General features: G+C 45.6%; 88 protein-coding genes and 6 tRNA genes (1 of these 94 cut by a window edge). 48 read left to right on the top strand and 46 right to left on the bottom strand.

Annotated features, from left to right (window positions below; all coding sequences use genetic code 11):
• Positions 1 to 77 precede the first annotated feature (77 nt).
• The 4 genes from AACQ79_RS04155 to AACQ79_RS04140 form a co-directional block, all read right to left on the bottom strand.
• Entirely contained in the window at positions 78 to 260 is a 183-nt protein-coding gene (locus tag AACQ79_RS04155) for a hypothetical protein (RefSeq protein ID WP_010319035.1), read from the bottom strand.
• A gap of 172 nt (positions 261 to 432) precedes the next feature.
• On the bottom strand, positions 433 to 1,410 hold the full coding sequence (locus AACQ79_RS04150; RefSeq protein ID WP_170898894.1) for a J domain-containing protein: 978 nt from the start codon (positions 1,408 to 1,410) through the stop codon (positions 433 to 435).
• A 105-nt stretch (positions 1,411 to 1,515) separates the two neighbouring features.
• On the bottom strand, positions 1,516 to 2,199 hold the full coding sequence (locus tag AACQ79_RS04145) for a DUF2786 domain-containing protein (protein ID WP_017042255.1): 684 nt from the start codon (positions 2,197 to 2,199) through the stop codon (positions 1,516 to 1,518).
• 127 nt (positions 2,200 to 2,326) lie between these two features.
• A complete protein-coding gene (locus AACQ79_RS04140) occupies positions 2,327 to 3,016 on the bottom strand; it encodes a DUF3334 family protein (RefSeq protein WP_026028133.1) in 690 nt (229 codons plus the stop codon).
• Between the two features lie 275 nt (positions 3,017 to 3,291).
• Between AACQ79_RS04140 and ydiJ the strand changes: the two genes are divergently transcribed.
• Positions 3,292 to 6,327 carry a D-2-hydroxyglutarate dehydrogenase YdiJ gene (ydiJ, locus tag AACQ79_RS04135; RefSeq protein ID WP_170898547.1) on the top strand — a complete coding sequence of 1,012 codons (3,036 nt, stop codon included), beginning with the start codon at positions 3,292 to 3,294 and terminating at the stop codon, positions 6,325 to 6,327.
• Between the two features lie 50 nt (positions 6,328 to 6,377).
• Complete coding sequence (locus AACQ79_RS04130) at positions 6,378 to 6,869, top strand: methyltransferase family protein (protein WP_013856601.1); 492 nt, start codon at positions 6,378 to 6,380, stop codon at positions 6,867 to 6,869.
• Positions 6,870 to 7,010: 141 nt separating this feature from the next.
• Here the strand turns inward: AACQ79_RS04130 and AACQ79_RS04125 are convergent, their stop codons facing one another.
• From AACQ79_RS04125 to hutC, 6 genes are all read right to left on the bottom strand, one after another.
• Positions 7,011 to 7,736, bottom strand: a complete 726-nt coding sequence (locus AACQ79_RS04125; RefSeq protein ID WP_026027168.1) for a DUF3581 domain-containing protein — start codon at positions 7,734 to 7,736, stop codon at positions 7,011 to 7,013.
• 109 nt (positions 7,737 to 7,845) lie between these two features.
• On the bottom strand, positions 7,846 to 9,378 hold the full coding sequence (hutH, locus tag AACQ79_RS04120; protein ID WP_064625495.1) for a histidine ammonia-lyase: 1,533 nt from the start codon (positions 9,376 to 9,378) through the stop codon (positions 7,846 to 7,848).
• 12 nt (positions 9,379 to 9,390) lie between these two features.
• Positions 9,391 to 11,088, bottom strand: coding sequence for a urocanate hydratase (gene hutU, locus AACQ79_RS04115; protein ID WP_013856604.1), 1,698 nt, complete (start codon positions 11,086 to 11,088; stop codon positions 9,391 to 9,393).
• A gap of 77 nt (positions 11,089 to 11,165) precedes the next feature.
• A complete protein-coding gene (gene hutG, locus AACQ79_RS04110) occupies positions 11,166 to 12,179 on the bottom strand; it encodes a formimidoylglutamase (RefSeq protein ID WP_170898544.1) in 1,014 nt (337 codons plus the stop codon).
• Entirely contained in the window at positions 12,172 to 13,386 is a 1,215-nt protein-coding gene (gene hutI / locus AACQ79_RS04105) for an imidazolonepropionase (protein WP_170898542.1), read from the bottom strand. Before hutI ends, hutG begins: the two co-directional genes overlap by 8 nt.
• Before the next feature lie 127 nt (positions 13,387 to 13,513).
• Positions 13,514 to 14,227 (bottom strand): histidine utilization repressor, encoded by a 714-nt coding sequence (hutC, locus tag AACQ79_RS04100; protein WP_038148510.1) that lies wholly within the window; start codon positions 14,225 to 14,227, stop codon positions 13,514 to 13,516.
• Positions 14,228 to 14,418: 191 nt separating this feature from the next.
• On the opposite strand from hutC, the gene yqfB reads away from it, so the two are divergent.
• On the top strand, positions 14,419 to 14,763 hold the full coding sequence (yqfB, locus tag AACQ79_RS04095) for a N(4)-acetylcytidine aminohydrolase (protein ID WP_010319023.1): 345 nt from the start codon (positions 14,419 to 14,421) through the stop codon (positions 14,761 to 14,763).
• A 98-nt stretch (positions 14,764 to 14,861) separates the two neighbouring features.
• On the opposite strand, the gene AACQ79_RS04090 is transcribed toward yqfB, so the two are convergent.
• Both AACQ79_RS04090 and yeiP read right to left on the bottom strand, forming a co-directional pair.
• Positions 14,862 to 15,182 (bottom strand): HI1450 family dsDNA-mimic protein, encoded by a 321-nt coding sequence (locus AACQ79_RS04090; RefSeq protein WP_017050357.1) that lies wholly within the window; start codon positions 15,180 to 15,182, stop codon positions 14,862 to 14,864.
• A 2-nt stretch (positions 15,183 to 15,184) separates the two neighbouring features.
• Positions 15,185 to 15,751 (bottom strand): elongation factor P-like protein YeiP, encoded by a 567-nt coding sequence (yeiP, locus tag AACQ79_RS04085; RefSeq protein ID WP_013856610.1) that lies wholly within the window; start codon positions 15,749 to 15,751, stop codon positions 15,185 to 15,187.
• A 134-nt stretch (positions 15,752 to 15,885) separates the two neighbouring features.
• Here yeiP and AACQ79_RS04080 point away from each other — a divergent pair, with 134 nt between their 5' ends.
• A complete protein-coding gene (locus tag AACQ79_RS04080) occupies positions 15,886 to 16,653 on the top strand; it encodes a nucleotidyltransferase (protein WP_013856611.1) in 768 nt (255 codons plus the stop codon).
• 24 nt (positions 16,654 to 16,677) lie between these two features.
• Here the strand turns inward: AACQ79_RS04080 and AACQ79_RS04075 are convergent, their stop codons facing one another.
• Positions 16,678 to 19,041, bottom strand: coding sequence for a DNA polymerase II (locus tag AACQ79_RS04075; protein ID WP_170898893.1), 2,364 nt, complete (start codon positions 19,039 to 19,041; stop codon positions 16,678 to 16,680).
• A 481-nt stretch (positions 19,042 to 19,522) separates the two neighbouring features.
• Between AACQ79_RS04075 and uvrY the strand changes: the two genes are divergently transcribed.
• The 8 genes from uvrY (at position 19,523) to AACQ79_RS04035 (ending at position 25,166) form a co-directional block, all read left to right on the top strand.
• On the top strand, positions 19,523 to 20,167 hold the full coding sequence (uvrY, locus tag AACQ79_RS04070) for a UvrY/SirA/GacA family response regulator transcription factor (RefSeq protein WP_026028128.1): 645 nt from the start codon (positions 19,523 to 19,525) through the stop codon (positions 20,165 to 20,167).
• A complete protein-coding gene (uvrC, locus tag AACQ79_RS04065) occupies positions 20,167 to 21,999 on the top strand; it encodes an excinuclease ABC subunit UvrC (protein WP_047688276.1) in 1,833 nt (610 codons plus the stop codon). The genes uvrY and uvrC overlap by 1 nt, the downstream gene beginning before the upstream one ends.
• Positions 22,000 to 22,045: 46 nt before the next feature.
• Entirely contained in the window at positions 22,046 to 22,603 is a 558-nt protein-coding gene (gene pgsA / locus AACQ79_RS04060) for a CDP-diacylglycerol--glycerol-3-phosphate 3-phosphatidyltransferase (protein ID WP_013856615.1), read from the top strand.
• 268 nt (positions 22,604 to 22,871) lie between these two features.
• Positions 22,872 to 22,945 (top strand) — tRNA-Cys (locus tag AACQ79_RS04055).
• 2 nt (positions 22,946 to 22,947) lie between these two features.
• Positions 22,948 to 23,023 (top strand) — tRNA-Gly (locus AACQ79_RS04050).
• Between the two features lie 85 nt (positions 23,024 to 23,108).
• Positions 23,109 to 23,195, top strand: a tRNA-Leu gene (locus tag AACQ79_RS04045).
• Between the two features lie 23 nt (positions 23,196 to 23,218).
• Positions 23,219 to 23,294, top strand: a tRNA-Gly gene (locus AACQ79_RS04040).
• Positions 23,295 to 24,191: 897 nt separating this feature from the next.
• Complete coding sequence (locus tag AACQ79_RS04035) at positions 24,192 to 25,166, top strand: carbohydrate porin (protein WP_088728926.1); 975 nt, start codon at positions 24,192 to 24,194, stop codon at positions 25,164 to 25,166.
• Positions 25,167 to 25,250: 84 nt separating this feature from the next.
• Here the strand turns inward: AACQ79_RS04035 and AACQ79_RS04030 are convergent, their stop codons facing one another.
• Positions 25,251 to 25,733: a GNAT family N-acetyltransferase gene (locus tag AACQ79_RS04030; RefSeq protein ID WP_094123686.1), complete on the bottom strand. Its 483-nt coding sequence runs from the start codon at positions 25,731 to 25,733 to the stop codon at positions 25,251 to 25,253.
• Between the two features lie 216 nt (positions 25,734 to 25,949).
• Between AACQ79_RS04030 and pheS the strand changes: the two genes are divergently transcribed.
• The 3 genes from pheS (at position 25,950) to ihfA (ending at position 30,055) form a co-directional block, all read left to right on the top strand.
• Positions 25,950 to 26,933, top strand: coding sequence for a phenylalanine--tRNA ligase subunit alpha (gene pheS, locus AACQ79_RS04025; protein ID WP_017044058.1), 984 nt, complete (start codon positions 25,950 to 25,952; stop codon positions 26,931 to 26,933).
• A gap of 16 nt (positions 26,934 to 26,949) precedes the next feature.
• Positions 26,950 to 29,337 carry a phenylalanine--tRNA ligase subunit beta gene (gene pheT, locus AACQ79_RS04020; protein WP_170898540.1) on the top strand — a complete coding sequence of 796 codons (2,388 nt, stop codon included), beginning with the start codon at positions 26,950 to 26,952 and terminating at the stop codon, positions 29,335 to 29,337.
• 421 nt (positions 29,338 to 29,758) lie between these two features.
• Entirely contained in the window at positions 29,759 to 30,055 is a 297-nt protein-coding gene (gene ihfA / locus AACQ79_RS04015; protein ID WP_010319630.1) for an integration host factor subunit alpha, read from the top strand.
• 70 nt (positions 30,056 to 30,125) lie between these two features.
• Here ihfA and AACQ79_RS04010 read toward each other — a convergent pair whose 3' ends face one another.
• Positions 30,126 to 30,899, bottom strand: a complete 774-nt coding sequence (locus AACQ79_RS04010; protein WP_017044056.1) for a RelA/SpoT domain-containing protein — start codon at positions 30,897 to 30,899, stop codon at positions 30,126 to 30,128.
• A gap of 347 nt (positions 30,900 to 31,246) precedes the next feature.
• Here AACQ79_RS04010 and AACQ79_RS04005 point away from each other — a divergent pair, with 347 nt between their 5' ends.
• Both AACQ79_RS04005 and AACQ79_RS04000 read left to right on the top strand, forming a co-directional pair.
• Positions 31,247 to 31,894, top strand: coding sequence for a thiopurine S-methyltransferase (locus AACQ79_RS04005; RefSeq protein ID WP_094166425.1), 648 nt, complete (start codon positions 31,247 to 31,249; stop codon positions 31,892 to 31,894).
• 121 nt (positions 31,895 to 32,015) lie between these two features.
• A complete protein-coding gene (locus tag AACQ79_RS04000) occupies positions 32,016 to 33,314 on the top strand; it encodes a methyl-accepting chemotaxis protein (RefSeq protein ID WP_170898538.1) in 1,299 nt (432 codons plus the stop codon).
• A 64-nt stretch (positions 33,315 to 33,378) separates the two neighbouring features.
• Here AACQ79_RS04000 and purT read toward each other — a convergent pair whose 3' ends face one another.
• Complete coding sequence (purT, locus tag AACQ79_RS03995; RefSeq protein WP_017047011.1) at positions 33,379 to 34,554, bottom strand: formate-dependent phosphoribosylglycinamide formyltransferase; 1,176 nt, start codon at positions 34,552 to 34,554, stop codon at positions 33,379 to 33,381.
• A gap of 289 nt (positions 34,555 to 34,843) precedes the next feature.
• Between purT and AACQ79_RS03990 the strand changes: the two genes are divergently transcribed.
• Entirely contained in the window at positions 34,844 to 37,591 is a 2,748-nt protein-coding gene (locus AACQ79_RS03990; protein ID WP_249339178.1) for a bifunctional diguanylate cyclase/phosphodiesterase, read from the top strand.
• A 58-nt stretch (positions 37,592 to 37,649) separates the two neighbouring features.
• Here AACQ79_RS03990 and cdd read toward each other — a convergent pair whose 3' ends face one another.
• The 6 genes from cdd to AACQ79_RS03960 all read right to left on the bottom strand — a co-directional run bounded on the left by cdd (position 37,650) and on the right by AACQ79_RS03960 (position 43,730).
• Positions 37,650 to 38,537 carry a cytidine deaminase gene (cdd, locus tag AACQ79_RS03985; protein ID WP_170898533.1) on the bottom strand — a complete coding sequence of 296 codons (888 nt, stop codon included), beginning with the start codon at positions 38,535 to 38,537 and terminating at the stop codon, positions 37,650 to 37,652.
• Between the two features lie 208 nt (positions 38,538 to 38,745).
• Positions 38,746 to 39,426, bottom strand: a complete 681-nt coding sequence (locus AACQ79_RS03980; RefSeq protein ID WP_010319624.1) for a CidB/LrgB family autolysis modulator — start codon at positions 39,424 to 39,426, stop codon at positions 38,746 to 38,748.
• Positions 39,426 to 39,758, bottom strand: coding sequence for a CidA/LrgA family protein (locus AACQ79_RS03975; protein ID WP_033197434.1), 333 nt, complete (start codon positions 39,756 to 39,758; stop codon positions 39,426 to 39,428). Before AACQ79_RS03975 ends, AACQ79_RS03980 begins: the two co-directional genes overlap by 1 nt.
• 124 nt (positions 39,759 to 39,882) lie before the next feature.
• Positions 39,883 to 41,307, bottom strand: coding sequence for an exodeoxyribonuclease I (gene sbcB, locus AACQ79_RS03970; protein ID WP_170898531.1), 1,425 nt, complete (start codon positions 41,305 to 41,307; stop codon positions 39,883 to 39,885).
• 151 nt (positions 41,308 to 41,458) lie between these two features.
• Positions 41,459 to 42,826 carry an L-cystine transporter gene (locus AACQ79_RS03965; protein ID WP_026028454.1) on the bottom strand — a complete coding sequence of 456 codons (1,368 nt, stop codon included), beginning with the start codon at positions 42,824 to 42,826 and terminating at the stop codon, positions 41,459 to 41,461.
• A gap of 220 nt (positions 42,827 to 43,046) precedes the next feature.
• Complete coding sequence (locus AACQ79_RS03960) at positions 43,047 to 43,730, bottom strand: NAD(P)H-binding protein (protein WP_019282578.1); 684 nt, start codon at positions 43,728 to 43,730, stop codon at positions 43,047 to 43,049.
• Between the two features lie 216 nt (positions 43,731 to 43,946).
• Between AACQ79_RS03960 and AACQ79_RS03955 the strand changes: the two genes are divergently transcribed.
• Positions 43,947 to 45,905, top strand: a complete 1,959-nt coding sequence (locus AACQ79_RS03955; protein ID WP_170898529.1) for a methyl-accepting chemotaxis protein — start codon at positions 43,947 to 43,949, stop codon at positions 45,903 to 45,905.
• A 46-nt stretch (positions 45,906 to 45,951) separates the two neighbouring features.
• On the opposite strand, the gene AACQ79_RS03950 is transcribed toward AACQ79_RS03955, so the two are convergent.
• The 3 genes from AACQ79_RS03950 to AACQ79_RS03940 are packed head-to-tail and all read right to left on the bottom strand — an operon-like array spanning position 45,952 to position 51,546.
• A complete protein-coding gene (locus AACQ79_RS03950; RefSeq protein ID WP_170898527.1) occupies positions 45,952 to 48,087 on the bottom strand; it encodes a type I secretion system permease/ATPase in 2,136 nt (711 codons plus the stop codon).
• A gap of 1 nt (position 48,088) precedes the next feature.
• On the bottom strand, positions 48,089 to 49,441 hold the full coding sequence (locus tag AACQ79_RS03945) for an HlyD family type I secretion periplasmic adaptor subunit (RefSeq protein ID WP_088732566.1): 1,353 nt from the start codon (positions 49,439 to 49,441) through the stop codon (positions 48,089 to 48,091).
• Positions 49,438 to 51,546, bottom strand: a complete 2,109-nt coding sequence (locus tag AACQ79_RS03940) for a type I secretion system permease/ATPase (RefSeq protein WP_170898525.1) — start codon at positions 51,544 to 51,546, stop codon at positions 49,438 to 49,440. The genes AACQ79_RS03945 and AACQ79_RS03940 overlap by 4 nt, the downstream gene beginning before the upstream one ends.
• Positions 51,547 to 51,849: 303 nt before the next feature.
• Between AACQ79_RS03940 and rtxH the strand changes: the two genes are divergently transcribed.
• The 10 genes from rtxH (at position 51,850) to btuD (ending at position 72,266) form a co-directional block, all read left to right on the top strand.
• Positions 51,850 to 52,185, top strand: coding sequence for a protein RtxH (gene rtxH, locus AACQ79_RS03935; RefSeq protein ID WP_105977520.1), 336 nt, complete (start codon positions 51,850 to 51,852; stop codon positions 52,183 to 52,185).
• 15 nt (positions 52,186 to 52,200) lie between these two features.
• The gene (gene rtxC / locus AACQ79_RS03930; protein WP_170898523.1) at positions 52,201 to 52,662 is read left to right on the top strand and encodes an RTX toxin-activating lysine-acyltransferase RtxC; all 462 of its coding nucleotides are present in this window, start codon (positions 52,201 to 52,203) and stop codon (positions 52,660 to 52,662) included.
• Between the two features lie 22 nt (positions 52,663 to 52,684).
• The gene (rtxA, locus tag AACQ79_RS03925) at positions 52,685 to 65,887 is read left to right on the top strand and encodes an MARTX multifunctional-autoprocessing repeats-in-toxin holotoxin RtxA (RefSeq protein ID WP_170898521.1); all 13,203 of its coding nucleotides are present in this window, start codon (positions 52,685 to 52,687) and stop codon (positions 65,885 to 65,887) included.
• A 192-nt stretch (positions 65,888 to 66,079) separates the two neighbouring features.
• Positions 66,080 to 67,108 carry a nicotinate-nucleotide--dimethylbenzimidazole phosphoribosyltransferase gene (gene cobT, locus AACQ79_RS03920; RefSeq protein WP_170898518.1) on the top strand — a complete coding sequence of 343 codons (1,029 nt, stop codon included), beginning with the start codon at positions 66,080 to 66,082 and terminating at the stop codon, positions 67,106 to 67,108.
• Positions 67,108 to 67,908: an adenosylcobinamide-GDP ribazoletransferase gene (locus tag AACQ79_RS03915; protein ID WP_170898516.1), complete on the top strand. Its 801-nt coding sequence runs from the start codon at positions 67,108 to 67,110 to the stop codon at positions 67,906 to 67,908. The genes cobT and AACQ79_RS03915 overlap by 1 nt, the downstream gene beginning before the upstream one ends.
• The gene (cobU, locus tag AACQ79_RS03910; protein WP_170898514.1) at positions 67,908 to 68,522 is read left to right on the top strand and encodes a bifunctional adenosylcobinamide kinase/adenosylcobinamide-phosphate guanylyltransferase; all 615 of its coding nucleotides are present in this window, start codon (positions 67,908 to 67,910) and stop codon (positions 68,520 to 68,522) included. The genes AACQ79_RS03915 and cobU overlap by 1 nt, the downstream gene beginning before the upstream one ends.
• Positions 68,519 to 69,121: a histidine phosphatase family protein gene (locus AACQ79_RS03905; protein ID WP_170898512.1), complete on the top strand. Its 603-nt coding sequence runs from the start codon at positions 68,519 to 68,521 to the stop codon at positions 69,119 to 69,121. Before cobU ends, AACQ79_RS03905 begins: the two co-directional genes overlap by 4 nt.
• 223 nt (positions 69,122 to 69,344) lie before the next feature.
• Entirely contained in the window at positions 69,345 to 70,373 is a 1,029-nt protein-coding gene (locus tag AACQ79_RS03900) for a succinylglutamate desuccinylase (RefSeq protein WP_170898510.1), read from the top strand.
• A 155-nt stretch (positions 70,374 to 70,528) separates the two neighbouring features.
• Entirely contained in the window at positions 70,529 to 71,524 is a 996-nt protein-coding gene (gene btuC, locus AACQ79_RS03895; RefSeq protein WP_170898892.1) for a vitamin B12 ABC transporter permease BtuC, read from the top strand.
• Positions 71,511 to 72,266, top strand: a complete 756-nt coding sequence (gene btuD / locus AACQ79_RS03890) for a vitamin B12 ABC transporter ATP-binding protein BtuD (protein WP_170898508.1) — start codon at positions 71,511 to 71,513, stop codon at positions 72,264 to 72,266. The genes btuC and btuD overlap by 14 nt, the downstream gene beginning before the upstream one ends.
• Before the next feature lie 228 nt (positions 72,267 to 72,494).
• On the opposite strand, the gene AACQ79_RS03885 is transcribed toward btuD, so the two are convergent.
• The 3 genes from AACQ79_RS03885 to AACQ79_RS03875 form a co-directional block, all read right to left on the bottom strand.
• Positions 72,495 to 73,070 (bottom strand): nucleoside triphosphate pyrophosphohydrolase family protein, encoded by a 576-nt coding sequence (locus AACQ79_RS03885; RefSeq protein WP_010318603.1) that lies wholly within the window; start codon positions 73,068 to 73,070, stop codon positions 72,495 to 72,497.
• Positions 73,071 to 73,213: 143 nt separating this feature from the next.
• Positions 73,214 to 73,780, bottom strand: a complete 567-nt coding sequence (locus tag AACQ79_RS03880; protein WP_026027360.1) for a DUF1415 domain-containing protein — start codon at positions 73,778 to 73,780, stop codon at positions 73,214 to 73,216.
• Between the two features lie 69 nt (positions 73,781 to 73,849).
• Positions 73,850 to 75,064 carry an MFS transporter gene (locus tag AACQ79_RS03875; protein ID WP_170898506.1) on the bottom strand — a complete coding sequence of 405 codons (1,215 nt, stop codon included), beginning with the start codon at positions 75,062 to 75,064 and terminating at the stop codon, positions 73,850 to 73,852.
• A 154-nt stretch (positions 75,065 to 75,218) separates the two neighbouring features.
• Between AACQ79_RS03875 and AACQ79_RS03870 the strand changes: the two genes are divergently transcribed.
• Positions 75,219 to 76,088, top strand: coding sequence for a LysR family transcriptional regulator (locus AACQ79_RS03870; protein WP_026027359.1), 870 nt, complete (start codon positions 75,219 to 75,221; stop codon positions 76,086 to 76,088).
• Between the two features lie 23 nt (positions 76,089 to 76,111).
• Here AACQ79_RS03870 and AACQ79_RS03865 read toward each other — a convergent pair whose 3' ends face one another.
• Positions 76,112 to 76,339, bottom strand: a complete 228-nt coding sequence (locus AACQ79_RS03865) for a glutaredoxin family protein (protein WP_010318599.1) — start codon at positions 76,337 to 76,339, stop codon at positions 76,112 to 76,114.
• A gap of 165 nt (positions 76,340 to 76,504) precedes the next feature.
• On the opposite strand from AACQ79_RS03865, the gene AACQ79_RS03860 reads away from it, so the two are divergent.
• The 3 genes from AACQ79_RS03860 to AACQ79_RS03850 all read left to right on the top strand — a co-directional run bounded on the left by AACQ79_RS03860 (position 76,505) and on the right by AACQ79_RS03850 (position 78,326).
• Complete coding sequence (locus tag AACQ79_RS03860) at positions 76,505 to 77,008, top strand: M48 metallopeptidase family protein (protein WP_010318598.1); 504 nt, start codon at positions 76,505 to 76,507, stop codon at positions 77,006 to 77,008.
• On the top strand, positions 77,008 to 78,042 hold the full coding sequence (rlmF, locus tag AACQ79_RS03855; protein ID WP_170898504.1) for a 23S rRNA (adenine(1618)-N(6))-methyltransferase RlmF: 1,035 nt from the start codon (positions 77,008 to 77,010) through the stop codon (positions 78,040 to 78,042). The genes AACQ79_RS03860 and rlmF overlap by 1 nt, the downstream gene beginning before the upstream one ends.
• Positions 78,043 to 78,104: 62 nt before the next feature.
• Positions 78,105 to 78,326: a hypothetical protein gene (locus AACQ79_RS03850; RefSeq protein ID WP_017049140.1), complete on the top strand. Its 222-nt coding sequence runs from the start codon at positions 78,105 to 78,107 to the stop codon at positions 78,324 to 78,326.
• A gap of 22 nt (positions 78,327 to 78,348) precedes the next feature.
• On the opposite strand, the gene pilW is transcribed toward AACQ79_RS03850, so the two are convergent.
• Together pilW and metA are read right to left on the bottom strand one after the other, a co-directional pair.
• Complete coding sequence (pilW, locus tag AACQ79_RS03845) at positions 78,349 to 79,062, bottom strand: type IV pilus biogenesis/stability protein PilW (RefSeq protein WP_017049141.1); 714 nt, start codon at positions 79,060 to 79,062, stop codon at positions 78,349 to 78,351.
• A gap of 145 nt (positions 79,063 to 79,207) precedes the next feature.
• Entirely contained in the window at positions 79,208 to 80,149 is a 942-nt protein-coding gene (metA, locus tag AACQ79_RS03840; protein WP_013856656.1) for a homoserine O-acetyltransferase MetA, read from the bottom strand.
• Positions 80,150 to 80,286: 137 nt separating this feature from the next.
• Here metA and AACQ79_RS03835 point away from each other — a divergent pair, with 137 nt between their 5' ends.
• Positions 80,287 to 80,661: an ATP-binding protein gene (locus AACQ79_RS03835; protein WP_164996775.1), complete on the top strand. Its 375-nt coding sequence runs from the start codon at positions 80,287 to 80,289 to the stop codon at positions 80,659 to 80,661.
• A gap of 4 nt (positions 80,662 to 80,665) precedes the next feature.
• Here the strand turns inward: AACQ79_RS03835 and AACQ79_RS03830 are convergent, their stop codons facing one another.
• From AACQ79_RS03830 to AACQ79_RS03810, 5 genes are all read right to left on the bottom strand, one after another.
• Positions 80,666 to 81,802 (bottom strand): ABC transporter permease, encoded by a 1,137-nt coding sequence (locus tag AACQ79_RS03830; protein ID WP_170898502.1) that lies wholly within the window; start codon positions 81,800 to 81,802, stop codon positions 80,666 to 80,668.
• Positions 81,795 to 82,943, bottom strand: coding sequence for an ABC transporter permease (locus AACQ79_RS03825; protein WP_170898500.1), 1,149 nt, complete (start codon positions 82,941 to 82,943; stop codon positions 81,795 to 81,797). Before AACQ79_RS03825 ends, AACQ79_RS03830 begins: the two co-directional genes overlap by 8 nt.
• A 5-nt stretch (positions 82,944 to 82,948) precedes the next feature.
• Positions 82,949 to 83,923 (bottom strand): HlyD family secretion protein, encoded by a 975-nt coding sequence (locus tag AACQ79_RS03820; RefSeq protein ID WP_170898498.1) that lies wholly within the window; start codon positions 83,921 to 83,923, stop codon positions 82,949 to 82,951.
• Positions 83,920 to 85,356 (bottom strand): TolC family protein, encoded by a 1,437-nt coding sequence (locus AACQ79_RS03815; protein WP_170898496.1) that lies wholly within the window; start codon positions 85,354 to 85,356, stop codon positions 83,920 to 83,922. Before AACQ79_RS03815 ends, AACQ79_RS03820 begins: the two co-directional genes overlap by 4 nt.
• Positions 85,357 to 85,500: 144 nt before the next feature.
• Entirely contained in the window at positions 85,501 to 85,755 is a 255-nt protein-coding gene (locus AACQ79_RS03810) for a hypothetical protein (RefSeq protein WP_013856662.1), read from the bottom strand.
• A 360-nt stretch (positions 85,756 to 86,115) separates the two neighbouring features.
• Between AACQ79_RS03810 and AACQ79_RS03805 the strand changes: the two genes are divergently transcribed.
• The 6 genes from AACQ79_RS03805 (at position 86,116) to AACQ79_RS03780 (ending at position 97,869) form a co-directional block, all read left to right on the top strand.
• The gene (locus AACQ79_RS03805; protein ID WP_017044817.1) at positions 86,116 to 87,735 is read left to right on the top strand and encodes an ATP-binding protein; all 1,620 of its coding nucleotides are present in this window, start codon (positions 86,116 to 86,118) and stop codon (positions 87,733 to 87,735) included.
• Positions 87,732 to 88,412, top strand: a complete 681-nt coding sequence (locus AACQ79_RS03800) for a response regulator (protein WP_013856664.1) — start codon at positions 87,732 to 87,734, stop codon at positions 88,410 to 88,412. Before AACQ79_RS03805 ends, AACQ79_RS03800 begins: the two co-directional genes overlap by 4 nt.
• A 157-nt stretch (positions 88,413 to 88,569) precedes the next feature.
• Positions 88,570 to 89,349 carry a substrate-binding periplasmic protein gene (locus AACQ79_RS03795; RefSeq protein WP_013856665.1) on the top strand — a complete coding sequence of 260 codons (780 nt, stop codon included), beginning with the start codon at positions 88,570 to 88,572 and terminating at the stop codon, positions 89,347 to 89,349.
• A gap of 24 nt (positions 89,350 to 89,373) precedes the next feature.
• Entirely contained in the window at positions 89,374 to 90,348 is a 975-nt protein-coding gene (locus AACQ79_RS03790; RefSeq protein WP_026027355.1) for a chemotaxis protein, read from the top strand.
• A 488-nt stretch (positions 90,349 to 90,836) separates the two neighbouring features.
• A complete protein-coding gene (gene pulA / locus AACQ79_RS03785) occupies positions 90,837 to 96,878 on the top strand; it encodes a pullulanase-type alpha-1,6-glucosidase (RefSeq protein WP_170898494.1) in 6,042 nt (2,013 codons plus the stop codon).
• A 319-nt stretch (positions 96,879 to 97,197) separates the two neighbouring features.
• Positions 97,198 to 97,869, top strand: a complete 672-nt coding sequence (locus AACQ79_RS03780; protein WP_013856668.1) for a DUF2726 domain-containing protein — start codon at positions 97,198 to 97,200, stop codon at positions 97,867 to 97,869.
• Here AACQ79_RS03780 and AACQ79_RS03775 read toward each other — a convergent pair.
• The gene (locus AACQ79_RS03775; protein ID WP_170898491.1) at positions 97,857 to 98,918 is read right to left on the bottom strand and encodes a GGDEF domain-containing protein; all 1,062 of its coding nucleotides are present in this window, start codon (positions 98,916 to 98,918) and stop codon (positions 97,857 to 97,859) included. The two genes, AACQ79_RS03780 and AACQ79_RS03775, sit on opposite strands and share 13 nt — an antisense overlap.
• Positions 98,919 to 99,190: 272 nt before the next feature.
• Between AACQ79_RS03775 and AACQ79_RS03770 the strand changes: the two genes are divergently transcribed.
• The 4 genes from AACQ79_RS03770 (at position 99,191) to AACQ79_RS03755 (ending at position 101,118) form a co-directional block, all read left to right on the top strand.
• Positions 99,191 to 99,267: transfer RNA gene (locus AACQ79_RS03770), tRNA-Val, on the top strand.
• 37 nt (positions 99,268 to 99,304) lie between these two features.
• Positions 99,305 to 99,381 (top strand) — tRNA-Val (locus tag AACQ79_RS03765).
• Between the two features lie 309 nt (positions 99,382 to 99,690).
• A complete protein-coding gene (locus tag AACQ79_RS03760; RefSeq protein WP_170898489.1) occupies positions 99,691 to 100,737 on the top strand; it encodes a lactonase family protein in 1,047 nt (348 codons plus the stop codon).
• Between the two features lie 18 nt (positions 100,738 to 100,755).
• Positions 100,756 to 101,118, top strand: a complete 363-nt coding sequence (locus AACQ79_RS03755) for a RidA family protein (protein WP_170898487.1) — start codon at positions 100,756 to 100,758, stop codon at positions 101,116 to 101,118.
• A 114-nt stretch (positions 101,119 to 101,232) separates the two neighbouring features.
• Here AACQ79_RS03755 and cydX read toward each other — a convergent pair whose 3' ends face one another.
• The 8 genes from cydX to AACQ79_RS03715 form a co-directional block, all read right to left on the bottom strand.
• Entirely contained in the window at positions 101,233 to 101,334 is a 102-nt protein-coding gene (gene cydX / locus AACQ79_RS03750) for a cytochrome bd-I oxidase subunit CydX (RefSeq protein ID WP_013856710.1), read from the bottom strand.
• A 12-nt stretch (positions 101,335 to 101,346) separates the two neighbouring features.
• Positions 101,347 to 102,483 carry a cytochrome d ubiquinol oxidase subunit II gene (gene cydB / locus AACQ79_RS03745; RefSeq protein WP_170898485.1) on the bottom strand — a complete coding sequence of 379 codons (1,137 nt, stop codon included), beginning with the start codon at positions 102,481 to 102,483 and terminating at the stop codon, positions 101,347 to 101,349.
• Between the two features lie 11 nt (positions 102,484 to 102,494).
• A complete protein-coding gene (locus tag AACQ79_RS03740; protein WP_170898483.1) occupies positions 102,495 to 104,075 on the bottom strand; it encodes a cytochrome ubiquinol oxidase subunit I in 1,581 nt (526 codons plus the stop codon).
• Positions 104,076 to 104,195: 120 nt separating this feature from the next.
• Positions 104,196 to 104,795, bottom strand: coding sequence for an HvfX family Cu-binding RiPP maturation protein (locus AACQ79_RS03735; RefSeq protein WP_170898481.1), 600 nt, complete (start codon positions 104,793 to 104,795; stop codon positions 104,196 to 104,198).
• Entirely contained in the window at positions 104,792 to 105,538 is a 747-nt protein-coding gene (locus AACQ79_RS03730; RefSeq protein WP_017048643.1) for an HvfC family peptide modification chaperone, read from the bottom strand. Before AACQ79_RS03730 ends, AACQ79_RS03735 begins: the two co-directional genes overlap by 4 nt.
• Complete coding sequence (locus AACQ79_RS03725; protein WP_170898479.1) at positions 105,531 to 106,394, bottom strand: DUF692 domain-containing protein; 864 nt, start codon at positions 106,392 to 106,394, stop codon at positions 105,531 to 105,533. The genes AACQ79_RS03730 and AACQ79_RS03725 overlap by 8 nt, the downstream gene beginning before the upstream one ends.
• On the bottom strand, positions 106,382 to 106,696 hold the full coding sequence (locus AACQ79_RS03720; protein ID WP_013856716.1) for a hypothetical protein: 315 nt from the start codon (positions 106,694 to 106,696) through the stop codon (positions 106,382 to 106,384). The genes AACQ79_RS03725 and AACQ79_RS03720 overlap by 13 nt, the downstream gene beginning before the upstream one ends.
• A complete protein-coding gene (locus tag AACQ79_RS03715; RefSeq protein WP_170898477.1) occupies positions 106,686 to 107,642 on the bottom strand; it encodes an MBL fold metallo-hydrolase in 957 nt (318 codons plus the stop codon). The genes AACQ79_RS03720 and AACQ79_RS03715 overlap by 11 nt, the downstream gene beginning before the upstream one ends.
• A 395-nt stretch (positions 107,643 to 108,037) precedes the next feature.
• Between AACQ79_RS03715 and AACQ79_RS03710 the strand changes: the two genes are divergently transcribed.
• The 4 genes from AACQ79_RS03710 to AACQ79_RS03695 all read left to right on the top strand — a co-directional run bounded on the left by AACQ79_RS03710 (position 108,038) and on the right by AACQ79_RS03695 (position 114,099).
• Positions 108,038 to 108,457, top strand: a complete 420-nt coding sequence (locus AACQ79_RS03710; RefSeq protein ID WP_017048641.1) for a hypothetical protein — start codon at positions 108,038 to 108,040, stop codon at positions 108,455 to 108,457.
• Positions 108,458 to 108,610: 153 nt separating this feature from the next.
• Entirely contained in the window at positions 108,611 to 111,415 is a 2,805-nt protein-coding gene (locus AACQ79_RS03705; protein ID WP_170898475.1) for a BamA/TamA family outer membrane protein, read from the top strand.
• A 354-nt stretch (positions 111,416 to 111,769) separates the two neighbouring features.
• Positions 111,770 to 113,110 (top strand): cytochrome ubiquinol oxidase subunit I, encoded by a 1,341-nt coding sequence (locus tag AACQ79_RS03700; RefSeq protein WP_170898473.1) that lies wholly within the window; start codon positions 111,770 to 111,772, stop codon positions 113,108 to 113,110.
• Positions 113,107 to 114,099, top strand: a complete 993-nt coding sequence (locus tag AACQ79_RS03695) for a cytochrome d ubiquinol oxidase subunit II (protein ID WP_170898471.1) — start codon at positions 113,107 to 113,109, stop codon at positions 114,097 to 114,099. Before AACQ79_RS03700 ends, AACQ79_RS03695 begins: the two co-directional genes overlap by 4 nt.
• A 63-nt stretch (positions 114,100 to 114,162) precedes the next feature.
• On the opposite strand, the gene AACQ79_RS03690 is transcribed toward AACQ79_RS03695, so the two are convergent.
• Positions 114,163 to 115,343, bottom strand: partial view of a methyl-accepting chemotaxis protein gene (locus AACQ79_RS03690; RefSeq protein WP_170898469.1) — the 3' portion only. 451 nt of this gene lie beyond the right edge of the window; the window shows 1,181 of its 1,632 coding nt (coding positions 452-1,632); its start codon lies off the right edge, out of view; the stop codon is at positions 114,163 to 114,165.

The following is a 115,343-nucleotide window of genomic DNA, read 5'->3' as shown; positions in this document are numbered from 1 at the left end:
CGCTGAAATGGTTGTGCTTTAAAACAGGCAGTAAAAAAGCGCCGTGTTGGCGCTTTTTCATGTATAGCTATTGATGCCTAATGTGACAGTGACTGTCGATCTCGAAATGCTTGCTCTGCAATATTAAACTGCCTGACATCCATGCGCGCAAACTCATTGCAACTTTCACATGAGTGATGCGATTTCCCATCAATATATTCGTGTTTTATTAATAGCTTTGGTTGTTTACACCAATCGCAAATACCTTCAATCGTAAACATGCTTTCTCCCCACCTAGAAGATTTAGGTGTAATTTTCGCGGCGTATTATCCCATATAAAAGAGAATTAAGTTAACTATTTGTTACTTTAAGTGAGATGGAGATCGATTGCGTTGTCTATCTTTAGCGAGTGTTTTAATCGCGAGCGGTAATATTTCGCATTAAAAATAACATTTACTTAACGTGAGGCAGGATGATTTTTAACGCACCATTGAGTCGTTTCATTTCTTCTTGTGAGCCTTGAAGATCTGGATGGTATATTTTGCACAGTTGCTTGTAGCGAAGCTTGATGCTTTTTTCATCGGGAAGTTCACTGGGTTTAAAGCCAAATAATGCACAGGCTAATAGTAATTTTTGATCCTGAGATTGAGCCACATGATTGTTTTGCAGTCTTTTGATCTCTTTGAATAAGCTTTCAAGCTGCCTTTTTTGCTGCTTGATCATAAAGGCCTGCGATTCGATTTCTTGTTGGTGTTGACTATTTTTATCGTGTTGTTGGGTCTTACGTTTTCGGCTCCAGAAGCGGAAAAGATAGATAAGCATCAAAAGGAATAACATCAGCAACAACAGAGATAAGTAATCCGTCATGATAGAGCTTGTCGAGTCGAGCTCAACGGGTGCAGTGCTGACCACCATGTCAGCTTCATCGCTGCTGTCAAAAGCGCTGTCTAATTGGCTGATGGAGGAGACTTGCTTTGCACGTTGTTGATTGAATTTTTCTTGCAATACACGGGCATAACCCTCTTCGGCTTTGCTACTCTTACTTGCCGCAATGCGATACCACATTTCTGACAATTCTAACGCTGAGGGTGGCGAAGGGAGTGTTTCGTACGTTCTAGCGAGTTGTAATTGAGCATTCACATCGCCGCTAGTGGCTAAGTCTGTCAGCCAAAATAGAGCTTGAGGGATGTCTTTTGGGGTTCCTTGTCCCTTTAAATAGAGATTGGCTAGCCTAGATTTGGCTAAGGTGTGTCCATTCTGCGCCGCTTGCTGAAACCAATAAAACGCATTGTTTAGGTTAACAGCAACTTTGTCCCCTTGCTGATAAGCCAGCGCCAATTGATATTGTGCATTTGAGTTTTGTTGCTGAGCTTGGGCAGTTAGCTCAGCAACAGGAGAAGCCAGTATTAATGAGGAGAAAAACAGGCACAAACTAAGGACAACTCTCAAATTTTCACCATGTTTTGTGGGGCTAATTTCTGTTCAAATAGTAGCGCATTTCTATCGAATGCACAGAGCAGAATAGCGCATTAATGGTTATCTAAGACGTTTTGGAGCAGGTGCGCCATCAATCGGTCGGTTTACAGATACTTTACGGCCTTTTTTTAACCCAGTTTCGTAATCCGCGGTAATATTTTTCATGGCATCACGCAGCTGCTGCTTGAAGGTTTCACGGTCAATATTTTGAAACTCTTTATCAATGTAATTATTGATTTTGTTATTGGATTCATCATCGGCGGTGATCACTGGAAGCTTCTCTAATGCCCCTTCAATCCAACCCGAAACGAATGAATTGACGCGCCGTGTGACTTCCATGCTGGAAGTGCCACTGCCCGCGAAACTATTTCGAAATTGGCCTGTGTGCTCGTTCATTTCTCGGTAAATGATATCAAAAGCGAATGCGGCAAAAATAGCGCGATCGGCCTCACCAATAAACTCAACACGTTTGAGTCCTTTATGATTGAGTAGCACCGCTTCTACACCAAACTTAGTATTGATACCGCGGATCACTCGTAGTAGTGATGAGGTGATGGATGCGGGTAGTAAATGGGTTGATTGGGTTTTGCCCATCTTGATAAATTCGATGTCATCTTTATCAAGCCCATACTTCAGCATCAGGCTATGCGCCATCTTGATGGCATTGGCCGCTTCATTCACATTCGCGGAATTACCAAGTTCAAGACATTTAGCGATCTTCTTTAGAGCTTTCTGTTTATCCATTAATTCGCAAATACAATTCTACAACTTCAGAAAAGTCCGACATTTTAGCGGTTTTATGCGGGAAGTGAAAGCGAAGTGGAGAATCGCTGCCCAAAATCAGGCAGCGAGTCGAGAGGAGGTTGGTGGTTTAAATACCAAGTTCATCCAATAGGTCTGTAGTCAAATCATCATCACTGTTGTTTTGCTTGTCGTTTTTTGCTTTGGCAGACAGTTTTTGCTGAGTCGCTTCTAAAATTGAATCAGGGCTTTCATCTTCTTGAACTTCAAACTCTTCAAGTTGGATGAATTCGGTTTTATCCATTGCCAGTTCAAGATAGAAAATATTATTACTTTCTGTCGAGAAGGTAACTCGGCGTGCTTGTGGACGATCTAAATTAGTATCCACCGACAAAATTACCTGTTTGTTGAGTGACAGCATCTTCGGTTGGTTTTGGGTAATGTTGGTTTGCAGTTCTTTGCGGATTTTATTTGTGAAGTCGCCTACGAGTTGATTCATCAATTCGCCCAGTACATCGCCCACCTCGTCAGAAGTGTGCAGCACGGCCAGCTCTTCTTCTGGCATTCCCATGTTGCGCATATAACTGGTGTAAATTTCCAGCGCAGCCTTGGCCGTAAAGTTGATAACAACGAGCCCAGAGAAGCCACCATCAAACAAAACGAAACAGCCGAAATCTGGCTTTAGTGACGTTTTGTTGATTTTTTGTACCATCGCTGAGTAAGCAATGTTGGTCGCCGTTGCAGAACTGAGCACTCCTGACACTGATTGACAAAGCTTAAGCAAAATATCTTCAGTGGTAACAATCTTGTTTTTTTTCATTCTGATATCCGTAATGTGCATTGCAGTTTAAAAGCGGTATTTAACTCTCTATATCAATATATAAAGCATAAAGCGTTAATTAACTATATATAGCTAAAATGTTGTGTACAGGAAAAATGTCGTACTGATGACTTTTTAGAGAGATTCATTCTTGCATTGAGATTCTGATTTGATCACCTTTTTAAATGTTGTAAAGTGACGAAATTCAAAGATTAATATCAAAATAACCATTAACCCACAGCTGATTGGATCAGCGCAGTAGGGGCAGGAAGCAAATGTTACCAAGACTTCATCACCAAACGGACGTCGATCCCGTCGTTTTGAGCTTTTTACAACAACTCGAAAACGAGGGGTTTAGCGGCGATATCGAATCACAATACTCTAGCCGACTTGCTGTTGCGACTGATAACAGTGTCTATCAGCAATTGCCTCAAGCCGTTGTGCATCCCAAATCAACTCATGACGTAGCACTTATTGGTAAGATTAGCTCAAAACCAGAGTTTGAGAGAGTCACTTTTTCACCGCGCGGTGGTGGCACTGGTACCAATGGCCAGTCGTTAACCAAAGGTATTGTGGTTGATTTATCTCGTCACATGAACCAAGTGCTTGAAATTAATGCTGATGAAGGTTGGGTAAGAGTACAAGCTGGTGTGGTGAAAGACCAATTAAATGATGCGGTCAGACCATTAGGTTATTTTTTCTCACCGGATCTTTCGACCAGTAACCGAGCCACACTTGGTGGCATGATCAATACCGATGCGTCAGGGCAGGGCTCTTTAAAATATGGCAAAACGTCGGATCATGTCTTGTCTCTGCAAGCCGTTTTTGCCGATGGCTCGGTACTTGAATCGGATCTCTCATTAGGCTTGCCTGAAAGTGGTACTTTTGCTGCAAACGCTTTGCAAGTGACCGAAGCGGTATGCCGTGGCAAGCGCGAACAAATTGTGGCGAAATTTCCACCTCTTAACCGCTTTCTGACGGGCTACGATCTTAAAAATGCGCTTGATGAAGAAGGTGATCACTTTAATCTCACTCGGGTACTTTGTGGCGCAGAAGGCTCTTTGGTCTTCATCACAGAAGCAACCTTGAATCTGACGCCTATCCCCCAAGCTCGCACCTTAGTCAATGTGAAGTACAACAGCTTTGATTCGGCATTGCGTAATGCCCCTTTAATGGTAGCGGCCAATGCGTTATCGGTTGAAACCGTCGATTCCAAAGTATTAAATTTAGCTAAGCAAGATATTGTTTGGCATAGCGTCAGCGAGTTATTAGCGGATGTTCCGGGCAAAGAGATGCAAGGCATCAATATGGTCGAATACGCAGGCCAAAGCGAGCAAGAGGTCGCCGAGCAGGTCGCTTCATTGACGCAGCGTCTTGAGCAGATGCTTGAGCAAGAACAAGCGGGCATCATTGGCTATCAAGTGTGCAGTGATTTGGCGAGCATTAACCTGATTTACAACATGCGCAAAAAAGCGGTGGGGTTATTAGGGGCGGCCAAAGGGAAGGCTAAACCCGTTGCTTTTGCTGAAGATACTTGTGTTCCTCCTCAACACTTGGCTGATTTTATTAGCGAATTCCGTACCTTGCTGGATAGTAAAAATCTCAGTTATGGCATGTTTGGCCACGTGGATGCCGGCGTGCTGCATGTGCGTCCTGCTTTGGATTTGTGTGACCCACAGCAAGAGCTTCTGATGCATGAAGTGTCTGATGAGGTAGTCAAGCTGGTGGCAAAATATGGCGGTTTAATGTGGGGCGAACATGGCAAAGGTTATCGCTCCGAATATGGCCCCGCGTTTTTTGGTGAGGAGCTATTTACTGAATTACGACGCGTTAAAGCCGCCTTTGACCCGCACAATAAAATGAACCCCGGCAAAATATGTACGCCACTTGAGACCAATTTTGAATTGGTCAAAGTCACGGACACCAAACGCGGCTATTTTGATCGCCAAATCGATGTGAAGGTCCGTGACAGTTTCAAGCAGGCGATGGAGTGTAATGGTAACGGTTTATGCTTTAACTATGACACCAGTTCGCCGATGTGCCCGTCGATGAAAGTCACGGCGGATCGTCGTCACTCACCGAAAGGCCGTGCCGGTTTGGTGCGTGAATGGTTACGCCAACTTACCGAGCAGGGTGTGGATATTCTCGACCTAGAGAAGCAAGTGTTGGAGTCAAACCCAACCATCAAAACCATGATTGATCGCGTGCGTAACTCTTTCAATAAATCGCGCGAGTACGATTTTTCACATGAAGTGTATGAAGCGATGAACGGCTGCTTGGCGTGTAAAGCGTGTGCCAGCCAATGCCCAATCAAAGTCGATGTGCCGAGTTTTCGCTCTCGTTTTTTAAATATCTACTACTCACGTTATCAGCGTCCGGCTAAGGATTATCTCGTCTCGAATATTGAAACGCTTTTGCCGGTCATGGCAAAGGCTCCGCAAGTGGTGAACGGGGTGTTGGCTCAGAAATGGGTACAAAGCCTCACCGCTTCAACCGTTGGTTACGTTGATGCGCCCTTGCTTTCGGTACCGACGTTGGCAAAGCGTGTCGCAGGCCAAGTGGTGAAATTCGATATGCAGCGCCTCGCTGGGCTGTCACAGCAAGATCGCGCTGAACATGTGATTATCGTTCAAGACCCATTCACCAGTTATTACGATGCTGAGGTGGTTGAAGATTTCGTACAATTGCTGATCAAATTAGGCAAAAATCCGATACTGTTGCCATTCAAACCCAATGGTAAAGCGCAGCATATCAAAGGATTTTTAAAGCAATTCACAGCCACTGCGAAAAACACCGCTGCGTTTTTGTCGCAGGTAGCGGATCTCAACATTCCGATGGTCGGTGTCGATCCAGCGTTAGTGCTTTGCTACCGTGATGAGTACAACGAAATTCTTGGCGATAAGCGTGGTGAGTTTGATGTGCTGACCGTTCATGAGTGGCTGTTGCCACGTTTGTCGGAGTTTAACCATCACCAAAACCACAGTGACGCGCCTTGGTATCTGTTTGCTCATTGCACGGAAAAGACCAAACTACCGAATGCAGAAAAAGAGTGGGGTGCGATATTTAGCCATTTTGGTTCTCAGTTAAAAACGGTGCCAGTTGGTTGTTGTGGCATGGCTGGAACCTTTGGCCACGAACAGGATAAGCTGGAGATGTCGAAAGATATTTATGGTTTAAGCTGGAAGCCAAGTTTAGAAAAACTGCCCAAAGAGCGTTGCTTGATCACAGGGTATTCCTGCCGTAGTCAAGTGAAACGATTTGAACAGGTAAAACCAAAGCATCCGTTACAAGCTTTACTGGCATTGTTTTAAACCCTAAGCCCAGACCTTACTGGGCTTTTTACTATACTGTCGATATTGGTTTGGAGCGAAGCACAGTCAGGTGGAGCAGCATGGAAAAATTTGAACTGAAAATACCCCCAGTGGCGATATTTATTGTGGCGCTACTGTTGATGCATCGTATCTCATACAGTTTTGAGTTTGCAAGCCTCGCTTTACCTCTGCCTCGAGTGGTCTTTGCGATTTGCTTTGTTTTATCTGGCATCGTTGGTTTACTGGGGATTTACGAATTTCGTCGCAAGAAAACTACGGTCAATCCAACCAAACCAGAAACGACATCGTGTATTGTGGATAGCGGTATCTACCGCTATTCGCGTAATCCGATGTATCTGGGGCTCTTTTTCCTGTTGTTTGGCGTGGCTTATTGGCAACACAATGGGTTGAGCCTCGTGGTCGCATTTTTATTTGTGTGGTTTATGAATCGTTTTCAGATTTATCCAGAAGAGCGAGTGCTGGAAGCGCGTTTTGGCGAAGAGTATGTCGATTACAAGCAGCGTGTCAGACGCTGGATATAGTTGAATGTCGTAAGGCATCCGAAATCAAAAGCCCCGCAAGAATAGCGGGGCGGCAATCTATACAACGAACATGGTTCTATACAACAAATATGGTTCTAGATAATGAGCAAAAGAGCTCAAATCATAGTAAAAAGAATACGGTTAGGCTGCTTTTGAAAATTGAGCTAAAAACATCTCTTTACGTTCATTGAAGCGATTAACTAAGTCATCGACTGCTTCTTGGTCATAAGGTTTCAGGCCACTGGCTACCATGCGCTTTACCCCTTTCCCTACGATTTGACCGTTTTCTTTAAAGGCAAAGTTAAGCGTGACAATGCCACGTTTACCGTCAACATCAAACGTCGCACCAGAAAACTCAACTTCAGGTGAAGTGAGGTCTAAACGTTCAAATTCCACTTCCATGCTTTCATAGATGACTAATGGGCGCTGGCAGTTAATCATCATCTGCGCTTCTTCCATCAATGGCACCATGATGTGCGGGAAGTTCATACCAGAAAACTGCACATAGTTCGTCACAACGTGTTCGATAAATGCGGTGTTGTGGCTTACTTGGCCTTCACGGCTCATGTGTAGATACTCTTTGCCGGCAGTATCGACAAGAGCGCTCTCTTTCATACACTTATTTTCAATGTGCAGTGCAATGCCATCGCTGACCATGCCTGAAAAATCAAAACGCATCTTTTGGCTAATGCCTTCTTTTTGCAGCAATACTGCAAAGAGCAAATCGCCCGGAACACAGAAACGCTTGCTGTCTTCGTCGTGGATTGGGTTGAAATCTCCCGCCACTTTTTTAGCAAAGTGACTCGCTTGTTGGCGAGTGAACTGGAATTTTTGATCTTGATGAGAGAAATAAGATGTAAGAGACATAATGTACGCTGTATAGCCAAAACTGACGCGATTATAAGTCAACTCCACTCGATGAATGGTCCAATCAGTAAAAAGAGCCTCACAGAGAGCGAGGCTCAATAGCGTAACATTATAAGCTAGGGAGAAGATTTTCCGGCATGAGCGAGTTATGTACCGCCAGTTCTAACAAGGTATTGGCTTGTTCAATGTCTGGCGAGAAGTAGCGATCCTTATCGTAAAACGAAACTTTTTTACGCAGGATTTGTTTCGCTTGTTCGACCAATGCGGAGGATTTATTGGGCGCTCTGAAATCGAGCCCCTGCGCGGCAGAAAGATACTCGACCGCTAAAATACCACGCGTGTTTTCGCTCATATCACGCAGACGACGACCAGCAAACGTTGCCATCGACACGTGATCTTCTTGGTTGGCCGAAGTAGGTAAGCTGTCAACAGAAGCCGGATGGGCGAGCGTTTTATTTTCACTGGCTAGCGCTGCCGCCGTCACTTGCGCAATCATAAAGCCAGAGTTAACGCCACCGTTGTCCACTAAAAATGGCGGGAGCTTGCTGAGCGCGCTGTCAATCAAGAGCGCCATGCGTCGTTCTGACAAACTACCTATTTCGGCAATCGCTAGCGCCAAATTATCCGCTGCCATTGCGACGGGCTCTGCGTGGAAATTGCCGCCAGAGATGATGTCGCCATCGTCTGCAAACACCAGAGGGTTGTCAGAAACGGCATTGGCTTCCACTTCTAGCGTTTCAGCCGAATTGCGAATTTGCTGTAAGCACGCGCCCATCACTTGTGGTTGGCAACGCAGTGAATACGGATCTTGCACTTTTTCACATGCGGTGTGGGATTCACCAATCTCGCTGCGGCTGTCAAGTACATGGCGATAAGCGCTGGCGGCATCCATTTGCGCGCGATGGCCGCGAACGCGATGAATGCGCGGATCAAACGGGCGGCGACTGCCCAGCGCCGCTTCGACCGACATTGAACCACATACAATGGCGGAGGCAAATAAGTCTTCTGCGGCAAATAACCCCTCTAGGGCAAATGCGGTAGAGGCTTGTGTGCCATTGAGTAGCGCGAGCCCCTCTTTTGGCGCTAAAGTAATAGGAGTTAGCCCTGCGATTTTCAACGCGTCCAGTCCAGAGATAATTTCGCCGTTGTGGCGAGCTTGCCCTTCGCCGAGCAGCACCGTACTCATGTGTGCTAAAGGCGCTAAATCACCCGATGCGCCAACCGATCCCTTTTGTGGAACACAGGGGTAGACTTGGTGATTAACTAACGCCATCAAGGCGTTGATCACCTCAAGTCGAATACCAGAATACCCACGGGAAAGACTATTAATTTTGAGTACCATCATCAAGCGAACGGTTTCATCCGCCATGAATTTACCAATACCCGCAGCGTGTGAAAGCACGATGCTGCGCTGCAAGGTTTCTAAATCTTCAGGGGCAATTTTAGTATTGGCAAGTAGGCCAAACCCCGTATTGATACCATAAACAGTACGATTTTCGGCAATCACTTGTTCAACGACTTGTGTGCTTGCTTCAATACCCGCTATCGCGCTGGAGTCGAGTGATACGGTGACCGGCTTTCGGCTTACTTGACGCAGTGCTTTTAAGCTCAATTGGCCCGGTTTAATAACAAGATTTAACATGTTTTTTTGTCCTTACTTCAGTTGCGCGAGTTCATGGTTGAGCATTGGCAGGTCGAGCTTTTGTTCTTTAGCACAGCGTTTCGCAATGTCATAACCTGCATCAGCATGGCGCATGACACCTGTGGCTGGGTCGTTATGTAAAACACGCGCAATGCGTTGCGCTGCGTCATCTGAACCATCACAGCAGATCACCATGCCAGAGTGCTGAGAAAAGCCCATACCTACGCCACCGCCGTGGTGGAGTGACACCCAAGTTGCGCCACCGGCTGTATTGAGCAGTGCGTTGAGCAGCGGCCAATCGGAAACAGCGTCTGAGCCATCTAGCATACCTTCAGTTTCACGGTTTGGGCTTGCTACCGAGCCGGAATCTAAATGGTCGCGACCAATCACGACTGGCGCTTTTAACTCGCCACTTTTCACCATCGCGTTAAAGGCTTGGCCTAAACGTTCGCGATCTTTCAAACCCACCCAACAGATGCGAGCTGGTAGGCCTTGGAATTGAATGCGTTCGCGCGCCATGTCTAGCCAGTTATGTAGATGGGGGTTATCAGGGATTAACTCTTTCACTTTTTGATCGGTTTTATAAATGTCTTCGGGATCGCCAGACAGGGCGACCCAGCGAAAAGGTCCAATCCCCTCACAAAATAGCGGGCGAATGTAGGCTGGCACGAATCCTGGGAAGTCAAAAGCGTTTGCCACTCCTTCTTCGAGAGCCATTTGGCGGATATTGTTGCCGTAGTCGAGTGTGGCAGCGCCGCGTTTTTGCAGCGTTAACATCGCTTGAACTTGGACCGCCATCGATGCTTTGGCCGCCTTGACCACTTGGCTTTCATCTTGAGTGCGCATTTGAGCGGCGTGTTCCATGCTCCAATTTAAGGGTAAATAACCATTGAGTGGGTCATGGGCCGAGGTTTGGTCTGTCACCACGTCGGGGGTGATATTACGCTCAACTAGCTGTGGAAAAATATCGGCGGCATTACCTAACAAACCGACAGAAATCGGTGTCTCCGAGCTATCGATCATCGCCAAGGCTTCATCTAAACTGGTGGCTTTTTTATCGACATAACCAGTGCGTAAGCGGTAGTCGATGCGCGATTCATCACACTCGACCGCAATCATGGAAAACCCAGCCATGGTTGCCGCTAATGGCTGAGCGCCGCCCATGCCACCTAAGCCGCCAGTCAACACCCAGCGGCCTTTTGCGCTACCAGCAAAATGCTGTTTAGCGATGGCGACGAAGGTTTCGTAAGTACCTTGTACAATGCCTTGTGAGCCGATGTAGATCCATGAGCCAGCCGTCATTTGACCGTACATCATCAAACCTTGCTTATCGAGCTCATTAAAGTGCTCCCAGTTGGCCCAATGTGGTACAAGGTTTGAGTTGGCAATTAGCACACGTGGTGCATTTTTGTGCGTCGGGAAAACACCGACAGGTTTGCCTGATTGAACCAAGAGCGTTTGATCCTCTTCAAGGCGTTCAAGCACTTCAACAATTTTATCAAAGCACGGCCAATTTCGGGCCGCGCGGCCAATGCCACCATACACCACAAGTGCATGTGGGTGCTCTGCAACGTCTGGGTCAAGGTTGTTCATGAGCATGCGCAGTGGCGCTTCGGTTAACCACGATTTGGCTCGAAGTGTTGTACCGTGAGGGGCGCGAATGGTGCGCGTGGTATCAAGACGTTGCTCTTGAGTATGGGGTTGCGTCATGTTGAGACTCCTTGTGTTTCACAATGTGGCGCTATTGTTGTTATGGTGCCAGTATCGGGTTAAGTGAGGTGTAGCGATTAATCGTCGGTCATGGCATTGGCGATATCCCAACACAGCCTTGCCGCGAGACGAGCAGTTTGATTGTCTTGGTCAAATTGTGGGTTGTATTCGGCAATGTCGGCAATTAACAGCTTATTTTTGTGGTAGAAAATTTTGTCAAAATAAGGGGCAAGCGCTTCATAACTTACGCCACGTGCCGCTGGGGCGCTGACTCCCGGCGCCGTTGCAGCTGGAAAGACATCTAAGTCAATTGTCAAATAGAGATAGTCACACTGGTCAATGAAGTGTTGCAGTTCACGCAGATGATCAATCGGGCTCAGTGCTGAAAACTGATTATCTTGCATATACCAAACGCCCAGTTCATCGGCTCGTTGAAACAGTGCAGTCGTATTACTTGCTCGGCTCACACCTAAGCAAGCGTAATGAAATGGCCATTGATTTTGCTTGCACCATTGATGAATTTGATTGAAAGGAGTGCCCGAGCTAGGTCGCACCGAAGCGATCTCTGACTCAAAAGCACGCAAATCGAAATGTGCGTCAAAATTGATGATCCCAATTCGTGGTTGGCTGATGGCTTGTTGACTCAGATATCGCGCTGCGCCTTGAAACGTAGCCCAAGCGACTTCATGACCGCCACCCAGTACGATAACCGGCGTTTGTTTAAGCGTATGGGCAATCACATCAGCGCACTGTTGCTGAGCCAGCTCAAGCTCATCATCAATACAACGAATATTGCCCAGATCAAAAAAGCGAGAGTGCTTATGCCAAGCCATGTTGGCCAGCGCTTGGCGAATGGCATCGGGAGCCTGTTTTGCGCCAATGCGCCCTTTGTTGCGTGCCACCCCTGCATCGCATTCAAAACCGATAATGGCAATGGCTTTCTCATCTTGGCTTGGTTGAATGGGAAGCGTATTGACGGTGCAACGTTGAGTTTGATGGTGAACGCGTGTACCTAACTCGCCATCTTCGGCATCGTCACGGCCTTGCCACTCGAAGCTGTGCTGAGTGTTGCTAAAAATAGGGTTATTCATAGGTAAATGCTCCGTCAACTACTCGTGCATGCAAACGCGGTACGCCCACTTGATAACTTAAATCGGCTGGGTGGCTAATATTCCAAATGGCGAGATCGGCATCATAGCCAGTGGCAATTTTGCCGCGAGAATCAGCAAAACCTAACGCTTGCGCAGCATGTTGAGTCACACCTCGTAAGGCTTCTTGGGGGGTTAAGCCAAACAGTGTGCACGCCATATTCATCATAAGAGTGAGGTCAGCAAACGGCGATGTACCGGGGTTGAAATCACTTGCGATGGCCATTGGAATATGATGCTGACGCAGTAAATCAATCGGTGGGAGTTGGGTTTCACGTAAGAAATAAAAAGCACCGGGCAGTAAGGTTGCCACGGTATTGGAACGGGCGAGTGCAAACACACCTTGCTCATCTAAATATTCGATATGATCGGCAGACAAACCTTGGTAATGGGCGGTTAAAGCGCTTCCCCCTAGGTTTGATAATTGCTCGGTATGACCTTTCACTTGCAGCCCATGCGCAATTGCGGCTTGGAACACTTTTTCTGTTTGTGCCAGCGTAAAACCAATCGATTCACAAAACACATCGACGCTCGAAGCGAGTTTTTGTTCGGCCACCAGCGGGATGATTTCCTGACAAATATGCTCAACATAATCGTCTGATCGGTGTTGATATTCTGGTGGAATGGCGTGAGCGGCGAGCAGTGTTGTGACGACTTTAATGCGGCGATGATCCTCAAGGTGCTTAGCCGCTTTGAGCATTTTTATCTCATCATGGAGCGTTAAACCGTAGCCCGATTTGATCTCAACGGATGTGACACCGGAACGCAGCAACCCCTCTAACCTTGGTAGTGCCAACTCAACCAATTGGTCAATGGATGCGGTGCGGGTGGCGTGGACGGTTGATAAAATACCGCCACCTTGCTTGGCGATCGCTGGGTAGGGAACGCCTTGCAAGCGCATTTCAAACTCATTGGCGCGGTTACCGGCATAGATAAGGTGAGTATGGCAATCTATCAACCCCGGAGTGATAAGCTTGCCTTGGCAATCTATGACTTTGTGTTCTGGCGCGGCGGCGATGGGAATGTGGCTATCAAGGCTGGCGTCAATTTTGCCCGCTTTTATCACCACAGTTTTAGGAGAGCTAGGCTGATAGCCAAGCTCTCCTTGTTCCATGCTGACGATACGCGCGTTGGTCAGTATTAGATCCATCTTTATTGTCACCGTTATCGCTTAGTGCGCTACTGATTTAAATGTATATACAAATAAATAAGGCAAAAGCGCAGGCGGTGCAAGATGAATGTTGCAAAAGTGTGATCGAATGTTGAAATGTGTAGCGTTAATCGAGCATCACTTTAGAGGTTAATTTGTATTTCGAGCCCGGGTGATAAAGCAGTGCAGAGCTGACTAACTTATCGCCACTCCAGGTACGGCGATTAAGTAGTAAACAGGGTTCATTGACGGCCAACTGCAACAATTGTTTGATGTGATGCTCGGCAATAATGGCTTCAACAGTGTGCTCAATGGCACTTAATGGGCAGTTTTGTGAAAGATATTGATTGGGCGTCATGAACGAAAAGTTTTGTTCAAGATAGTGGGGCGCGTAGCGGCTATTGACCCAACGCACTTCCAGTTGTATCGGAGTATCATTAGCAAAGTGAATGATTTCACTATAAAAAACAGAAGATCCTAGCATGACACCGAGTTTGATAGCGACACTTTCATCTGCTGTTAACGCAAGTTGCTTTAAGACTTTACTGCGATATTGCTTCCCTCGGCTAGCGACCTCGTCAGCAATATTACGAATATCAAGTAGCGGTGATTCCGCTTTGTCTTCTACCGCGCAAACAAAAGTACCTAGCCTTGGTCGGCGTTGCAGTTTTCCATCAGCTACCAGATCCCGTATCGCTTTATTCACCGTCATCCGACTCACATTAAATTGCTCAGTCAGTTCTAGCTCGGTGCTTATGCGTTGGCCGACAGGCCAGTGTCCGGATTCAATGTTATCTAAAATAAATTGTTTTATTTGTCTATAAAGTGGTGAGCTTGACATGGGCATGATGAGTTTTATTTGAATATACAAATAATTAACGAAGTCGCTGGGAAATGCAATATTTAGATAAGGCTTTGCGATCATCATCGGCCAAAACTGTGAATTGGTGAAGCAGCTATCGACGACAAAGGGTCAGTGTCACGGTAAGATGGCGTCGTAACTTGTGGTTTAAATAATAAAGAGAAAATGCGATGACAGCTCCAACAGAAATGACTTTTTTCGCTCGTTTTGAAGCGGATATTTTGGCGAAAAAGAAAGTGATCACCATTCGTGATGAGAGCGAAAAGCACTACCAAGTTGGCTCTATTGTCGAGGTGAGTACGTTGGAAGAGGGACGAAAGTTCTGCCGCTTGTTAATCAATAAGGTTGAACCGATCCTATTTAGCGAATTAAGCCACTACCATGCAGAGCAAGAAAATATGTCACTCACGACACTGAAAGAGGTGATTCAAGACATTTATCCCAATATTGAACAGTTGTATGTAATTCACTATCAACTGGTTGAAGAGAAAGCTCTGGAAAAAGATCACGCTTAAAAATAATAACGCCAATCAATCACGATTGGCGTTATTGCTGTTTGCCTCAAGACAGTGTCACGACGATTTCATTATAAAACGCAGCAACAGTAATGAGGTTAGTCACGCTTCCACAGAATGTGGCAGAACTTTTGGTTTGGGTCGCGGCTGACGAGCATTCTTGCAAACACATCGTCTAGTACGTCGTCCTCTTCGTTGACAAGACCGATCAATACTTCCGCGTAAGCTTCCTTATCGACGTCAAAACCCACGTGTTGAACCCAATCATCACCAACGTCAACCAGTTCAGCCGCGCCACGGTCTTCAAATTGTGCCGTAAACAGGATGACATCAACAGGTTCTAGATTATCGGGTGCCATTTCAAGAAAGATGTCGTAAGCCGCATCAATGGCATCGTCGTAAGAAATCAAATCAGACATTATTATGCTCGGCTCATGTATTTGCGTTCAGCGGTGTTGATAATAATACGGTCGCCAGTTGCGACATATTCAGGAACCTGCACAACAAGGCCAGTGCTTAAACGTGCTGGTTTTGAACGCGCAGAAGCTGAAGCACCTTTGATGGAAGGATCAGTCTCTTCAATCACAAGCTCAACAGATGAAGGGACATCTAGTGCTACCGCAACACCGTCAACGACAACCACATACATACCTTGGATTTCTTCAGTGATGAACAGTAGCTCATCTTCGATATCCGCCTGTTTAAACGTAAATTGAGTGTAATCTTCGTTATCCATGAAGATGTACTCATCACCATCAACATAAGAAAACGAAACCGCACGGCGGTTCATGTCAACGGTGTCGACAAAGTCATCGGCTTTTAAACGCTCATCAACGCGAGCGCCAGTGTTCAAATCAGTACAACGTAGTTTGTAGATTTTAGAACCACCGCGGCCACCAGGAGTGGTCACTTCGATGTCTTTAATCAATAGCGTCTTGCCACCAGAAATAATAGCAAACCCTTTTTTTAATTCATTCGCCTTTGGCATGGAATTTTTCCTTCATACTTAGTTTCGGCGCATTATACCTTGCCGTTTTCGAAAAGGAATATCTTGATTGATTGCTTTGCATAGTAGAACATGACCGCGTGTACTTTTTCTTAAATTAACTAACGCTTTTTGCTATGTATTTATCGGTTATTGACCCAAAACAACCCTTTCAGGCTGAATATCAAGCGGCTATCGATGATCTCATCAAGTTTCTGCGTGCCGGGTTAGGTGACAATCTACATAGTCTTTACCTTTATGGCAGTGTGGCGCGCAGAACTGCGCGTTATGGGCGCTCCAATTTGGATGTAGTGTTGGTCACGCACCGTGATTTCTCCGAGCAACGAGCAACTCTGCTGAATACGATAAAATGGCGATTTCAGAAAAGTTTCCCACATATCACCGAAGTCTCGATCAAAACTGCACTCGTGAGCGAGGTAGCCACTTTAGAGAGCATTTTTACGTGGGGATTTATGTTGCGCCATTGCTGCGTTTGCATCTTGGGTGATGATCTGGCGGAATGCTTTGGCGATTTCGAACCCAGTTGGGAAATAGCCAAACACTGGAATATGGACATCGCAGATTGGGTCTTTTTTTATCGTGATAAAATTGCAAAAACCAGCTCTGAAAGTGAACAGAGCAAGGCGCAAGTAGCCATTGCCAAGAAATTACTGCGCGCCAGTTATTCTTTGATTATGTATCGTGACAAAAATTGGTTTGATGATCCTATCGAATGCGGGCAGCAGTTTTTACGTTATCATCCGGAGAAAAAAATCGACATTGAGAGATTGGGTATTTTGCTCTCTGGACGAGTGATCGCCAAACGCTCAGTGATTGGAATTCTAGACAGTTATGGGCAATGGCTTGCAAAGCAGTATCAAAAAACAGAGTTTCGGATTGGTTAACCGCTGGCTAGGTCGTCGTACTTCTTAAAATAACCCAAGTTGTGGCTGGCTGAGCTGTTCGAAATTCAAGCCAACAAAAGGCAAAATGGCTTCTGCGACTGGCTGCAATTGTTTATCGATATAGTGCTGATAATCGATAGGACTTTTTAAATATTCTTTAGGCTCGGGGCCATTCAGTGTGATGAGGTATTCGATACGACCTCGATTTTGATATTGTAATGGTCGGCCTAACTGCTGGTTTATCGTATCAGCAAGTCGCGCAGCTCTTACTTGTGGCGGTACGTTTTTTTGGTATTCATGCAGCTTGCGACGCAACCGTTTTTGGTACACGAGCTCATGGTCGAGTTGACCGGTTTGAGTTTGCTCAACGATTTCACGAATAAACGCCGCAGGGTCTTCACCATTAAAAATCATCGAATAAAGTTGGTGCTGAAAGCGTTGTGCGAGCGGAGTCCAGTCCGTTCTTGCACTCTCAAGCCCTTTAAAAATTAGCCGCTCGTTTTCGCCTTCACCGATCAATCCCGCATAGCGTTTTTTTGACCCCGTTTCTGAACCTCGGATGGTGGGCATCAGAAACTTTCGGTAGTGGGTTTCGTATTCCAATTCCAGCATCGATTCCAATCGGTACTCTTCACGTAAGTGGGTCGTCCACCATTGATTGATGTGTTCAACCAGTTGTTTTCCTACGCGATCCGCTTGCTGCTGTGAATATTGACCACCTAAAGAGACAAAGGTTGAGTCGGTATCACCATAAATCACTTGATAGCCTTGCGCCTCAATTAACTTTTTAGTTTGCTTCATGATCTCGTGTCCGCGCATGGTAATACTGGACGCCAAGCGAGTATCAAAAAAACGACAACCTGACGATCCAAGCACCCCGTAGAAAGAGTTCATGATGATTTTTATCGCTTGTGAAAAGGCTTTGTTATTGTTCTTTTTCGCCACATCACGCGCAGCCCATAATTTCTCGATCATTTCTGGAAGAAAATGTTTGGTACGGTGAAATTGACCACCACGAAATCCCGTTACCGCTTGGTTATCCTCTTTGCCAATCGGAATTTTTAGCCCTTCAATCAAGCCAAGTGGGTCAATTAAAAATGAACGAATGATCGAGGGATATAAGCTTTTAAAATCAAGAAGTAACACAGAGTTGTAGAGGTTGGGGATGGAGTCCATCACATAGCCTCCGGGGCTTGCGACCCAATTTTCGGAGTGTAAGTTAGGCGCGATGTAACCCGCGCGATGCAATTGAGGTAAATAGAGATTGGTAAAGGCGGCGACAGAACCGCCGACGCGATCTAGCTCTACACCCGTGAGACGGGAACGTTCAATGGCGAAATCCAGCAAATGGGTATGTTCAAAGATTTTATTCACTAACACACAATCTTGCAGGTTGTATTTCGCCAGTGAAGGTTTGTCTTTTTTAAACATACGGTTGATTTCATCCATCCGATCATGGGCGTTGTGAATCGCTTTTCCTTCGCCTAATAGCTCCCTTGATACTGATTCCAATGACCAAGAACGAAATTGGTAAGTGGCTGTTTTTAATGTATCAATTCCATCCAACACTACTCGCCCGGGAATGGTAATAAACCCTTGCTGACTCTGGTTTGAACTACGAAAAAAACTGTGCTGTTTGCCGCGACCAATCGCAAGTCTTAACTTATGCCACTCGGCTCTTTTATGGAGTAAGCGAAAATCAAAATCAATCACGCTCCAGCCAATTACTACATCAGGGTCGAACTCAGTGAACCAATCGATGAGAGCGTTGAGCAATGCGTATTCATCTTTCACCCATTGAATTGGGGTATCGCAAGGTTCGGGCTCACCAATCATGATGACGCGGCTGTCCATTGGGCTATCAAAACCAGTCGAGTAGAGAATGCCTTTTTCAGAACACTCTAAATCCAGCGAAACCACTTTCAGATGAGGAAGATAGTTGCCCGGTCGACATTTCGCCTGTTCTATTTTTGAGTGGGAAAACGTCTGGGTAAGCCGTCCAGTGAATTCAATGCTGCCTTTAAGAAAACGCTCCATAAGAAAGCGGTCGGCAAGCTTAATATCATCTTCTAACGTCAGAATATGATGTTGCTTTAGTAGTGCCGAAAACTCAGCATGCGTTTGAATCGTTTGACAATAACAACCCGCTAGGAGGTTATGTTCAAAATCTTCCAAATCCAATGTTTTTAATTCGATAGAGAGCTGCCGCTCTAACGCTAATTTTTGCGCTTGTGGTACATCTTTCTGTGGTATGAAGAAAACGGGTTTTTCACCACGGATAACCAGTTGGGTTGGACCTTGAGGCGTACTCAACCACAACTCAATATGAGTCGAGCCATGAAGGTCTCTTGCATGGCGAGTAAGTAAAAAACCGTGTTGAATAACCAAGCGTAATAAATCCAAATAGTCGTAACCTTGGGGGAGGGCATCATATCAGAGCTACGAGGTAAATAACGAATTTCAGTGAGGTGAGTAAGCGGGCGATGGAGATGAAATAACCGTTAATTGGTATGGTGTATGCATTTTAACTTTATGATTTGTTTTGGTTTTGTATTATTATGAGGCTGGTTGCATTTTTATGTTTAGGTTCAAATTTGTCAAAAAATCATGTAAAAGTCGTGCGGCATCTCTGTTAATATAATTAAGCTTTTGATTTGTTAATGGATTCTCATTGGATGATTAGCCGAACAAATAAGTACTTGCCAAATTTGGGGTTTGAGCACATATTCAGTGTGAGTAAAAACCAATGTTAAGTTAATTACCCGATTGTGAGTTAATTTCCAATTGTGAGCTAATTAATGTGGGCCGCGATGCTGCTATCCACGATTCAGTGGGTGCAGAGCCAATAGATGAGTGTGGAGATACAAGTTTGATAAGTGTTTTCCTTGTAGATGATCACGAGCTGGTTCGCACAGGGATACGACGTATTATTGAAGACGTCCGTGGAATGAACGTAGTAGGGGAAGCTGACAGCGGTGAAGAAGCAGTAAAATGGTGTCGCAGTAATCATGTCGACGTTGTTTTAATGGATATGAACATGCCTGGTATCGGCGGTTTGGAAGCGACAAAAAAAATTCTGCGCTTTAATCCAGATGTGAAAATCATCGTGTTAACGGTTCATACGGAAAATCCATTTCCGACCAAAGTGATGCAAGCTGGAGCCGCGGGTTATTTAACCAAAGGTGCAGGCCCAGATGAAATGGTCAACGCGATTCGCATTGTGAATAGCGGGCAGCGTTATATCTCGCCTGAAATCGCACAGCAAATGGCATTAAGCCAATTCTCGCCAGCTTCTGACAATCCATTTGCTGATCTCTCGGAAAGAGAGCTGCAAATTATGATGATGATTACCAAAGGGCAAAAAGTGACGGATATTTCCGAGCAACTTAGTCTTAGCCCCAAAACAGTGAATAGCTATCGCTATCGACTGTTTAGTAAGTTAGCGATCAGCGGTGATGTTGAACTGACCCATTTAGCTATTCGACACGGAATGTTAGACACAGAGACGCTTTAGTGACTTCTTTGTTCGACTCGGTCGCTTTTCTTAAAACCGTTACCCATCAGCCCGGCGTTTATCGAATGTATAACGCCGAGGCTGATATCATCTATGTTGGCAAAGCCAAAGACCTCAAAAAACGCCTTTCTAGCTACTTTCGAAAAACAATCGATAGTGAGAAAACGCGCGCGTTAGTCAGCCATATCGATAAAATTGATGTCACCGTTACTCACACAGAAACGGAAGCGTTGATCCTTGAACACAATTACATCAAGCAATATTTGCCTAAATACAATGTGCTGCTGCGGGACGATAAATCTTACCCGTATATTTTTATTAGTGGGCATAAGCACCCTCGTTTGTCGTTGCACCGTGGCGCGAAAAAGCGCAAAGGTGAGTATTTTGGTCCATACCCTGATTCTGGTGCGGTTCGAGAGTCGTTACACCTCATCCAAAAAATATTTCCGGTAAGACAATGTGAAGATACCGTCTATAGCAACCGGACTCGTCCTTGCCTGATGTATCAAATTGGCCGCTGCGCTGCACCTTGTGTGAGTCATATCATCGCGGATGAAGAGTATGCTGAATTGGTTAATTATGTTCGATTGTTTTTGCAAGGCAAAGATAACCAAGTACTTGAAACATTAGTGCAAAAAATGGAACAAGCTAGCCAAGCACTGCAGTTTGAAAATGCCGCTAAATTTAGAGACCAGATCCAAGCCATTAGAAGAGTCCAAGAACAACAGTTTGTTTCTGAAGAGACGATGGATGACATGGATGTATTGGGATTTGCCCAAGAAAATGGCATCGCTTGCATCCATATTTTGATGATCCGCCAAGGTAAAATATTGGGTAGTCGTAGCCATTTTCCTAAAATTCCGGCTAACACGACTCAAGAAGAGGTGTTTGATGGCTTTTTAGGACAGTATTATTTAAGTCACAATGAAGCGCGTACGATCCCAAGTCGAGTGATCTTAAATGCGGGTCTGCTAGAGGATGAAAAGCCGCTGCAAGAAGCATTACAGACCCTGGTCGGGCGTAAAGTTTCTTTCCACATCAGCCCAACAGGTGTGCGTGCTCAATATTTAAAATTGGCTAATACCAATGCATTGAGCGCAATAACGGCTAAAATTAACCATAGAATGACGATCAACCAGCGTTTTAAAGCACTTCAAGCTGTTTTAGGGTTGGATAGCATAGAGCGTATGGAGTGTTTTGATATTTCGCACACCATGGGAGAGAGCACGATCGCCTCATGCGTGGTATTTAACCAAGAAGGGCCTGTTAAACCAGAATACCGCCGTTATAACATCACGGGAATTACTGGTGGGGATGATTACGCTGCAATGGGACAAGTGTTAGATAAGCGGTATTCCAAGCAGCTTGACGTGGAAAAAATCCCCGATGTCATTTTCATTGATGGTGGTAAAGGGCAATTGAATCGAGCTTTGCAGATCATCTCTAGCCATTGGCAAGATTGGCCGAAAAGACCGGTGATGATTGGTATCGCCAAAGGCGTTACCCGCAAACCGGGGCTAGAAACGTTGATTACAACCGATGGCGATGAATTTAACCTGCCAAGTGATGCGCCAGCTTTGCATTTGATTCAGCATATTCGCGATGAAAGTCATAATCACGCCATTGCTGGGCATAGAGCCAAACGAGGTAAAACACGGCGTACCAGTACATTGGAAGGCATAGAAGGGGTTGGGCCTAAACGCCGGCAAGCACTGCTGAAATATATGGGAGGGCTGCAAGAGCTAAAAAGAGCCACTGTTGAAGAAATCGCCAAAGTGCCCGGTATTAGCCATTCTTTAGCTGAAAACATTTATCAAGCATTGAAACAATAAGAAAAATAACGCAACATAACCGCGCAATCGATAAGAGCCTATAAATATGCGTTTGAATATTCCTAATATTTTGTCTTTATTACGACTTTTCCTTATCCCAGTATTTGTCGTTGTTTTCTATCTGCCTTACGGCTGGGGCCCTTTTGCTGCGGCAATGGTGTTTTGGGTAGCGGGTTTTACCGATTGGTTAGATGGTATGCTTGCGCGAAAACTTGGGCAAACCTCTCGCTTTGGTGCTTTTATCGACCCAGTAGCGGATAAAGTGCTCGTTGCGACGGCTCTTATCTTGATCACCGACCATTACCACAGTCTCTGGATAACGATTCCAGCCGTGACAATGATTGCCCGTGAAATCATCATTTCTGCGTTGCGAGAATGGATGGCGGAAATTGGTAAAAGAGCCAGTGTGGCCGTTTCCTGGGTTGGGAAGGTTAAGACGCTCACCCAAATGTTTGCATTGTGGGTACTGATTTGGCGTCATGATGATTGGATGGTGTGGGTCGGCTATGCAGCGTTATACATTGCAACCATTTTGACCTATTGGTCAATGGTTCAATACTTGGCGGCAGCTAAAGACGACCTCCTCAATGCAGAACATCATTAAGAAACGGGCTTAGGCCCGTTTTTTGTTCCTCCAATTTCTACAATCCCTTTCACAACATGCATTATTGCTTCAGTTAAAGCACAGTTATCTCGTGTAAAAGGTGGTGAATTTTGCTATCAAATTAACCAAATCTGTCCTTTTTGAATGCAAAATAGCCAAACGGTTTAAAAACTAAAAAAATAATATTGACTCATCGAATCGAATGCGTAGAATGCATCCCGTACTTGAGAGGAACGGAAGAAACAACCCAACCCCTTGATGTTACAGGGGCGCGTTGGCAGAGGGGCTATGCAGCGGATTGCAAATCCGTGGACCTCGGTTCGACTCCGGGACGCGCCTCCATTGCGACACTAGCTCAGTTGGTAGAGCGCAACCTTGCCAAGGTTGAGGTCACGAGTTCGAACCTCGTGTGTCGCTCCAAATTTTGAGGTGTTGAACTTAAAGTTCAGTATCTAAAGATGGTGTTACTAAATTTTGTAAACAGCATCGCAATGCAGAATTGCGTGCCCTGGTGGTGAAATTGGTAGACACAAGGGATTTAAAATCCCTCGACTTTCGAGTCGTGCCGGTTCAAGTCCGGCCCGGGGCACCATCTTTTTACTGCTTATGCAGTATGCGACACTAGCTCAGTTGGTAGAGCGCAACCTTGCCAAGGTTGAGGTCACGAGTTCGAACCTCGTGTGTCGCTCCAAATTAAAGCCCTAGCAGAAATGCTGGGGCTTTTTCATCTCTGTCTCACAGCCAGTTTACAACCAACGATATCGTTTTAGAGCAACCTTGCCAAGGTTGAGGTCACGCTTTTAGTTCAAAAGAAAGCGAACCTCGTGTGTCGCTCCAAATTAAAGCCCTAGCGGAAATGCTGGGGCTTTTTCATCTCTGTCTCACTGCCAGTTCACAACCAACGATGTCGTTTTAGCGCCACCTTGCCAAGGTTGAGGTCACGCTTTTAGTCCAAAAGAAAGCGAACCTCGCGTGTCGCTCCAAATTAAAGCCCTAGCAGAAATTGGGTAACCCCCCCTACGTTCACTATATTCGTTGACGGTTTCGGACGTGAAATTGAAATATTTTAAGCAAAGCCATCACCATCAAACAGCAGTGCTTCAATTTATGGTCAAATCTCGCATCGTTTTTACTCTCCATCCCCAATTCTAGAATGTTAATAATTTGATAAAGCAACCTTTATCTTGAGTTGTTATTATTTTGTGATGTGAAATTTCGGCCTACTTCACATAATTTTCGTGCCAACATTTAATTTATGGTGTGAATTATTTGCAAAAGCGTGATTTATATAAACTTATCAATAACCCATTCATGGGAACGATTCCTAATGTGACATTGATCTATTTTTACATTGATTCGGTGAATGTAAACTCCATCCCCGTCAGCAACGTTAAGGGAATACATAAGCAGTGGTTGCTGAGCAATAAAGAGATTGAGCTGTTCATGATTACCAAAGTAGCGTGCTACTTCCCCCGGTGAATGTGAGCCTAACTCATTAATTTTATTGAATATATCTCAGGATGAGATTCAAGGTGTCAAGCACCAACATAATGATAATGATGACCATAAGGTCGATGGAGTATAAAAAATGAATTTTGCTACCTCTGGTAAACTTTCTCTTGCCGCAATTCTAATTTCAGCCGCACTACAAGCAAACGCAGGTATCAGTGTTGAAGGTGAACAAGGTGTTTTCTCAATCGGCGGTGATGTTGAGTTCGATATCAACCTTCGTGATAAAAATGCCACTGATAAGCAAGAGCTAAATCAAGACGGTCGTCTTTTGGTTCAAATCGCTGGTGAGCGCAGTGTGAGTGGTGACCGTTATATCAAAGCACAAGCACAGCCTTTACTTAAAACAACGGGTGATGTTGAGCTTGATGATGCGTGGATTGCATTTGGTCAGGCAAATAACTGGGAATTGAGAGTAGGTCGTTATGAAGCATTTGATCTATTCCCTGTTGGTCAAGATACTATGCTTGAATACGCAACAGCAGAACCGTATCGAGCGAATGCGGCTCGTGGTCGTGGCGATAACGGCCAAGTCGGTTTTAGTAAGACAGCGGATAATCTTTACTTTGAACTCTCTACCAAATTTGAGAAGAATGCGACTACAGCGGATAAAAATGCTGTGTTCGTACGCCCAGTTGTTGCGTACCAAATCGTTGACTCAGTTCGTGTTGCAGCTGGTTTAGAAGCCAATCTGACTGCAGATGATAAAGATGCTGCGAATGATTTCCTTGGTTATGGCGCGACAGTTAACTATTCTGCTAACGATCTTTCTATCAACGTGAACTATGCGTTCCGTGATTTCGACAAAACTAAACAAGAAGATACGACCATCGGTGCTAACTTACTGTTTAAAGGCTTTGGTCTAGGTCATGTCTATGGTGATGTTGATAAAGGTACTAGCGAGAAGGTAAATACCACTTATGCTTCTTACCAATTTGCTAATGTGATGGATGTGGAAGATTTCTCTGTTTATCTAGGTACTTACTACTCGAAAGTAGACGACACAGAAAACAAAGATCTAGGCATGCGTATCCGTCTAAAATACTTCTTCTAAGTTTTAAAATTTAAGCATTAAATCTCAACTGCTTTTGATGCCTACCGTTCGGTAGGCATTTTTTGTATAAGCAGATGCGATGATTTACAGCTGTTTAAGCATCCACACATCGCAGCCGTTGTGCTCAGTGCCGTCCATTGGTCGATCCAAATGTATAAATCCGAGCTTTTCATATAACTGAATGGCGGATGTCATACTAGATAACGTATCCAAATAGCAAGATTGATAACCTGCATTTTGAGCAAACGATAGGCATGCTTCACTGAGCATTTTTCCCAGCCCGCAACCGCGACTTTCTGGTAATAAGAAGAGTTTTTTTAGCTCACAGATCCGTTGGCTATGATGAAAGGCTGCAATACCTGCTCCACCGACAATGATGCCATCACGTTTGGCTACCAGATAAAGGCTGCTGCTCTCTTGCGTATAATGTTGACTCATGTTTTCCACTTCAGCATCAGATGGGCCAAAACCCTCACCGATGGCTCCAAATTCAGCACCTACAGATTGGATAATTTTACAAATGTCCGAATCATCTTGTGGTTCGATTGGTGTTATCGTGATGTTCATCGTTTCTTCTTAAAAATAGTCATGTTTTTATTATTGTTTGGGGGGAGGGAGGTAATATCAAGAGAGCGGCAAAAATAATGCCGTTTTTTTGTTCAAGAGCAAGCCTCAGTATCATTTCAATTTGGCTTTAGAGGTGGCTTTCGATACTATGTGCAGCTATCTGAAAAATACAAAAACATCCTATACGGACACTACCTACAGGTAGATGAGGAAACGATGCAACATCTAGAAGAGATTATTGCTAATGCGACCGCAGCGATTAATGCTGCCGATTCGCTAGTCGCACTTGATGAAGTGCGTGTTCAGTACTTGGGTAAAAAAGGTGAGTTAACCACTCAGCTACAGAGCCTAGGTAAATTGCCACCCGAAGAACGCCGCGCTGCAGGTCAAGAGATCAACGTTGCGAAAGAAACAGTGCAACACGCCATTGCTACGCGTAAAGATGCTTTGCAGCGAGCAGAGTTAGAAGCCAAACTAGCGGCTGAAACGATTGACGTTACTTTGCCTGGACGCCGCATTGAAAATGGTGGCTTACACCCAGTGACTCGCACAGTTGAACGCATTGAGCAGTTCTTTGGTGAGCTTGGTTTTCATGTTGAATCTGGCCCTGAAATTGAAGACGCCTTCCACAACTTTGATGCGTTGAATATTGCTGCCGATCACCCAGCACGTACTGATCACGATACCTTCTTCTTTAATCCAGATTTAATGTTGCGTACACACACGTCAGGTGTGCAAATTCGCACTATGGAAAATGGTCAACCGCCGTTTCGTTTTATTGCGCCGGGCCGCGTATATCGTAATGACTACGACCAAACACACACCCCAATGTTCCACCAAGTTGAAGGAATGTTGGTTGATGAGCACGTCAATTTTGCTCAGCTTAAAGGTATTTTGAACGATTTCTTATGTAACTTCTTTGAAGAAGAAGTTGAAGTGCGTTTCCGTCCTTCTTATTTCCCATTTACAGAACCTTCTGCGGAAGTGGATGTGAAGGGTAAAAATGGTAAATGGCTTGAAGTTCTAGGCTGTGGCATGGTTCACCCGAACGTTTTGCGCAGTGTTGGTATTGACCCTGAAAAATATTCTGGCTTTGCATTTGGTATGGGTGTTGAGCGTTTAACGATGCTTCGTTATGGCGTCAACGACCTACGCGCGTTCTTTGAGAACGATCTGCGCTTCCTCAAACAATTCAAGTAATTCAAGGGTAAACACAATGAAATTCAGCGAATCATGGCTTCGTGAGTGGGTTAACCCTGCGGTTACGACTGACGAACTTACACATCAAATTACAATGGCAGGCTTGGAAGTCGATGACGTTCTTGCTGTCGCCGGTGAATTTACTGGCGTCAAAGTGGGTCACGTTGTGGAATGTGGTCAACATCCAGATGCCGACAAACTGCGTGTAACGAAAGTTGACGTGGGTGAGGAAGAACTGCTTGATATCGTTTGTGGTGCAGCAAACTGCCGCCAAGGCTTAAAAGTGGCGGTAGCGACTGTTGGTGCTGTACTGCCCGGCGATTTCAAGATTAAAAAAGCAAAATTACGTGGTCAACCTTCTCACGGCATGCTTTGTTCATTCAGTGAGCTAGGGATTGATGTTGAATCCGCTGGCATTATGGAGCTTGCAGAAGATGCTATCGTTGGTACTGATTTCCGCGAATTCCTAAGCTTAGATGATGTGACTATTGATGTCGATTTGACCGCGAACCGCGCAGATTGCTTTAGTATTCGTGGCCTTGCTCGTGAAGTAGGTGTATTGAACCGCATTGATGTCACTGAGCCATCAGTCACCGCTGTTCCTACTTCAATTGAAGATAAAGTCTCTATTGAAGTGAAAGCACCGGCCGCTTGTCCGCGTTATCTTGGTCGCGTGGTTAAAAACATTAATGTTCAAGCCCAAACACCGCTTTGGATGCAAGAGAAGTTACGCCGTTGTGGTCTACGTTCAATTGATCCAGTGGTTGATATCACTAACTATATCTTGCTTGAACAAGGCCAACCGATGCATGCCTTTGATCTTGCCAAGATCGAAGGCGGTATTGTTGTTCGTATGGCCGAGCAGGATGAAAAACTTACGCTACTCGATGGTACAGAAGCTAAGTTGAATGTTGATACGCTGGTTGTTGCCGATCACAATAAAGCATTAGCCATTGCGGGCATTTTTGGTGGTGAAGGTTCAGGCGTTAGCTCAGAAACCCAAGATGTACTGCTTGAGTGTGCTTTCTTTGCACCAGACCATATCCGCGGTCGTGCTCGTAGCTATGGCCTACATACTGATTCATCCATGCGTTTTGAGCGCGGTGTTGACTACGCGTTGCAAGCCAGTGCGATGGAACGAGCGACTCAGCTGCTGGTTGATATTTGTGGCGGTGAAGTTGCACCTGTGGTTAGTGTTGAGTCTGAAACTGAGTTACCTAAACCAAATCAAGTCACACTTCGTCGCACTAAACTGGACAGTTTGCTTGGTCATCACATTGCGGATGCTGATGTGGTTGAAATCCTAAAACGTTTAGGTATGAGTGTTGAGAGCCGTGCAGACAGTTGGGTTGCTACCGCGCCAACGTGGCGTTTTGATATCGCGATTGAGCAAGACTTGATTGAGGAAATTGGCCGTATTTACGGTTACAACAATATCCCTAATCAAGCTCCCGTTGCAGCATTGAGCATGAATGACCACCAAGAAGCAAACTTGCCACTTAAGCGTGTTCGTCATTTGTTAGTTGACCGTGGTTACCATGAAGCGATCACCTACAGCTTCGTTGAGCCAGAGCAGCAGAAACTGATTGTTCCAGATGTTGAACCACTCATTCTGCCTAATCCTATTTCTGCTGATATGTCAGCGATGCGTTTGGGCTTAATCCAAGGTCTATTAAATACCGTGGTTCATAACCAGAAACGCCAGCAGCCACGCGTTCGTTTGTTTGAATATGGTTTGCGTTTTATTCCTGATGCCTCGGCAGAGAACGGTATGCGCCAAGAGCCTATGCTCGCGGGTGTAATATCCGGTACTCGTGGTGAAGAGCACTGGAACATGGACACCGCAACGGTAGATTTCTTCGATCTAAAAGGTGACTTGGAAGCCATTCTTGATTTAACCGCCAACGGCAAAGCTTACAGTTTTACTTCTGTTGCACACCCAGCGCTGCACCCTGGGCAATCGGCCGCCATCGTTGTCGATGGTGAGATTATTGGGGTGATAGGCACTGTTCATCCAGAGCTTGAGCGTAAGTTTGGCTTGAATGGCCGCACCATCGTATTTGAACTTGAATGGTCAGCTGTGAACACCCGTGTAATTCCAGAAGCTGCATCACTGTCTAAGTTCCCAGCGAACCGCCGTGATATAGCACTGGTTGTTGATGGCGCCATTGCTTCAGGTGATATTGTCGATGCATGTCGTAACGCTGGTGGTGAGCTTCTAAAAGAGGCGAAGCTGTTTGACGTTTATGTAGGCAAAGGGGTTGAAGAGGGCAAGAAGAGTTTAGCGATTGCGTTGATGCTTCAATCGACTGAACGTACTTTAGAAGAAGCAGATATTGCAAGCGCTGTTGAATCGATTGTGGCTTCAGTAGCGGCACAGTTTGGTGCAGCCCTGCGCGACTAATTCAGAAAGTAGCCCAAGTATATTTGAGCAGGTTCAAGTTGGGCCTGCTTTTTTATATGCAATTTAGTGACAAGTTAGTGTTAAACAAGTCTATGATTTAACAGGTTATAAATTTTTTTATCAGAAATCGATATCCATTCAAAATAGTATGAAATTCTGAAAATGTTGACTGTTATGATATAACTAACTAAATTGTCAGTGTTTTTTCTCAATCTTCGACGTCTAATTGTATAAATGCAGCCAGTATATGCGCTTATTTTGATGAAACTATTAATATTGTTGCGAATAAAAAAGTTGGCGAAAATCAGAAGCTTGGCATACACTTTTCAGGTAAAGCCGATATCTTATTGATTGGCTAAGCGAAAATGCTTTGGCGCTGCTTAGAAGCAGCAAGGTTTAACATAGCTTTGAGGGAAGTTTTATGGCGCTCACAAAGGCCGAATTGGCTGAAAACCTGTTTGAAAAGCTTGGATACAGTAAACGGGATGCCAAGGAAACGGTTGAAGTGTTTTTCGAAGAGATTCGCAAGGCGCTTGAAAGTGGCGAACAGGTAAAACTATCTGGTTTTGGTAATTTTGATCTACGAGACAAAAACGAGCGTCCGGGTCGAAACCCAAAAACAGGTGAGGATATTCCTATCTCCGCTCGACGTGTCGTAACGTTCCGCCCAGGGCAGAAATTAAAAGCCCGAGTCGAGAACATTAATGTCGAAAAATAGACCGAGCAATAGACCACGCTATGCGTGGTCTTTTTTTTCTGTTTATGGTGAGTTAAGGGTTCTGAACGTATTAGGCTGCTTGAATATGAGTAGTGATATACGGCTGCCAGGCGTTTTGGTAGAGCTCGATAGATTGGCGACGAAACTGGTTAATTTGCGCCTTTTCAATATCATGTAACGCTCGCTTCTCTAATGCGGCGACACGTTCAAACTTCTGGATCTGTTCATAGAAACGATGCTCGGGGCCATTTTTCACATCGGCAATGGCTTTAAGATGTAATTGTACTTCTGCAATGATGTTGGTTTTAGGAAGTTGAACCAGTAAGTTTAAATCACGATAGCCTGATGCGGCAGGCGATTTAAAGCGGTTCTTTACTTTTACGATACTGGCTTCTCGGCTTAATACCTCATAAGCCTCGACTAAGCTTGGTACATCATTTGCCACCAGGGTTGTTCTGGCTAAATCTGTGATCCTATCAGCTCGCCCACCTAATTCATGTTCTATTTTGTTTAATGCTCGGTCACGTGATTTCACGCCAGAAAAGTGAGCCTCTGTTGATGTCAGTAAAGCAGTACTTCTGCACAATGTTTCAAGTTCACGTTGAGCTTGGTGAGCTTTACTGTAGAGAATTTCAAAATCGTTGTAGGGTTGCAAAGGCTGGTTGTTGGTGGACTGGATGCCATATAAACCGCTTAAACTATGCTTGAACAGTTTAGATGAGAGTTGATTTTTCGATTCACCAACTTTGGCATCACTTTCTGAATTGAACGGAACGGCTGCAAAGGCAGGGGCTCTGCTTAGTACTAAAAGCATCAGTGCCGTAGTACGTAAAAATAGGCTCATTCATTCTCCTTAACTTAGTCTAGGTAAAAGGTGAAACCAAAATAGACCTAAACACGTGATAACCAGAGTCGCTTGCTATGAGATCTTGGGCTAAACAAAGTGAACTCAATAGCTCGTGGAACAATTAATCCATAATTTTGCGCTTTATCACAGGTCTTATCTTCAGACGCCTCGCTAGGCTATCTGTTCAATTTGATGTGTTACCAAGTGTATCTGATGAGGATGAACCAAATATGAACATCTTTATCTGTCTTTATGCTGTTTGTTTAACCCGTTGGGGATTCACTTATTAGTCAGTAGCATGTACTTTGTCTGGCTGTAGATTTTAATCGTAGAGTACGAAGATAATGAAAGATCCCGAGTTTTGGCACAAGAAATGGGCCTCCAACCAAATAGGATTTCACTTAGAAGATGTGAACCCATTGTTGATCGAATATTGGCCTCAACTCTCACCTCAACGAAATGAAAGTGTATTTGTACCATTGTGCGGAAAAAGTGAAGATTTGATATGGCTCGCTTCCCAGCATGAACAGGTTCAGGGTGTAGAGCTGAGTGAAATTGCCGTTCGTTCCTTTTTTGCCGAGCATTTTTATACGCCAACGGTCACTCGCTTAAATGGATCGCATGAACTGTATCAGTTTGATGAACTGATGATTTATACCGGAGATGTCTTTAGTGCGCCGCTAAAAGCGGTTGAGCTTATCTACGATCGAGCGGCGTTAGTTGCGCTGCCCCCTGAAATGAGAGAGGAATACGTTACTCGCTTGCTTTCACTGTTAAAAGAGGGCGGAAGGGTGCTGCTTGTGACGCTGGATTACGTTCAAAGTGAAATGATGGGCCCTCCATTCTGTGTCGCCAAAAATGAAGTTGAGTCGTTATTCACTGACTGCAAAGTGACGTGTCTGTTTCGTGACGATGCTGATGAAAATCACCCTAAGATCAGTCAACGAGGATTAAGCCGTTTTGCTGAAGTCGTGTGGTTAATTGAGAAGTAACAGACTATGCTTAGATCGTTTATTTATACATCTTATATAACAATAAATAGGTAGGTTTTAGGCGTTTGATGAGAGCAAGCCATTACGTCTATATCAGCCGCTCTAATACTAAGGAAAAACTATGGGTTTGTTTAGTCGGAAGCCAAACAGCAATCAACAGTCTAAAAAGAGCAGTGATGAACTGGTGGTTGATTCAATAAAACGCACGATGGCTTATATTGAGTTTGATCCACAAGGACATATTCTGACTGCCAGCTCCTCATTCTTACAAGTGTTGGGTTATTCATTATCGGAAGTGGTGGGCCAGCATCATCGAATGTTCTGTGAAAGTGAATTTGTTAATGCGCCTCAATATAGTCAACTTTGGCAAAATTTAGCGCAAGGTAAACCTCATGCGGGTACGTTTTGCCGTTTAACTAAAAGCCATAATAAAGTCTGGATTGAAGCTACGTACATCCCAGTAAAAGATGAGCAAGGAAAAGTGGTTAAGGTGGTGAAGATTGCCAGTGATGTCACTGCTGCAAAAGAGAAATTGGATAGGCAAGTGGCCGTATTTGAAGCTGTCGATAAGTCAATGGCTGTGATTTCTTTCACTCCTGATGGGACGGTTGTGGAGGCGAATCCAAACTTTCTGTCCTGTGTTGGGTACAAATTACAAGAAATCGTTGGTAAACCACATCGCCTATTCTGTGACGATGAGTTTTATAGAAAGAACCCGAATTTTTGGGCGTCGCTTGCTAGCGGCCATTTTAAAACGGGATTATTTAAACGTTTTACAAAACATGGTGATGAAATTTGGTTAGAAGCGACTTATAACCCCATCTTTAACGAAAAGCATAAAGTGATTGGTGTGACTAAGTTTGCAACTGATGTCACGCAACGAGTACTGCAAGCTCGGGCGATTAAAGATGCAGCAGAAGTGGCGTATCACACCTCACAAGAAACGGTACATATTGCTCAACTCGGGACGGGAACGCTAGCCGAAGCCGCCTCCATTGCTAAAGAGATTGATAACGCGATCACTAAGGCGAATACATCGATGACGCAACTGGCCAACCAGTCGCAGCAAATCACCAAAATTGTAACCACCATTACAGGCATAGCAGAACAGACTAATTTGCTGGCGCTCAATGCCGCTATCGAGGCTGCGCGTGCTGGGGAGTATGGCCGGGGTTTTGCTGTGGTTGCTGATGAGGTGCGCTCATTAGCCTCCAATACCACCAAAGCGACCGATGAAATTGGTAATATTGTTAAGCTCAATAGCGAACTGACCAACAGCTCGACATCGATGATGGGGGCAATTCAAGGCCAAGTCACGGCATGTAATAGCAAACTGGAAGAGACGCAAAAGCTGATTGATGAAATGAGAAAAGCCGCGGACAGTGTGGTTGGCACAGTCAGTGAACTGATTAAAGAGTAAAGCTCTGCAGCGAGTATTGTTGGTGAAGAAAATGAAAGCGAGCCTAGTGGCTCGCTTTGCGTTTTTACAGAATCACTTGCACGCTTTTGGCACATTGAATTGCGTTGTGCAAAGCCTGTTTGAGTTCTTTATCTTTCGCCAGAGCAACCCCAAGCCGACGGCGTCCATCAATGTCTGGTTTACCAAACAGACGAAGTTGAGTGTGTGGGATAGACAGTGCTTCATTTATTCCATCAAATCTAAGGTTAGTGGAGGTGCCTTGACCTAAAATAACCGCAGATGCCGATGGCCCATATTGGGTAATACTGTTGATTGGCATACCCGTGAACGCGCGCACGTGTAACGCAAATTCAGACAGCTCTTGCGAAATGAGGGTGACCATTCCCGTATCATGTGGGCGAGGGGACACTTCATTGAAGATAACATTATCGCCTTTTACAAACAGTTCAACACCAAATAAGCCGTAACCACCGAGTGCATTAACCACTTGTTCTGCTACATATTCAGCAGCTTTAATTGCGTTAGCCGACATCACTTGTGGTTGCCATGATTCGCGATAATCCCCTTCCTCTTGCCGATGGCCAATGGGAGCGCAGAAATGGACACCATCCACTGCTCGAATCGTCAAGAGAGTAATTTCGTAATCGAAATCGATAAAGCCTTCGACGATCACTCTCCCTGCTCCACTGCGGCCACCTTCTTGAGCGTATGCCCAAGCGCGGCTAATATCCTCTTGCGTCTTAATCACACTTTGGCCTTTACCTGATGAACTCATCACAGGCTTAACTACGCAAGGCATACCGACATGTTCAATCGCCAGTACAAAATCATTATAGTCATCAGCAAACTGATAAGGAGAGGTAGGTAAGGCAAGAGTTTCTGCGGCTAAACGGCGGATGCCTTCACGGTTCATCGTCAATTGAGTGGCCGTTGCAGTGGGGACCACGTTTAAGCCTTGCGCTTCCAGTTCAACCAGCTTGTGAGTGGCAATTGCTTCAATTTCTGGCACCACGTAGTCTGGTTTTTCGAGTTCGATAATGGCTTGTAGCGCATCGCCATCTAGCATATCCAATACGTGGCTACGATGCGCCACCTGCATTGCTGGAGCGTTGGCGTAGCGATCACAGGCAATCACTTCTAAACCAAGGCGTTGGCATTCAATTGCCACCTCTTTGCCCAATTCTCCGGAACCAAGCAGTAAAACGCGGGTGGCATTTTCACGTGTAGCAGTACCAAACATAGTGAATCCTTACATTCAAGCAATAGGTAATAGCGAAAACAGCCAAAATCATACTAAAATTAAGAATAAAAGCAAACGTTTGCCTTTGTGATGAGAGACGAGTGATTTTCTGTTCGTGCTGTCGATAGAGTGGTTTGTGTAATACGCAGTAAACGAACTCATACCTGTACAAAAATTAAGGCTGAAATAGCAATTAATGTGCAGTAAACAGCATTCGAGAAACTGCGTTAAGAATATGAAGTAATTTCAGTCTAAAGTTTATGTGGGATTGACTAAGAAAAAGACACCTATGGCTATGAAAACTTTCTTACGTTTACGTTTTATTACTCTACACACGAAAACTGCTCTGTTGTTTTCTGTCGGGTTGGTTGGGATCATTCTTAGCAGCTTATTTATTACTCGCCACTTTTTTTTATATAGCTTGAATGAACTTGAATCAATTGAGATTCATCGAGATAGCAATCAAGCTCAGTCGGTCATTCAAGATCTTTTAGTACAGCAAGAAAAGCGTTCTTATGATTGGGCTTATTGGGATGAAACTTATCAGTTGCTGTTGAATGGCGACACTCAATTTGCTGAGCGCAACTTGTATCCTGATTCCCTCGATACTTTAGGTTTAGACGTTTTGGCTTTCATCACCGAATCCTCGCAATTGGTTGAATACTTATGTCGGGATATTGAACCAGGCACAAACTGTTCGTTAGTGGAACAGTTGATACGCTCACAAGGTGTGAGCGACCATTTAATTCAGATGCATCACACACTTGATGAGGATAAAACTAGCCGCTCTGGCCTCATCCGTGTGGAAAATAGTGTGTGGGTGGTGAGCCTAACTCCGGTGCGTAACAGTGAAGGTACGGCTGATGTTGTGGGGTGGATGCTATGGGGACAGCACTTAACCCGCCGTTTCCCTTCTCAGTATCAGAACCTACTAACCGCTAAAAATGACATTGTAGTTACCGATGCTCCTGTGATTTTACCTGTTAGTCATAATCAAGAAGGTATTGAAAGAGATCAAAATAATATCACGCATTACACCTTACTCAGTGATATGACAGGGCAACCTATTGGTTATCTAAAAACCTGTGCTCAGCGGCTTTACTATCAAAAAGGGAACGAAACTTTTTATTATTTGATTTTGACGATCATCATTGCGGCCGGCTTTGTCGCCGTGGCTACTTTTGCTCTGTTTCGCAGCAAGGTAGCCAAACGGTTTGAGAATTTTGAGCGTGGGATCAATCAGCTGATTGAAGAGAGTGCATTCTCTTCACAATCGAATGATAAACAAGATGAGTTTGAACGAATTACCGAACTTGTCCGTTCACTTGCTGCCTCATCCTCCTTGGCGGAAGATAGGCTTAAAGAGACGTTACAGAAATTTGATGCACTCTATCAAAGCCAAAATCTCGGAATGTTGCTGGTGGTTGATCGCTTCATTGTCGATGTGAACCAAGCCTTGTTGGATATGCTTTCTTATTCTAGAGATGAGTTGGTTGGAAAGGTTTTAGATGAGTTTTGTATTATACAAAATGATGTGGTGTGCAGCAGTGAATTACTCTACCAAAATATAGAACAAGGGATGCGTGAATTTGAGGGACATGTTGTTACAAAGAGTCAGCAGCGTTTAGAGTGTCTTATCGAAGCTACATTGATAGAACAACGTGGGCATCGTTCTATCATGCTATCGATTACTGATATCAGCGAGCAAAAGCAGCAAGAGCAGCTTATTTACGACCTTACCCATTGTGACCCAGTGTCAGGTTTACTTAATCGTCCAACGATGATGAGCCAAGTCCAACCTTTGATTGACAATCCGACCGAATGTGGTGGGTTTTCCGTGCTCTACCTACGGGTTAAAAGACTAAAAGAAATTTCAGAAGTGTACGGACACAGTGCTTACGATATGGCCGTTAAACATTTTTCGGCTACGCTTAGAAACCGTTTCAACAGGTCCATAATGGGACGAATTAGTGAATATGAATTTATGGTGTGTGAGTTGGGTAACGGGGCAACCTCTTTTTTGATTCATAGAGGCACTAAGCTTATCGATAGTTACAAGAGGAAGACTGACATTGGCGGCTTGGAACTCGATTTGAGTGTGGAAGGTGCTGTGATTGATTCACAATTGGCTATCGATTCTTTTGAAACTTTGGTTCAAAGTGGTTTTTATGCCATTCAACAAACAGAGAAAGCTGGAGCCAGCCTGGTTGTTTCAGTGACACAAGAATTGTTTGTTCATGCCCAGAAGTCGTTAGCGATCAATCGAGATCTTATCTCAGCTGTGAAAGATGGTCATATTATTGCTTACTATCAGCCGATTGTTCGTGCAGACAGTGCCGAAATCATTGGCTTTGAAGCTCTAGCTCGCTGGGAACACCCTCAACTTGGTATGGTTTCGCCAGCCGTATTTATCCCTTTGGCTGAGCAACGTAAAGTGATCATTGAATTGGGAGAGCAGATACTAGGCCAAGCCTGCCAATTTATTAACGAACTGCAAACGCGGTCGCAATTTTCGTTGGGTGAACGGCTAAGTATTCACGTCAATCTTTCTAGCCCGCATTTCTACAGTAAAAAATTGGTCGGGTACTTATCAGTATTGATTGAAAAATATCAAATTGAACCGGGACAATTAGTGCTCGAATTGACGGAAAGTATGTTGTTGGGGGCTGAAGAAGAGACGATCAAACGCATGGATGCGATAAAAAAACTCGGTATACAGTTGGCGCTTGATGATTTTGGTACGGGGTATTCCTCGTTTAGTACATTGTGTGATTTTCCATTAGATATAGTGAAGTTAGACCAGTCTTATATTTCCACATTGGAATCCAATGACAAAGCCAAAACCTTGGTGCGCAGTATTATCAATATGTCGCAAGAGCTAGGCTTAACTACCGTGGCTGAAGGGGTTGAAACTGCTTCGCAACTGCGCAAACTCAAAGTCTGGAATATTGATGAGATCCAAGGCTTCTATTTTTACAAGCCGATGAGTAAACAAGAGGTGTTTGATAATTTGTTGGGCGGAAAGGATATGCGGTAAAACCTGCACCATCAAAAGGCAAAAATCCCCATGTGTTGGGGATTTTTCACTAGAGCGCCTAAACCACAAGATAGGAGAGAGGAATGTCTGGGTTAATTACTTCCAAGGTGGCTTGAGTATCGGCTAAATGGCTAATACTGCCATCAGACATCTCAACTAATGCGGCTGCGACAATATTATCAAAGCGTTGGCCATCCATCATTAACTGAACAAGAGCAACTTGCAATGGTGGTAAGCTTGGGTTGAATGCGGCATTTTCAGCATACGCACCGACGTAGGTTTTACCATTCTCAATTTGCAGGACAACACCACTGAGATTGTTGGTATAGGGTGCGTAACTGCGGTTTAGGCCATTAAGAGCTAAGCCAATGAGTGGGTCATCTTCGGTAGTTGTTTTGCCGTGGTTAGCGTCTGCCATTAGACCAGAATCAACACCTAAATCGGCAGGACCAAATGATTCAGGTAGGTACTCTTGCAGTGACTTCTCATCACGCTGTGGTAGCTGAATGGCAAGCGAGTCTGCGGTCGTAAGCTCATTCATAAACTGACGGCAGTGCCCACAAGGGCTGAAGTTGATGGTAATGTCAGCAACGCCTTGTTCACCTTTCATCCACGCATGGCTGATGGCACATTGCTCGGCGTGTACGGTTTGGCCCAATTGCGCACCGGAAAATTCCATATTCGCGCCAAAGTACAAACGGCCCGATAAACCTCTGACGATGGCTCCCACGTAAAAGTTTGAAAGCGGTACATAAGCATAGGCGGCCGCAAAAGGCAGCAGTGCAACGCGCAATTCCGCATCGTCTAAGCCAGAAAGAGAAAGCAGTTGGTTGAACTGTTCTGGTGATAGGGTTGCGTCAAAATCATCGCACAGCAGAATGGGCGACAAAAATTCTGCAACGGGTTTTGGCGTATCAGCTAGCGCCTGTTCAATACGGCTTTTCATAATGAGTCCTTATCTATGTATTGACGAATATTCTAGGCGAAGAATGAAATTTTACTGAGATTTAAGTCACGTAATGCAATGTAACGTAATTTTGGTTTTCACATTTAGAGTGAGGTCACACATGAAATCGATTGCAGTCAGCCTTAGAGTGAGACACGTCTACAATCAAAATCCATGAGTAGACGTATCTTTGATTTCTGTTGGCACTCTATAGCGTGGACAACCACATTGAAAAAGCAAAAAAACTTGGAGCAAGTATCGATGTGATTACGCCGCACACGACTAATGCAAGTGAACTAAATGCTGCGTCACGTGGATCTTTTTCAGCGCAGGTTGCTGTGCCCAGCGCATGAGATACGGTGCCCATGGTTAAGCCTTTAGCAATGGGATGCGTAATGTTGAGAAGGTTATAGATAGGGTAGGCGAGAATCGCGCCAAACAGCCCTACAATGACCACTAAAACGGCGGCAATGGCTGGCTCCCCACCGAGGTTACTGGAAACTTCCATCGCAATCGGTGTGGTAACTGATTTACCCAGTAGGCTGGCGATTAAATGTATATCCGTTTGAAGATAAACAGCAATTAAGCTGGCTGTGAGCATTGACATAGCACTGCCAACCCCACAGGCGAGGGCAATGATGCGCCAATTTGAGCGGATCTGAGGCAGTTGTTCATAGAGAGGATAAGCCAGCGCCACCACAGCCGGTTGCAACAGAAAGCTCAGCCATTGGTTATCAGCATAGTAACTGGCATAAGGAATGTTAAAAAATAGCAAGATAGGAATGATGATCACAAGGCTGAGCAGTAACGGATTCATTATGGCCGTTTTGCATTTTTTACTGATCCAACGTGTCAGGAAAAAGACCGCAATCGTGAGCAATAACCACATCACTTATTCCCCTTTTTCAAAAAACGATCCAACCCTAAACCCAGACAAACTAATACGATCAGCGTACCGCCCACCGCGCTGGCAAGAATCGGGATGGCGTTACTCATCAATAAATCAAAATGCTCGATTAATCCGACACTGATAGGGACAAATAAAATGACCATATAACGGATAAAAAGACTGGCACTGGGTTTTACCCATTCGACAGGCACGAGCCCACTTGCCAATAAACTAAACAGAATTAGCATTCCGATAATACTGCCCGGAATGGTGATGCCAAGCCAATGTTGAAGATTGATACCTGCCATCAGGCAAAGGAAAATCAGCCCCATAGAGACCAAATATTTTGCAATGGTATTCACAATAAAAGTCGGTGCCTTGTTGTGCCTAAACTATTTTCGGAAATGGAATCGCAGCGTGTTGGTTTGAAACCTGACAGCGCGAAAACCTCGTACATTAACTCGCGATGTCTTCCACATAACGGTAAACGGATTTTAAAATAGCCATTTTCTTTTCGTCACTGCTGTGGGTGTGAACTAAGTTCTCTAAATTGAGCATGTACTCTTCAAGGTGGCTTTCGAAATAATCACGACAGTGAGTTGCCCAACGTCTTTGCTCTTCGTCACTTAATGTCAATGGGTAATGGCGAGCGCGGTAGCGAAACAGCAAGGGTTCGATGCGCTTATCGCTAAAACTAATGTCTAATGCGGCGAGATTGACTGGGTCAGCTTGGCGAATGATCTCCATCGCCGCTTTGTCGGCTGGAGAGAAGAAACCGTCGTAGAGTTGAGTATCGACATCGTCACTGTGTTTATATTCTCGCTCAATTGTGTAGAGGCCAATCAGCTTTTCTCTGATCTCTGGGTACTGCTTGATGAGCGCTAAGTGTTCAAGGCACAGGTTTCTATCGACCCCGATATGGTCTGCATTTTCGGCCGTTAATGTTTTGGCCGGCGCAAGGATAGGGCATTTATTGAGATGCACTAATTTGATGGGCACTGGCAATTCATCTTCTGCCAACTCTTCGCGTTTGGTATATAGACGTTGATGCAGTTCTTCGCTGCTTAAATCGATCAGGGGTTGAGGGTTTTTGGCAAGGTCCACCACAATAACCGCATTTTGATTGGTGGGATGCCAAGCAATCGGCACGATCCAACTGGTATATTGGCATTCTCGGCCTAACATACCCGATACGTGCATTAAAGGTGTCATGTTGACGATATCAATCAGATCATTGAGTTTGCGTTTATGGCGCATGTTAAAAAAGTAATCAAACAACTTGGGTTGGGCGGCTTTTACTTTTTTGGCTAGCTCAATGGTGGCGATAACATCGGCCATAGCATCGTGGGCATTCGCGTGTTCGATGCCATTGGCAACTGAGAGATGCTCCAGCTTAAAACTGGTAAAGCCTTCGTCATTTTCGGGCCAGTTGATGCCTTCTGGGCGTAGCGCATGGCAGGCGCGCATCACATCAAGTAAATCCCAGCGTGAATTGCCGTTTTGCCAGCCCCAAGCATACGGATCAATGAAATTACGATAGCAAGTGTAACGCGTTACTTCATCATCAAAACGAATACTGTTGTAACCAAGACTGGTGGTGTTGGGTGTGGCGAGTTGTTGATGGATTTTGGCGATAAATTCAGGCTCTGGCAAGCCTTGGGCCACCGCTTTTTGTGGAGTGATACCCGTAATAAGCGCCGCTTCTGGAGAAGGCAAATAGTCCGCTGGTGGTTGGCAATAGATGACCAGTGGTTCGCCAATAATATTAAAATCCATATCGGTGCGAACGCCCGCAAATTGGCTTGGACGATCTTTCGCAGGGTTGACTCCCCACGTCTCATAGTCGAGGAAAAAGAAAGTAGGCGGGTGCTCTTGTCGCATTCGATAGTATCCAGTCGCTGAAATTTAAGGTTTATTAGACCATTGCCTGTGTGACATAGCAATGTGCGAAGCATGCTCTGATGAGGATTTGAAATGAAAAAGCCGGCGCATTGGCACCGGCTTGGAGAAAAACGAGAACGTTCGATACTTTCTAGGCTTGCTGTTCTTGAACTTGTACCTGTTTACCGTTCAGTAAGCGGCTGGTAATGGTACCTGCCGTCATTGAGCCTGAAACGTTCAACGCGGTGCGGGCCATATCAATCAACGGTTCAATGGAGATAAGCAGTGCTGCAATCGTCACTGGTAGGCCCATCGCTGGTAGCACGATTAAGGCTGCAAAAGTGGCACCGCCACCGACGCCGGCAATACCAAATGAGCTGATTGCGATAATAGCCACTAGCGACAAAATAAAGTGCACGTCCATTGGATTAATACCGACGGTAGGAGCAACCATCACAGCGAGCATGGCTGGGTAAATACCAGCGCAGCCGTTTTGACCAATAGTGGCACCGAATGAAGCCGATAGGTTGGCAATTGCTGGTGGTACGTTCAGCTTAGTGATTTGCGCTTCTACATTCAGAGGAATGGTTGCCGCTGAGCTACGTGAGGTAAACGCGAAGGTCAACACTGGCCAAATTTTCTGAAAATACTCTTTAGGGCTAACGCCTACAAAAGAAACCAAGATACCGTGCACCACAAACATCAATGCAATGGCGACATAAGAGGCGACAATAAAACCGAGCAAACTCAGAATATCGCCCGCACTTGATGTAGCGACAACTTTCGCCATCAACGCCGCAATACCGTAAGGGGTTAGTGCCATCACCATTTTCACGAGGCGCATCACAATCGACTGTATCGCTTCGACAAAGGTGCGGATTGGCGTTTCTAGCTCGGCTTTCTCTGACATTACTTTACGCGCCGCAATACCCGTTAGTACGCCAAAAATAACCACAGCGATGATCGAGGTTGAGCGAGCACCGGTTAAGTCGGCAAAAGGATTGGTCGGAATAAAGCTTAATAACATTTGAGGAATAGTTAAATCACTCACAGTAGCGGCGCGGCTTTCTAGTACAGCAATACGCGCCGTTTCACGGCTGCCTTCAACGAGGCCGTCAGCTGTTAAACCAAAAGCTTGGGTGACAAAAATACCGATCAATGCCGAGACTGCGGTCGTCAGCAGTAAGATAGAAATGGTCAGGCCAGAGATTTTACCGAGCGAGCCACCTTTATCGAGCTTCACAACCGCAGCGATCATCGACACCAGCACCAAAGGCATAATCACCATTTTTAGCAAACCAACATAGCCGTTACCGACGACGTTGACCCAGCCTAATGTTTCCTTGATAGCCACATGTCCTTCACCAAGAACTACTTGTAGAGCAAGGCCAAATGCGCTGCCTAGGATTAACCCAAGTAGCACTAAGCGTGAAAGAGTGTGAGACTTTTTCTGCTGTCCGAAGAGAAAAAACAGAATGCCAATAAATACTGCGAGTGCGGCAATGGCTGCAACTGACATGATGCGACACCTTAAAAGTTGTGTACCCATGATTACGTTGATCGCCGATGAGCGATGTAGTCGATAATGCTAGGTAAAAGGGGAATAAAAGCGATGAAACGCAACCATATCTTTTAACGTAGGTTAATCCAAAGACAAAATCAGCATGATTTAGAACAAATGGTTATCAATCTTTCTATTGTGCTGGTAAATGAACCGATCGGTGAGTTATTTAAGCAAGTCATTGATACTTCTTGAGCAAGGCAAGCATGTCGCTAGAGTGCAAAATATCTATGGCGTGTGGTTGTATCTGAAAGAGGCAATAGAGCATAGCGCTTGCAACATCTTGCGCGGAAATGGGGATAAAATTGCGTAAGCGCCCTAGTAGCAGAGGGTGCAATAGAGTCAGAATCACTCGTACCCATTTTTCATCCGTTCGCTTGTTTTTCCGAATGCCAGTTAGAGGCCCAGGCCTGACGAAGGTCACTTGTTCAAAACCCATTCGGCGAATGGTTTCTTCCATTCTCCCTTTGCATTGTAAGTAATGAGATCGAGAGCGAGCTTTGGCACCTAAGCTCGAAACGATGGCGATGCGCTTGACACCCAATGTCTTCATTGTTTGAGCAACTTGACAAACCAACTCATAGTCTACTTTCTCCAGCCCCTGCTTTGAACCCGCTTGCTTACGGGTAGTCCCTAGTGCGATGAGACCAAGCTGGGGAGGGACAAAACTTTCATCCCAGTGCGTGATTTGCAGCTGCGGATGAATGATTTCTTGCAACTTTGGGTGTTGGATTTCGGTGCTTTTTCTGACTAAAGAATAGATTTGAGAGACGGCTTGCTCTTCTAGCATAATGGCTAAAGCATGCTGCCCAACGAGACCGGAAGCGCCAGCAATAATCATAGTTTTGTGTCGCTTATCCATCGTTTTCTCCTTTTTACCTTGCAGTGATTGTATGCAGTGCTGCTTACTTATGGCAGTGTATTCTTTCGCTTTCATCGTATTCAACCATTTATAAGCACCTATTTTAGAAATAATGCTTTAGTGACATTGCATCTTTATCGCTATTAACTAAATTTTTAGTGTAAGTAACTAAAAGAAATGAGCTGCTGTCAAATACAGAGATAAGGCGTAATAACAATGAAAATAAAATCTAAACTGTTGCTCAGCTTGATTTCGGCGACCATTATCCCTGTTGCTATTGTTTCAACGGTAATGGTGACGAATTTACGTTCACAAGCCGTTAGTGATTTTTTTGAACAAAGTCATGGAGAAATGAGTCAGGTTGATAATGCCATTGCCATCTATTTTTCTGGCATTGAACAAAATGTGAAAATGTTAGCCAACTCACCCGCGTTGCAAAAAGTGGACAGTTCCATTACCCGTTATATCGACAAAATAGCTGAACCGATGACCCCAGATAGCAATGGAATGGTGGAGCGTGGAATTTATGAAGCGCTTTACCTTATGGGTGAGGCGCACAAAGGTTATTCGTACGTTTACATGGGAACCAAAGAGGGCGGATATATACAATGGCCGACGGGTAAGGCGTCAGACAATTATGATCCTAGAGCTCGCCCGTGGTACAAAACGGCGATGTCTAGTCCAGGCGAGATAAAACGCACTCAAGCCTATTATTGGGAGCCTGATGACGCCACGATTGTGAGCAATGTTTTGTCCTTTAATGCTGCTGGTACCCCAAATGCTGGGGTGGTTGCGATTGATGTTTCGCTAAAAACACTGACGGATATCGTGAAGAAGATAAAATTAGGCGAAACCGGATACATTATGATGGTTGAGGATAGCGGTAACGTCTTGGTGGATGCTAAGTACCCAGAGAACAATTTTCAATCCCTTGACTCCTTAGCTGCTGCATACAAAACGATAGGTCAAACATCCTCTGGTTTTATCAATATCGAAATTGGCGGTGTGGAATATATGGCTAATGTCATGAATTCCGAAAAGTTAGGTTGGAAGTTCGTTGGCCTGATTACTACCGAAGAAGTTATGGCAGAAAGCAATAGCTTGATCAAATACATTTTAGCGATTGTTTTTGTGTTGACAGTGATTTTCATCATTGGCGCACTTTTTTTAGCGGGGTTGATCGCCAAGCCGCTTAGTTTAGTTTCAAACGGCTTACAAGAGATAGCTGAAGGTGAAGGTGATTTAACCAAGGAATTGATCATTCGTTCGAACGATGAAACGGGTCAATTGGCTGTGTATTTCAACGCATTTTTGAAAGCCATTCGATTACTTGTACAGCAAATAGGCCATGCAGGAGAACAGATGGGGGAATCGGCGCAAAGAGCGGCAACAATATCGGAAGACTTGTCAGCCGTTTCTCAACGACAGAAACAAGCGGTTGAGATGGTATCAACGGCGTTTAATGAAATGGTGTCTACTGCCAATGAAGTAGCAACGCTATGCGGCTCGGCAGCCCAGGCTGCTGATGACAGTCAGCAATTAGTGAGTCAAGGCCAGCAAAATATCCACACCGCCGTCTCTAGTGTCAATCAGTTAGCCGATTATATTTCAACGTCTTCAACCACGATTCAAGAGTTAGAAAATGATAGCCAAGGTATCACTGCAATTTTAGATACCATTCGTGGAATTGCTGAACAGACCAACCTGTTAGCTTTAAACGCTGCGATTGAAGCGGCTCGTGCAGGGGAGCAGGGAAGAGGTTTTGCTGTTGTTGCGGATGAGGTTCGTGCGCTCGCAAAACGTACGCAAGATTCAACCGAAGAAATCAACGGCTTAGTGGTACGTTTGCAAAATAGGACCAAAGAAGTCGCAGAACAGATGACCGTGAGTTTAAATGCGTCACGGAAAACCGTGACAACGACTGAGTCGGTCAACGATAGCTTTACTGGCATCTATCAGTCAGTATTGTCGATTCACGATATGAATACTCAAATCGCAACGGCTGCCGAAGAGCAGCACCTAGTCGCAGAAGAAATTAATCGTAATATTCATCAAGTACAAGAAGATACTCAGAAAGTTGATGATGTATCGAGCCGAGCTCTACTGAACTCACAAAATCTCGCGAGTTCAGCTGATGATCTGAATAATTTAGTGAGTAAGTTTAAGACCCAGTAATTTCTGGGGAGATTTTTTATACCTAACCCATTTGAAGGAGAGAAAGTTAACCACTGACTTGTTGTTTCCATAAACGTGCGTAAAGTCCTGCACGTGCGAGCAACGCTTCGTGAGTGCCTTGCTCGGCCACTTGCCCATCTTCGATGACAATGATGTTATCGGCATGACGAATCGTCGATAACCGATGTGCAATACTGATCACCGTTCGATCATGGCAAATGGTTTCCATATTGCTCATGATGGCCGCCTCTGACTGATAATCGAGCGCTGAAGTCGCTTCATCAAGCAGTAAGATTTTTGGGTTAACTAACAATGCGCGAGCCAGTGCAATGCGTTGACGTTGCCCGCCAGATAAGTTGGCACCTCTTTCTCCTACTTGTTGTTCAAACCCTTGTGGCAGCGCTTCAATAAAGCTTAACGCACCAGCAAGCTTTGCAACGTTTATCAGCTCGGCATCGCTTGCATCGGGTTTACAAAGACGAATATTGTCGGCAACGCTGCCTGCAAATAGCATGCTTTCTTGCAGAACCACACTCATGCTGCGCCTTAACGAGACCGGATCTGCAATGGCGAGATCCATACCATCGACTAAGACTTGCCCATGCAAAGGTACATAAAGACGCTGTAGCAGTTTCGTTAATGTACTTTTTCCAGATCCGGAAGGCCCAGTAATACCAATAAATTGCCCCGGAGCGATGGTCAACGAGAGATTCGCTAAGACTTCCGGTGCATCGATATGATAACGGAAGCGAACATTTTTAAACTCAATGCCTCCTTGAACAGAAGGGATGGAAGCAAGGCCATCTTTACTATTTTCAGCCGGTTCGTTAAGAATGTCGCCAACGCGACGCAAGGCTACTAAGGTGTGCTGGAAATCTTGCCACACTTGCGCAAGTCGCAAAACGGGTTGAGTAACATGCCCTGCTAGCATATTGAAGGCAACCAATTCACCGGGGGTGAGCTGCCCATTGAGCACTAAGTTGACTCCCCACCAAAGTAAAATGGCAGCGGCTATTTTCTGCACTAAGGCAATCAATTGCCCAGCAATTAAACTGGCTTTTTGGGCTGAAAACGCGCATTCAATTTGTCGACTGAGTATTTGCTGCCACCGTTCTAAAAATCGAGCTTCCGTTGTGGTTGTCTTGATTGTTTCTATACCCGTTATAGATTCAGTCAGGAAGGTGGTTGTCTCTGCTTCTGCGTCATACTCTGTCGTTACCTTGTGACGAACCCAAGGTCCAATACCTAACCACAGCAGAAAATAAATCACTAATGAACCGATAATCAGCCCGGTGAGCGCTGGCGCATAATGAAACATCACACCAATAAAGAGAGTGATAAAAATGAGATCCAAGAGCAGCATTAAGGTTGAGCCCGTCAAAAACTGACGTATTTGCCCCATTTCCCGTACGCGGGCGATGATTTGCCCCGTTTGACGCTGCTTGAAATAACTTAATGGAAGATTAATCAAATGCCGATACAATCGCCCTGATAGTTCTGCATTGACTTGACTAGAAAGATGGCCAAAAACCGTATTGCGCAAATAACTGTAAAGAGGTTCAGCAATAGCCAGCGCAAGCATAGCCAACGCTAAAACGTGCAAACTCGACAAACTTCGCCCCACAAGAACCTTATCAATAACGGTTTCAAAAAGTTTGGGACCAAACAGGGCAAACAGTTGCAGCACAATCGAATACAGAAACACATCACGTAGCTGTTTTGACTGACGAAGTACCGAAGGCATAAACCAGCGGAGGCCAAAAGCGACATCGCTTGGCTCTATACTCTGCTCAATCAGCAATAAGACCTCATAACAAGAGCTTGAAGATCCTTGCGCCAACGGAAACTCGAAATAGCGCTGTTTAATGGGATCGTACAAGGTCCAACCATACTCGTTTAGCGCATGAATGACATGCCACTGCTGACGGATTTTGACCAATGCAGGTAGCGGGATTGGCTCGCTTCCTCTGACGGTGATCATTCGGCTTTTCAGACCAATAGATTGAGCGGCTCGCTGAATGTCGAGAGCACTGAGCTCATTTTCGGCAACGCCTAGTGTATGAATCAGTTGTGATGGCGTGACTTTCTTATCAAACGAAAGGCTGGCAAACGAGAGGGCCGCTAATGCGCCATGGCTTTCTTGATCATGAACCGTTGAGACGGTGTTGGTTAAGGTATCCACTCTATTTTTCTCGCAATGCTTCAGCTTGATATTCTCGGATTGGGCTGAGTAGATAATCGATGATCCGACGTTGGTCGGTTTTAATCTCAGCCACGACAGACATACCGGGCAATAAGGCAACAGAGGTACCATCGACCTCAATTGTATGGTTTAACAATTGCACTTGAGCGGGAAAAACTAACCCAAGTTGCTCATCCATTGTCGAGTCTCTAGAAACGTGGACCAATGTTGCCGATAAGGTGCCGTAACGCGTATAAGGAAAGGCATCAATTTTCAACGTCACGGGTTGGCCAGCATAAATAAAGCCAATGTCTTTATTGAGAATTTTAACTTCGGCGACTTGTACCGAATCGTCAGGCACAATAATCATCAAATTTTGTGCTGGTTGTAAGACTGCCCCAAGGGTGTGAACACTCAATTGCTGTACAGTGCCAGTGACAGGAGAGCGAACCACTTGTAATCCTTCATGTTCACGCACTTTGTCCAGTTCATGTTGCAGCGCTGAGAGTTGTAGGTGTGCTTGCTGACTTTTGTCTTGCCACTCTCTGGCCTTTTGCGCACGCAGCGCTTTTAAACGCTCTTCTAGGTTGAGATATTGTTTTTGCAGCACATGTTGTTGTGATGTTTGCTGGGCTAACGCTCGTTCGGATTCTAATAACTCTTTTTCCTGCTCCAGATACTGCACTTGACCGATCAAACGCTGTTGCTTGAGCTTTTTTTGAGCATCAAGGCGCTGAGTAATATTACTCACTAACTGTTTTAAGCCTCTGATATCGACCTCAAGTGAGGACTGGGAAGCAAGATTGACCTGCATTTCAGCACGCAAGTTTTCCAACACCGATGTGAATTCGTTCTTTTCAGTATCAAAGCTGTCAATGACCTCTTGTTGCGCCGAAGGTGCCAATGCCAAATACAGGGGATGTTGAGCTAGATCAGCCTTACCACGCAAAGCTTGATACTTGAGAAATTCATGGGTTTGATAGCGTATTTGATGACGCAAACGTTCAATATCTTGGCTAACGCCTAACGTGTCCAGAGTCAGTAAGGGCATCCCTTTTTCGACACGTTCGCCGTCTGCTATATGGATTTGTGCTACTCGGCTTTGTTCGTAAGACTGAATCACTTGCGAGCGCCCAGGGACTAACAGCCGCCCGTTTGCGGTAGCTTGGATATCCAATTTCCCCCAATAGGTCCAAAGTAAGGTGAGCAGTAATCCTACACTTAGCGTGATGGCGGTGATGCGAGCAAACGGAGAGGGCGGGCTCTGCTGTAGAGCAAGATGGCCGGGTAAAAACTCAAAGTAGCCGTTCGTTTTCGAGCGCTTAGAGCGAAGCTTCTTTAACTGAGAGATCATGCTCGCTCATCCTCTTGTTTTAATGCTTGTTGCAGTTGCCATAGCTGGAAATATTTGCCTTGCTCTGCGAGAAGTTGTAGATGCGTGCCTTGCTCTGCAATCTCGCCTTTTTCCAGCACGATAATTCGGTCACACTCTCTTACCGTAGAGAGGCGGTGTGCGATGGTAATAACGGTGCGCCCAGCGGCAATTTGCTCCATATTGGTTTGAATGATGGCTTGTGATTCATCATCTAAAGCGCTGGTGGCTTCATCAAGAATCAAAATCTTAGGGTCTGCAAGCAGTGTGCGGGCAATGGCTAAACGTTGTCGTTGCCCGCCTGAAAGTGACTGCCCCCCTTCAGCTAAAATGGTGTCGTAACCCAGTGGCAGTTTTAAAATAAACTCATGAGCGCCCGCTAATTTTGCTGCTTGCACAATCTCATCCAAGTTGGCTTGTGGCTTTGAATGGGCAATGTTGTCACTAACACTTTTACTAAAGAGAAAGTTCTCTTGTGATACCACCCCCAACTGGCGACGCAATTCATGAACACCGATCTGTTTGAGTGAAGTGTTATCGAACATGATTTGGCCTGATTCAGGGCTGTACAGCTTGAGTAAAAGCCGAGCCAAGGTGCTTTTTCCCGACCCCGAGCCACCGACCACACCAATTTTCTCACCCGCTTGGATATTGAGTGAAAGCTGATTGATGGTCAGCGGTAAATCGGGTTGATAACGGAAACTCACTTTACTGAGAGTGATCGCACCTTGCAGTTGTAGGGGATGGCTAGCTTGCTGCTGCTCGGTGGGCAAATTGAGTAGGTCGGAAAGTTTATCGACTGCAATTTGCGCTTGTATAAATTGTCCCCACAGCTCGACGAGCCGGGCAAGAGTTTGTGCAACATGATTGGCTAGCATGTTAAAAGCGATCAGTTGACCTATGGTCATTTGTAACGCGAGCACTTCGGATGCGCCAATCCATAGTAGAAAGACGCTCGCTATTTTTTGTATGAACTGCACTGCGTGGCTAGAGCGGTTATTCCACTGCTGAACCACATAGTTGCTCGATATCATCTGTTCGGTTTGAGTATCCCAACGTCGAATAAAGCGAGGTTCAGTCGCTAAGCTTTTAATGGTATCACTCCCCGCGACGGTTTCAGTTAGAAACGAAGTGTTGTGCGCCATATGGGTAAATTGTTGTTCAATCGCTTGTTGCAGCCTTGGGGTTAGCCACCAAGCCAAAAAGAGATAACACGGCAGTGTGGCCAATACCAATAAGGTTAGCCCGCCAGAAAGTAAGCTCATCACATAGAAAAAGATCACGAGAAAAACGAGATCAATCGTAAGGGTAAACATCGAACCTGTGATGAACTCGCGTATGGTATCGAGCTCTCTTACTCGAGTCACAATCGCCCCAACTTGCCTTGATTTGAAAAACAGCAGCGGCAAACCAAACAGATGGTGAACCAATTTAATGCCAAGCTTAATATCAATGCGGTTAGCGGTATGAGCATATTGATATTCGCGTAAACCGCGTAGCAATACCTCAGCTATTCCAGAAATAACTAAGACGAACACTAAAACATCGAGTGTCGAGTGGGCTTGATGCACTAATACTTTGTCCATCACGACTTGGAAAAATAGCGGTGTAATAAGTGCAATAACTTGCAGTACGAAAGAGAATAAAACAATCTCAGCGATTAAATGTTTATGTTGCGATAATTCAGGTAAGAACCAACGAATATCAAAAGAGGATTGCTTTTTTTTGATATCTAGCGTTTTTCCATTCCAATTCTGTTTTAAATAGCTTGTATCTACTACTTTTGGGGTATCTGAATCACATGGATGAATTAAACATTTATTCTGTTCAACTTTAGCTAAAATAAATGGGTGATTATTTTTGTTAAATAAAATAATCGGTTTCTTTATTTTAGTAATTCCAGTAAAAGACTTCGCTTTATTAGCAGTGACTAAATAATTTCTTCCTTTTAAATCTTTTATTATTGAATCAATTGCATTGGATGGTGTTTCATTAGAGATGTCTAATTTTATCTCACGAATTCCGATCAGCGGTAAGTAGACTGATAAGCAATGTAGCATGGCTTTTTTTTCATTTAAATCAGTCATATATTTGATTCTTCAAGGGCCAGAAAAAGAAAGGGGGCGGATCATATCATTAATATCAATAGATGCTCAAATATTATCTGGTCTGATTAGTTAATTGCGGTTTTTAAAGGTTTTAATTATCAGTTGCTTGTATTCGATAATATTTTGGTTTTGTTAATTTATTCATGACTTAGCGTTATTGTATGGTTGCATGCCATTGAAATGCTGTATAACATTAAAAATCATTTTTGGGTTATCGCTACTTTTTTATAAGTGGCTTTAATCTTTTTTTATTTTCTTTTTAAATTATGAGGTGAGTTATTTATGTCTGAGAAATTCGTTCAAACTGTATCGAGTGTTAATTATAATAAAGGTGTTTTTTCTCTCTATTTTGTTGGACAGAATCAATCCAACATGGCAAACGGTATTATGGCGGAAAGTGATACGGACTTAGAGCTAAAAGAAGTGATTCATATGCCTGCTTCTGGTTTTATGTATATGGTTTCGATGGTTAAGAATATGCTTGAAGATCCTCGTATGAACGAAGAGTTAGAAAAATTAATTGCCGCAGGTTTTCTACCATCACCGAGTGAAGCACCTCAAGAGAGCGAGAGTGGTATTGAGCCTGCTAAAAAACGCGTGACACGCACGAAAAAATAAAAGGTGGCTTAGCGTATGTTGATTCAACATCGCGCGGCGAAACTGGATCGTGCAATGATGCAGAAAATGATGGGTGGGATTCTTCTGCTCAGCCAATATTCTCCTCTGCATCAGCGGTATCTTATCAGTGAATGGCAGCAACGGATTATGCCATCATTTGAGTTAAATCAGTTTTGCTATTACGAAGATGAACAAGGACGTCCAATTGCATTTTGTAATTGGGCGTTTTTGTCTGAGCAAGTGAGAGAGTTGCTATTGTCCGGTGAACGAGAAATCGAAGCCGCTGACTGGCGCTCTGGTGATCATATCTACATTCCTGAAATGCTTGCTCCTTTTGGTCACGGACGTCAAATCGTCAATGACTTACGACAGCGTGTTTTTTTGCCGTGGAAAGGGCAAAAAGTGTGTACTGTCCGCGGCAAAATCGACACGCAAAACGACCGCTGTATCCGTAAGGTACAGTGGTTTTCTATTTAAATAATAATAAGAGCCACAGTCTATGGGAAAACCATTTTGGAGAAGTGTCGAATACTTCTTCACCGGAAATTATTCCGCCGACGATGGAAATAACGACATTGTTGCCATCGGTTTTGGCGGCGAAATTCATGCTTATGGCGGAGATGATCATATTCATCTGGGGTCGATCGGAGCCACGGTATATACCGGTTCAGGTAACGATACGGTATCGGCGGGGGCCGGCTATCTAAAAGTTGAGGACACAACGGGGAACCTGAGCGTTCGAGGCGCTGCGGGTTATGCTGATATCAAGAAAAACGGAGACGGTAATCTCTCATTTTCAGGTGCTGCTGGTGGTGTAGACATTGGTCATGACGGCCAGCATGGCAACATCAGCTACGCAGGTGCTGCGGCTTATAACCACATTAAGCGCCAAGGGTTATCAGGCCATGTTTCTTTCCAAGGTGCTGGTGGCTACAACGCTATCTGGCATGAAACCAATCATGGAAACTTGAATTTCGAAGGTGCAGGTGCGGGCAATAAAATCGATCGTACTTGGTTTAACCAGTATCAAGGATCTCAAGGTGATGTGCGTTTTGTCGGCGCGGGGGTTGCTAACAGTATTAGCTCACGTGTTGAAAGCGGTAACTTGCACTTTAGTGGAGCTGGTGCGGATAACCATTTGGTTCGCAAAGGCAAGGTTGGGGATATTACCCTAGCGGGTGCCGGGGCATCCAACCGAATTGAGCGTACGCACAATGCGAACGATGTGTATACCGAAACACGCGGTAATATTCGCTTCGAAGGTGTGGGTGGTTACAACAGCCTTTACTCTGATGTGGCACATGGTGATATTCACTTCTCGGGCGGCGGTGCTTATAACACCATTACTCGTAAAGGTAGTGGCGGCGACTTTGATGCTCAAGGTATGGAATATGCCAAAGTGGATGAGATCGTTCTCACTGCCGCACAGATGCACGGTTTATCGATTGATAACGGCAACAAGTTTCATTCGGTTAACGCTGTAAAATCAGAGCGAGAGCCAAATACTTATTTGTTCGCTATTGCAGATGGTACTTACACCAAAATCAACAAAATCCGTCTCTATAACGATGCTGAATCCGGCAAACTCAAGTACTACTCAGAGGCATGGTTCAAGCAGGGTAATCACTTAACCGATCTTGCTCATTCCGATGTTTCTTCTTCAGGTGGCTTTGAGTCCAATCCAGTCAACGGTGGTTACACCCTTTCTAATATTGTCATTGAACATCAGCAATCAGTGACTGTTCATGCGGTTGAGAAAAGCCTGACTGAATATGAGTGGGTGACTTACGCCAATGGCGCGGTGGTTGATGCGAAAGAGGTGTCATTGTCGGATGCCAAAATGGGCGGTCATGCGATTTATGCTGATGGCACTAAGGTTGATGTCAAAGCGGTGAAATCAAACCGCAAACCCAACACTTATGTTTACGCTAAAGTGCTTGGGCCTTACACAAAAATTGTAGTGGTTGAGCTGGCTAACGATGCCGAAACCGGTGCGCTGAAATATCAAGCTCGCTCTTGGTATAAAGAAGGTGATCACACTGCCAATATAGCCAACCAAGATATTTCGTCTGCAACTGGGTATAACCCAATGGGTAAAGGGGGCTACTCGCTCAGCGACTTGCATTACAGCGTTAACGCGGTAAGAAGTACCAGCGAAACAGTGGCCGATATCGACGAATACACGGATCAAACCTTATTCAAACCCGTAAGTGATAGCGGCGAAAGCTCTGGCGATGTTCATTTCAATGGTGTCGGTGGCGGTAACGTTATTAAATCCAACGTAACACGCGGTCATGTTTACTTTAACGGTGGCGGTCTTGCCAACGTGATCCTGCATAGCTCTCAGTTCGGTAACACTGAATTTAACGGTGCAGGCGCGGCTAACGTGATTGTCAAAAGTGGCGAAGAAGGGGATCTCACCTTCCGCGGCGTAGGTTTGGCAAACGTATTAGTGCACCAAAGTCAGCAAGGCAAGATGGATGTTTACGCGGGTGGTGCGTTGAACGTGCTGGTTCGTGTCGGTAACGGCGACTATCTGGCTCACTTATTGGCTTACGGCAACATCTCGGTACAGAAAGGCCAAGGCAATAGTCGAGTTACTCTACTGGGCGGCTATAACACGCACACGCAAATCGGTAGTGGTGATGCACTATGGCTAGCGGCTGGCGGTTTCAATGTCATGACGCAAGTCGGTCAAGGCGATGTGGCTTCGGTACTGGCTGGTGGTGCAAACGTACTGACCAAAATGGGTGATGGTGAACTCACGGCGGGCATGCTGGGTGGTGCGAACGTGATTACCCATATCAGCAGTGATGATCAATTATCGAATACCACGGCGGTGGCACTCGGCGGCGCAAATATTCTCACCAAAAAAGGCAAAGGCAACACCCTTGCTGTGATGGGCGGAGGCGCTAACGTACTCACCCATGTCGGTGATGGCACCACAGCGGGCGTAATGGTAGGCGGCGCGAACATTCTAACGAAAGTCGGGAATGGCGATACGACCGGCATTATGCTTGGTGTTGGCAACGTGCTAACGCATGTTGGTGATGGCCAAACCCTTGGTGTAATGGGCGCCGCAGGCAACATCTTCACTAAAGTGGGCGATGGAACATCCATTGCAGTCATGATTGGGGCAGGCAATATCTTTACCCATGTGGGCGAAGGGAATGCTTGGGCACTGATGGGCGGCCTTGGTAACGTCTTTACCAAAGTGGGCAACGGTGATGCTCTCGCGTTAATGGTGGCCGAAGCTAACGCCTTCACCCATATCGGTGATGGTATGTCGGTGGCGCTTATGTTAGCCAAAGGCAACATAGCAACTAAAGTTGGTAATGGAACTACACTTGCGGCTATGGTGGGTAACGCTAATATCTTTACCCATGTAGGTAGCGGCAGCACGTTTGCGGCGATGATTGGCCAAGCCAATATCATGACCAAAGTGGGCGATGATCTCACCGCTGCGCTGATGGTCGGTAAAGCAAACATCTACACGCATGTCGGCGATGGAACTAGCTTAGGAATATTTGCGGGCGAAGTGAACGTGATGACCAAAGTCGGCAACGGCACAACGCTGGCGGCGATGTTCGGTAAAGCGAACATCATGACGCATGTCGGCGATGGTCTAACGGGCGTGTTAGCACTGGGCGAAGCCAATATCGTCACCAAAGTGGGTGATGATTTCATGGGGGTTGTGGCCGCGGCGAAAGCCAACATCGTGACTCATGTCGGTGATGCAACCACCGCGGCTGTAATGGCGGGTAAAGGCAATATCCTCACAAAAGTGGGCGAAGGCACCACGGTAGGTCTGTTGATTTCCGATATCGGCAACGTGATGACCCATGTCGGAGATGGCACGACTATTGGTATTGCCAAGGGCAAGGCAAACATCATTACCAAAGTCGGTGATGGTTTGGGCGTTAACGTGGCTTGGGGTCAAGCCAACGTGTTTACTCATGTCGGTGATGGAGATCGCTATAATTTTGCCAAAGGTGAAGCCAACGTCATCAGCAAAGTGGGCGATGGTCAAGAAGTCTCTGTCGTGCAAGGTCAAGCCAACATCATTACCCATGTGGGTGATGGTGATGATTATACCGGTGCTTGGGGCAAAGCAAACGTTATCAGCAAAGTGGGTAATGGCCGAAATGTTGTGCTAGCCAAAGGTGAAGCCAACATCGTGACTCAAGTGGGTGATGGCGATAGCTTTAACGCACTTTGGAGTAAGGGCAACATCGTCACCAAAGTCGGTGATGGTATGCAGGTGACCGCTGCGAAAGGTAAAGCGAACGTAACGACTCGAGTGGGAGATGGCCTAAACGTCACCGCCGCTTATGGTGATGCCAATATTAACACCGTGGTTGGTGATGGTATTTCGGTCAATGTTGCTTGGGGCCAATACAACGTCAATACCAAAATCGGCGATGGTTTGAACGTCGCGGTCATGAAAGGTAAAGCCAACGCTAATATTCATGTTGGTGATGGTCTAGGGGTTAATGCTTCTTACGCTCAAAACAACGTGGCGATCAAAATCGGTAATGGTGATTTCTACAGTTTGGCGGTCGCGTCGAGCAACACCAGTAGCAACAAGCTCTCCGCCCTGTTTGATAACATCAAGCAAACCGTACTTGGTGTAGGTGGTAGCCAAGCCATCAACTACTTAGTGCAAGGCGATGAAGCATCATCATCCGGCACGCATAAAGGCCGTGGTGCGATTGCGACACCTGAAATTACCAAGCTGGATGGCTTCCAAATGGAGGCGATTGAAGAAGTGGGCTCTGATTTGGGAGACAGCCTAACAGGTAGTGTGACCAAGGTAGACGCACCTGATCTCAATCCAATGCAAAATGCGCTCAGCGTTGACGACTCTTCGGACCAAGTTCAAGGGCCAAATCTCATTGTTAATGGCGATTTTGAGCAGAGTGATTTCGGTTGGAGTTCTACGCATGGTGTCGAAGCTTATGTTTCTGCAAGTTCATATGGTTTGGAGCGGGATGGGCACGGTAACAATGTGTCTGAATTGGCAACAGATCAAAGCACGACTATCTACCAAGATATTCAGAACCTGACGGAAGGCGAGGTCATTGCTGTGAGCTTTGATTTTGCAAAACGTGCAGGCATTTCTAATAACGAAGGCATTGATGTTCTCTGGAACGGCGAAGTGGTTTTCTCATCGTCTGGTGACGAGTCTGCTTGGCAGCAAAAAACCTTAAAACTGACCGCTCATGCTGGCAGTAACCGTATCGAATTCAAAGGCACAGGCCACAATGATGGACTGGGCTACATCCTAGATAATGTGGTGGCGAAATCAGAAACGCCACAGCAAACTAATGCGGTGAGTGAGCACGCAACACAAAATCAAGCGGCGCAGAATGCTCTATCAGATAAAGAGCGCGCAGAAGCGGATCGCCAGCGTCTAGAACAAGAAAAGCAGAAACAGCTTGATGCTGTCGCAGGTTCGCAAAGCCAGTTGGAGTCGACCGACCAACAAGCCTTGGAAAATAATGGTCAAGCGCAGCGTGACGCGGTGAAAGAAGAGTCAGAAGCCGTGACGGCTGAGTTGACCGAACTGGCACAAGGTCTCGATGTGCTTGATGACAAAGCCACGCATACGGGTGAGTCGGGCGACCAATGGCGCAACAATTTTGCCGGTGGCTTGCTTGATGGTGTTCAAACCCAATTGGACAACGCAAAACAGGTTTCTGGTGAGCAGATTGCTGCCACGAAACAGATGCACGCGGACAATCAAAATAAAGTCAAAGATTCGGTTGCACAATCGGAAGCGGGCGTCGCAAAAGGTGAGCAAAACCTGGCGGGTGCAGAGCAAGACATTGCTGATGCTAAAATTGATGCTGAAAAACGTAAAGATGATGCTTTAGCAAAAGGCAACGATGCGAAACAAGCCGAATCTGACGCACACAGCGCAGCAAACGACGCGCAATCGCGTGGTGATCGCGATGCGATGAACGCGGAACATAAAGCCAACCAAGTGCAGAATGATGCGAAAGGGGCTAAGCAAAACGAAAGCGATCGACCTGATCGTCAAGGTGTTGCGGGCAGCGGCCTTGTGGGTCAAGCACATAGCGTCGAAGCCGCTGGTGTTGCGGGCCGCCATATCAACGCTGACAGTCAAACAAACGCTGATGGCCGCTTTAGCGAAGGCTTGAGCGAGCAAGAGCTAGAAGCCTTAGAAGGTGCGACCAATGCAGTCAACCGCCTGCAAATTAACGCAGGAATTCGAGCGAAAAATACGGGTAGTTCTGTCACTTCGATGTTCACTGAGACAAACGCCGACAGCATTGTTGTGCCAACAACAGCCCCTCAGGATTTGGCTCGAAAAGAGATTCGTATTTCAGGGGTGAATCTTGAAGGTCTTGGTGAGGCATCCAGTGATATAGCATTGGGTGGCAACGCCATCGACAACATGTTGCGTGAATCTCTACCATTCTATTCACTTCGTACTGAGCGCAACCTCTTAGTGCAAGAAGGCGAAGAAGGTTTTGAAGTTCGCTCGTGGCCGGGAACCGATGGAAAGAGCAAGACCATTCTGCTTGATAACCCAGAAGATGCAGCTCAACAAAAAGCCATTGAGCGTTTCATTTTGGCCAACTTCGATAATTTTGAACAAATGCCCGATGAGCTCTTTTTGGTGGATAACAAGGTTATCTCACATCATGAGGGTCGCACGCGTGTTTTGGCACAAAAAGAAGAGGGCGCTTGGAAGTACAACACCAAAGCAGAATTGATGTCTGTCACCGAATTACTCGATGCTGCCAGTGTTACAGGGAAGATCCGTGGTGAAAGTTACCAACAAGTAATCGACGCTCTGACTGAGTACCATGCGAGTACGATTGAACACGCAGACTATGAACTGGAATCTGTGGAAAAACTGCTCAACCTACGTAAACAGGTTGAAGGCTACCTACTCGGTCACCCCGATTCTGGCCGCGTTGAGGCTATGAGTTCACTGTTAAACCAAGTGAATGTGCGTTTAGAGGAAGTCTCGGTTCTTGCAGCCTCTGAGCAAAGCATCAAAACTCACGATAGCTTTAGCCGTCTGTATGACCAGCTTGATAACGCCAACTTGAAGGAGAGTAAACATCTGTATCTGGATGGAAATGGCGATTTCGTCACTAAGGGCAAAGGTAATCTTGCCAATATCGATCAGCTAGGCGGTAGCGATGCTGTACTTGACAAAGTAAAAGTAGCCGTAAGTCATGAATATGGTCAAGCTGTTGCCGATACTATCTTCGCTGGGTTTTCTGCAAACGATCTTGCAAAAGATGGTAAAGGTATTGATATCGCTGGGTTAAACAAAGTACACCAAGCGATTGAACAGCACATGTCGCCAGTGAGCGCGACCATGTACATCTGGAAGCCGAGTGATCACAGCACACTAGGTCACGCCGCATTGCAAATTGGCCAAGGTCGCACGCAGCTTGAAGGTCAAGCCGCGGCTGATTTCAACAAGCAGAATTATGTGAGTTGGTGGCCACTAGGTAGCAAGTCATCCAATATCCGTAATATCTTCAACGTTGCAACAAAAAATCAGCCTGATCTTAAATTGCGTTGGAGCGACTTCAGCCAACCAGCTCATCAAAATGACACACTTGAGCATGATATGGTGTCAGAAGAAAACGATGGCTTTGGTTTGAATGACGGCGAAACTAAGCTGAAACGCTTTATCGAAAAACTCAATGCCGCTAAAGGCATTGATGCTTCGTACAAAGACGCTTCTGAAGGTTATGCGAGTGTGCTACTGGGCAACCCGGATATACTTGAAACGACAGGCATTCCAGCACATGTATTCCAACCATTCGTTGAACAGTGGAATGACACCAGTTACGACATGATGGATGTAGCAAACCGTTTTGCGGAAGAGCTACAGAAACAAGCTCAAGCAAGTGGTGATCCTGCCCTAGTGGAAAAACGCATCGCTAATGTGGTTCGTCAGTTTGCTGAAAGAGCGCTAGAGGAGATTAAAGCGTTCAAAGCAAGCGAAGCGGATCAAGGCCGTGTATTCCGCATTAACTTAGAAGGGCTTGATACTGCGGCAATGCAGGCAGAATGGCATCGTCTAAGTAACGACCCGGATGCGCGTTATCAACTGCTCACCAAAAACTGCTCCAGCACAGTCGCTAAAGTGTTGAAAGCGGGTGGGGCAGATAAACTCATTGGTCACACATGGCTGCCTAAGTTTGGTGTTTGGACGCCGACCGAGCTTTTCAACTTTGGTCAAGCGTTACAAGAGGCCCAGTTAGAAATCGTGGCTAAGAAGCAAAGTCATCAAGTAAGCGATGTCCTTGATGCTCTATCAGGCAACGAGAAGCAGAAAGAAACCGTCGCCATCGAAAATGATGGTACGCCACCGCGCGATAAAGAATCTCTGAGCCCATTGACTCGCTTCCTCAATAACGAGTTGTATGGCGATAAAGAAGCTCGCCGTAAGATTGGCGAAATCACGCAAACCCTACTTGACCATGCGGTAGAACAAGGTGAATCGCAGAAAGTCACCTTGAAAGGGGAATCGGGCCGTCTAACGGGGTATTACCATCAGGGAGCGGCTTCAAGCGAAGGTGAAACGAGCGCGACCAGCGGTAAAGTCGTGTTGTTCCTGCACGGTTCTGGTTCTTCTTCTGAAGAACAAGCGAGTGCGATTCGCAGCCACTATCAGAAACAAGGTATCGACATGCTCGCAGTCAACCTGCGTGGCTATGGTGAAAGTGACGGCGGACCAAGTGAAAAAGGCTTGTACCAAGACGCGCGCACCATGTTCAAGTACTTAGTGAATGACAAGGGCATTGACCCGAGCAACATCATCATTCATGGCTACTCAATGGGTGGCCCGATTGCTGCAGATTTAGCACGTTATGCTGTGCAAAATGGTCAAACGGTTTCTGGCTTATTGCTCGACCGTCCTATGCCAAGCATGACCAAAGCCATCACCGCTCATGAAGTGGCGAATCCAGCGGGCATTGTAGGGGCTATCGCGAAAGCGGTTAACGGTCAGTTCTCAGTGGAGAAGAACCTAAAAGGCTTGCCAAAAGAGACGCCGATTCTGCTGCTAACGGACAACGAAGGTTTAGGCGAAGAAGGCGAGAAGCTACGAGCTAAACTCGCGATTGCTGGCTACAACGTCACGGGTGAACAAACCTTCTATGGCCACGAAGCGAGCAACAGCTTGATGGGGCAGTACGCGGATCAAATTGTCTCCGGTCTGTTTAATGCAGAGCAAGCAGCGGTAGAAGCGGGCGAAGTGCTGAAAGGGCTAGAGAAAGACTTTAAACGCTATGGCGACGCGCTGAAACCTGATACGAGCGTACCGGGTAAATCGAAAGACATTCGTACCACTAAAGATTTCCTAAATGGTTACAAAAACGACCATGCGAAGGAGATCGTTGACGGCTTCCGCTCAGATATGAGCATCAAGCAACTGGTGGATCTGTTTGTTAAAGGCAACTGGAGCGCAGAGCAAAAAGGTGCGCTTGCTTGGGAAATCGAAAGTCGTGCACTGAAAGTGACGTTCCAGAACAAGTCTGAGAAGTACAACCGATTGTTCCGTGAGATTGTTTCTGCTGGCGTGGTGGATGCGAAAGCGACTGAACAGCTCGCGCCACAGTTAATGCTGTTGAACCTATCGAATGACGGTTTTGGTGGACGTTGTGATCCACTTTCTAAACTCGTTTTGGTTGCGAAACAGCTGGAAAACGATGGTCAAGTTGGCGTGGCAAGACAACTGCTGGAGAAGATGTACTCTGCGGCAGCGGTGCTGAGCAATCCAACCCTTTACTCAGACAGTGAAAAAGCCAATGCAAGCAAGTTGCTCAGCAGCTTAGCGGCCATTCATGCGAAGAACCCAATGCATGATACGTCGATGAAAGTGTGGCAGGAAAAGCTGGAAGGGAAGCAAGCGCTGACCGTAAACGGTGTGGTTGAGAAAATCACTGATGCATCGGCTAACGGCAAACCTGTGTTGTTGGAACTTGATGCTCCGGGGCATGCGATGGCAGCTTGGGCAAAAGGCTCAGGCGACGATCGTGTTTACGGCTTCTACGATCCAAATGCTGGTATTGTTGAGTTCTCATCAGCAGAGAAGTTTGGCGACTACCTAACGCGTTTCTTCGGCAAGTCCGATCTGAACATGGCTCAAAGCTATAAGCTGGGTAAAAACGACGCAGGTGAAGCAATCTTCAACCGCGTGGTGGTAATGGATGGCAACACGTTAGCAAGCTACAAGCCAACCTTTGGTGATAAGACCACCATGCAGGGGATCCTCGATTTACCTGTGTTTGACGCTACACCGATTAAAAAGCCCGGTGCTTTAGATGTCGATGGCAATGCAAAAGCTGTAGATGATACGAAAGAAGCATTGGCTGGTGGAAAGATACTTCACAACCAAAATGTGAATGACTGGGAACATGTTGTTGTGACTCCGACAGCGGACGGCGGTGAAAGCCGTTTTGATGGTCAAATCATCGTGCAAATGGAGAACGATGATGTCGTTGCAAAAGCCGCTGCGAACCTTGCGGGTAAGCACCCAGAAAGCAGTGTGGTGGTGCAGATCGATTCAGACGGCAACTATCGCGTGGTGTATGGCGATCCGTCAAAGCTGGATGGAAAGCTACGTTGGCAGTTAGTAGGTCATGGTCGAGATGACTCAGAAAGTAACAACACGCGTTTAAGTGGCTACAGTGCTGATGAGCTGGCAGTGAAATTGGCCAAGTTCCAACAGTCGTTTAATCAAGCGGAAAACATCAACAATAAGCCTGATCATATCAGTATTGTTGGTTGTTCTTTGGTGAGTGACGATAAGCAAAAAGGCTTTGGTCATCAGTTTATTAACGCGATGGATGCGAATGGTCTTCGTGTCGATGTCTCTGTACGCAGTTCTGAACTGGCCGTAGACGAGGCAGGGCGTAAACATACCAAGGACGCGAATGGCGATTGGGTCCAAAAAGCAGAAAACAACAAAGTGTCGCTAAGCTGGGACGAGCAAGGTGAAGTTGTTGCCAAGGATGAACGTATTCGCAACGGTATTGCGGAAGGCGACATCGATCTCTCTCGTATTGGTGTCAGCGACGTTGACGAGCCAGCGCGTGGTGCAATCGGTGACAACAATGATGTGTTTGATGCGCCAGAAAAACGCAAAGCGGAGACAGAAACCTCATCTTCTTCTGCAAACAATAAACTCAGCTACTCAGGTAACATTCAAGTCAATGTGGGTGATGGTGAGTTTACGGCAGTGAACTGGGGCACATCGAACGTGGGCATTAAAGTCGGCACGGGTGGCTTTAAGTCGCTGGCCTTTGGTGACAACAATGTCATGGTTCATATTGGTAATGGTGACAGCAAACATAGTGTCGACATCGCTGGTTATCAGGCGCTTGAAGGTGCTCAAATGTTTATGGGTAACCGCAACGTAAGTTTCAATATGGGTCGCAGTAATGACCTTATCGTGATGATGGATAAGTCGATCCCGACACCGCCACTGGTCAATCCATTTGATGGTGCATCACGTATTTCAGGAGTATTACAAAGCATCGCACAATCAGGAAAGGGTGCCGATTGGTTAGCGGCTCAAGAACAGCAGTGGACACTCTCTGGTGCGAAAAAATTTGTTAAAGAGATGTCCGGTCTCGATCAAACCAGCAGTGTTGACTACAACAGTTTGGTTGATTTGGACTCTCAGAATGAGCGCAGCAGCCGCGGCTTGAAGTCTGACGCTGAAGCCACGTTGAATAAAAAGTACAACCAGTGGTTAAGTGGCAATAGTAATCATGATACTGGCAAGATGAGCCGCGCGGATAAGTTCCGTCAAATGAACGAGAAGTTGGCCTTTAACTTCGCGGTCGGTGGCCAAGGAGCCGATATTCAGGTCACCACGGGCAACTGGAACTTTATGTTCGGAGACAACATCCAAGCGATTTTGGATACCAATCTCGGTTCATTGTTTGGCGTGTTAACCCAGCAATTCTCAGCAACGGGAATGGCTCAAACGACCTTTACCTATAATCCGCAAGACTTGCCTCGTCAGCTTAAGAATAAGCTGCTGGGTAAATTTGCTGAAGTCGGTGCAGAGACGACTTTAGGTGATATCTTCGGTGTCAATTACACCGCTGATGGCAAAATAGTCTCTCGTACTGATGAAGCGGTAGATGGCGTTGCCATTTTAAAAGAGATGCTAGAAGTGATTGGCGAGTTTGGTGGTGAGCAGCTCAGCGCATTTACTGACCCAGAAAAATTGCTAGATAGCCTCAAAGCGGGAATCGATATGGGGGCTGATGGTCTTCAATCCTTTGCTGAAAGTCATGGACTGAAAGAGAAAGCACCAGAGGAAAACGATACAGCGCAAGTGACTCTCAATGGCGCGCCTGCGGCAACGGAAAACGTATCAGCCACTGTTGAAGAAACCAAACCAGAGCGCGCATTTGGTTTTAATGCGCTCAATTTGCCCAATTTATTTGCCACCATGTTTAGCAAAGATAAGCAGGCAGAGATGGCATCATTGGTCAGTAATCTGAAGCAGAATCTCACCGCCGATTTGCTCAATATGAAGGATAAAACGTTTGATTTCCTTCGTAACAGTGGGCATTTGCAAGGGGATGGCGATATGAACGTTTCTCTGGGTAATTACAACTTCAACTGGGGCGGTGACGGTAAAGATCTCGGCGCTTATCTAGGCGACAATAATAACTTCTGGGGAGGACGTGGAGACGATGTGTTCTACGCAACGGGAGTCTCCAATATTTTCACCGGCGGTGAAGGCCACGATATGGGCGTTTTAATGGGTCGCGAGAACATGATGTTCGGCGGTGATGGTAATGATACGGCGGTTGTGGCCGGACGCATTAACCACGTCTTTATGGGCGCGGGTGATGATCAATCCTTTGTCTTTGGCGAAGGTGGTGAGATCACCATGGGGGCAGGTAATGACTATGCAGTCACTTCAGGTAACTTCAATCGTGTAGACATGGGAGACGATCAAGACTTTGCTGTAACCATCGGTAATAACAACCAACTTGATCTTGGTGCAGGCAATGACTTTGCGAGAGTCTTTGGCAATCACAACCGAATTGACGCTGGCCAAGGAAACGATGAAGTCAAACTGATGGGTTACCATGCTTCGATTAATGCTGGTGAGGGCGAGGATTACTTAATTGCCGCCGCTATCTCAAAATTCAGCACATTAAACGGTGGTGAAGGTAAGGATGTCATGGTGCTTGGGGGTTACCAAAATACGTTCAAAGGCGGTGCTGGCGTAGACAGTTTTGTGGTCAGTGGTGAGGTGATCGATAACGTGGTTGAAGATATTCGCCAAGGTGAAAATATCATCTTCAACGGTATTGATTGGAACCGTTTATGGTTTGAGCGTAGTGGTTACGATCTGAAAATCTCTATGGCACGCCATACTGATACCTCTTCCGATCAAACGCTATTTGATGCGTTAGGTTGTGTTACTTTCAATGATTATTTTGCAAATAATCGAGCCAAACTTATTATCGGTTTAGGTGAAAAAGACGCTCAAGGCGAGCAGGAATATACCTGTTTGACTGATAATGCGTTAGACAACCTCATTCAAGCCATGAGTTCCTTCGCACCTAAGGTGGGAGAAAGCAACTTTATGGATGGATTAGCTTCTCAGCCTCAGCAAGCGATTATGGCCGCATGGTCGGATGTGAATACCGGGAAGTTTAGCTTGTCGTAATCATGTCTTTCATGGGTTAAAACCAGCCTTTGTGGGCGTGTCTGTTTGACAATAGCGCCCATATAAACCTAAAAACGCCTCCTGATTTTGTAGAAAACAGGGGGTGTTTTTTTAGGCTCAAATAGGCAAAACCTAGCCGATACTAGCGAATACGAGTAAACTCTTCTCTTTTCATGGAAGAGCCCAGAAGCAATGTTAAAACAAGATCATAGCCAAGCAATACAGCAAAGAATCGATCAAAAAACCAAACCGTTGGGAGCGCTGGGCCAACTTGAGTCATTAGCACACCAGCTCGCCTTAATCCAAAGTCAAAATCAGCCTCAGCCCACTCAGCAGATCACCATTCATAAGCCTACCGTACTGGTCTTTGCTGGCGATCACGGCATTGCAGATGAAGGGATTAGCATTGCGCCAAGCGCGGTGACTCAGCAAATGGTGCTTAACTTTCTGGCGGGTGGTGCGGCCATCAACTGTTTTTGTCGCAGCAATCAAGTCGAGATGAAAGTAATAGATTGCGGGATTTTACTCCCTGTAGAAAGCGACAATCCGCACTTTTTTGTGCAGCGCTTAGGTAGCCGAACGGAGAACTTTGCTCGTCAAGCGGCGATGTCTGTAGATCAAGTGAAACAAGGGCTATTGCTAGGCAATCAGGCCGTGCTGCAGGTAATCCGTGCGGGGTCCAATATGGTGATGTTTGGTGAAATGGGCATTGGCAATACCAGTAGCGCTTCTGCGATATTAGCGGCGCTTTCTAAACATTCTGTTGAGCAGTGTGTTGGTTACGGCACTGGCATTTCAACACAGCAATATCAGAAAAAAATACAATTGGTGAAGCAAGGCGTAACACGCTGCCGTGGTTTGGATCCAGAAACGGTCCTTGCGGAAGTAGGCGGCTTTGAAATTGTGCAAATGGTCGGAGCATTTTTAGGCGCTTACCAGCAGCAAACGCCGATTCTGGTGGATGGATTTATCGTCACGGTAGCCGCGTATGTGGCCACACTTATTGAACCGGATTGCCGCGAGTTGATGATTTTTGCTCATCAGTCCCATGAATCGGGCCACCAACGCGTACTTGAGCTGTTAAACGCGACACCACTGCTTAATTTAGGGTTGAGATTGGGTGAGGGAACGGGTGCTGTGTTAGCCGTACCTTTGGCCAAAGCGGCCGCCGAGTTTTATAACACCATGGCCAGTTTTGCCGACGCAGGAGTGACAGTGTAATGCTGCGCGCTTTCGCTTATCAATTAGAGCTGTTCTGGTTGGCGCTGAGTTTCTTCTCGCGCCTTCCTATTCCTAACAATACGCCCTATTGCAGTGAACGAATGAACCGATCTGGGCGCTATTTTTCCTTGGTTGGTCTATTACTCGGCGCGATCTGCGGTGCCATCTACAGTGTGCTGATCCTGATTTTTCCGAACGAGGTGAGCATCGCACTGACGATGGTGGCCAGTTTGCTATTAACAGGGGCGTTTCATGAAGATGGCTTAACCGACATGGCGGACGGTATTGGCGGAGGAATGACGGCTGAGCGCCGTTTGAGCATCATGAAAGATAGCCGCATTGGCACTTATGGTGCGGCTAGTTTAGTGATGGCGCTACTGTGTAAGTTTCTCTTTTTAGAGGCGCTACTTGGTTATGGCAACGTATTGATGGTGTGGGTGCTAGGCTACAGTTTTAGCCGTGCGATAGCGGCATCGTTGATTTTCGATATGCCGTATGTAAGTGATCTCGATAGCAGCAAAAGTAAGCCGCTAGCCAATAAGCAAACCCTTCCAGAGCTCATTTTTCTACTGCTGTGCGGCTTAGCGCCTGCGTTATGGTTTGGTTGGCAGGTAAGCTTAAGTTTGGTATTGGTTGCTGTGGTTTTTCGTGTTTTCTTCAAAGCTTGGTTGATGGCGCGTATTGGTGGCTTCACGGGTGATTGCCTTGGCGCTGCACAACAGATTATGGAACTGCTGATCTATCTGCTGCTTATTGTATTCGCTGGGTTGGGTTATTTGAGCATGGGACTGATTGAATAATGGTGCATTTGATTTTGGGTGGCGCGCGTAGCGGTAAGTCTTGTTTCGCTGAACAGGCCGCAAAGCAAGCACACCAAGCCCTGTTAATGCGGCTGCCGCAGGCTCAGCTTAACTATGTTGCCACCGCGATTGCATTTGATGATGAAATGCAGGCAAGGATTGCCCACCACCAGCAGCAAAGAACGTCGGAATGGCAAGAGCACGAATGCCCTGAACAACTGCCTGAGTTAATTGCCACTTTTTCAGCACATGATGTGGTATTGGTGGACTGCTTAACGCTGTGGCTGAATAACGTTATCTACAACCATGGCCAGCAAGCTCACGAAGCGGAGATAAAAAAGCGAGTCGAGCAACTCTGTTTTGCCGTTGAGCAAACACCCGCCACTTTGGTTATCGTCGCTAACGAAGTGGGCCTTGGCGTGATCCCGATGGGGGAGGTTTCGCGCTTATTTGTCGATAACGCGGGCTGGCTTAACCAAGCGCTAGCCAAGTTAGCAACCCGAGTGAGCTTTATTGCGGCGGGCTTACCGATTGTTTTAAAAGACATCGCTTTAAAAAACATCGCTTTAAAAAACACTGCTCTAAACGACATCGCTTTAAAAGGCTCACAATGATCAATCTCTATTTGATGCGCCACGGTAAAACCGTCGGTCGGCCTGCGCTCAATGGTAAAACAGATGTGCTCGTTGAAGCACATCGGCAAGAGCAGATCGCTCACACTTTGCTGAAATCCCCTTACTCCTTCTCAAACATCATTACTTCGCCGCTACGCCGTTGCCATGATTTAGCGCAGCAACTGGTTTTACAGCAGCCGAAATTGGATTACCAAATTGAGCCTGATTTCCAAGAAATGGATTTTGGTGATGTCGATGGTGTGGCCTTTGATGAACTGCAATCGATGTGGCCAGTAGTGGAAACTTTGTGGACCAATCCGGCCCAACATCAACTACCGAATGCAGAAAACTTGGCCGATTTTCATCAGCGTGTAACTCGTGCTTGGGAGGCTCAGATTAAAGAAATTAAGCAAGACACTTTAATCATCGCTCATGGTGGAACAATCAGAATGATACTTGCCAATGTTCTAGGCACTGATTGGCAAAACCGCCATTGGTATAGTGTGTTGAATATCGACTATCAATCATTAACTCATATCCAAATAGGAAAAGATAACGCTAAGAATGTGAGTGTGAAGAGCATCGGAATTCAAATTTAGCACCGGGTGAGCATGCAGTAGAGTATGGAGTAACTATCAGATTTAATGGTAGAATTCCCGGCAATTAACGCTGGCCTCTGGTTAAGCGTATTTTTGTATAAGGTATTGAGACGATCGTTGATGAGTTAAGTTTACCCTTATCCATCTTGATAAGTGGGATCGCCTCAACATAAATTGCTTCTACAATTCATTAACATACCGCTGTGCAATAAAGGAGTAACGCATGACGAAGTCCCTTTTCCGCCAATCTTTCCTATTTGATAGTTTGGATTTAGACCAAGAAATGGTCACTGGCGAAATCAAAACGGCAGCTGGTATTACGCTTAAAGTGCTCTCGCGTGGAGTGCTCGAAGTGATTCCCGCTCATCTCAACGATGAGAGTAAGCACATCATTATTTCTTGTGGTATTCATGGTGACGAAACTGCGCCAATGGAATTAGTAAATAAGCTGGTGGATGATATTCAGTCAGGTTTTCAAGCGGTCCAACACCGCTGCTTATTTATTGTGGCTCATCCTCAGGCGACGAATCAACATACCCGTTTCGTGCAAGAAAATTTGAACCGTTTATTTGATGATAAAAAGGGCAATACCTCCCTGGAAAGAGAGATTGCACAGCATCTCAAACAGACAGTGAAAGACTTTTTCGAACACACCGCTGAGCAAAACCGGTGGCATCTTGATTTGCACTGTGCGATTCGTCACTCCAAACATTATTCGTTTGCCGTCAGCCCTAAATCCCGCCATCCTGTCCGCAACCGCGCGCTGATGGCATTGATTGAAAGTGCGCATATTGAAGCGGTGCTGCTTTCAAATTCACCCTCGAGTACCTTCAGTTGGTACAGTGCAGAGAATTTTGCCGCGCAAGCTTTAACGCTTGAGCTGGGACAAGTCGCACCTCTTGGTCAAAACAACCTAGAGCGATTAGTCGCGTTTGACTTAGCCATGCGCGATTTGGTAGCCAATGCGACACCTGAACACTTGCCAAGAAAGCCAACCATTTATCGTGTCAGCCGTACCATCGTCCGTTTGCATGACGATTTTGATTTCATGTTTGATGATAACGTCGAAAACTTCACCGCGTTTAAACATGGTGAGGTATTTGGTCATGATGGTGAAAAGCCACTCATGGCGAAAAATGAAGATGAAGCGATCGTATTTCCTAACCGAAAAGTGGCATTAGGCCAGCGCGCCGCGTTAATGGTGTGCAAAGTGGCGACACGCTATGAAGACGATCAATTGGTATACGATTAACCGATGGTACTTTTGGCTTGTTAATCTTTTGACCTGTTAACCTTTTGGTCTGTTGACAAGGTTAACAGGCGATTGCTTTGGTATATCACTTTCTATTTAAATGGCTTAACGGTAAGGTTAGGCCATTATTGTTTCTCTTACTTACATATAAGCGCATGACGTTCAATCAGTTACTCTTAAAAAAACAGCGTCGCTGGCATTACGCCCTCTACGCTATGCTGGCATTGTTGATTACGATGAGTGCGTTTTATTTGATGGTGGGTGAACTCTTTATCAGCCCATTTCACACTTGGTCACCACTGGAATGGCAGTTAGTGACTGAACTTCGTGCTCCTCGTCTGCTCTCTGCCGTCATCATTGGTGCTTCACTAGCCGTATCAGGCGCGGCGCTGCAAGTGCTATTAGGGAATGTTTTGGCAGAGCCGGGCGTGCTTGGTATTTCTGGTGGCGCCAGTGTGGCGATGGTAGTGGTGCTGTTTTTCTTCCCTGCCTTGGCCTCCCCTGAAATTTTCATGCTTTGTGCCGTAGTCGGTGCGATGGTGTTTACTCTTTTACTGGTCAGCATGGCTAAAGCGATGCGTTTAAGCACAACTCGCTTACTGTTGGTCGGTGTGGCGCTGGGTATTTTATCTGGTGCTGTGGTGACATGGGCGTTTTATTTCAGTAATGAACTCAGTTTAAGGCAACTGGTTTACTGGTTGATGGGCAGTATTGGTGGTGCAAGCTGGTATCAACATACGCTTTCATTAGCTGCGCTTCCGGTGATCATCTGGCTTGCTCTGCAAGGAAAAACGTTAGACAAACTGATGTTGGGCGAAACTCATGCAAAGCAGTTAGGTGTGGATGTGCATCGACTACGTTGGAAATTGATTTTTTCCGTGTCGCTGCTGGTAGGAGCTGCGGTGGCATTGGGCGGTGTGATCAGTTTTGTTGGGTTGGTTGTTCCGCATTTATTGCGCTTGGCGTTTGGTTCTGAAAACCGCTACCTTTTACCTATGTCGGCTCTGTTCGGCGCACTCTTACTGGTTTGCGCGGATACCGTTGCCAGAACGGCGCTTAATGCTGCTGAGCTTCCACTTGGTGTCGTCACTACCACCATTGGTGCGCCGATTTTTATTTGGATGTTGTTGAAAAACCATGATTCACGTTAATAGCCTGCAGGTTTCATCACGCTTATTACCACTCTCTTTTACCTGCCAAGCGGGAGAGGTGCTGCATGTTATTGGGCCTAATGGCAGCGGGAAAAGCACTTTATTGTCGGCGTTAGCTGGCGTGACAGAGAGCCAAGGTGAGGTCTACATTGGTGATCTTCAGCTTTCAAGCGCATCGTTAGAGGCGCTGTCACTGCACCGAGCTTATCTGTCGCAAAACGACAAGCCTGTTTTTAATGTCGATGTTTATCAATATCTTGCCTTAGCGATCCCCAGTTGCGCCGATTTACATTCTCAGGTTGTTAATCAAGCCGTGCTTCATCTCACTCAACGATTGAATATTCAAGACAAATTGCATCGATCCATTCACCAACTGTCAGGCGGCGAATGGCAACGTGTCCGCTTGGCCGGTATTTGCTTGCAAATTTGGCCAACCTTAAACCCTTACGCGCAGTTATTGATATTAGATGAACCTGCGGCGCCTCTTGATATTGCTCAAGAAGGGTTGCTTTATCGTTTGATTGAAGAGGTTGCACAGCAAGGGATATCGGTAGTAATGGCCAATCACGATCTCAATCGAACATTGCGCCATGCCGATCGCGCTCTGTTACTGCAAGATGGCGTATTGCAAAGTTCCGGCTCGGTTGAACAAGTATTAGAGAGCCAAGCGTTAAGTGCAGCGTTTCAGACTCAGGTGAAGCAGGTTGTTGTTGAAGGAAAGCCTTACCTTATCTTTGATTAAAAGCACAACTGTCGTGCAGTAAGCACACTTTTAGCGCATCAATGTGCTGGAGATAGAATAGTAAAAATAATAAGTCTATTAAAAACAAATGGTTATATTTTATACAAAAGTTGGCACGCCAATCGCATTAATAGAATCGATACATTCTCGTTCTTGTTAGGCTTTTTATAAGTCTCTTAACCACCTTGCTCCCACAAGGTGGTTTTTTTTATCTGAGTCTTTGCAAGGTTATTGCGTCAATGAAGCGAGGTCAGCAGGACGGTAATAGACTGATTTGAGCACTTTACCTTGGCGAATCGTTTTGCCTTCAGAGACAAAATCTTGTGCGCATTTAGCAATAATGTAGTCGCCTTTTTGTACGGCCATCAGCTCAATACCTTGTTCAGCATAGTAGGCTTGGGTATCGGCATACTCTTTTTCATTGCGACACACTTTACTCATGTTCGAGCTGTGTACTTCATCCCAGCATGGAATAAATTCGATGCCACGATTCACGGCAACATTGAGCAGAAGATCAATCAAATAGCTGATCGCTAAGTTGTCACTCACTTGGCTATGCCCTAGGTGGACTAAGCGACCCATCAAAACGTACACAGTATCGATGATCGCATCCGCTTGTTCTGTTTTATTGTCAGCTTCAGCAAGTTCAGTCAATTCTTCAATCGCGAGTGAAGTATGCAACGTGTCAGCTTTATCGTTTAAGCTGCTGGCATCAGCAACGGGGAGATCAAAGGTGCTACGAAACTCGGTAATATCGCGGTAAAGATGATCGTAAATCTCTTGAGTAAGCTTGGATAAATGCATTATCTCGGTCCATTGGTTTGGTTAACAGGGATTGTGACGCGTAGTAACAAATTAATAGTAATAAACTGATAGTAAGAAAATGGATAGTAACAAACTGATGGTAAAGCTGCGACCCATGCCATCAGTTTGGTTAAAGAACAGGGTTACTTATTGAGAAACAAATAAGGAAACAGTTGGCGGCGTTCTTGGTCACTTAGAGCACTAACACGAGCGATATTGGTATCGGGAATCGCTTCTGGGTTAGGGTAGTGCTTGAGTACTTTTTCCATACTCTCTTCGCGAATAAGATGGAAAATCGGGTACGGCGAACGGTTAGTTAGATTTTCGTCATCTTCGGGGCGTGTGCCGCCAAAACAGTAGTGAGGGTGAAAGGTAGCGACTTGGAAGATGCCTTGCCAATCTTGTTGCGTAATTAATGCTTCGACCCAATCGATAAAAAAGTTGTACTCAAAAAAATCTTCGAGCATGTTTGGCACTACCACTAAGGTGGTCTCAAGAGACTGTGCCGAGCTGCCTTCTAACTCTAGCAATTGTTGCAAAATATCTTGCAGCAATTGTTCTTCAGTATCCGCTTCACTGACGAAAATTTTGATCTGTTGGTTACGTTGTGGTTTTGCGGCGAAAGGGCAGAGATTTAAGCCAATCACCACATCGTTAAGCCACTGTTCGACTTCAGTTGTGATGGCGGTTTTATTTATCGTTACGCTCATAGTGCTTATTAAAACAGTCAATTTGGCGCAAGCATAACATGAGTCTTTTGATAAAGTGAGTGGATAACACTACTTGATCAATTCATGCAGCGGCTGGCGGTGCGCCAGTGCGCGGTCATCATGGCGCAATTTCCAACAGAGAAAAAACATTGCCACATACAACACCATTCCACCCGAAACCACCACCGGCCAACCGCCATTTTGCCAGCAATAGAGTAGGAAAAACCCGCCGAGGCTGCCACCTACATAATAATGAACCAAATACAGAGCGGTCGCGGTTGCTTTTGCGCTGCTGGCCTTTTGGCTCACCCATGAATAGGCGAGCGTATGAGTAAAAAAGGCGCCGAAACTGATCAACATTAAACCGATCAGCATAAACGGGATTGATTCAACCAAGGCTAGCCACATCCCCGATAAACTGAGCAAGGCTCCCAACATCATGCCCGAAATGGCATTGTAGCGTTTTGTCCAGTTGGCGGTCAGTTTCGAGCTGAGTGTTCCCGCCAAATAACATAGGAAGATCAATGATGCTAAGCCAATTGGTAGCGAGTAGGGTTCGGCGACAAGCCGAAAGCCCATCACTGAGTAGAGATTAACAAACAGCGCGAAGTTAGTACCACCAATCAGCATCGCTAGCCACAGTGTGCGGTTAGAAAGATGTTTTACCAGCGCACGATTGTGGTGAAAGAACAAGCCTCGTTGCGGCGTGAAATTGCGTTGAATGGGCAGTAACCACAGCACAATGATGGCGCATACGAAAGTCAGTATGGCAATCACAATCACGGCTTGTTGCCAGCCAAAGGCATCGGTCAATATACCGCCTAAAATTCGGCCGCTAATACCACCTAATGAATTCGCAGCAATATAACCACCAATCGCTTGGCTAAATGCTTGAGGCGAAAGCTCCTCAGCCATGTAAGCCACGGCAACCGAAGCAAAGGCGGCCAATGCGACGCCCATTAGTGCACGTGTTAAAACCAGCACCCATAGCTGTTGGCTGATCAACATTAAGCTGCCGATTAATGGCATCATGAATAGCCCTAATAACATCACTTTGCGGCGGCCAAAGGATTCAGAGCTGATTGCCCAAGGGACTAAACTGACGGAGAGTGCGAGGGTTGATGCGGCAAATAACCAGTTAATTTGGGTTTCTGAAACCGCAAAATGCGTAGCAAGGTAGGGCAACATTGGCTGAAAAAGATAGAGATTACAAAAGACTAAGAACGAGCCGAGAGCAAGCCCCCAAGTGACTTTTCGGTATTCTTTACTGCCAATTTCGATCATGATTACGCTTCACTTACGTTATGTATCTGTGATCACAGTAGCAGTGGCTTGGTGATTAATAAAATATATTAAAAATATCGTCGTGATATATAAAATATATCCCAACCTCGTTGGACGAATCTCGCTTCGTTTGATTTTGTGGAACCATAAAGCTATGGATACTCGCCATCTAAAACATTTTTCGGCTGTGGTTCAATGCGGCAGCTTTACTTTAGCAGCCCAGCAACTGCACATTGCGCAGCCAGCACTCAGTATTTCGATTAAAAAATTTGAGCAGCAATTAGGGGTTGTTTTGCTAAAAAGAGATGAGCGAAAAGTGACGCTGACCCATGAAGGGCAAGTGTTATATGAACACGCCACTCGTATTTTGCAGCAACTTGAAGATGCACAATTGGCGATGGATGAGCTTAAAGGGTTAGTCAAAGGCGAAGTGAGGCTCGGCGCGCCGAGCATGATGGGATCCTATTTCTTTCCAGAAATTGTAATGGCTTTTAAAAGTCACTTTCCCTTGCTAAAAATGACGGTGATAGAAGCGGGAACTCAGTCGATTAGAAAAATGTTGCTCAGTGGTGAGCTAGATATTGGCGTGATCCTCAATCATGATCTTCCTCCGGATTTAGAAGTTGATCCCCTCTTATCATCGCAAATGGTGGCGGTAGTGGGGAAAGAACATGAGTTAGCACAACGAGAATCGATAGATTTTAAGACCTTTTTTGAGCATGAATTGGTAATGTTTAAGCCCGGTTATTTCCACCGCGACTTCATTGATAAAGTGTGTAAAGAGCATAAGCTCAGCGCACATTTCTCTTTTGAAACCAATCTGTTGCCAATGATTTTAAGTATTGTCAAACATGAGTACGCAGTGACTGCGTTATTAGAGCTTGTAACGGAGCATGAACCGGATGTACGAGCGATCCCTTTTGAACCGCCAGTCTGGTTAGATTTAGCCCTCGCATGGCGCAAAGAGGGCTATTTGTCTAATGCCGACCGTACTTTTATTGAATTTGTGAAACAGTACGTGTGAAAGGGGCGATGTGTATCGTTCGATTAACTTTGATAGATTTTTTCAAAGTTGTTTGGGTTCCAGCCAATCATAATTCGATCACCAATTTTTAAAGCCGGTACACTGCGCGCGCCGATCGCATCCAATTCCTTCCGGCCGCGTTGCATTTTTGCGTTACATAAGCGGTAGGGGATCTGTTTGGCGTCAAGATAGCGCTGAGCATCTTTACAGTGCGGGCATTTATCTTTGACGTAGAGCACAATACGTTTCATCCAATTCACTCATTAACCGAACATAAAGGGCGGCAAGTTTACCCACCGAGGCGCTGAGTTTCAACTCTCTCGGATGCGAAGCCTTGCTCCTTGTGATTGGAAAGATGAAACGCAGGCTTGATTCAGTTACACTTAGCGCCTTTTTTATGAGTCAGTTGCTGGGCTATGCATCCATCTTTTCGTTACATACAAAACTATCCGCCTCATCTCGTTTCACAAGTTGAACAGTTGATCACGGCCGGTAAATTCGTTAGTTGGTTTGAGCAACGTTACCCACAGCGCCATTCGATTCAAAGTGAAAAAGCGTTGTTTAACTACGCGATTGATCTCAAAAATCAATACATGAAGAAAACGGCGCCGATCAGTAAAGTGGTGTACGACAATAAAATCCACATTATCAATAACGCACTAGGGTTGCACAGTTATGTTGCCAAAGTGCATGGTGGGAAAATCAAATCTAAAAATGAGATCCGCATAGCGAGCATGTTTAAAGAAGCACCGGAGCCGCTGTTGCGCATGCTAGTGGTACATGAGCTGGCTCACATCAAAGAGAAAGAGCACAACAAGGCTTTTTATCAACTGTGTTGCCATATGGAACCGAATTATCATCAGCTCGAGTTTGATGCACGATTATTTATGATGTATCTCGATTTAAAAGAGGAGCAGTAATGTCAGCCAAAGTGAAGCCGCAGAAAAGCCAACCTGAAGCGAGCCATAAAAAACCTGCGTTAAAAGCAAAGCAGGGGTTACATCCTCGTAATCAGCATCAAGGACAATACGATTTCCCCGCGCTGATTAATACACTGCCTGCTTTGAAGCCCTTTGTTATTCGCAACCCGAGTGGTGAACCGAGCATCAATTTCTCCGATGCGATGGCGGTGAAAATGCTCAACAAAGCGTTATTGGCACATCATTATCATGTGACCCATTGGGATATTCCCGCTGGGTATTTGTGCCCGCCGATCCCCGGTCGAGCTGATTATATTCATCGCGTGGCCGATTTGCTGCTAGATGAGTGCTCAGCAATCAAGCATGAAAAGGTTCAAGCACTTGATATTGGGGTCGGAGCGAACTGTATTTATCCGATAGTGGGTGTGGCAGAGTACGGCTGGCACTATGTTGGTAGCGATATTGATCCTATCTCTATTAGATCCGCCAATCTGGTGGTTAATAGCAACGCTTCACTCAATGGACGTATTGAATGCCGTTTGCAGAGCGATGCAAAACACATTTTTAAGCAGATTATCCAAGAAAATGAGCGTTACGATCTCACCACGTGCAACCCGCCTTTTCATGCATCACAACTACAGGCGCAGCAAGGCAGCGAACGTAAGTTGAAAAATTTACAGCGTAATCGAGTCAAAAAAGGTCAAGAAATTGTGGGGCAAGACGCTAACAGAAGTAAGGCGGTCACGCTCAACTTTGGTGGACAAAAAGCTGAGTTATGGTGCCCCGGTGGTGAAGCTGCCTTTATTAAAAACATGGCCTTTGAAAGTCAACACTACGCTCAGCAAGTGCTGTGGTTCACCACATTGATCTCTAAAAAAGAGAATGTACGTTGGATGCAAAAACAGTTAGATAAAGTGGGTGCTGCAGTGGTGAAGGTTGTTGAAATGCAACAAGGGCAAAAAGTGAGTCGATTCATCGCATGGAGTTTCCAAAATGACAGTCAACGCAAACAATGGTTAGCGGCAAAGTGCTAGGCTGACTTCGTTGATTGACTATATTGGTCAGTGAGTTGAGATAGCAATAGAAGGAGTAAGGTATGGACTTTGACCTTTATTTACCTTGCCAACCCGGATGGATCTGCCAGCCCTTCGCTTATCTGTTTGCCTTGCTTGCGATGATTGGGCTTGGGTTTTTTATTCGTATTATCTATCGCGAATATCAAAAAATTCAGCGCGCTCAGAAAGTCAGACGTCTTCGCCGTATCCACTATCGTGACCGTACTGGTGGCAAAGACGGTAGACCCACCAATATCAAATAACCCTTGCCCTAGTAATACGATGTTAGGAAAAGGTATCGAGCGCCGCTTGATATTTTTTCTCTAACGCTTTATTTCCTGCCTTTTTCTCTAACTCTACCAATAATTGAAGCGATGTTTTTTGGTTACCGTAGCGCTGATTAAATTGCATCAAGCGGATGCGAGCTTGCGTGTATTGTTGAGCGTCAATTTCCAATTTAGCTAATTGCAGCAATGAACGAGCTCGATTAGGGTCATGGTCTAATGTTTTTGCAAAATAGTAGTGCGCTTGTTCTTTATCGCCAGATTTTAACGCGCAAAAGGCTGCGTTCTCATAGCTTGCAGGGACAAGGTAATAATAGGGTTGAGCAATGGCGCGGTTAAAATATTCATCGGCTTTTTGATATTCGCCCTGCTTGCACAAAAATGTGCCGTAGTTATTGAGAATATTGCCATTTTTGGGATGGGCGCGAAGCGCGGTTTGATAGGTTTTACGTGCGGCCTCTGTTTCACCGACAGTTTCGTAGTAGTGAGCCATCGCAAGTTGCGATCGATAGTAAGTTGGCGCATGTTGTGTGGCTTTTTCTAGGTTCTCACGCGCTTTGCTCATGTTGCCATTTTCTAAATAGCCTAGGCCGAGCGCAATGCGAGATTCGGCCATTTCAACCGGATCCGCTTTTACTTCAGGCTCACCTTTTTCGTTCACGGTGACACAGGCCGATAACGTGAACATTATCAATATCATCAGTACTTTTTTCATTATCTGCAGCTCCTAAATCGCTTAGACGCATGATAAGGAAATCAGAAGATCGAGGGGGAAAGAGCAGAGAAGAATGCGAGTCAGTATGCACTATGTTTGATGAAAACCTGAACACCTCATTACTGAGATGATCAGGCATGAAACACTAATCGTCTTTGGTAAATTTATCTTCGCTAAAGTGTTCAAGGTCGTAAGGTGTTTGTTGGTAAACACAGTAGTTTAACCAGTTTGCAAACAGCAAGTGACCGTGGCTTCGCCAACTGGCGACTGGTTTATTATCTGGATTATCATTGGGGTAGTAGTTGACTGGGATTGCGGGTTCCATCCCTTCACCTAAATCTCGAATATATTCACCATGCAGTGTATGTGCGTCGTACTCAGGGTGACCTGTGACAAACACGTTACGTTTGTCTTTGGTTGAGGCTAAGTACACACCCGCAACATCAGAGGTGGCGAGAATATCTAAATTCGTATGTTCGGCTAAGTATTCTGGTGAGAAATCAGCATAACGAGAATGGGGCGCTAAAAAGGTGTCGTCAAAGCCGCGTAATATCGGATGAAAGGGATGGTGGATTTCATGATGATAAACGCCCGATAATTTTTCTTTGCGAGTTCGTTTGGGCAGATTGTAGAGCAGTTTTAGCCCCGCTTGCGCTGCCCAGCAAACGTAGAGTGTGGAAGTGACGTGATTTTTAGCCCATTCCATCACGCTTTTTAAGTGTTCCCAATAAATCACATCTTCAAATTGGACCAACCCCAAAGGTGCTCCGGTGATGATGAGCCCGTCGAAGTTGCGATTTTTTACCATCTCAAATTGACGGTAAAAGTTCTCCAAATGCTCAGTGGGGGTATTTTTACTTGGGCGCTCATCAATTCTCAGTAATTCAATATCCACTTGCAGCGGAGTATTGGATAACAGGCGCAAAAACTGAGTCTCGGTTTCGATTTTCTTCGGCATTAAATTCAAAATCAAAACTTTTAATGGACGAATGCCCTGTGTGGCGGCACGTGTTTCTGACATCACGAAAATGTTCTCATGACGCAGTACATCACCGGCAGGCAGTTGGTCGGGGATCTTAATCGGCACAGCTTTCTCCCTAAGCTATTTTTGGACGTCTATACTGCCGAACTTAACTTAATCAAAACCAGATGTCGATAGCAAAATGAATCTTGCTGTGAAATTAGTTACTATTGGATATCCGTTTACTTACCTGTTGGATACACATGGCGCTAACCTTAACTTTGATCAGGGGATTACCCGGCTCAGGCAAAAGCACCTTAGCAAGGACGCTACATGCAAAGCATTTTGAAGCGGATATGTATTTTATCAATGAGAAAGGTAACTATTGTTATCAGCCAGATAAAATCGAGCAAGCTCATCGGTGGTGTCAACAGCAAGTGGAGCGCTGTTTAGCGCAAGGTGAGGACGTTGTTGTGGCAAATACTTTTGTCCGACATTGGGAGATGCGAGCTTACCGGCAGTTGGCTAAACGTTACCATGCAACCTTAGTGATTAATGTTTGCCGTGCGCAGTACCAGAATGTTCATGGTATCGATGATGCCACTGTTGAGCGTATGCGTCAGCAGTGGCAGGAATGATTAATTAACGCTTCCGCTGGAGTTGGTAAAAAGCAAGGGCTCCCCAACCAAACACTTGCACCCACAAGATCCCCCACTGAGTGCTGATTTGATCCCATGATGCGCCCATTTGGTTCAAACTGAGAAAACTCTGAATGGCAGGCGTACTTGGAAAGAGGTTGGATACCCAAATGATAGGGCGTGGAATTGCTTCTAACGGCCAAATAAAACCAGCTGAAAAAATCAGTGGCATTGAGCTGATTAATACCACTAACGTCACCAATTCTCGCCGCGGTGTAACTGAACCAAGCCAAATGCCGCATAGGCAAGAGGCCAGTAAGAAAGGCAGTAGAAGTAGCAATAAATGCCCCGCACTGGCGAGGGTGTTGACACCATGTGAGGTAAAACTGGCACCAAAGTAGTACATGCTGAGTAGATAATAAACAGCAACCAGGACAATGCTGCGTACCAATATTAATCGTAGCGGTGTGGTATGACTCCAATAGCCATTTCCGTGCTTTTGTGTTCCGCCCATTAATCCTGCCGCCATGATCATGGTTTGCTGTAAGATCAGAACAAACACCGCTGGGACAACGTAATCAACATAACCCATGCGTGGGTTAAAGGTCGGTTTTAGGTTGATGCTTGTGGCGGAATAGTGCTGAGCGGCCAGAGAAAGCGGTTCTCCTTCCATCACTAAACGTGACACTTTACTTTTCGCGGCTAAGGTTCCGCCAGCTTGCGATAAGCCCTCAACGATGGTGCCGTACACTAGAAAGTAAGAGGCATCGCCAGCGTAGGCCAGTGTTGGACTTTTCCCAAGCAGTAGGTCTTTATAAAAATGTTCAGGAATCACTAAAATACCGCTAACTTTGCGGTTAAGAAACGCCTGCTTGGCATCTTCAATGGTACTGTCGCGTTGAATCACTTTGACTTGTGGCGTTGCGTCAACCATGCGTTCTAGTTGGTAACTGGCTTGGCTTTTATCGAGATTGACAATCGAGAGTGTCTGCTCGCGTGGAGTTTGCTGCGTATAAGGCAAAGGGTATAAAAAGGAGTAAAAAACCACGCCACCAAAGACAGTCAACAGCACCACAGGGTTAGTGAATAGCGCTTTTAGCTCTGCTTTCAGTAGAGCAATGAATCGCGTAGTTTCAGTCATGGTTGATTCGCTCGGCTTGCTTGTGTTTACGGATAAGAATCAAAGTGAGCAGCAGCGGCAATGCATAGCCCAGCATTGGCACTAAATACTTAAGTGATGACAGCGATTCAGCGTTATAACTCACTTGGCTTACTTGCACTTCAATGTAGTGACTCACTGGTAGCAGGCTTCGCCACCACTGCGCTAGAGTATTCATATCCGTCACTGGGAACGTAATGCCCATAAATGCAAAACTTGGTGCGGTAAAAGCGCCAGCAAAACTCATCGCTCTGGCCGGATCGAGTGTTAGAAAGAAAAAGAGTGCGCCCATGATCATACAGGCGAGCGTCATTGCAAGTTGTGCGATAATCAATAGAGCAAAACTGCCGTGCATTGGCCACATTAATATTTGATAAAACCAGATTAAAAAACCAATCCCTTGCAACATAAAAATCGGCAGATAACGCATCAATGTTAGCGTTAAAATTCGTAATGGCTTTTCTCCAAGCCACGTTTGCAAACCAAAGTGACGATGGTTTGCTGCCAAAATCATAATGGTACTGACCACGACCACGATTTGCCAAAGAGCGGGTATAACCGCCGAGACTAAAAATTGCGCATAGTTTGTATTGAGATTAAACAGGGGCGTAATCTGTGTCCTGATTGGTACGGCTCGCCCCATCGCACTCAATGTGGTTTGTTGGCTAGTCGCTAGGTTTTTTACGACATCCACTTGGGCATTGAACGTACTTTGTGCTTGAACAATAGCAGAGTTGATCAATCGTCCAACCAAAATGTATTGGCTATTGAAGAAGGTCGATACTTGTGGCTGCTCACCACGAAATATTGATTTATCAAATTGATACGGAATGACAACGTACGCATAAATGTCACTTTCAATTAACGCAGTTTTGGCTTGATTGACATCTTGGAACTGGTGCGTGACTGCCATAGTCGAGGTTGCATCGAAATCTCTTATCAATTGACGTGACAATTGGCTGTGAGACAAATCGACCACGCCAATCGGCAGATCGCGCACTATCCCTTGTGAGAAAATCCACCAAATACTGAATGCCAATACTATTGGTATCCAGCTTAGGCTAGACAATAGCCAAGGGTCATGGCGCAGCAGAGGCCATTGAGGGCGAACCTGAATCGACATAAGGCTTATAGCTCAACCACTAAACTCATTCCCATACGCAAACCTTCGACAGGTGTGGTAGGGCGAGCTTCGATTTCAAAGGTGCGTAAATCAAACCCTTGTGAGGCGTCTGTTGATCGCCATGTGGCGAAATCACCCATCACTGCAATGTGGGAAACGATAAATTCTACTTTGGCTTCTAAAGCAGGTAAGTAAGCCGTAAATGTTGTGCCTTTCGTAAAATGCTTGAGTTGATCTTCGCGTACGTTGAGCACCGCCCATGAGTCTTGGGTATCCACGACAGTGACGACAGGGAAGCCCTGTGGAGCCAGTTCGCCGCTTTGCAGCAGTACTTGGGACACTTCACCGTCAAACCAACTCTCAATTTTAGTATCCGCGGCATAAGCTTCAACTTCCGCTACGGCACCAGCAGCCATACGTTCTTTTTCCGCGGCAGCGAGTTTAGTTTCAGAGCGTGCGCCTTCTTTGGTCATTTGATACATCTGAAAAGCGGCGCTTTCAGTATATTTAGCAGCCTGCCATTGGGTATTCGCTTCATCACGTTTTTGTTCAGCGACGACACCATCACGGTAAAGGTTATTGACACGCAAATAGGTTTTTTCCATTAAATCAGTTGCCGCTTTGGCTTTAAGCCATTGATCTTTCGCTGCTTGAATTTGTTGATCGCGTGCGCCTGTTTCTGCTTCTTTAGCCAGTGCGCCCGCCGCTTTTTGACCCGCAATCGCTTGATCTAATTTAGCTTCAATTTCAGGGCTGTGCAGCGTGAAAATGAGCTGGCCACGTTCAACGCTATCGCCTTTGCGCACCAGTACCTGATCAATACGGCCGGGAACTTTTGAGGAAATACTGTATTGTTGAGATTCAATTTGACCTTGTAAGCGGACAGGTTTAGGTTGAGATGCTTGGTAAAAGCGATAGCCTACCCAAGAGATCGCCACCACAGCAGCAAGAGCAATCAGTGTTGGTTTTACGGCTTTCATAAGGCATCCTTTTGAGCAGGTGATTCGTGAGTCATTGATGAGTGCAACAAAATCGCTGATTGTGTGTAGATAGGGAAAGTATTCATTTCACTGGTCAATGCCAGTAACTTATTTAAAGAAAGTAAGTAGTTGAAGCTGGCTAATGACTGTTGCGTTTTTATACTCGCAAGGTAGAGCTCTGCATCCACCACATCTAAGGACGTTGCTAAACCCTGACTGAATGCCTTTTGGCGTAGGTTCAGGTTTTCATTAGCCAGTGTGAGACTTGAGTTTAGTCCCATCACTTCTTCCAATGCTTGTTCGGCTTCCAAATAGGTTTTTTCCACCAACACGCTCAAATCTTGCTTAGCTTGCGCCTTTAAGTAACGTACTTGTGAGACTGCGCTGTGCGCTGCTTTGACTTGATCGCTGCGACCCGATGTTTCAATTAACGGAATGTTGACCCCAACACCCACTAACCAATCCGGTTTCATTTGGCTGGCCAGCGAATCGTCTTCATGTAGGCTGTAATCACCGTAAAGGTAGACTTCTGGATAGTATTTGCCTTGTTCAGCTTTGATCAAGCTGCTTGCTTGCTTTTCTTTTGCTTCAAGTAGTGCCAAGCCCGGATAGGTATTGAGCGTTTGCTCCACAAAAACAGAGAGTGGCGGTAAACGGTCATTGACAAACAGTGAACCACTTGGCTCGACTTTTTCTGTTTGACCTAGAATTTGGGTTAGTGCGCTTTGGGCAATATCTAAGGTTTTTTGTGCTTTTTTGCGTTCAACCGTTGCTTTATCTAATGAGGCTTCAGCTTGTAGCCGTTCCACATGGGCAATTTGTCCTTGTTGCTCTAACTTTAGTGCATTATCACGGTGCTTGGTTAACCCTTGCTCAACGGCTTGGCGAGTCACTAAAACCTCTTTTGCCAAAAGAACACTAAAGTAATATTTGCTCAAGTCTTCATAGCGCGCTTGTGTTTCCATTGCGAGCTGGCTTTGCGCTTCTTCTTTCTTACCTTCCGCAGCAGCTTGTGCGGCGCTGATCCGTCCGCCCGTAAAAATGGGCCAAATAGCGCGAATCGAAGAGCTGAAAATATCTCGTTCGGTGATGGTTGATGTGATGGAGCCTGCACTGGCGAGTATCGGTCCTAAAACTGGCCCCAAAGATGATGGGATAGATTGCCCAGTGCTATCGAATATCTGCTTTCCTGACAAAGTAACATCTTGGTCTAAACGCGTGTAGTTTGCACCAATAGAAACAGCAGGCAAATTGAGACTGTCTGTGGAATTTTCAATATGCTGATAGCGTTCGACATTTGCCCGCCCAGCGGCAAGTGAATTATTGCTCTGTTGCAAAAGATCCCATGCTTGTTGAAAGGAAATCGGCGCGGCGAAAGAAGGGGCTGCACCAAGCAGAGTAAAGACGAATAGGCTGAGTGTTTTCGCTTTCATGCTAAGCTCGAGTAATAGTAATTAGAGTTAATGCTCTAGTTTTTTGCTGCGGAAGTCAACAGTGCGATGGGTTGAAATGTCGAAACAACAGCAAGTGATATGCGCTAGCATGAAGCGCATATCACCAAAATTCAATATTTAAATTTAATACTTATGGTAAGAAGGGCAGAGATAATCGGCCCGCCAAACCAATTTTTTGCTACCTCTCACGTTTGTACTGCCTTGCATCGTGGTCAGTACGTCCTTACCCGACATCTGCGGGAAAGCGAGCAGCACTCTCAGGTCATCATTTGACTCAGTCGCTATTTCTTCATAAGCCCGAACATGAGTAAAGGTTGACTGTAAATGGTTAAACAGCATATCTCGGGAAAGGCAAATTCCAAAGGCATCGCGTTTCATTGTAAGTGTCCTTCTGACAATGTTATGAATGGAATCGATAGCAATTGGTATGGTTATTATAGGGCTATCTTTTTGTGAGGTTTCCTCATCATCTTCTTCACTGCACAATTAGTATACAAATGCTTTGGCATTATAAGATAAAATTTTTCTAAAATAGGTGTGATATAGATCACGAAATAACCATGATAATTTTTTATAAAACCTTGTGCATATTCTGCTTGGCAAGTCTTCGAAATAGATTGCAATAAAACGAACCAAAATGGTGCGTGGAATGCGTAGTATTGTTCACAGTTATTCGTTTCTCTCTTCGCTCAAATGTTAAATAAGTGTTAGCTTGTATGCAGAGTTAAAGAGGGATTTATGGTGTGGAGTAGTATCAGTTTTCGTAAGCGTATGCTGATCATAATGACCCTTTCAGGGTTGATTGAATTACTGCTGTTAGTTGCCGCTGGTTTTGTGTACATCAAACATTCTCAAGAAGAAGAGATGGGCTTAAAGGCTTTGGGGGTTGCTTCATTTCTTGCACAAACTCCATCAGTGGTCGATATGCTTGAATCTGGTAGTGGGGTGGATCACCAACAGCGTTATCGAGAGTTAACAAAATTAATCGGTGCAACCTTCATTGTTATCGGCGATCAACATGGGATCCGCTTAGTCCATCCTGTTGATGAACGAATTGGTCTTCCCATGAAAGGGGGAGATAATGATCAAGCTTTGCTACATGGTGAGTCATACGTTTCTTTTGCTCAGGGTTCATTGGGTAAATCCGTGCGTGGAAAATCGGCGGTAAAAAATGCCCAAGGACAGATCGTTGGTGTGGTGTCAGTTGGTTACTTAATAGAACGACTACAAGATAAAATTGAACCTTTTCTTATCTACTTAATTGGGATGGCACTACTGGTAGTGCTGGCGAATGCTGTACTTTCCAGCTACGCCTCACGCCGTTTTCAGAAAGCGATACTCGGTTTTGAACCAGAAGAGATTGGCCGATTGTATGTCGAACTTGATGTCACCATGAGTACCTTAAAAGAAGGAATTTTAAGTATTGATGAGGCGGGTATTCTTCGTTCCATTAATAAAAGTGCGTGTGAGATTTTGGCGATTAACCGAGAGAAAGCGCTGAATCAACCACTTTCTCTTTTTCTGCCTGAAAGTGATCTCATGAGTGTTATTGAAAGTGGTACGCCTGATCACGACATCGAGCTGTACCTCAATCAACAACGTCTGATCGCCAATCGAAGTCCGATTATTGTTGACGGTAAAGTGGTTGGGGCGGTGTCCAGCTTCCGCCTCCGAGATGAAATCAACGAGTTAACCGAGCAACTCTCCCAAACCAAAGAGTATGCTGAAATGCTGCGCTCTCAAACTCACGAACATCGCAACAAACTCAACACCATCAGTGGGCTTGTACAGATGGGAGAGCTGGAAGCGGTTCAGCATTTAATCGGCCAAGAAACGGCTCATTACCAATCGCTCATTGAATTTCTACGTGAGACAGTTAGAGATCCACTCATTGCCGGAATGCTGCTGGGTAAAACTGAGCGAGCTCGTGAACTTGGTTTGGAGTTAGTCGTTGAAGAGGGATCGCGTCTAGAACCTTTGCCGCAGCGTATCAATGCCGAAGATATCGTCACTATCTTGGGTAACCTGATTGACAATGCATTTGATGCGACACTCACGATGATCCGCAATGAAAAACGGGTGACACAAGAACGACGCATCATTGAAGTGTCACTCAGCGATTATGGTGCCGAAATTATTCTTGAAGTGGATGATAAAGGGTGTGGTTTACCCGAACAAATGTCGCCACAGCAATTATGGCAAAAGGGAGTCTCTAGCAAAGCAAAACATAACCGAGGTGTGGGTTTACACCTGGTAAAACAGTTAGCTGATCGCTATCAAGGGCAGCTAGAAATGAAAAGTAATCAAGATGTTGGAACAAGAGTTACGGTTTATCTGCCTAAGGAAGAACAAGTATGAATACCCGTGTCATGATTATTGAAGATGATATCGCGATTGCGCAATTACATCATCGTTACCTGACACAAATTGAGGGATTTGAAGTCATTGGCATTGCAACGACTCACGCCGATGCCCAATTACAGTTAGATATCCTCAAACCCGATTTAGTATTGCTGGATGTTTATCTACCGGATGGTACGGGGCTCGATCTCTTACAGAAAGTTCGAGGCAACAACCAAGGCTGTGATGTAATTTTGATTACTGCAGCGCGCGATGTTGAGACGCTACAACAGGCAATGCGTGGTGGCGTAGTTGATTACTTGCTCAAGCCAGTCATGTTTCCCCGTCTTGAATCGGCATTGAAGAAATACCAAACCCAACAATTAGAGCTGGGCTCCGTGGCTGATGTTGACCAAAACGTAGTTGATAAAATGTTGACAGCCAATACCAGTGAGCTTCCCACTCATCTGCGTCTTCCCAAAGGAATTGATGGGGTTACGCTAGACAAAATACGCCATCTTTTTAATACACCATGCAGTTTGACCGCGGACGAAGCGGGAGAAAAAATTGGCGCAAGTCGAACCACGGCAAGGCGTTATCTGGAATATTTAATCAGCAGTGGTGAGCTAACCGCCGACTTAAATTACGGCACGGTTGGTCGCCCGGAGCGTTGCTATAAAAAAGTTGTGCGTTAGGCCGAGAGATTTAATGGGTTAACCGCATGAAATTTAATGCTATTTAATCACGTCGTTCGTATTGTTGATGATGAATGCTTGCGATCAACTAGACGGCGTTTCAAACCCCATCTAAAGTTTAAGGACAAAAGGCAGATAACATCATGTAGGAGAGAGGATGAACGTAATCAAATATCTGCGTACTATTCTACCTATGTGGCTAATCAGTGTGTTGGCATCATCACCTGCTTATCCCGCTAGTCTTGAAACACTAACGTATTATACAGAGGCCTATCCCCCTTTTAATTTTATGAATCAGGGCAAAATCACTGGAATTTCGGTTGATTTACTTCAAGAAGCCGCTAAATTCTCAGGACATGACGTATTATTGAGCCAGATCGTATTGCAACCGTGGGCTCGTTCTTATCGCTCTACCATTTTGAAAAAAGACGGAGTACTTTTCTCGACAACAAGGACGTCACACAGAGAGGAATTATTTCATTGGGTAGGCCCAATTGATGACATCAAAGTTTCGGTAATTGCACGTAAAGGCAGTAATATCAAACTTGGGGAACCTTTAGAAATTACCTCCTATAAGATCGGGGTGATAAAAGATGACGTCGGCGAACAAATGCTGTTGCAATATGGTGTTCCGAGAGACTCAATGCAAGAAGCAACGGATGTCACTATGTTGGCAGAGCAGTTAGTGAAAAAGCGTATTGATTTGATTGCATACGATGAACGGTCAGCCCATTGGTGGATAAAACAAGCAGGATATGCCCCCGATCAATTTGAAACACTTTATGTGTTAAAGCAGGGATTACTTTACTATGCTTTTAATAAAAATATAGACCAAACACTATTAGACGATTTACAAATGGGTATTGATAAAGTAAAGAACACGGTTAATGAAGACGGTGTTAATCGATATCAAGCCATATTAAACAAATACCAATAACCATTCTTAAGATTAGTGACCAGTATGAGCAACCCAAGTAGTACAATTTTGACAGAGAGTGGTACCAACGAACTTGAGATTATTGAGTTCCATTTAGAAAAGGTACTGCCAGATGGACGCACGAAAACCTGCTATTACGGCATTAACGTTGCGAAAGTTAGGGAAGTGATACAAGTTCCTGATACCACCGATTATCCCAATGCTCAGCCGCATATGATCGGTGTATTTTCGTCACGTGATGTACTGACTCCGTTAGTTGATCTTGCCGGTTGGCTCGGTGTGCCTACTAATCCAAGCCTTGATCGAAAGTTTGTTATCGTGACGGATTTTAACCGCATGACCAATGGCTTTTTGATTGACAGCATTAGTCGTATTCACCGTATTTCTTGGAACGATGTTGAATCGCCGAGTCAGTTTTTAGAAGCGGGTGAGCAAGATTGCGTCGTGGCGGTTGTGCGCAAAGATGGCAACCTGATCATGATTTTGGATTTTGAGAAAATCATCGCTGACATCAACCCTGAATTGAGTATGGAAAAATACGATGTCACGGTGGACAGATCGGTCGACCTCAACCAAAAAATGATCAGCAAACGTAATGCGAAAACTATCATGGTGGTGGATGATTCGGCGTTTATCCGCAGCTTAATACAAGATACATTAAGCTCTGCAGGCTACAACATTATTGCGTGTAAAGACGGTGGTGAAGCCTATGAGAAATTGATGGAAATTGAAAAAGTAGCCAAGTCCGAAAACGTACCCGTGACAGAGTTAGTGAATGCGATCGTAACGGATGTAGAAATGCCGCGCATGGATGGTATGCACTTGTTGAAGCGCTTGCGTGACAGCGAAACTTATAAAACAACGCCGATAGTGATGTTCTCCTCGATCATGAGTGATGATAACCGAGCCAAAGCATTAGCACTGGGTGCTGATGATACCTTGACCAAGCCCGAAATTGGCAAAATGGTCACCCTGATGGATAAATATGTATTTGCTTAACCTTTATACCCTCCCCACTTAGAGTTGTTTGGGTATAGCGGTCAGTCTGCGACCAATTAAGGAGAGTCTCATTTGAGGCTCTTTTTGTTTTACCACAATTCTGAACGTTAAGCTCAGCGGCGCGAATAGCGAGTGATGAGTAAGGAGATATGGGAGGAAGATCAAACTCTATTAGATTGGTCAAAATGTAATATTCTTTCACACTTTATCATTCCTCATTCTACGCTTTGTCTTTCCGATCACGTTTTTATCTTGCTCTCTCTGCTTTCCTTTCATCTCATTTACCCTGAGCGTGAGTGAACTCTGTGTTTTTCTTCTCCTCCCTTGGCTCTACGCCCTGAGGGCAAAATGGCAAGGGGGAGGTAATTGGCGGTGTCAAAATTATAACGTTAGCTTAGGTAGATATAGGCATATGTCTACTGATTTATAGGTTTTCTGCCAGCAGTGAGAGCAGGACGAGCACTAACGTTATAAAACGGATTACAACAATGAAAACAAACCTAACGAGAATGACTTTAGCGTTTGCTTCAATTGGTATGCTAGCGGGTTGTAATGACTCGTTAGACGTTCAAGTCATGGATGGGTATTTAACCAATGCCCAAGTTTGGCTGGATGTGAACGGCAATCGTCAATTTGAACAAAACGAACCTCAAGCGTATACCGACCAAAAAGGTATCGCAAAAATTAACGTGGCGGGGCTGCGTGGTGACGTAAAAAATTATTATCTGATGGCTTCTGCTATCAAGGGAAAAACCGTTGACCAAGATATTCCCACCGTCAAAGCGGCGCGCAATTATTTAATGATGGCGCCAGCAAATTATCCGGTGATCAGCCCTTTTACGACTTACCTCAGCGTGCAGATGCAAAATGGTAAGCGAGAGAGTAAAGCGTTGGCTGAGCTGAAAAAGGCGCTGCGTATTCCAACTTTGGATGTCAAAGCGGATTATGTCGATAACCACATCTTGGTTGCTCAATCTGCTAAAGCGCTAGCGCAACTGCTACCTGCTACTATCGATGACTCCAGCTTGCCTGAATTGGCCAATACCTTGAAAAAAGCCAGTAAACGGTTTGGCGATGAGATCAAAAAAGCGCAGCGAGAAAAGAGCGATATTCGCGATAAAACACTGATGCTTGAAAATGGTGGGCCTGTTATTGGCTTTGATAGCGATAGAGATGGCGTAGCCGATTTGATTGACCACTTTCCTTACGACATCCAAGAGAGTATTGACTCCGATAATGATGGCATTGGCGATCACGCAGACCTAGACGATGACAACGATGGCTGGCCTGATGAAACTGAATGGCGATTAGGGACAGACCCTTATGACGCCTTAAGCTTTGCTGCCGATCTCGATGGCGATGGCATTGCGGATGTCGAAGATGATGATATTGATGGTGATGGGTGGAGCAACGCCGATGAAGCGCGTTTAGGAACGGACGCCAATGATGTTTCAAGCGTTCCTGCTGATCTTGATAGTGACGGTATTGCCGATAACGAAGATGACGATATTGATGGTGACGGTGTGATCAACGCGCAGGATGTATTCCCACGAGATCGCTTAGAAAGCCTTGATACCAATAACGATGGGCTAGGGGATTTTGCCTCAAGCGACGATGACGGTGATGGCATCCCCGACAGCATTGATCCACAACCGAAACAGGCGGATAACTCGACAACCGAGCCGACCCCAACTTATCAAGAAGCGATTATTTACTACCTGCGTGATGACAATAATTATGACGGCTGGGGACTACACCTTTGGAACAACGGTAGCTGTGATTCTGTTTCTGAATCTGCGCTTAATGGCGTGGATTGGGGAAATCCTTACTTAGCCTCAGAAATCGACCCGATTTATGGAGCGATATATCGCATTCCACTTAAAGCAGAACATGGCAACTGCATGAATTTTATTGTGCACAGTGGCAATGATAAAGCGCTGGGCGGCGATGATTTAGTGCTGGATTTTGTCAAAGGCAATACGCTTTATACGCGCCACGGTAGTGCGGTATTGAACTACTCTCCGAATGAGCAAATTCAAGTTGCCATTGAGGGCGCAGCTGCACATTGGCTTGCGGTAAATCAACTGGCGTGGTTCGATCACAGCGAAGCGGCAAGCTATGAGCTTTGGAGCCGCGCGCAAGGCAATGGTGATATCGCCCATCCTGAACAATTCATTCATTACCCATTAGCCTTGTCAGGCGTGACAAATAATGCGCATTTCCCACATTTAGCGGGTCGAGCAGCCTTCACATTGGATGTGAGCAACGAACAAGCTAAAGCGCTGTTGAAAACGCAGCTACTCACAGTAGCGAGAGATGCTGAAGGCAAAGTACTGGTTGCAACAAAAGTACAGATCCCAGGAATAGTCGATAATCTTTACACGGCTGGCAGCGATGATGCCGATGAAGCGAAACTTGGCGCTTGGATAGACGGTGATAGCGCGCATTTTGCGCTATGGGCTCCGACCGCGCAGCAAGTGGAGTTGTATCTGTATGATCAAGATAAAACCCTTCTCAGTACCTCCCCTCAGCCGATGGTTGAAGATCTCAACACCGGAGTTTGGCACTATCAAGGTGAGCGCTCGCTGAAAAACAGTTTCTATCGTTACCGCGTGCAGGCCTACCATCCTAAAACGGCGCAACTTGAATGGATGATGACGACCGATCCGTATTCGCAATCGCTCAGTACATCCAGCCTTTATTCTCAATTGGTGGACTTAACCGCAGCAGAGTCAAAACCGGACGATTGGGATACTCAAATTATTCCTGAACTGAGTCATCCTGAAGATAACATTCTTTATGAAGTACACATTCGTGACTTCAGCAACAGTGATAGCAAAGGAACAGCGGAATACAACGGTAAGTACCTCGCCTTCTTGGAAGAAGAACGTGACAGTGTTGCGCACCTGAAAAGTTTAAAACAAGCGGGTTTAACCACTATTCACTTACTGCCAAGCTATGATTTAGCGTCGATTCCGGAAGATGAGCAAAAGCGGGTCGATCTTAATGATACGGTCGCAAAACTGTGTGGTATTAACTCGCAAGCGTCGCTTTGTTCTGATGGCACGTCGATGAGCGCGACCATACTTTCTTTGTTGGAAAAAACCGACCCGAATACACCGCAAGCACAAGCATTACTTGCGGATGTGCGGCCGCTTGACAGCTTCAACTGGGGTTATGATCCATTCCATTACAGCGCGCCAGAAGGCAGTTATGCGGTGCAAAGTGATGGTGTGTCACGGGTGAAAGAGTACCGCCAAATGGTACAAAAACTGCATCAGCTTGGTTTTCGAGTCGTGCAAGATGTGGTCTACAACCATACCTACTCGTCAGGTTTGTATGACAAATCAGTACTGGATAAAACCGTGCCCGGTTATTACCACCGCTTGAACCCCATCACAGGTGCGGTTGAAAATTCTAGCTGCTGTGACAATACCGCTTCAGAAAACCGTATGTTCGAGAAACTGGTGGCCGATAGCGTCACGATGTGGGCACAAGATTACAAAATCGACGGTTTCCGTTTCGATCTTATGGGACACCTGATGAAATCAAGCATGCTCAAGATTTATGAGGCGGCGAAAACGGTTGATCCTGACACTTGGTTCTATGGTGAAGGCTGGAACTTTGGTGAAGTCGCCAACGGTGCCAGAGGTGAAAATGCCACCCAATGGCCAATGGCTGGAACGGGAATAGGGACTTATAACGATCGCTTACGTGACGGTGTGCGTGGCGGTGGTCCATTTGATAGCGGTGAGGCGCTATTAACCACTCCGGGTTTTGCTAATGCAGGTGATCGATTTAGTGATGAGCTGAAATCGAAAATGGACTTAATTCGCTATGGCATGGCTGGCAATTTACAAACCTATCCATTGCAAACCGCCAGCGGCATGACAGTGCTTGGCCGTGATTTCCAATACGGTGGTCAAGGCGCGGCCTATACACTTGACCCACAAGAGTCGATTAACTACGTCTCTAAACACGACAATCAAACCCTGTGGGACTTCAACCAATATAAAGCAAAAGCAGAAACCAGCTCAGCGGATAGAGCGCGCATGCAGATCATTGGTCTTGCGCCAGTAATGCTTGGGCAAGGTGTTCCTTTCTTCCATATGGGTTCAGAACTACTTCGCTCAAAATCGATGGCGCGCGACAGTTACGACAGTGGTGATTGGTACAACCGTGTTGACTTTAGCAAGCAGACCAACAACTGGAATGTCGGCTTGCCAAGAGCAGATAAAGATCAGGCTAACTGGAGTGCGATTCAAAGTGTGATAGCCAACCCCAATACGGTGGCTTCCGCGCAAGATATTGTATGGACAGATAATGCCTTCAAAGCTTTGCTGGCAATTCGTGCGCAAACACCGTTGCTCAAGCTAATCTCTGAGCAAGAAGTGTTAAACCGTGTTCGTTTCCATAATACGGGGCCAAATGCGCAACCTGGCATGATAGTGATGTCGGTGAATGATGGTATTTCAGCTGGTGCGGATCTCGACCCTAACGTTGAGGCCATCGTTGTCGCCATCAACGCCAATAGCGTTGAGCAAAGTGTGGTGATCTCGAATGCGCAGCGCTTTGAATTACATCCTGTTTTACGCACAGCACAAGATGTGCGCGTCAAAGAGAGCCAGTTTAACAATGGCCGCTTTACCGTTCCAGCCTTAACGGCGGCAGTGTTTGTGATGCCGCAGCAGGGCGAGCAGGGTGCTGGCTTAAGCATTGATGCGCCACCAATTGATGTTGCACCTTATGGTTCAACCACGGTGTACGTGCGTGGTTCGATGAACGGTTGGGGAGTTTCAAATCCATTATCCTATCAGCAAAATGGTCTCTACACGTTTGAAGGTTATCTGACTCCCGGAGTGTATGAATTCAAAATTGCTTCTGAAGATTGGAGCACACTAAACCTGGGTTTTGGTGGCTTTAATATAGCTAGCGATTCCGCGACATTGGAAAATGCAGGAAATGGCAATATCAAGCTTACCGTAACAGAGCAAGGTGTTTGGAAGTTCACACTGGATGCATCCAACAGATCGCAACTGGTGGTTGGCGTTGTGGATACAGGTGTTGACTACGCGTGTTATCAAGACAATAACCCCGCTTGTGATTTGCGAATTTATCAAGTGATGGTGGAATCCTTTGTTGATGGAGATTCAAACGCTGATTACGGCGTTGGTTACGGCAACTCGCACCACCGTGGTGATTTGCAAGGCATCATCAATAGCTTGGATTACATTGCTAGCTTGAACGTTAATGCGTTGTGGTTAACGCCAGTATTTGATTCCTGTGCGGGTCAAAATGGCGATGATAAGCTTGATGCTACTGGCTATTTTGCGTGTGATTATTTCAACGTAGATCCTAACTTTGGCAGCAACGCTAAACTAAAAGAGCTGATTGATCGTGCGCATGACAAAGGGCTGTACGTGTTATTGGATGGCGTATTTGGTCACACAAGCTCTGTTGGCGTGAAAGCGTCACCGAGCGGCAAGTTGCCTCAGCTTCATGACGGGGAAAGTGGTTATCCGGGCAAGTTGGTCACTTATCCTAGCCAAGCGAGTGAGGCATTTTTCACTGAAGTTGCCAGCTACTGGATCCGTGAGTTTGGCATTGATGGCTGGCGTTTAGACCAAGCGTATCAAGTCCCGCTTAAGAGTTGGCGTTCGCTGCGCGCGGCGGTTGAACAAGCATCGCAAGATAACCTTAATGCAGGGAAATCATGGGGCACATTAGGTTATATGGTCGGTGAAGTGTGGCAAGGGGCTGATGACATTACCCTAACTGCGTATGGCAGTGATGCAAACCCAGCGCTCTCCTCAGCCTTCAACTTTCCTTTACGCTATGGTGTGATGCAAGCACTAGCAGTGGAAGAATCTGGCGCAAGCGGTAGCGCTCTGAGTCTAGAAGCCAGTTGGAATAACCGAGCGAAATCGCCTTATCACGCCATGCCAAATCTAATGTTAGGTAATCATGATTTGGTTCGCTTTGGTGACCTGATCCAACGAGGTAATTTAGGTGATTATTATGCGCGACATCTTGCCGCGTTCAGTTTTCTTGCTGCTTATTCTGGGCCAATCACGCTTTACTATGGTGAAGAGATTGGGGATGAAGTCGAAAACTTTGCAGCGCAAGTGACACAAAATTATGCCGCTGTTGGTTTGTGTGATGATCACGTTGCTCGTTCTAGTGGCAAAGTAGATGCTTCAAGCTTGTCACCACAACAGCAAGCGCTGAAAAACAGCGTCAGTCAATTAATGCTACTGCGCAGCCAATACCCGTCACTGGCTAAAGGGGAGCGGCGTAATGTGTGGATTGACGAGAGTTTGTACGCGGATCTCAAAGTGTACGGTGATGAGCAGATCCTCTATGTGCTTAACACCAGCACTGCGGAGCGGAGATTATCTCTTGATATGGGAAGCGTAAAAGCTGCGACTCAATTGAAGGATTTAATGACTGAAGAGACGATCGCCACGCAAATCGGCACAACGACAATCATCGTTCCGGCTTTAACTGGTCGCTTACTTCGACTGGATTAATCGTTAAAGCAATAAAAGCTCGCTGCGGCGAGCTTTTTCTTTCTCTACTTTTTCCTGCTAAGGCTCTCATTAATGAGCCTCTCCTTTGGTCATTGTCCATTGACAGAAAACACAAGTTGCGACATTTCACTCATTGGCGTAGCTTATCAACCTGAATGACACTCTGGTACACATTCTAGATTCAGCTTACAAGAGAGCCTGCTGCCATGTGGATTAGGTCACCCTCTTCAACAAATCCATAGTAATAAACTGGCCTTTGGGCGGTACTTCGTTTATTAATTAGCGAGTTAGCTAATTACTTCAAAATGGTTTTTATCGTATGACCAACATTTTTATCATTGTTGCACTGCTGGTGCTGTTTTTTGTCTTTATCCAAAAGTACGTGATCAAACACGACGATACCAAAGATTACGCTTATAAGAAGAAAGGGGCGTTACTCAATATGTCGGAAGGCGCCTTTCATAACGCACTGAAATCTGCAGTAGGGGAACACGGTGTGGTGTTGGCTAAAGTTTCAATGGCCAACGTGGTTACCCCAGCGGCGAACTTGAATAAAAAGCAGTGGTTCATCGCCAATAACCGAATCGCCAAAAACTATTTTGATTTTGTGGTGTGTGATGCAAGAACCTTAGAGCCGCGAGTTATCATCGAGTTGGATAACGGAAAAGAACTGCATAAAGGCAAGGTAGAGCGTGAAAAATTGCTGATGCATGTGTGTAAGTCTGCCAACATTCCATTGATTGGTGCGAACATCAAACACAGCTATCAAGTGAGTAAACTAAGAAGGTTACTGGCCGCGCATATTGATTTGATCGAAACCGATAAAGAAGTGCGTTTTTGCAAAAAATGTGGCAGCCCAATGGTGATAAAAATTGCCAGCCAAGGCGAATTCAAAGGCCGACGATTCTTTACGTGTAGCCGTCAACCACAGTGTACCTATACTGAAAATTATAATGTGGTGTATGAAGTCGGAGAGGATCAAGAACTCTGAGAAGCCCAAAGTGTCGCATCATTTTTGCTGTCATTGACTTGGCAAATACGAACTTGGTTACGTCCATTTTTCTTCGCTTTATAAAGCTCAACATCGGCTAATTTCAGTAGCATATCCAACTTGTCACCTTCACGGTATTCACAAATACCGACACTTAAGGTCAGTTGGATTCGCTTCGAGCCATAAGCGTACAAATGTTGATTAATCGCTTCGCGTAATTTTTCTCCCACATGTTCGGCTTGCGCGATACTGTTATTAAACAAAGTCACACAAAACTCCTCCCCGCCGATACGGTAGATGTTATCGTCGCCCACAATTTGAGACATTACCTGCGCCGTATCGATCAGCACCTTATCACCGGCATCATGCCCATGGGTGTCATTGACTTGCTTAAAATAATCAAGGTCAATCACCAGAAGACATAAAGTGGTATCTACCTTATTTTGCACAAAGTGAGCGAAGGCATGAGTGAGTGCTAAACGATTGTGAGAGCCCGTCAACGCATCACGAGAAGCAAGATAGCGTAGTGAGTTTTCGGTTTTTTTACGGCTAGATTCAAAAATATGAGCCACTGTCCAAATTCCGCAGTAGCAAAGAAGCAGATTGATCATCAACGGGACTGGATCATAAGCTTCATTCCATAAGGCTTGATAATAAATGTTGAACAGTTGCGGAATGAGTGCGATGCCCGTAGCGAGGCGGCCATGCTTAACCCCTAGCAATAGGTAAAAAAGTACTGGAAAAAAGGTGGTCCATAAAAATAGACCATTACTTAAAGGCTGGATAAAAGTCCCTGCGCTGATAATAAAGATTAGAAAATAAACGTAGACACGAATATGAGTTGCTGAATGTGTTTGTTGCTTTGCAATCAAGTAAACGTAATAGGAGTAACACATGAAGACAAATTCTAATGCTGCTAGCCCGTAGCTGTAAGTGTAAAAAATGTTAAATAGGACGAAGAAAAATGCAATAGCGGTCAGCAGTAAGCTTAACCCACAAAGTACAGAGGCTCTCAAATGATGAGAATGATTGAATAATCGCACATCCATGTTACGTCACCGTATTGCATATCGAAGATATTGATAAAGCTTATAGTACGAGATAATTGGTCCGAATCAATGGATAATCTCACATAACTTATACAATGAAATAAATTGGACAGCTTACATCTATTGTTAATCCGGTTATTGTGCTTAAACCCAGAGTTGTGAATAAAAAACAGACAAGCTGGTGATAGATAAGCCAACTGGCTCAAAAACAAAGAAAATAGACTTGCACACAGCAAAAACAGCCGTTAATATCCACTCCGTTCTGAAGATATGCGTCCGTAGCTCAGTTGGTTAGAGCACCACCTTGACATGGTGGGGGTCGGTGATTCGAGTTCACTCGGACGCACCATTTCAGTTGCATGTATCATGCTCAAGAACAAAAATTTGGGTCTTTAGCTCAGTTGGTTAGAGCGTCTGGTCGACATCCAGAAGGTCGTTGGTTCGAATCCAATAAGACCCACCAAATTCAAACAAAGCCCGCCACGTGCGGGCTTTGTTGTATCTATGACATACCAAACCAGTATTAGACGAAAAACCCACGCAACGTTATCGCGGAAAATTATTTAACAGCGAAGATGGATTTTATCCTCTAGGAAAAATAAACATTATTCCGAGCATGTTGTTCATTGATTATGTTCCGCAATCGCCCGATTGGATTTAAGTTTGGACTGTATGGCGGTTTTCATCACTGCCACACAGGCAGCTTAATTAAATTATCCCAGATTAAGGTGAAATTTGGGTATAGTGTTTTATTTTTGATGATAGGTGGAAAATGAGCACACACACTGCCGCGCGTTTTTACATTGGTACTTATACGGATGCACCAAGCAGTAGTAACGGCGTTGAGCTGATTGAGCTTAACACCATCACGGGTGAACTTAGTGTTTTGCAAGAGGTGATGGCGACGCGTAACCCTTCCTACCTTCTCGAAACAACGAAAGGCTTTTACACTTTTAATGAGGTAGAAGCGAGCGACAACCCACAATTAATACACATTAACAAGGGTTCGGTTTCTCAAATGCCATTGTCGGGTAGCTATGCTTGTCATCTTGCTATTGATGCCAAGCAGCGCTATTGCGCCGTGGCGCATTATGGGTCGGGTAATGTGAACATTGTTCGTTTGGACGATACTGGCAAACCTGAGTCATGCATCGCTGATCTATGGATTGATGGTCAGGGGCCAAATGCAGAGCGCCAAACCTCACCTCACGCTCATCAGGTGGTTTTCCTTAAACAGTCGTCGCAACTGGTTGTGGTCGATTTAGGGAGTGATGCAATTCATTTTTTCGCCATCAACAGTGATAATCAGGCATTTTCATTGGCGCAAACTGTAGAGATGCCTACGGGGAGTGGGCCGCGCCATGTGGTGTTTAATCACGCAGAAACCCGAGCTTTTGTGGTCTGTGAATTGTCGGAGACTTTGGTAACCTTAGTATTTCCCGGGACACAATGGCAAATAGAGGCTGAGTGCGATCTCTTGCCGAATGAGGCGAAAAGTGGAGCGGCTGCGGCGATTAAGTTGTCGCCCGATGAACGTTTTCTCTATGCTTCCTGCCGAGAGCAAAATAAAATCGTTCTTTTTGAACTATGCCAGCCACAACCGCAATGGATTGCCGCATTTGACGTCGGTGGCCAATTCCCGCGTGACTTCACTTTGTCTGCGGATGGAGATTGGTTGTTGGTTGCTAGCCAACATTCACACACAATCGCCAGTTATCGCCGAGATGAAACCACAGGCAGGTTGGTTGCCAGCGGCTTTAGCTGCAAAGTCGGCGCGCCAGTCTGTGTGATCGAACAGCACTGTTGCGAGTTATCTTGACCATAAAGAGAGAAATTAATGACTATTCATCGTATTAATCCAAGTAAACGTTGGTCTGACATTACCGTATTCAACGGCATTGCCCACTTTGTGGAAGTGGCTGATAGTGATACAAAAGCCGATATGAAAGGGCAGGTTGAGCAGATCTTAGCCCAAGCCGAGCAGCAGTTAACGGCGATCGACAGCGACAGAAGCCGTGTGTTATCGGTGACGATTTATGTCACAGATTTTGCACATTTCGCCGCTTTGAATGAAGTGTGGGATAGCTGGTTTCCAGAAGGATGCGCACCAAGCCGAGCCTGCGTTCAAGCACAACTGGCAAGTCCTGACTATCTGGTTGAAATGGCTTTTGTTGCCGCAGCTGGCTCAAAATTTCAGTAAATACGTTTCTTACTATGTGATGAAAAATGGCGCTACAATTTGCGCCATTTTTTTATCTCAAAGCTTGATGATCTTAAACCTTGTTAACAGGTTATCGGCTTGCATATGAGTGAGTTACGATTCATCGAAATGCTCAGCTTGCTCAAGCCACAATCCATTGATTATGCCAAATGCGCAGGCGAGTAATACGCCAAGAACCCAACAGAAATACCACATCAGTCATCTCCTTTAGTACAGCGATACGCTGTGGTTGCGAATATAATCATCATTCAATCGACCGAACATTTTGTAGTAACCCCACGCGGTGTAACTGAGAATAACTGGTACCACTAAGATGGCGACAATCGTGATGATATTGAGTGTTTTTTGGCTGGATGTGGCATCCCAAATCGTCAAACTGTGTGATGGCATTAAGCTTGACGGCATGATCATCGGAAATAGCGCCACGCCTGCCGTTAAAATAATGCATGTAATAGCAAGGCTAGAGAATAAGAAGGCCCAGCCAGATGCTCTTTTCAGGCTTGCCCATATGCACGCCAATAAGCTCGCGATGCCCACGCAAGGGATCAACCACAGCATGGCGTGTGCTTGATAGTTATGCAGTAAATGACGAGCGACGCTAACCACTTCTTTGTGCAAGGGGTTTGAAGCGGCATCCGTGACAATCGGGCTCACGATAATATAACCCGCTATGTTGGCGGCAAAGAATCCGCCGATGAGAAATAAAGCCACGGCAATGCTGGCACTGACCAACGACGCGCTATGGGCTCGCTCACGTAACGCATCACAAGTTTTGAGCTGTAAAAACGTTGCGCCTTGAGTGACGACGATGGCAAGGCTGAGCAGGCCACACAGTAGCGGAAATGGCGTGAATAGATCCCAAAAATGGCCTTGGTAATCAAGCATCAATAAGTTATTGAGCTGAAAAGGGACTCCCACCAATAAATTGCCAAAACCAATGCCAAAGATGAGGGGCGGCACAACGCCACTGATGAACAGTGCGTTATCGCACGCCTTGCGCCATGAGGGATTATCGATTTTCGAGCGATAATCCATACCAATTGGGCGCAGCCATAACGCGGCAAGTAGCAACATCATCGCTAAATAGAAACTAGAAAATGCGGTGGCGTACACCAGTGGCCAGATGGCGAAAATCGCACCGCCAGCGGTAATCAACCACACTTGGTTGCCATCCCAATGAGGCGCGATACTGTTGATCATCACTCTTCGTTCAACATCACTGCGTCCCAACATGGGCAGTAGCGCTGCAACGCCCATATCAAAGCCATCGGTGATGATAAAACCAATCAATAGCACACCGACAATCGCCCAAGTCAGCAGACGTAAGGTTTCGTAATCAAACATTGTGTTCTCCCTTAATGGTGTACGTGAGATAGAGATCCGTGCCCATCTTGCGTTTCAAAATGGTAACGTCCGGTATGTAGGGCGCTTGGACCGCGCCGAGCAAACTTCACCATCAGGTACATTTCCACCACCAAAAATGCGCTATAGAGTAAGTAAACTAGGCCCAGTGAAATCCATAAATCGCTGGGTGATAGGTTAGATACAGCCATATTAACCGGAAGTACTTCACCGATAGCCCAAGGTTGGCGGCCAAACTCAGCGACAAACCAACCCGCTTCGCTGGCAATCCAGGGAAGTGGAATAGCGAATAATGCCGCCTTAAGTAACCAAGGTTGAGTGCCGATTTTTCGCCGACAAATTTGGATGAAACAGAGCCCAATGACAGCGAACATCGCCATACCGCAGGCCACCATGATGCGGAAGCTCCAAAACAGAGGTGCAACTTGCGGAATGGTATCTTGCGCGGCTTGTTTGATTTGGCTTTCAGTCGCATCAGTTACTTTATCGGTGTATTTTTTGAGTAATAAACCGTACCCCAAATCCTCTTTTAGCGTTTCAAACTGAGCGATGTTTTGCAGTGAATCGTCACCATTGCGTAAGGCTTCTAATAGCCCGTAAGCGAGCATGCCATTGCGAATGCGCTCTTCACTGCGCGCCATCAAATCTTTTAAGCCGATGACGGGCTCATCCAATGAACGCGTGGCGATAATACCCATCAAATAAGGGACTTTAATCGCCGCGTCTGTGTGCATGGTTTCTTGGTTAGGTAGCCCAAATAGAGTGAAAGAGGCAGGGGCTTGTTCGGTATCCCACTCGGCTTCAATGGCGGCTAACTTCACCTGTTGAACTTCACCTAAGGTGTAACCTGACTCATCACCTAGCAATAAAGTGGCGGTAATGGATGCCATGCCAAAAGCGCAAGCCACAGTAAATGAGCGACGCGCAAAGGGAAGGTCGCGCTTTTTCAATAGGTAGTAAGCGCTGATACCCATGATAAACAGTGCGCCTGTGGTGTAACCCGCCGCAACGGTATGCACAAACTTCACTTGGGTTACTGGGTTAAAAATGACCTCAGCAAAGTTGATCATTTCCATACGCATGGTTTGATAGTTAAACTCGGCACCGACGGGGTTTTGCATCCAGCCGTTGGCCATCAAAATCCACAATCCAGAAAAGTTAGAGCCTAAAGCGGTTAACCAAGTCACGCTTAAATGCTGACGTTTAGAAAGGCGCTCCCAACCGAAGAAAAATAGCCCAACTAAGGTAGATTCAAGGAAAAAGGCAATCAAAGCTTCAATCGCCAGCGGGGCACCAAAAATGTCACCCACATAATGAGAGTAGTACGCCCAGTTGGTGCCAAATTGAAACTCCATAGTGAGGCCGGTGGCGACGCCAACGGCGAAGTTGATGCCAAACAGCTTGCCCCAAAAGCGAGTCATATCTTTGTAGACGGTTTTTCCGGTCATCACATACAGCGATTCCATGATCGCCAGTAAAAACGATAAGCCAATGGTCAGCGGAACAAAAATAAAATGGTAAAGCGCCGTACTGGCGAACTGGAACCGTGACAGTTCCACCACATCTGTAAGCATAAAGTCTCCCTCCCGCCAGCAAAATGGCAGGTAAGATAGTCAGAGATGAATGTGTGATCGATAACGCCTGCCACTTGAAGCTGCGGGCGGCAACTTCAAGTTAGTAGGCATCATTAGGTGTTAAGCAGTTTGAGGCGTGCGAGTGAATGGTTTTTTTAGCCAGTAGTCGAGGCTGACGTAGCGGCCACCACCATAAATGAAAAGAACCATCAGCATCACAAAGTAAGTAGCCGCAAATTCCATTCCGTTATTGAGCATCACAGGGTCGCCAAGTTCTGTGATGTAGTTGTAGCGGCCCGGAAAATTGACCGCCACCCATTCAATAAAACCGTTTAAGCGCACCGTCGCTTTCATACTGCTGGTGGCAATCGCGTCCCAGCCATGTTTCCAGTGCACCATTGCGCTCGCCACACTCATCATGAGAATCATAGGGATAGCCATAATGCGAGTAAAAAGACCAAGTGCGATGCATATACAGCCGAGAACTTCTGTCGCGGCGGCTAAAAATGCCAGCAGTTCTGGAAAAGGTAGATTTAAACCACCATCGGCGGTTGAGGCGCCAAACCAAGCAACGGTTCCAGCGAAACCAACCACTTTGGAATGAGCGCCGACAAAAATCACCGGCACGAGAAAAAGTCGAATCGCAAGTAGTACTATAAAATCGAATTTTTTAAATTTTTCGATCACGCTATCGTACCAATTGAGGGCTGAGTGAATCATAGAGTTTCTCCTAATAAATACAGGCTGATGAGTCCTTGTTGCTGAAACGTTTGAACCCACGCCAAAAAATGGAAGTTGGATAGGTGTTGAGCTATCTGTTGTTCTAGTTGCGTTAGTGACTGCGCTGGGGCGTTTTGAATCATCTGAATTAGGGCGATATCCACTTCTCTGAGTTTTTGTGATACCACCTGATGCGATGCATGACGAAATACCCCATAACAGACAGTTTTCTGTTCTTGAATCAAAAAAGTGACCGATTCTGGATGGACAAGAAAAGGCACTTCGACCAGTTTTAACGTTGGGTTAAGCTGTATGCAAAACGCCTCCGGTTGAGCTTCAACATCATCCCACCACACGTTGAGATTCGGCACATGAGCGCTATCCATTTCAGCGTTGAAAACGATCCATTCATATTCAAGCAGTGCGATTTGCTCAGCACTGAGGTTAACACTGGCGTTATGGTTATTTTGCTGTTGGATAAACTGAACAAATTCAGTCGCAATCTGATGGAACTCAGGCTCCATAGCGCCATGTATTACCAACCATTCGTCCGTCAAAATGTAGAGTGTTTCCTCGTTAAGTTGAGCGTAAAACAGAGGAAAAGTGTGCTTAATGACAGAGTAGATATTCGCTCGAATGAACTCTCGATAACGGCAGGGCGGTTCGCCTTGCGCGACAGGAGAGCGGATCACGCAGGTCAGTGCGTGCATTGACATACTCATGTTCATTGGTGGTTTAAGCATGGCTACGCTCCACATCGATAACTAATGATGGCGCTGGCTGCATGATGTCATGATGGATAGTGCGCAACTCTTCAGTCAAAACCACCAGAGGAGGCACATGATGATCACGTTCAAGCAGCAAAGGACGGCTACCTTGTTGAGCGTAAGCATAACGAGCCAAGTCAATCACCTCTTGCTGTACTGGTTTGCCATGGGTATCGAGCAAGAAATCTTCGCGCTCTTTCAAGTGACCTGCGATGTGGTAATAGCAGATCGCTTCGCTCGGTAAAGTGGCCAGCATGTCAAACGGGCAGTAACTGTGGTTACAACTATTCACGTACACATTGTTGATATCAATCAGCAGTTGGCAGCCGCTGCGCTCGACTATCTCAGCAATAAATTCGCCTTCGGGGATCTCCTTGCCGTAACTGTGGTAGTAGGAGATGTTTTCCAGCACCAAAGGGCGTTGCACAATATCTTGAACGCAGTGAATGCGATCGACCAAGTAAGCAATGCTCTCTTTATAGCGCGGGATAGGCAGCAGTTCATACAAGTACCCTTGGGCATCACGCGAAAAGCTCAAATGCTCACTGTAAATGTCGATGTTAAATTCATCTAAAAATGCCGCTACCTTTTTCACAAACGCTTTGTTCAGTGGCTGACAATCGCCAATCGACAAACTCAGCCCATGTGCAACCAGAGGATAGTGCTTTGCTATCTGCTGTAACTGCTCGCGTTTAAGTCCGCCCATGTTCATCCAGTTCTCCGGAGCAAGCTCAAGGAAATCGATGTCGGGATGGTCAGGCAACTGGCATAGCAAATCGATGTGTTCGCTACGCAAGCCGATGCCTTTTGAAGTGCGATCTATTGCCCGCATACACCACCAGTGATTTTGCTGTTGGTTAGAGTAATGGTTTCAGCGGAAGGTGCGATTCCCTCTGCGGTTAAGCCACATTTACCATCTCTGGCGCGTACTAAACGTCCTTGCGGATCGCTTTTTAAATCCTGCTTTTCAAAACGTTTTTCAGTACCACATTTGCCAGCCGCGCATTTGCCACCATTTTGAGAGGTGGGTTGCGCACTCACTGGTGCTTCCGTTGACGTTTCTGCAACGCTCATTGCAGGATGAAGAGCAATGGCCGAAGTCATCGCAATAGACAAAACAATTTTACAATTCATGGGTTATCTCCTTCACGGAACTCATTGGGTAGCTTGAGAGATCACGGGCGGCAATAACTTCGCCGTGATAAAACTGTTTGATGATCTTGGTGGACTCTGATTTATGTTTAAGGCCGACTCCCATCCAGTGGTTGAGCACGAGCAGTTTAGGATTGATTTTGGCTGCAATTTCGCCAATCACTGAAGGTTTAGCGTGCATAAATGCGGAAACTTCATCGGCTGACTCATGAACAGCCATCGGCATGACTAAAATGTCAGCGCCTTGAGCAAAATCGAGAAATGCTGGGTTACTGCCGTTTTGATCGGCAGAAATGACAATAACGCCCTGATCACTTTCAATACGATAAGCCAAACATGGCACGTCCCCATGAGGAATACCGAGTGCGTAAATGGTTAAACCGTCTTGTTGATACACTTTAGTTGGTGTCGTGGTTTGGTAAGAAACATCAGTGATGGTGACTGGGAACAAACCATCGCTGCCATCATACAAACCGTTCAAATAAGCATAAGCGCCATCTTTGCTATTAAAGAGTGCGTCCATATAGCCCGATAGGCTAGGGAAGGCTGAGCCCGCTTGCGGCCCAGCAATATCCAGCGGATCTTGACGGTTAAAGAAGTAGCCACCTTTAAGTAGCGCGGGCAGGTCGGCGACGTGGTCGGTGTGGAAATGGGTAATGCCTAGAAAATCCAAATCTTCCAGTTTAGAGCCGGATTGGCCAAAGCGCAGATACGCACCGCCGCCAGCATCAATCATGATTTTAGATTTGCCTTTCCACCAAATCACTTCCGCTGAAGAAGAGCGCAGATCATCGGAAATTGGCCCTCCCGATCCTAAAACTTGTAAAGTGAACTCTTTGTCGAGCGGCTCTAACGAGTTTGCGTAAGCACCGATGGCACCGCACGACAAACTGATTGCGAGCACCAGTGCCTTAAGTGGTTGTTTCATGCTGACTACCTTTTGATTGTCTTTTTTATGATATGTGGATACCTAGGGCGAAAAGAGACTTGCGATAAAAGTGCAAGCTTTTTGATTCTCGTCAAGGTGTAGGTGAAAGATATGATTTAGGAGGATGTTTGGTCAATCTTGATTTTTTTACCTTGTGGTTAAGGTAAATTGAACAGTGTGGTGTGATGCAATAATAAGCCTGTTAGATTCTAGGTTTGCACCGTATAGCTAGAACCAATTAATACAATAAAAAAATAACAAATGTTCTATTTAGAACGGCATCACTCCAGTGTTCAGTGATATTTAACCCACGTTTACTTTTAAGTGATGTTATTTTTGGGTGGTTTTGAATAGGGTAAAGCTATTATTTTTTACAAATACCTATGATGTCAGTAATGTTTATGATGAAGATGAAGCCAAGCTATTACGTGATTCCTATGCTTATTGCATTTAATGTCCATGCGGCTGACAGTCAGTGTGATGTGATTTCCAGCCAGTTACACGATGTGAGCAATGGCTCTGAAGCGGTTGAACATTCTGGCGGGTACAGCGTTCGTGACAATCCGCCTATTCGCTGCGCCGAGGTCGTGTTTAAGACCAAACAGAGTTACGACAAAGTGGTTGCTTGGATGAATGATGATTTCACGGCGATTTATGTCGATGGTTCAGAAGCAACGTCCAATATGGTTCGATTTCGAGAGGATGATGTAAAAGCTGGCTACGTGAAAATGAAGGTAAATCAACCAATTACCGCTTATGTCTGTTTTGGTCAATCGAGCGTTCCGATCAGTCAAATAGAGTGCGATATAAAATAGATTGCTTAGCAATGTTAAGTGCCATCTCCTTAAATGGGGGAGCAAATGATAGTCAGGCCTTATCCTGACAAAGCCATACATTTCGATACCCAATCCTTTTCTCATTCAACGTACAATCGCCGCACTTAATTATTGAAAAGGGTTGTTGTAACGATGTCAGCAAAATTTGTACTCTCACCCATTATGGGTTTGATGGTTTGTTTGGGTATGCATACACCAACAGTATTGGCTGAGTCAGTCGCTTGGGATCAAGCTGGTCAGCAATGGCAGACTCAACAATCGCAACATTTTATCGTGCACTTTCGCAGTGAATTGGCCCAGTACGCGGCGCGTTCGTTAGATATTGCCGAGAAAGTGCATCAAGACCTTGCCAGTCAATTCTCAAAGATGCCAGCTGAAAAAACGCACCTAACGTTGGTGGATGACTACGACTATTCCAACGGTTGGGCAACGCCGCTGCCTTATGCTCAAATTCGCTTGATCTTAAATCCCCCCAGCGATGTCAATGGATTGGAAGGCAATGATGAATGGTTGCACATGCTCATCCGCCATGAGTACACTCACATTGTTCATATGGAATTAAATGAGCGTGCGGTCACCGGAGCTCGACGTATTTTTGGCCGTCACACACTGCTTTTCCCGCATGCAATGACACCCTCGATGCTGTTAGAAGGGTTAGCGGTTTACATGGAAAGCCAAAATGAACAAGGTTATGGACGTTTGCACAATAGCCATTTTGCGATGCAAATGCGCATGGAAGTGGCGAGCGGACAACTGGCTGATCTCAACCAAATCGTGGTAGCGAATAAACGTTTACCGCTTGGCAGTAATTACCTCTACGGCGCGTATTTTATTGATTATTTAGCCAAAACGTATGGCGAAGACGCACTCCAACATTTTTTAAGCGATTACAGTGGCTACCTAATTCCGGGCGTTTTCTTAAACCGAAGCGCTCAACGTGCTTTTGGTAAAGATTTTTTTGCGCTTTGGCAAGAGTTCCGTGCCGATCTAATCACGCAGTTTTCAGATCAAATTGTGCAAAGTAAGGAACAGCCTTCGGAGGCTCAATCTCTCGATAGCCAGCCGTTTGAATATCTATTAGCCAATGGTGGATCAGAGCAATTACTGGCTTGGCGTCGTGATGGGGTTGATCGAGCAAATTTAGCGATGTGGGATAGTAAGCAAAATCAATGGCAGCGTTTATTGACTACAAAAAGCTTAACTAGCCTCGATGTTCATCCCCAGCAAGGTATCGTCGTGTCACAAGTGAATAGTTATCTTGACGGACGAGTGTTGAATGATCTTTATCGCTACGTTGATGGGCAGTGGCAACGTTTAACCGAGCAACAGCGCTTTACCCAAGTACGTTGGAGCCGAGATGGGCAAAGTGTTTTCGCTACCCGTCATGAACAAGGGTTGCCTGAATTATGGCAGGTGACGCTGGATGGACAGCAAACTCGCTTATGGCAAGGCACATATGGTTGGGTCATTGGTGATATGGCGCTGTCTCCGACAGGTGACATTTATGCTTCCGTGAAGCAGCCGTCTAGCGCGTGGAATATCATGCGTTTTGTCGCCAAAGAGCAGCGCTGGTTGGCTGTGACTGAAACATCATTAACTGAGCATCAATTGAGTTTTACCCAAGAGGGAGAGCTGCTGTTCAGCGCCGATTACACGGGGCGTTATCAGATCTACCGAATGGACTTAACCAGTCTGCAGCTAGAGCAATTGACCAATGAAATTGGTGGTGCTTTTTCTCCGCAATGGAATCAATCGCAAGGGCTTATCTACCAAGCTTATGAGCATGATGGTTACCATTTGCGCCACATTCCGGCGGTGACGGCTTTCAATGAGGCTCCGCTGTCTTCCTTTGCCAAGGTGACATCCGCTGCTTCGACGCCGATATCTCAGGTCGAAAAAAGTGACACTACCGACTACTCACCGTTGTCGACTTTAACGCCACGTTATTGGGTTCCCGTTTGGCAAGGGGATGATAACCAATCGTTACTTGGTTTCTCGACCAGTGGTTCAGATGTGTTAGGGCGACATCAATATGAAATCCAAGCGGCTTGGGATACAAAAAATGCGTTGGCGACGTACCAATTGGGATATCAATATGACAACCGTTGGCAAGCGACGCTCAGCCGAGAGCATGAGTTTAAGTTAAACCCATTGACCAATAAAGACGATCGCATTGTCCGTCAAGATGACTTAACGTTACAACGTAATTATTTATGGCCTGGCCTCGATGATAACTTAATGTTTGGTATCGGAACTTATTGGCAGAAAGAGTCACTGATCAAAGCGCCTCAAGGTACGCGCTATACTCAAGCCAGTGATGAGTGGCTAGTAGGGGCTGCGCTGCAATGGGATAACCGTGAAGGCTTATTGAATGTTCCCGGCTATGCGTGGGGTCATTACGCTGATTTGGTATGGGAGTCCAATGTTGGCGGTGATTACTCTGGACAAAAATGGCAGGCGCAGTGGCAAGCACATTGGGACCTCCCGGGGAGCTTCAACCTTACCACTCATCTTGCGGCAGGTTATGCGGACTCAAAAGCCAAACCGTTTGAGCTGGGCAGCTACGAAGGTGACAGCGCGCAGCTCTATGGCCGCCAGCAGATAGCGTTGCGTGGCTACAGCTCTGCGGCTCAAGTAGGGCAAGCTTACGCGACACAAAGTGTTGAACTAAGCCGCTTATTGTATCGCGCTGAACGAAACTGGAATTTGTGGCCAATTGGCTTGGGGGATATTTCAGGTTCTGTATTTGTCGACTCAGGATCAAGCTGGAACGATAACCAAAGCTACCAAGCCCTGACGGGGGTTGGTGCTGAAGTGCAGATCGATACCATCGTACTTTATGGCGGCACGTTACCAGTACGGATTGGTTACGCTCATGGATTAGACAGTAAATTAGGCAAAGATGAAGTGTATATCAAGCTAACGGCTCAGTTTTAACCGTTTGTTGAGGAGGAAAGGGTCGCATCAAATGCGACCCTTTTTGCGCTGTAAGCCGAAGCAAGGCTTACTGCTTACTCAAACCTAACGCTTGTTATGGGGCACGGTTATTTTTTGTCATAATTCTTCCGTAATTTGATACATCTTTTTCCTCGGTCTTACAGCTGATGATTGGTACAACTCATTGGCTGCGCTGTTCTGGATTTTCATTCCCCTCAATCGACGAGGAGCCTTAGTGACTTTAAGTAAGAAAATCCTCAGGCAGTGAACTTAATTAGGTCGATCAACGTAATTAACAATTAAGTAAATTGTTGTTATTTGATTGCCTAGTCTTTTTTGATTGAGGAAAGAGTGATGTTAGAGACCCTCATGTTGTCGCGGATCCAGTTTGCCGCCAATATCAGTTTTCATATTTTATTTCCAACCATTACGATTGCGCTTGCATGGGTGATGGTGTTTTTTAAGTGGCGTTTTGTACGAACGCAAGCTCAGTTGTGGTTGGACTTATATTATTTCTGGGTCAAGATATTTGCCCTGACTTTTGCGCTCGGTGTTGTTTCTGGTATCACGATGAGTTTTCAATTTGGGACTAACTGGCCAGGATTTATGGAGAGAGTCGGTAACGTCGCTGGGCCATTGTTAGGCTACGAAGTGATGACGGCTTTCTTTATGGAGGCGACCTTCCTTGGCGTGATGCTTTTTGGGCGTGGAAGAGTACCTGAATGGGTGCATACCTTAGCAACCGTGCTGGTGGCGATAGGCACATCACTCTCTGCTTTTTGGATTTTAGTTTTAAATAGTTGGATGCATACACCTGCTGGTTATGAAGTGATTGAAGGCATTGTTCATGTCACCAGTTGGAAGGAGGTTATTTTTAATCCTTCTATGCCGTATCGGCTTGTACATATGTTGCTGGCTTCTTTACTCACCGCAAGTTTTGTCATTGCAGGGATCTCTGCTTACCAATTTTTGCGTAATGCGCAACTGGAAGCAGCGAAAGTGGGCCTTAAAGTCGGCATTATTCTCGCGGCCATTGCTATACCAATACAAATTTTTGTTGGCGATTTACACGGCTTAAATACGTTAAAACACCAACCCGCTAAAATTGCTGCGATGGAAGGGGTGTGGGACACGGAGCAAGGAGCATCGTTACTCTTATTCGCTTGGCCGGATGAAGCCACACGTAGCAATCACTTTGAACTCGGCATTCCTAAATTAGCCAGCTTAATACTCACGCATGACCTCGACGGTGAAATTGTGGGTTTAAATCAATTTGCACCGGATCATCCCCCGGTTAAGCCACTGTTCTTCGGCTTTCGAATTATGGTCGGAATTGGCGTGCTGATGCTGCTAGTGAGTTGGTTTGGTGCATGGCGTTTAATTCGTAAAAAAACCTTACCCAAGTTCTATCTTTATACCGTTGTCGCGATGACGTTTTCAGGATGGGTAGCCACATTAGCAGGGTGGTATGTTACTGAAATTGGCCGTCAACCATGGCTTGTTAGTGGTGTATTGCGTACTTCTGATGCAGTTACTGCGATTGGAAGTGGTTCTGTTGTGCTGTCATTAGCCATGTATTTAACCATTTATGCCGTATTGCTAGTTGCTTATATCCATACACTGTTTTATTTAGCAAGGCAGTTCTCCACAGGCATAACGATTCAACCGATTGACGAGCAAAAGGCACCATTATGATCTCTTATCTACCGGAAATTTATCTTTTATTGCTTGGTTTTAGCGTTTTCATGTATGCGGTACTTGATGGTTATGATTTGGGTGTCGGTATTTTATTACCCCAAAATAATGAGCAACAGCGCGATAGAATGATCGCCTCCATTGGTCCTTTCTGGGATGCCAATGAAACATGGCTAGTGCTAGGCGTTGGTATTTTATTGATTGCGTTTCCAAGTGCACATAGCTTGATTTTGACAGAGCTGTATTTGCCCACCGCACTGATGCTGATCGCATTGATTATGCGTGGTGTAGCGTTTGATTTTCGTGCAAAAGCGAAAGCGGATCATAAAGACCACTGGGACTTGTGTTTTAAAACCGGTTCTTTACTTGCCGCATTAACCCAAGGTTACATGATTGGACGGTATGTGATGAGCTTTGAGGAATCGATGCAGGCTTATGGCTTTGCACTACTCAGTTCGCTGTGCGTGACGGCTGCTTATGTTTATATCGGTGGTGCTTGGTTGGTGTTAAAGACCGAGGGCGCGTTACAAATTCGGGCGGCGCGCTGGTCACGCCGTGCGGGCTGGTTGGCCGCGCTGGGCATTTTTTCAGTCAGTATTGTTAACCCGTTATTTAATCCACTGGTCGCGGAACGTTGGTTTAGTTTCCCTGAAATGCTGTTATTAGCTCCTGTTCCGCTGGTGGTGTTAGTTACGATTTTTATGGTTGATCGCTATTTAAAAAGACTGCCTGTAGTGAATGATATGGGAGTTCAATGGCCATTTTTTGGCGTGATGCTAATTTTTGCATTAAGCTTTCTTGGATTAGCCTATAGCTTTTTCCCTGATGTCGTCCCCGGGATAATGACGGCTCAAGAATCAGCCGCCTCTACGGCTAGCTTATTGGTAGTGGGCATTGGTGTCGTGATTGTGATGCCGATGATCTTGCTGTACACCTTTGTGGTTTACCGAATCTTTAAAGGTAAAGCGACAGATTTAAGCTATAAATAGCAAGAGAATGGATACTATAACGGCCTCAAAAGAGGCCGTTATTTTTAAACCCACGATATGAGGTTAGACTTGGAAGCGACGTACCGTATTTTGTAGCATTGCTGCCAACTGGCTAAGTTCGACGCACGCTTGAGCAGCGCTGGAAGAACCTTGTGCAACTTGCTTAGCTGATTCACTAATGCGTTCGATATTGCGACTGAGCTCCTCGCTAACCGAATCTTGCTCTCCGCACGCACTGGCGATTTGGATGGTCATATCAGCAATATGCGCGCTTTGATTACTTATGTGGTCAATCGCGATTTGAGTCTGGCCACTTTGCTCAACACATTGCCCCATAAGTACACTGCTTTGTGACGTCGCTTCACGAGCCCGCACTGCGCATGTTTGTAGGCTTTGGATTATATTGACGATGTCACCCGTCGATTGCTGGGTTTTGCCGGCTAAAGCACGAACTTCATCAGCAACAACAGCAAAACCACGCCCTTGTTCACCAGCACGAGCCGCTTCAATTGCTGCGTTCAGAGCCAGTAAGTTGGTTTGGTCGGCGATGTTGCTTATCACGTCAACGACAACGTTAATTTGCTGCGCTTGCTGCTCAAGCTCTAATACGCGTTGTTCTGCTTGATCAATTTCTTGAGTCACAAGAGAGATAGCATTCGCGACGGAATCCATCTGTTTTGATCCAAGGATAGATTGTTGGTTACTTTCACGAGCGGCGTCAGAAGCGATTTCTGTGCTTCGTGCCACTTCTGCAACCGTTGATTTCATTTGCGTCATGGCCGTAGCAATGTGCATCACCTCGACCTGTTGCTCTTGCATGCCCTGTGATGTCTGTTCAGAGACGGCGCTAACTTCATCGACAGCATGAGATAGTTGAGTCGCTCCGGCGATGATCTCTTCCACCATTGAGCGTAAATTCTCTTGCATACTTGAACACGCATCGGCCAATTCACCTAGCTCATCTTGCCCAATATGCTGACGTGCTAATCGATGGCTTAAATTACCTCCAGCAATGGCGTTCGCTTGCTGTACAACCAACTGTAATGGCTGGCAGATTAAGCGAGAAAGTAATAGTGTAATGAACACCATAAATGCTATCAGCGCAACGATGCTGCCTGTGGAAAATGAGGTGATAGCTTGAATAAGCGTCATCAGTTCAGAGCGATTTTTGGCAACAAAGGTTTGGTTTAAATTGAGAAGATCGTCAATCGCACTCTCTAGGCGTTCAAATGTAACCAAAGAGG

Origin of the sequence: Vibrio sp. 3-2(1), assembly GCF_963887575.1 — a bacterium.
Classification (GTDB): Bacteria; Pseudomonadota; Gammaproteobacteria; order Enterobacterales; family Vibrionaceae; genus Vibrio; species Vibrio anguillarum.
This window is presented reverse-complemented; position numbering and strand designations above follow the sequence as displayed.

Coding starts and splice junctions, on each gene's coding strand:
- AACQ79_RS04155 (WP_010319035.1), bottom strand. CDS start 260: ATGTTTACGATTGAAGGTATTTGCGATTGGTGTAAACAACCAAAGCTA.
- AACQ79_RS04145 (WP_017042255.1), bottom strand. CDS start 2,199: ATGGATAAACAGAAAGCTCTAAAGAAGATCGCTAAATGTCTTGAACTT.
- AACQ79_RS04140 (WP_026028133.1), bottom strand. CDS start 3,016: ATGAAAAAAAACAAGATTGTTACCACTGAAGATATTTTGCTTAAGCTT.
- ydiJ (WP_170898547.1), top strand. CDS start 3,292: ATGTTACCAAGACTTCATCACCAAACGGACGTCGATCCCGTCGTTTTG.
- AACQ79_RS04125 (WP_026027168.1), bottom strand. CDS start 7,736: ATGTCTCTTACATCTTATTTCTCTCATCAAGATCAAAAATTCCAGTTC.
- hutH (WP_064625495.1), bottom strand. CDS start 9,378: ATGTTAAATCTTGTTATTAAACCGGGCCAATTGAGCTTAAAAGCACTG.
- hutU (WP_013856604.1), bottom strand. CDS start 11,088: ATGACGCAACCCCATACTCAAGAGCAACGTCTTGATACCACGCGCACC.
- hutG (WP_170898544.1), bottom strand. CDS start 12,179: ATGAATAACCCTATTTTTAGCAACACTCAGCACAGCTTCGAGTGGCAA.
- hutI (WP_170898542.1), bottom strand. CDS start 13,386: ATGGATCTAATACTGACCAACGCGCGTATCGTCAGCATGGAACAAGGA.
- hutC (WP_038148510.1), bottom strand. CDS start 14,227: ATGTCAAGCTCACCACTTTATAGACAAATAAAACAATTTATTTTAGAT.
- yqfB (WP_010319023.1), top strand. CDS start 14,419: ATGACAGCTCCAACAGAAATGACTTTTTTCGCTCGTTTTGAAGCGGAT.
- AACQ79_RS04090 (WP_017050357.1), bottom strand. CDS start 15,182: ATGTCTGATTTGATTTCTTACGACGATGCCATTGATGCGGCTTACGAC.
- yeiP (WP_013856610.1), bottom strand. CDS start 15,751: ATGCCAAAGGCGAATGAATTAAAAAAAGGGTTTGCTATTATTTCTGGT.
- AACQ79_RS04080 (WP_013856611.1), top strand. CDS start 15,886: ATGTATTTATCGGTTATTGACCCAAAACAACCCTTTCAGGCTGAATAT.
- pgsA (WP_013856615.1), top strand. CDS start 22,046: ATGCGTTTGAATATTCCTAATATTTTGTCTTTATTACGACTTTTCCTT.
- AACQ79_RS04035 (WP_088728926.1), top strand. CDS start 24,192: ATGAATTTTGCTACCTCTGGTAAACTTTCTCTTGCCGCAATTCTAATT.
- AACQ79_RS04030 (WP_094123686.1), bottom strand. CDS start 25,733: ATGAACATCACGATAACACCAATCGAACCACAAGATGATTCGGACATT.
- pheS (WP_017044058.1), top strand. CDS start 25,950: ATGCAACATCTAGAAGAGATTATTGCTAATGCGACCGCAGCGATTAAT.
- pheT (WP_170898540.1), top strand. CDS start 26,950: ATGAAATTCAGCGAATCATGGCTTCGTGAGTGGGTTAACCCTGCGGTT.
- ihfA (WP_010319630.1), top strand. CDS start 29,759: ATGGCGCTCACAAAGGCCGAATTGGCTGAAAACCTGTTTGAAAAGCTT.
- AACQ79_RS04010 (WP_017044056.1), bottom strand. CDS start 30,899: ATGAGCCTATTTTTACGTACTACGGCACTGATGCTTTTAGTACTAAGC.
- AACQ79_RS04005 (WP_094166425.1), top strand. CDS start 31,247: ATGAAAGATCCCGAGTTTTGGCACAAGAAATGGGCCTCCAACCAAATA.
- AACQ79_RS04000 (WP_170898538.1), top strand. CDS start 32,016: ATGGGTTTGTTTAGTCGGAAGCCAAACAGCAATCAACAGTCTAAAAAG.
- purT (WP_017047011.1), bottom strand. CDS start 34,554: ATGTTTGGTACTGCTACACGTGAAAATGCCACCCGCGTTTTACTGCTT.
- AACQ79_RS03990 (WP_249339178.1), top strand. CDS start 34,844: ATGGCTATGAAAACTTTCTTACGTTTACGTTTTATTACTCTACACACG.
- cdd (WP_170898533.1), bottom strand. CDS start 38,537: ATGAAAAGCCGTATTGAACAGGCGCTAGCTGATACGCCAAAACCCGTT.
- AACQ79_RS03980 (WP_010319624.1), bottom strand. CDS start 39,426: ATGTGGTTATTGCTCACGATTGCGGTCTTTTTCCTGACACGTTGGATC.
- AACQ79_RS03975 (WP_033197434.1), bottom strand. CDS start 39,758: ATGGGGCTGATTTTCCTTTGCCTGATGGCAGGTATCAATCTTCAACAT.
- sbcB (WP_170898531.1), bottom strand. CDS start 41,307: ATGCGACAAGAGCACCCGCCTACTTTCTTTTTCCTCGACTATGAGACG.
- AACQ79_RS03965 (WP_026028454.1), bottom strand. CDS start 42,826: ATGTCAGTTGCAGCCATTGCCGCACTCGCAGTATTTATTGGCATTCTG.
- AACQ79_RS03960 (WP_019282578.1), bottom strand. CDS start 43,730: ATGGATAAGCGACACAAAACTATGATTATTGCTGGCGCTTCCGGTCTC.
- AACQ79_RS03955 (WP_170898529.1), top strand. CDS start 43,947: ATGAAAATAAAATCTAAACTGTTGCTCAGCTTGATTTCGGCGACCATT.
- AACQ79_RS03945 (WP_088732566.1), bottom strand. CDS start 49,441: ATGATCTCTCAGTTAAAGAAGCTTCGCTCTAAGCGCTCGAAAACGAAC.
- AACQ79_RS03940 (WP_170898525.1), bottom strand. CDS start 51,546: ATGACTGATTTAAATGAAAAAAAAGCCATGCTACATTGCTTATCAGTC.
- rtxH (WP_105977520.1), top strand. CDS start 51,850: ATGTCTGAGAAATTCGTTCAAACTGTATCGAGTGTTAATTATAATAAA.
- rtxC (WP_170898523.1), top strand. CDS start 52,201: ATGTTGATTCAACATCGCGCGGCGAAACTGGATCGTGCAATGATGCAG.
- rtxA (WP_170898521.1), top strand. CDS start 52,685: ATGGGAAAACCATTTTGGAGAAGTGTCGAATACTTCTTCACCGGAAAT.
- cobT (WP_170898518.1), top strand. CDS start 66,080: ATGTTAAAACAAGATCATAGCCAAGCAATACAGCAAAGAATCGATCAA.
- AACQ79_RS03915 (WP_170898516.1), top strand. CDS start 67,108: ATGCTGCGCGCTTTCGCTTATCAATTAGAGCTGTTCTGGTTGGCGCTG.
- cobU (WP_170898514.1), top strand. CDS start 67,908: ATGGTGCATTTGATTTTGGGTGGCGCGCGTAGCGGTAAGTCTTGTTTC.
- AACQ79_RS03905 (WP_170898512.1), top strand. CDS start 68,519: ATGATCAATCTCTATTTGATGCGCCACGGTAAAACCGTCGGTCGGCCT.
- AACQ79_RS03900 (WP_170898510.1), top strand. CDS start 69,345: ATGACGAAGTCCCTTTTCCGCCAATCTTTCCTATTTGATAGTTTGGAT.
- btuC (WP_170898892.1), top strand. CDS start 70,529: ATGACGTTCAATCAGTTACTCTTAAAAAAACAGCGTCGCTGGCATTAC.
- btuD (WP_170898508.1), top strand. CDS start 71,511: ATGATTCACGTTAATAGCCTGCAGGTTTCATCACGCTTATTACCACTC.
- AACQ79_RS03885 (WP_010318603.1), bottom strand. CDS start 73,070: ATGCATTTATCCAAGCTTACTCAAGAGATTTACGATCATCTTTACCGC.
- AACQ79_RS03880 (WP_026027360.1), bottom strand. CDS start 73,780: ATGAGCGTAACGATAAATAAAACCGCCATCACAACTGAAGTCGAACAG.
- AACQ79_RS03875 (WP_170898506.1), bottom strand. CDS start 75,064: ATGATCGAAATTGGCAGTAAAGAATACCGAAAAGTCACTTGGGGGCTT.
- AACQ79_RS03870 (WP_026027359.1), top strand. CDS start 75,219: ATGGATACTCGCCATCTAAAACATTTTTCGGCTGTGGTTCAATGCGGC.
- AACQ79_RS03865 (WP_010318599.1), bottom strand. CDS start 76,339: ATGAAACGTATTGTGCTCTACGTCAAAGATAAATGCCCGCACTGTAAA.
- AACQ79_RS03860 (WP_010318598.1), top strand. CDS start 76,505: ATGCATCCATCTTTTCGTTACATACAAAACTATCCGCCTCATCTCGTT.
- rlmF (WP_170898504.1), top strand. CDS start 77,008: ATGTCAGCCAAAGTGAAGCCGCAGAAAAGCCAACCTGAAGCGAGCCAT.
- AACQ79_RS03850 (WP_017049140.1), top strand. CDS start 78,105: ATGGACTTTGACCTTTATTTACCTTGCCAACCCGGATGGATCTGCCAG.
- pilW (WP_017049141.1), bottom strand. CDS start 79,062: ATGAAAAAAGTACTGATGATATTGATAATGTTCACGTTATCGGCCTGT.
- AACQ79_RS03835 (WP_164996775.1), top strand. CDS start 80,287: ATGGCGCTAACCTTAACTTTGATCAGGGGATTACCCGGCTCAGGCAAA.
- AACQ79_RS03830 (WP_170898502.1), bottom strand. CDS start 81,802: ATGACTGAAACTACGCGATTCATTGCTCTACTGAAAGCAGAGCTAAAA.
- AACQ79_RS03825 (WP_170898500.1), bottom strand. CDS start 82,943: ATGTCGATTCAGGTTCGCCCTCAATGGCCTCTGCTGCGCCATGACCCT.
- AACQ79_RS03820 (WP_170898498.1), bottom strand. CDS start 83,923: ATGAAAGCCGTAAAACCAACACTGATTGCTCTTGCTGCTGTGGTGGCG.
- AACQ79_RS03815 (WP_170898496.1), bottom strand. CDS start 85,356: ATGAAAGCGAAAACACTCAGCCTATTCGTCTTTACTCTGCTTGGTGCA.
- AACQ79_RS03810 (WP_013856662.1), bottom strand. CDS start 85,755: ATGAAACGCGATGCCTTTGGAATTTGCCTTTCCCGAGATATGCTGTTT.
- AACQ79_RS03805 (WP_017044817.1), top strand. CDS start 86,116: ATGGTGTGGAGTAGTATCAGTTTTCGTAAGCGTATGCTGATCATAATG.
- AACQ79_RS03800 (WP_013856664.1), top strand. CDS start 87,732: ATGAATACCCGTGTCATGATTATTGAAGATGATATCGCGATTGCGCAA.
- AACQ79_RS03795 (WP_013856665.1), top strand. CDS start 88,570: ATGAACGTAATCAAATATCTGCGTACTATTCTACCTATGTGGCTAATC.
- AACQ79_RS03790 (WP_026027355.1), top strand. CDS start 89,374: ATGAGCAACCCAAGTAGTACAATTTTGACAGAGAGTGGTACCAACGAA.
- pulA (WP_170898494.1), top strand. CDS start 90,837: ATGAAAACAAACCTAACGAGAATGACTTTAGCGTTTGCTTCAATTGGT.
- AACQ79_RS03780 (WP_013856668.1), top strand. CDS start 97,198: ATGACCAACATTTTTATCATTGTTGCACTGCTGGTGCTGTTTTTTGTC.
- AACQ79_RS03775 (WP_170898491.1), bottom strand. CDS start 98,918: ATGGATGTGCGATTATTCAATCATTCTCATCATTTGAGAGCCTCTGTA.
- AACQ79_RS03760 (WP_170898489.1), top strand. CDS start 99,691: ATGAGCACACACACTGCCGCGCGTTTTTACATTGGTACTTATACGGAT.
- AACQ79_RS03755 (WP_170898487.1), top strand. CDS start 100,756: ATGACTATTCATCGTATTAATCCAAGTAAACGTTGGTCTGACATTACC.
- cydX (WP_013856710.1), bottom strand. CDS start 101,334: ATGTGGTATTTCTGTTGGGTTCTTGGCGTATTACTCGCCTGCGCATTT.
- cydB (WP_170898485.1), bottom strand. CDS start 102,483: ATGTTTGATTACGAAACCTTACGTCTGCTGACTTGGGCGATTGTCGGT.
- AACQ79_RS03740 (WP_170898483.1), bottom strand. CDS start 104,075: ATGCTTACAGATGTGGTGGAACTGTCACGGTTCCAGTTCGCCAGTACG.
- AACQ79_RS03735 (WP_170898481.1), bottom strand. CDS start 104,795: ATGATTCACTCAGCCCTCAATTGGTACGATAGCGTGATCGAAAAATTT.
- AACQ79_RS03730 (WP_017048643.1), bottom strand. CDS start 105,538: ATGCTTAAACCACCAATGAACATGAGTATGTCAATGCACGCACTGACC.
- AACQ79_RS03725 (WP_170898479.1), bottom strand. CDS start 106,394: ATGCGGGCAATAGATCGCACTTCAAAAGGCATCGGCTTGCGTAGCGAA.
- AACQ79_RS03720 (WP_013856716.1), bottom strand. CDS start 106,696: ATGAATTGTAAAATTGTTTTGTCTATTGCGATGACTTCGGCCATTGCT.
- AACQ79_RS03715 (WP_170898477.1), bottom strand. CDS start 107,642: ATGAAACAACCACTTAAGGCACTGGTGCTCGCAATCAGTTTGTCGTGC.
- AACQ79_RS03710 (WP_017048641.1), top strand. CDS start 108,038: ATGTTTATGATGAAGATGAAGCCAAGCTATTACGTGATTCCTATGCTT.
- AACQ79_RS03705 (WP_170898475.1), top strand. CDS start 108,611: ATGTCAGCAAAATTTGTACTCTCACCCATTATGGGTTTGATGGTTTGT.
- AACQ79_RS03700 (WP_170898473.1), top strand. CDS start 111,770: ATGTTAGAGACCCTCATGTTGTCGCGGATCCAGTTTGCCGCCAATATC.
- AACQ79_RS03695 (WP_170898471.1), top strand. CDS start 113,107: ATGATCTCTTATCTACCGGAAATTTATCTTTTATTGCTTGGTTTTAGC.